Source organism: Promicromonospora iranensis, assembly GCF_028994805.1.
Classification (GTDB): Bacteria; Actinomycetota; Actinomycetes; order Actinomycetales; family Cellulomonadaceae; genus Promicromonospora; species Promicromonospora iranensis.
The window spans coordinates 89,195-203,883 of sequence record NZ_JAJQQP010000003.1; the positions used below are offsets into that span (position 1 = coordinate 89,195).

Annotated in this window: 104 protein-coding genes, 3 tRNA genes and 1 riboswitch (2 of these 108 running past the window's edge); of the genes, 64 read left to right on the forward strand and 43 right to left on the reverse strand. The window is 68.9% G+C overall.

Annotated features, from left to right (window positions below; translation table 11 throughout):
- The 10 genes from LUM46_RS05365 to LUM46_RS05410 form a co-directional block, all read left to right on the forward strand.
- Window positions 1-455, forward strand: partial view of an NUDIX hydrolase gene (locus LUM46_RS05365; protein ID WP_274992753.1) — the 3' portion only. The gene continues 142 nt to the left of window position 1, outside the view; 455 of the gene's 597 nt are visible here — the last part of the coding sequence; its start codon lies beyond the left edge, outside the window; the stop codon is at window positions 453-455.
- 48 nt (window positions 456-503) lie between these two features.
- Window positions 504-950 carry a hypothetical protein gene (locus tag LUM46_RS05370; protein ID WP_274992754.1) on the forward strand — a complete coding sequence of 149 codons (447 nt, stop codon included), beginning with the start codon at window positions 504-506 and terminating at the stop codon, window positions 948-950.
- Window positions 951-1,001: 51 nt separating this feature from the next.
- Complete coding sequence (locus LUM46_RS05375; RefSeq protein WP_274992755.1) at window positions 1,002-1,289, forward strand: antibiotic biosynthesis monooxygenase; 288 nt, start codon at window positions 1,002-1,004, stop codon at window positions 1,287-1,289.
- Between the two features lie 47 nt (window positions 1,290-1,336).
- Complete coding sequence (locus LUM46_RS05380; RefSeq protein ID WP_274992756.1) at window positions 1,337-1,780, forward strand: hypothetical protein; 444 nt, start codon at window positions 1,337-1,339, stop codon at window positions 1,778-1,780.
- A 9-nt stretch (window positions 1,781-1,789) separates the two neighbouring features.
- Window positions 1,790-3,256 (forward strand): glutamate--tRNA ligase, encoded by a 1,467-nt coding sequence (gene gltX / locus LUM46_RS05385; protein WP_274992757.1) that lies wholly within the window; start codon window positions 1,790-1,792, stop codon window positions 3,254-3,256.
- A gap of 54 nt (window positions 3,257-3,310) precedes the next feature.
- Window positions 3,311-4,537 (forward strand): CPBP family intramembrane glutamic endopeptidase, encoded by a 1,227-nt coding sequence (locus LUM46_RS05390; RefSeq protein ID WP_274992758.1) that lies wholly within the window; start codon window positions 3,311-3,313, stop codon window positions 4,535-4,537.
- Window positions 4,534-5,322, forward strand: a complete 789-nt coding sequence (locus tag LUM46_RS05395) for an HAD family hydrolase (protein WP_274992759.1) — start codon at window positions 4,534-4,536, stop codon at window positions 5,320-5,322. The genes LUM46_RS05390 and LUM46_RS05395 overlap by 4 nt, the downstream gene beginning before the upstream one ends.
- Before the next feature lie 187 nt (window positions 5,323-5,509).
- Window positions 5,510-5,581 (forward strand) — tRNA-Gln (locus LUM46_RS05400).
- Between the two features lie 92 nt (window positions 5,582-5,673).
- Window positions 5,674-5,746 (forward strand) — tRNA-Glu (locus LUM46_RS05405).
- Window positions 5,747-5,783: 37 nt separating this feature from the next.
- Window positions 5,784-5,856: transfer RNA gene (locus tag LUM46_RS05410), tRNA-Glu, on the forward strand.
- 125 nt (window positions 5,857-5,981) lie between these two features.
- Here LUM46_RS05410 and LUM46_RS05415 read toward each other — a convergent pair.
- From LUM46_RS05415 to LUM46_RS05425, 3 genes are all read right to left on the reverse strand, one after another.
- Window positions 5,982-6,908 carry a PH domain-containing protein gene (locus LUM46_RS05415; protein ID WP_274992760.1) on the reverse strand — a complete coding sequence of 309 codons (927 nt, stop codon included), beginning with the start codon at window positions 6,906-6,908 and terminating at the stop codon, window positions 5,982-5,984.
- 127 nt (window positions 6,909-7,035) lie between these two features.
- Window positions 7,036-7,218, reverse strand: coding sequence for a hypothetical protein (locus LUM46_RS05420; protein WP_274992761.1), 183 nt, complete (start codon window positions 7,216-7,218; stop codon window positions 7,036-7,038).
- A gap of 225 nt (window positions 7,219-7,443) precedes the next feature.
- Entirely contained in the window at window positions 7,444-8,163 is a 720-nt protein-coding gene (locus tag LUM46_RS05425) for an IclR family transcriptional regulator (protein WP_026365378.1), read from the reverse strand.
- Between the two features lie 89 nt (window positions 8,164-8,252).
- Here LUM46_RS05425 and leuC point away from each other — a divergent pair, with 89 nt between their 5' ends.
- Both leuC and leuD read left to right on the forward strand, forming a co-directional pair.
- The gene (gene leuC, locus LUM46_RS05430; RefSeq protein ID WP_274992762.1) at window positions 8,253-9,806 is read left to right on the forward strand and encodes a 3-isopropylmalate dehydratase large subunit; all 1,554 of its coding nucleotides are present in this window, start codon (window positions 8,253-8,255) and stop codon (window positions 9,804-9,806) included.
- A gap of 14 nt (window positions 9,807-9,820) precedes the next feature.
- On the forward strand, window positions 9,821-10,456 hold the full coding sequence (leuD, locus tag LUM46_RS05435; protein WP_274992763.1) for a 3-isopropylmalate dehydratase small subunit: 636 nt from the start codon (window positions 9,821-9,823) through the stop codon (window positions 10,454-10,456).
- Window positions 10,457-10,616: 160 nt separating this feature from the next.
- On the opposite strand, the gene LUM46_RS05440 is transcribed toward leuD, so the two are convergent.
- Together LUM46_RS05440 and LUM46_RS05445 are read right to left on the reverse strand one after the other, a co-directional pair.
- A complete protein-coding gene (locus LUM46_RS05440) occupies window positions 10,617-12,809 on the reverse strand; it encodes an acyltransferase family protein (protein ID WP_274992764.1) in 2,193 nt (730 codons plus the stop codon).
- A 113-nt stretch (window positions 12,810-12,922) separates the two neighbouring features.
- Window positions 12,923-13,801 carry an LLM class flavin-dependent oxidoreductase gene (locus LUM46_RS05445; RefSeq protein ID WP_274992765.1) on the reverse strand — a complete coding sequence of 293 codons (879 nt, stop codon included), beginning with the start codon at window positions 13,799-13,801 and terminating at the stop codon, window positions 12,923-12,925.
- A 180-nt stretch (window positions 13,802-13,981) separates the two neighbouring features.
- On the opposite strand from LUM46_RS05445, the gene rnhA reads away from it, so the two are divergent.
- From rnhA to LUM46_RS05475, 6 genes are all read left to right on the forward strand, one after another.
- Window positions 13,982-14,401: a ribonuclease HI gene (gene rnhA, locus LUM46_RS05450; protein ID WP_274993076.1), complete on the forward strand. Its 420-nt coding sequence runs from the start codon at window positions 13,982-13,984 to the stop codon at window positions 14,399-14,401.
- Between the two features lie 111 nt (window positions 14,402-14,512).
- Window positions 14,513-15,916: a dihydrolipoyl dehydrogenase gene (lpdA, locus tag LUM46_RS05455; protein WP_274992766.1), complete on the forward strand. Its 1,404-nt coding sequence runs from the start codon at window positions 14,513-14,515 to the stop codon at window positions 15,914-15,916.
- A 449-nt stretch (window positions 15,917-16,365) separates the two neighbouring features.
- Complete coding sequence (locus LUM46_RS05460) at window positions 16,366-17,970, forward strand: polymorphic toxin-type HINT domain-containing protein (protein ID WP_274992767.1); 1,605 nt, start codon at window positions 16,366-16,368, stop codon at window positions 17,968-17,970.
- A 15-nt stretch (window positions 17,971-17,985) separates the two neighbouring features.
- Window positions 17,986-18,501 (forward strand): hypothetical protein, encoded by a 516-nt coding sequence (locus LUM46_RS05465; protein WP_274992768.1) that lies wholly within the window; start codon window positions 17,986-17,988, stop codon window positions 18,499-18,501.
- Between the two features lie 282 nt (window positions 18,502-18,783).
- A complete protein-coding gene (locus tag LUM46_RS05470; protein WP_274992769.1) occupies window positions 18,784-19,125 on the forward strand; it encodes a hypothetical protein in 342 nt (113 codons plus the stop codon).
- Window positions 19,122-19,511, forward strand: coding sequence for a CPCC family cysteine-rich protein (locus tag LUM46_RS05475; RefSeq protein WP_274992770.1), 390 nt, complete (start codon window positions 19,122-19,124; stop codon window positions 19,509-19,511). Before LUM46_RS05470 ends, LUM46_RS05475 begins: the two co-directional genes overlap by 4 nt.
- 11 nt (window positions 19,512-19,522) lie before the next feature.
- On the opposite strand, the gene LUM46_RS05480 is transcribed toward LUM46_RS05475, so the two are convergent.
- From LUM46_RS05480 to LUM46_RS05490, 3 genes are all read right to left on the reverse strand, one after another.
- Window positions 19,523-20,053 (reverse strand): hypothetical protein, encoded by a 531-nt coding sequence (locus LUM46_RS05480; protein WP_274992771.1) that lies wholly within the window; start codon window positions 20,051-20,053, stop codon window positions 19,523-19,525.
- Window positions 20,054-20,189: 136 nt separating this feature from the next.
- Entirely contained in the window at window positions 20,190-20,720 is a 531-nt protein-coding gene (locus LUM46_RS05485) for an SMI1/KNR4 family protein (RefSeq protein WP_274992772.1), read from the reverse strand.
- Window positions 20,717-23,431 carry a DNA/RNA non-specific endonuclease gene (locus tag LUM46_RS05490; protein ID WP_274992773.1) on the reverse strand — a complete coding sequence of 905 codons (2,715 nt, stop codon included), beginning with the start codon at window positions 23,429-23,431 and terminating at the stop codon, window positions 20,717-20,719. Before LUM46_RS05490 ends, LUM46_RS05485 begins: the two co-directional genes overlap by 4 nt.
- 637 nt (window positions 23,432-24,068) lie before the next feature.
- Between LUM46_RS05490 and LUM46_RS05495 the strand changes: the two genes are divergently transcribed.
- From LUM46_RS05495 to LUM46_RS05510, 4 genes are all read left to right on the forward strand, one after another.
- Entirely contained in the window at window positions 24,069-24,743 is a 675-nt protein-coding gene (locus LUM46_RS05495; RefSeq protein WP_274992774.1) for a hypothetical protein, read from the forward strand.
- 328 nt (window positions 24,744-25,071) lie between these two features.
- Window positions 25,072-26,127, forward strand: a complete 1,056-nt coding sequence (locus LUM46_RS05500; RefSeq protein WP_274992775.1) for a hypothetical protein — start codon at window positions 25,072-25,074, stop codon at window positions 26,125-26,127.
- 169 nt (window positions 26,128-26,296) lie between these two features.
- The gene (locus LUM46_RS05505) at window positions 26,297-27,265 is read left to right on the forward strand and encodes a hypothetical protein (RefSeq protein WP_274992776.1); all 969 of its coding nucleotides are present in this window, start codon (window positions 26,297-26,299) and stop codon (window positions 27,263-27,265) included.
- Between the two features lie 57 nt (window positions 27,266-27,322).
- The gene (locus tag LUM46_RS05510; protein ID WP_274992777.1) at window positions 27,323-27,685 is read left to right on the forward strand and encodes a GNAT family N-acetyltransferase; all 363 of its coding nucleotides are present in this window, start codon (window positions 27,323-27,325) and stop codon (window positions 27,683-27,685) included.
- Here the strand turns inward: LUM46_RS05510 and LUM46_RS05515 are convergent.
- A complete protein-coding gene (locus LUM46_RS05515) occupies window positions 27,657-28,487 on the reverse strand; it encodes a DUF4253 domain-containing protein (protein WP_274992778.1) in 831 nt (276 codons plus the stop codon). The two genes, LUM46_RS05510 and LUM46_RS05515, sit on opposite strands and share 29 nt — an antisense overlap.
- A 286-nt stretch (window positions 28,488-28,773) precedes the next feature.
- Between LUM46_RS05515 and LUM46_RS05520 the strand changes: the two genes are divergently transcribed.
- Entirely contained in the window at window positions 28,774-29,061 is a 288-nt protein-coding gene (locus LUM46_RS05520; RefSeq protein ID WP_274992779.1) for a DUF1330 domain-containing protein, read from the forward strand.
- Window positions 29,062-29,616: 555 nt separating this feature from the next.
- Here LUM46_RS05520 and LUM46_RS05525 read toward each other — a convergent pair.
- Both LUM46_RS05525 and LUM46_RS05530 read right to left on the reverse strand, forming a co-directional pair.
- On the reverse strand, window positions 29,617-30,294 hold the full coding sequence (locus tag LUM46_RS05525; protein ID WP_274992780.1) for a hypothetical protein: 678 nt from the start codon (window positions 30,292-30,294) through the stop codon (window positions 29,617-29,619).
- The gene (locus LUM46_RS05530) at window positions 30,294-30,908 is read right to left on the reverse strand and encodes a DUF4291 domain-containing protein (protein WP_274992781.1); all 615 of its coding nucleotides are present in this window, start codon (window positions 30,906-30,908) and stop codon (window positions 30,294-30,296) included. Before LUM46_RS05530 ends, LUM46_RS05525 begins: the two co-directional genes overlap by 1 nt.
- A 479-nt stretch (window positions 30,909-31,387) precedes the next feature.
- Here LUM46_RS05530 and cysS point away from each other — a divergent pair, with 479 nt between their 5' ends.
- A complete protein-coding gene (cysS, locus tag LUM46_RS05535) occupies window positions 31,388-32,773 on the forward strand; it encodes a cysteine--tRNA ligase (RefSeq protein ID WP_274992782.1) in 1,386 nt (461 codons plus the stop codon).
- Window positions 32,774-32,985: 212 nt separating this feature from the next.
- Here the strand turns inward: cysS and tyrS are convergent, their stop codons facing one another.
- The 3 genes from tyrS to LUM46_RS05550 form a co-directional block, all read right to left on the reverse strand.
- Entirely contained in the window at window positions 32,986-34,374 is a 1,389-nt protein-coding gene (gene tyrS, locus LUM46_RS05540) for a tyrosine--tRNA ligase (protein ID WP_274992783.1), read from the reverse strand.
- 192 nt (window positions 34,375-34,566) lie between these two features.
- Window positions 34,567-34,974: a class I SAM-dependent methyltransferase gene (locus LUM46_RS05545; protein WP_274992784.1), complete on the reverse strand. Its 408-nt coding sequence runs from the start codon at window positions 34,972-34,974 to the stop codon at window positions 34,567-34,569.
- Window positions 34,971-36,227 carry an HAD family hydrolase gene (locus LUM46_RS05550; protein WP_274992785.1) on the reverse strand — a complete coding sequence of 419 codons (1,257 nt, stop codon included), beginning with the start codon at window positions 36,225-36,227 and terminating at the stop codon, window positions 34,971-34,973. The genes LUM46_RS05545 and LUM46_RS05550 overlap by 4 nt, the downstream gene beginning before the upstream one ends.
- A gap of 142 nt (window positions 36,228-36,369) precedes the next feature.
- Between LUM46_RS05550 and LUM46_RS05555 the strand changes: the two genes are divergently transcribed.
- The 6 genes from LUM46_RS05555 (at window position 36,370) to LUM46_RS05580 (ending at window position 42,472) form a co-directional block, all read left to right on the forward strand.
- On the forward strand, window positions 36,370-37,026 hold the full coding sequence (locus tag LUM46_RS05555) for a helix-turn-helix transcriptional regulator (RefSeq protein ID WP_274992786.1): 657 nt from the start codon (window positions 36,370-36,372) through the stop codon (window positions 37,024-37,026).
- A gap of 116 nt (window positions 37,027-37,142) precedes the next feature.
- A complete protein-coding gene (locus tag LUM46_RS05560; RefSeq protein WP_274992787.1) occupies window positions 37,143-37,547 on the forward strand; it encodes a hypothetical protein in 405 nt (134 codons plus the stop codon).
- A gap of 717 nt (window positions 37,548-38,264) precedes the next feature.
- A complete protein-coding gene (locus LUM46_RS05565; protein ID WP_274992788.1) occupies window positions 38,265-39,134 on the forward strand; it encodes a protein NO VEIN domain-containing protein in 870 nt (289 codons plus the stop codon).
- Window positions 39,135-39,161: 27 nt separating this feature from the next.
- Complete coding sequence (locus LUM46_RS05570) at window positions 39,162-40,277, forward strand: hypothetical protein (protein WP_274992789.1); 1,116 nt, start codon at window positions 39,162-39,164, stop codon at window positions 40,275-40,277.
- 76 nt (window positions 40,278-40,353) lie between these two features.
- Window positions 40,354-40,902, forward strand: a complete 549-nt coding sequence (locus LUM46_RS05575) for a hypothetical protein (protein ID WP_274992790.1) — start codon at window positions 40,354-40,356, stop codon at window positions 40,900-40,902.
- Window positions 40,903-41,227: 325 nt separating this feature from the next.
- Entirely contained in the window at window positions 41,228-42,472 is a 1,245-nt protein-coding gene (locus LUM46_RS05580; RefSeq protein ID WP_274992791.1) for a hypothetical protein, read from the forward strand.
- A gap of 11 nt (window positions 42,473-42,483) precedes the next feature.
- Here LUM46_RS05580 and LUM46_RS05585 read toward each other — a convergent pair whose 3' ends face one another.
- Window positions 42,484-42,876, reverse strand: coding sequence for a hypothetical protein (locus LUM46_RS05585; RefSeq protein ID WP_274992792.1), 393 nt, complete (start codon window positions 42,874-42,876; stop codon window positions 42,484-42,486).
- A 462-nt stretch (window positions 42,877-43,338) separates the two neighbouring features.
- On the opposite strand from LUM46_RS05585, the gene LUM46_RS05590 reads away from it, so the two are divergent.
- On the forward strand, window positions 43,339-44,451 hold the full coding sequence (locus LUM46_RS05590) for a DUF3320 domain-containing protein (protein WP_274993077.1): 1,113 nt from the start codon (window positions 43,339-43,341) through the stop codon (window positions 44,449-44,451).
- Window positions 44,452-44,468: 17 nt separating this feature from the next.
- Here LUM46_RS05590 and LUM46_RS05595 read toward each other — a convergent pair whose 3' ends face one another.
- The 7 genes from LUM46_RS05595 to LUM46_RS05625 all read right to left on the reverse strand — a co-directional run bounded on the left by LUM46_RS05595 (window position 44,469) and on the right by LUM46_RS05625 (window position 61,222).
- A complete protein-coding gene (locus LUM46_RS05595; RefSeq protein WP_274992793.1) occupies window positions 44,469-46,571 on the reverse strand; it encodes a DUF262 and DUF1524 domain-containing protein in 2,103 nt (700 codons plus the stop codon).
- The gene (locus LUM46_RS05600) at window positions 46,568-49,675 is read right to left on the reverse strand and encodes a restriction endonuclease (protein ID WP_274992794.1); all 3,108 of its coding nucleotides are present in this window, start codon (window positions 49,673-49,675) and stop codon (window positions 46,568-46,570) included. Before LUM46_RS05600 ends, LUM46_RS05595 begins: the two co-directional genes overlap by 4 nt.
- Entirely contained in the window at window positions 49,676-51,688 is a 2,013-nt protein-coding gene (locus LUM46_RS05605) for a site-specific DNA-methyltransferase (protein WP_274992795.1), read from the reverse strand.
- Window positions 51,685-52,449 (reverse strand): DUF4391 domain-containing protein, encoded by a 765-nt coding sequence (locus tag LUM46_RS05610; RefSeq protein WP_274992796.1) that lies wholly within the window; start codon window positions 52,447-52,449, stop codon window positions 51,685-51,687. Before LUM46_RS05610 ends, LUM46_RS05605 begins: the two co-directional genes overlap by 4 nt.
- Complete coding sequence (locus LUM46_RS05615; RefSeq protein ID WP_274992797.1) at window positions 52,446-55,610, reverse strand: helicase-related protein; 3,165 nt, start codon at window positions 55,608-55,610, stop codon at window positions 52,446-52,448. The genes LUM46_RS05610 and LUM46_RS05615 overlap by 4 nt, the downstream gene beginning before the upstream one ends.
- 267 nt (window positions 55,611-55,877) lie before the next feature.
- Window positions 55,878-57,851 (reverse strand): AAA family ATPase, encoded by a 1,974-nt coding sequence (locus tag LUM46_RS05620; RefSeq protein ID WP_274992798.1) that lies wholly within the window; start codon window positions 57,849-57,851, stop codon window positions 55,878-55,880.
- A gap of 41 nt (window positions 57,852-57,892) precedes the next feature.
- A complete protein-coding gene (locus tag LUM46_RS05625; RefSeq protein WP_274992799.1) occupies window positions 57,893-61,222 on the reverse strand; it encodes a DEAD/DEAH box helicase in 3,330 nt (1,109 codons plus the stop codon).
- A 529-nt stretch (window positions 61,223-61,751) separates the two neighbouring features.
- A riboswitch (SAM riboswitch) is annotated at window positions 61,752-61,868 on the forward strand.
- 9 nt (window positions 61,869-61,877) lie between these two features.
- Between LUM46_RS05625 and LUM46_RS05630 the strand changes: the two genes are divergently transcribed.
- Together LUM46_RS05630 and LUM46_RS05635 are read left to right on the forward strand one after the other, a co-directional pair.
- On the forward strand, window positions 61,878-62,159 hold the full coding sequence (locus tag LUM46_RS05630) for a hypothetical protein (RefSeq protein ID WP_274992800.1): 282 nt from the start codon (window positions 61,878-61,880) through the stop codon (window positions 62,157-62,159).
- A gap of 1,290 nt (window positions 62,160-63,449) precedes the next feature.
- Window positions 63,450-64,205, forward strand: coding sequence for a DUF4839 domain-containing protein (locus LUM46_RS05635; RefSeq protein ID WP_274992801.1), 756 nt, complete (start codon window positions 63,450-63,452; stop codon window positions 64,203-64,205).
- 773 nt (window positions 64,206-64,978) lie between these two features.
- On the opposite strand, the gene LUM46_RS05640 is transcribed toward LUM46_RS05635, so the two are convergent.
- The 3 genes from LUM46_RS05640 to LUM46_RS05650 form a co-directional block, all read right to left on the reverse strand.
- Complete coding sequence (locus LUM46_RS05640) at window positions 64,979-65,860, reverse strand: NmrA/HSCARG family protein (RefSeq protein ID WP_274992802.1); 882 nt, start codon at window positions 65,858-65,860, stop codon at window positions 64,979-64,981.
- A gap of 114 nt (window positions 65,861-65,974) precedes the next feature.
- The gene (locus tag LUM46_RS05645) at window positions 65,975-66,925 is read right to left on the reverse strand and encodes an alpha/beta hydrolase (protein ID WP_274992803.1); all 951 of its coding nucleotides are present in this window, start codon (window positions 66,923-66,925) and stop codon (window positions 65,975-65,977) included.
- Window positions 66,926-66,961: 36 nt separating this feature from the next.
- Window positions 66,962-67,900 (reverse strand): NADP-dependent oxidoreductase, encoded by a 939-nt coding sequence (locus LUM46_RS05650; protein ID WP_274992804.1) that lies wholly within the window; start codon window positions 67,898-67,900, stop codon window positions 66,962-66,964.
- Between the two features lie 111 nt (window positions 67,901-68,011).
- On the opposite strand from LUM46_RS05650, the gene LUM46_RS05655 reads away from it, so the two are divergent.
- The 5 genes from LUM46_RS05655 (at window position 68,012) to LUM46_RS05675 (ending at window position 70,447) form a co-directional block, all read left to right on the forward strand.
- Complete coding sequence (locus LUM46_RS05655; RefSeq protein ID WP_274992805.1) at window positions 68,012-68,512, forward strand: MarR family winged helix-turn-helix transcriptional regulator; 501 nt, start codon at window positions 68,012-68,014, stop codon at window positions 68,510-68,512.
- A gap of 134 nt (window positions 68,513-68,646) precedes the next feature.
- A complete protein-coding gene (locus LUM46_RS05660) occupies window positions 68,647-69,381 on the forward strand; it encodes an SMI1/KNR4 family protein (RefSeq protein WP_274992806.1) in 735 nt (244 codons plus the stop codon).
- Window positions 69,382-69,426: 45 nt separating this feature from the next.
- On the forward strand, window positions 69,427-69,642 hold the full coding sequence (locus LUM46_RS05665) for a hypervirulence associated TUDOR domain-containing protein (RefSeq protein ID WP_274992807.1): 216 nt from the start codon (window positions 69,427-69,429) through the stop codon (window positions 69,640-69,642).
- Entirely contained in the window at window positions 69,639-69,947 is a 309-nt protein-coding gene (locus LUM46_RS05670) for a DUF3140 domain-containing protein (protein WP_274992808.1), read from the forward strand. The genes LUM46_RS05665 and LUM46_RS05670 overlap by 4 nt, the downstream gene beginning before the upstream one ends.
- A gap of 50 nt (window positions 69,948-69,997) precedes the next feature.
- Entirely contained in the window at window positions 69,998-70,447 is a 450-nt protein-coding gene (locus LUM46_RS05675; protein ID WP_274992809.1) for an SRPBCC family protein, read from the forward strand.
- 85 nt (window positions 70,448-70,532) lie between these two features.
- On the opposite strand, the gene LUM46_RS05680 is transcribed toward LUM46_RS05675, so the two are convergent.
- On the reverse strand, window positions 70,533-70,958 hold the full coding sequence (locus tag LUM46_RS05680) for a hypothetical protein (RefSeq protein ID WP_274992810.1): 426 nt from the start codon (window positions 70,956-70,958) through the stop codon (window positions 70,533-70,535).
- 680 nt (window positions 70,959-71,638) lie between these two features.
- On the opposite strand from LUM46_RS05680, the gene LUM46_RS05685 reads away from it, so the two are divergent.
- Window positions 71,639-72,817, forward strand: coding sequence for an NUDIX hydrolase (locus LUM46_RS05685; RefSeq protein ID WP_274992811.1), 1,179 nt, complete (start codon window positions 71,639-71,641; stop codon window positions 72,815-72,817).
- A 34-nt stretch (window positions 72,818-72,851) separates the two neighbouring features.
- Here LUM46_RS05685 and LUM46_RS05690 read toward each other — a convergent pair whose 3' ends face one another.
- The 4 genes from LUM46_RS05690 to LUM46_RS05705 all read right to left on the reverse strand — a co-directional run bounded on the left by LUM46_RS05690 (window position 72,852) and on the right by LUM46_RS05705 (window position 76,246).
- On the reverse strand, window positions 72,852-73,559 hold the full coding sequence (locus LUM46_RS05690; RefSeq protein ID WP_274992812.1) for a hypothetical protein: 708 nt from the start codon (window positions 73,557-73,559) through the stop codon (window positions 72,852-72,854).
- A gap of 100 nt (window positions 73,560-73,659) precedes the next feature.
- Window positions 73,660-74,451 carry a DUF899 family protein gene (locus LUM46_RS05695; RefSeq protein ID WP_274992813.1) on the reverse strand — a complete coding sequence of 264 codons (792 nt, stop codon included), beginning with the start codon at window positions 74,449-74,451 and terminating at the stop codon, window positions 73,660-73,662.
- A 119-nt stretch (window positions 74,452-74,570) separates the two neighbouring features.
- Window positions 74,571-75,302 carry a hypothetical protein gene (locus LUM46_RS05700; RefSeq protein WP_274992814.1) on the reverse strand — a complete coding sequence of 244 codons (732 nt, stop codon included), beginning with the start codon at window positions 75,300-75,302 and terminating at the stop codon, window positions 74,571-74,573.
- 104 nt (window positions 75,303-75,406) lie between these two features.
- Window positions 75,407-76,246 (reverse strand): NAD(P)H-binding protein, encoded by an 840-nt coding sequence (locus LUM46_RS05705; protein WP_274992815.1) that lies wholly within the window; start codon window positions 76,244-76,246, stop codon window positions 75,407-75,409.
- Between the two features lie 112 nt (window positions 76,247-76,358).
- On the opposite strand from LUM46_RS05705, the gene LUM46_RS05710 reads away from it, so the two are divergent.
- The 4 genes from LUM46_RS05710 to LUM46_RS05725 all read left to right on the forward strand — a co-directional run bounded on the left by LUM46_RS05710 (window position 76,359) and on the right by LUM46_RS05725 (window position 80,617).
- Window positions 76,359-77,357 (forward strand): AraC family transcriptional regulator, encoded by a 999-nt coding sequence (locus tag LUM46_RS05710; RefSeq protein WP_274992816.1) that lies wholly within the window; start codon window positions 76,359-76,361, stop codon window positions 77,355-77,357.
- A 157-nt stretch (window positions 77,358-77,514) separates the two neighbouring features.
- Window positions 77,515-78,513 carry a tripartite tricarboxylate transporter substrate-binding protein gene (locus LUM46_RS05715; protein ID WP_274992817.1) on the forward strand — a complete coding sequence of 333 codons (999 nt, stop codon included), beginning with the start codon at window positions 77,515-77,517 and terminating at the stop codon, window positions 78,511-78,513.
- Window positions 78,514-78,562: 49 nt separating this feature from the next.
- Window positions 78,563-79,099, forward strand: a complete 537-nt coding sequence (locus tag LUM46_RS05720; RefSeq protein WP_274993078.1) for a tripartite tricarboxylate transporter TctB family protein — start codon at window positions 78,563-78,565, stop codon at window positions 79,097-79,099.
- A 9-nt stretch (window positions 79,100-79,108) separates the two neighbouring features.
- The gene (locus LUM46_RS05725) at window positions 79,109-80,617 is read left to right on the forward strand and encodes a tripartite tricarboxylate transporter permease (protein ID WP_274992818.1); all 1,509 of its coding nucleotides are present in this window, start codon (window positions 79,109-79,111) and stop codon (window positions 80,615-80,617) included.
- 75 nt (window positions 80,618-80,692) lie between these two features.
- Here the strand turns inward: LUM46_RS05725 and LUM46_RS05730 are convergent, their stop codons facing one another.
- From LUM46_RS05730 to LUM46_RS05740, 3 genes are all read right to left on the reverse strand, one after another.
- Window positions 80,693-81,439: a sulfite exporter TauE/SafE family protein gene (locus tag LUM46_RS05730; RefSeq protein WP_274992819.1), complete on the reverse strand. Its 747-nt coding sequence runs from the start codon at window positions 81,437-81,439 to the stop codon at window positions 80,693-80,695.
- 9 nt (window positions 81,440-81,448) lie between these two features.
- Window positions 81,449-81,811 (reverse strand): hypothetical protein, encoded by a 363-nt coding sequence (locus tag LUM46_RS05735; RefSeq protein WP_274992820.1) that lies wholly within the window; start codon window positions 81,809-81,811, stop codon window positions 81,449-81,451.
- Window positions 81,812-82,244: 433 nt separating this feature from the next.
- Window positions 82,245-83,624 (reverse strand): MFS transporter, encoded by a 1,380-nt coding sequence (locus LUM46_RS05740; protein ID WP_274992821.1) that lies wholly within the window; start codon window positions 83,622-83,624, stop codon window positions 82,245-82,247.
- A 301-nt stretch (window positions 83,625-83,925) separates the two neighbouring features.
- Between LUM46_RS05740 and murA the strand changes: the two genes are divergently transcribed.
- The 3 genes from murA to LUM46_RS05755 all read left to right on the forward strand — a co-directional run bounded on the left by murA (window position 83,926) and on the right by LUM46_RS05755 (window position 87,134).
- Window positions 83,926-85,242, forward strand: a complete 1,317-nt coding sequence (murA, locus tag LUM46_RS05745) for a UDP-N-acetylglucosamine 1-carboxyvinyltransferase (protein WP_274992822.1) — start codon at window positions 83,926-83,928, stop codon at window positions 85,240-85,242.
- A 126-nt stretch (window positions 85,243-85,368) separates the two neighbouring features.
- Complete coding sequence (locus LUM46_RS05750) at window positions 85,369-86,097, forward strand: lysophospholipid acyltransferase family protein (protein WP_274992823.1); 729 nt, start codon at window positions 85,369-85,371, stop codon at window positions 86,095-86,097.
- 68 nt (window positions 86,098-86,165) lie between these two features.
- On the forward strand, window positions 86,166-87,134 hold the full coding sequence (locus LUM46_RS05755; protein ID WP_374727025.1) for an NAD(P)H-dependent glycerol-3-phosphate dehydrogenase: 969 nt from the start codon (window positions 86,166-86,168) through the stop codon (window positions 87,132-87,134).
- A gap of 35 nt (window positions 87,135-87,169) precedes the next feature.
- On the opposite strand, the gene LUM46_RS05760 is transcribed toward LUM46_RS05755, so the two are convergent.
- Window positions 87,170-87,877: an AMIN-like domain-containing (lipo)protein gene (locus LUM46_RS05760; protein WP_274992825.1), complete on the reverse strand. Its 708-nt coding sequence runs from the start codon at window positions 87,875-87,877 to the stop codon at window positions 87,170-87,172.
- 56 nt (window positions 87,878-87,933) lie between these two features.
- Entirely contained in the window at window positions 87,934-88,956 is a 1,023-nt protein-coding gene (locus tag LUM46_RS05765; RefSeq protein ID WP_274992826.1) for a GlxA family transcriptional regulator, read from the reverse strand.
- 105 nt (window positions 88,957-89,061) lie between these two features.
- Here LUM46_RS05765 and LUM46_RS05770 point away from each other — a divergent pair, with 105 nt between their 5' ends.
- Window positions 89,062-90,354, forward strand: a complete 1,293-nt coding sequence (locus LUM46_RS05770; RefSeq protein ID WP_374727026.1) for an MFS transporter — start codon at window positions 89,062-89,064, stop codon at window positions 90,352-90,354.
- Window positions 90,351-91,532 carry a trans-sulfuration enzyme family protein gene (locus LUM46_RS05775; RefSeq protein ID WP_274992828.1) on the forward strand — a complete coding sequence of 394 codons (1,182 nt, stop codon included), beginning with the start codon at window positions 90,351-90,353 and terminating at the stop codon, window positions 91,530-91,532. The genes LUM46_RS05770 and LUM46_RS05775 overlap by 4 nt, the downstream gene beginning before the upstream one ends.
- Window positions 91,533-91,629: 97 nt before the next feature.
- On the opposite strand, the gene LUM46_RS05780 is transcribed toward LUM46_RS05775, so the two are convergent.
- Window positions 91,630-92,802 carry an acyl-CoA dehydrogenase family protein gene (locus tag LUM46_RS05780; RefSeq protein ID WP_274992829.1) on the reverse strand — a complete coding sequence of 391 codons (1,173 nt, stop codon included), beginning with the start codon at window positions 92,800-92,802 and terminating at the stop codon, window positions 91,630-91,632.
- Between the two features lie 68 nt (window positions 92,803-92,870).
- Complete coding sequence (locus LUM46_RS05785; protein WP_274992830.1) at window positions 92,871-94,064, reverse strand: PucR family transcriptional regulator; 1,194 nt, start codon at window positions 94,062-94,064, stop codon at window positions 92,871-92,873.
- A gap of 164 nt (window positions 94,065-94,228) precedes the next feature.
- Here LUM46_RS05785 and LUM46_RS05790 point away from each other — a divergent pair, with 164 nt between their 5' ends.
- The 6 genes from LUM46_RS05790 (at window position 94,229) to LUM46_RS05815 (ending at window position 100,675) form a co-directional block, all read left to right on the forward strand.
- Complete coding sequence (locus LUM46_RS05790; protein ID WP_274992831.1) at window positions 94,229-95,932, forward strand: aldehyde dehydrogenase family protein; 1,704 nt, start codon at window positions 94,229-94,231, stop codon at window positions 95,930-95,932.
- A gap of 140 nt (window positions 95,933-96,072) precedes the next feature.
- Entirely contained in the window at window positions 96,073-97,668 is a 1,596-nt protein-coding gene (locus LUM46_RS05795; RefSeq protein WP_274992832.1) for an AMP-binding protein, read from the forward strand.
- Between the two features lie 49 nt (window positions 97,669-97,717).
- Window positions 97,718-98,896, forward strand: a complete 1,179-nt coding sequence (locus tag LUM46_RS05800) for a D-alanine--D-alanine ligase family protein (protein ID WP_374726969.1) — start codon at window positions 97,718-97,720, stop codon at window positions 98,894-98,896.
- A gap of 76 nt (window positions 98,897-98,972) precedes the next feature.
- Complete coding sequence (locus tag LUM46_RS05805) at window positions 98,973-99,503, forward strand: DUF6232 family protein (RefSeq protein ID WP_274992833.1); 531 nt, start codon at window positions 98,973-98,975, stop codon at window positions 99,501-99,503.
- Between the two features lie 72 nt (window positions 99,504-99,575).
- Window positions 99,576-99,953, forward strand: a complete 378-nt coding sequence (locus tag LUM46_RS05810; protein ID WP_274992834.1) for an ArsR/SmtB family transcription factor — start codon at window positions 99,576-99,578, stop codon at window positions 99,951-99,953.
- Window positions 99,950-100,675, forward strand: coding sequence for a hypothetical protein (locus tag LUM46_RS05815; RefSeq protein ID WP_274992835.1), 726 nt, complete (start codon window positions 99,950-99,952; stop codon window positions 100,673-100,675). The genes LUM46_RS05810 and LUM46_RS05815 overlap by 4 nt, the downstream gene beginning before the upstream one ends.
- A gap of 25 nt (window positions 100,676-100,700) precedes the next feature.
- On the opposite strand, the gene LUM46_RS05820 is transcribed toward LUM46_RS05815, so the two are convergent.
- The gene (locus LUM46_RS05820) at window positions 100,701-101,468 is read right to left on the reverse strand and encodes a TetR/AcrR family transcriptional regulator (protein ID WP_274992836.1); all 768 of its coding nucleotides are present in this window, start codon (window positions 101,466-101,468) and stop codon (window positions 100,701-100,703) included.
- On the reverse strand, window positions 101,465-101,938 hold the full coding sequence (locus tag LUM46_RS05825; protein ID WP_274992837.1) for a DUF3515 family protein: 474 nt from the start codon (window positions 101,936-101,938) through the stop codon (window positions 101,465-101,467). The genes LUM46_RS05820 and LUM46_RS05825 overlap by 4 nt, the downstream gene beginning before the upstream one ends.
- Window positions 101,939-102,057: 119 nt before the next feature.
- Here LUM46_RS05825 and LUM46_RS05830 point away from each other — a divergent pair, with 119 nt between their 5' ends.
- Window positions 102,058-103,128 (forward strand): thiamine-phosphate kinase, encoded by a 1,071-nt coding sequence (locus tag LUM46_RS05830; protein ID WP_274992838.1) that lies wholly within the window; start codon window positions 102,058-102,060, stop codon window positions 103,126-103,128.
- Window positions 103,129-103,139: 11 nt separating this feature from the next.
- Here the strand turns inward: LUM46_RS05830 and LUM46_RS05835 are convergent, their stop codons facing one another.
- Entirely contained in the window at window positions 103,140-103,655 is a 516-nt protein-coding gene (locus LUM46_RS05835; protein ID WP_310243091.1) for a GNAT family N-acetyltransferase, read from the reverse strand.
- 179 nt (window positions 103,656-103,834) lie between these two features.
- Window positions 103,835-104,032: a 50S ribosomal protein L28 gene (gene rpmB, locus LUM46_RS05840; RefSeq protein WP_119143026.1), complete on the reverse strand. Its 198-nt coding sequence runs from the start codon at window positions 104,030-104,032 to the stop codon at window positions 103,835-103,837.
- A gap of 328 nt (window positions 104,033-104,360) precedes the next feature.
- Here rpmB and LUM46_RS05845 point away from each other — a divergent pair, with 328 nt between their 5' ends.
- The 9 genes from LUM46_RS05845 (at window position 104,361) to mutM (ending at window position 113,400) form a co-directional block, all read left to right on the forward strand.
- The gene (locus tag LUM46_RS05845) at window positions 104,361-106,094 is read left to right on the forward strand and encodes a DAK2 domain-containing protein (RefSeq protein WP_274992839.1); all 1,734 of its coding nucleotides are present in this window, start codon (window positions 104,361-104,363) and stop codon (window positions 106,092-106,094) included.
- On the forward strand, window positions 106,091-108,352 hold the full coding sequence (locus LUM46_RS05850) for an ATP-dependent DNA helicase RecG (RefSeq protein ID WP_274992840.1): 2,262 nt from the start codon (window positions 106,091-106,093) through the stop codon (window positions 108,350-108,352). Before LUM46_RS05845 ends, LUM46_RS05850 begins: the two co-directional genes overlap by 4 nt.
- Before the next feature lie 105 nt (window positions 108,353-108,457).
- Complete coding sequence (locus LUM46_RS05855) at window positions 108,458-109,435, forward strand: endonuclease/exonuclease/phosphatase family protein (protein WP_274992841.1); 978 nt, start codon at window positions 108,458-108,460, stop codon at window positions 109,433-109,435.
- A gap of 43 nt (window positions 109,436-109,478) precedes the next feature.
- Window positions 109,479-110,162, forward strand: coding sequence for a 16S rRNA (guanine(966)-N(2))-methyltransferase RsmD (gene rsmD, locus LUM46_RS05860; RefSeq protein WP_274992842.1), 684 nt, complete (start codon window positions 109,479-109,481; stop codon window positions 110,160-110,162).
- Window positions 110,159-110,665: a pantetheine-phosphate adenylyltransferase gene (gene coaD, locus LUM46_RS05865; RefSeq protein ID WP_274992843.1), complete on the forward strand. Its 507-nt coding sequence runs from the start codon at window positions 110,159-110,161 to the stop codon at window positions 110,663-110,665. Before rsmD ends, coaD begins: the two co-directional genes overlap by 4 nt.
- A 133-nt stretch (window positions 110,666-110,798) precedes the next feature.
- Window positions 110,799-111,395, forward strand: a complete 597-nt coding sequence (locus tag LUM46_RS05870; protein WP_274992844.1) for a YceD family protein — start codon at window positions 110,799-110,801, stop codon at window positions 111,393-111,395.
- A gap of 2 nt (window positions 111,396-111,397) precedes the next feature.
- Complete coding sequence (gene rpmF / locus LUM46_RS05875; protein ID WP_108495103.1) at window positions 111,398-111,592, forward strand: 50S ribosomal protein L32; 195 nt, start codon at window positions 111,398-111,400, stop codon at window positions 111,590-111,592.
- A gap of 1 nt (window position 111,593) precedes the next feature.
- Window positions 111,594-112,382, forward strand: a complete 789-nt coding sequence (rnc, locus tag LUM46_RS05880) for a ribonuclease III (RefSeq protein WP_274992845.1) — start codon at window positions 111,594-111,596, stop codon at window positions 112,380-112,382.
- Complete coding sequence (mutM, locus tag LUM46_RS05885) at window positions 112,375-113,400, forward strand: bifunctional DNA-formamidopyrimidine glycosylase/DNA-(apurinic or apyrimidinic site) lyase (protein WP_274992846.1); 1,026 nt, start codon at window positions 112,375-112,377, stop codon at window positions 113,398-113,400. Before rnc ends, mutM begins: the two co-directional genes overlap by 8 nt.
- A 75-nt stretch (window positions 113,401-113,475) precedes the next feature.
- On the opposite strand, the gene LUM46_RS05890 is transcribed toward mutM, so the two are convergent.
- Both LUM46_RS05890 and LUM46_RS05895 read right to left on the reverse strand, forming a co-directional pair.
- The gene (locus LUM46_RS05890) at window positions 113,476-114,453 is read right to left on the reverse strand and encodes a phosphoglycerate dehydrogenase (protein ID WP_274992847.1); all 978 of its coding nucleotides are present in this window, start codon (window positions 114,451-114,453) and stop codon (window positions 113,476-113,478) included.
- 101 nt (window positions 114,454-114,554) lie between these two features.
- On the reverse strand, window positions 114,555-114,689 hold the 3' end of the coding sequence (locus LUM46_RS05895; RefSeq protein ID WP_274992848.1) for a C40 family peptidase. The gene runs 774 nt beyond the window's last position; only the last 135 of its 909 coding nucleotides appear in the window; its start codon lies off the right edge, out of view — the gene reads right to left on this strand; it ends in the stop codon at window positions 114,555-114,557.

A 114,689-nucleotide genomic window follows, 5' to 3' on the forward strand; every position in this document is an offset into this window, starting at 1 on the left:
GCTGCGTCCCCGACCACCTCACGGCGTCGACCCTCGTGCTGTCGCACGACGGCGCGCGGGTGCTGCTCACCCTGCACGCCAAGGCGAAGCGGTGGTTCCAGCTCGGCGGGCACCTGGAGGTGGGAGACGCCACGCTGGCCGGCGCCGCCGAGCGGGAGGCGCGTGAGGAGTCGGGGATCGCGAGGCTCGTGCTCGACCCGGTGCCGGTGCACCTGAACGAGCACGTGGTGCCGTTCTGCCGGCCGGGCACCGGGGACGCCGCATGCCCGGTGCACCACCTGGACGTGCGGTTCGTCGCCGTCGCGGCCCCGGGCGCCGAGACCGTGGTCTCGGCGGAGTCCCTGGACCTGCGCTGGTGGGACGTCGACGCGCTGCCGAACCCCGAGCTGACCGAGCCGGTAGGCCTCGCCCTGGCGTCCGGCCCGGGGCGCCGAGCACGGACCAGGGCCATCTGACCAGGGAATGTGCTGGTCATTGCCGCACGCACCGGTCACGATGTGCCCATGGAGACCCTGCGGCGCCTGCTCGCCCCGACCCTCGTGGCGTTCGCCGTCACCGTCGTGCTCACCCTCGTGTACGTGGGGGCGTTCGACGGAGGCATCGACAGCTGGGAGCTCGGCGCCGTCCTCCTGTTCCCGCTCGGGGTGGTGCTCGCCGTGCTCGTGGTGGTCCTCCTCGCCGTCGGCCTGCTCCGCCTGTTCGGTGTCCGGAGCCTGTGGGCGGCCCTCGGTCTGGCGTTCGTCGTGGTCGCCGCCGGCTGCCTGCTCTACTACGTCCTCGACACGGTCAGGGGGCAGTCGGGCGAACAGTGGAACCTGCTCTTCCTGGTGGTGACGGCGATCGCCACGATCCCCAGCTGGCTCGCCTACGCCGCCGGGCTCGCGCTCAGCGACTGGCGGAACCGGCGAGCACCGAACCCGCCTGAGCCCGCCGGGCCGGGTGCCCCGTAGCCGTCCGGGAAGGGCTGTGCAGGCCACGGTGCGGTGCAGCATGATCGGCGCATGATCATCCGATCCTCCACCGCGTCGGTACGGCCAGGCATGCTCGACGAGTTCCGCGCCTTCATCGAGAGCGGGACCAAGGAGTTCCGGACGCTCGACGGGTTCCTGGGAGACGAGATCGTCGTCGGACCGGACACCCTGACCTACGTGAGCCGATGGCGGGACGAGGCGGCGCTCGCGGCCTACGCCGGGCCGGGCTGGCGCACCGAGCCCGTGGTGCTCGAGGACGAGGATCGCTACCTGGTCGGGCCGCTCCGGGTGCGGCACGACGAGCTTCCAGGGCGCTGAGCAGCGGTATTCGTGGCATTTCCGGCGCGTGCCGGTCACCATGAGTCATGGTGACCATGCGGCGGTTCCTCGTCCTGACCCCGGTGGCGCTCGTCGTCGGCGCGGCGGCGTTCCTGGCCTCCTACGTCCTGGCCGGCAGCGGCGGCTTCGGGCTGCTGGAGACCGGCATCGCCCTCGTGGTGGCGCTCGTGGCGTCGGCCGCCGTCCTCGCGGTGGTCCTCGTCACCGTCGGCGCGCTGCGCCTGGCGGGTGTCCGGAGCGCCTGGGCCGCCCTCGGCCTGGCCTTCGCCCTGGTCGTCGTCGTCCTGGGCATCATCTACGCGGGCATCGCCGCGTCCATGCAGCCGGGTGACCCGGGGCTCAACATGTCCCTGCTCATGACGGCCGCCGGGGTGCAGGTCCCCACGTGGCTGACGTTCGCCGTCGGCCTGCTGATCGGTGACCGGCGGAACCGGGCCGCGCGGGACGGCGCCGTCAGTCCCACCGCCTAGGCTGGGTCCGTGACTTCAGCAACCGACACCTCGACCGACCCGGCGGCGAACGCGCCCGTCCGCGTCCGCTTCGCGCCGTCCCCGACCGGCATGTTCCACGTGGGTGGCGCCCGCTCCGCGCTGTTCAACTGGGCCGTGGCGAAGCAGCAGGGCGGCACGTTCGTGCTGCGCATCGAGGACACGGACGCCTCCCGGAACCAGCCCGAGTGGGTGGACGGGATCCTGTCGGCCATGGAGGCCCTCGGCATCCGCAAGGACGACCCGGCGTTCGAGGGGCCGTACTTCCAGTCCGAGAACGCGGGCATCCAGAAGGACGCCGCCCAGCGCCTCTTCGCCGAGGGCAAGGCGTACTACTGCGACTGCACCCGCGACGCGGTCATGGCGCGCACCGGCAACCAGCAGACCGGCTACGACGGCTTCTGCCGCGACCGCGGCCTGGAGTACGCCGAGGGTCGCGCGCTGCGCTTCCGCACGCCCGACGACGGCGAGACGCGGGTGGTCGACCTGATCCGCGGCAACCCCACGTTCCCGAACACGAACCTCGAGGACTTCGTCATCGCGCGCGGCAACGGCTCGCCGGTCTTCCTCCTGGCCAACGTCGTGGACGACATCGACGAGAACATCACCCTCGTCATGCGCGCCGAGGAGCACCTGCCCAACACGCCCAAGCAGCAGCTGCTGTGGGAGGCCCTCGGCCACACCCCGCCGCAGTGGGCGCACATGCCCGTCATCGTCAACGAGAAGCGCCAGAAGCTCTCCAAGCGCCGCGACAAGGTGGCGCTGGAGGACTACCTCGCCGAGGGCGTGCTGCCCGAGGCCATGGTCAACTACCTGATGCTGCTCGGCTGGGCCCCCGGCAACGACGAGGAGATCCTCCCGTTCGACGAGCTGGTGCGCCGCTTCCGGGTCGAGGACATCAACTCCTCGTCGGCGTTCTTCGACGTCAAGAAGCTCACCGCGTTCAACGGCGAGTACATCCGCGCCCTGAGCGTGCCCGAGTTCACCGAGGCGTGCGGCCCCTGGCTGCGCGCGCCCCGCGCCCCGTGGAGCGAGGAGCAGTTCGACAGCAAGGTGTTCGACGCCGTCGCGCCGCTCGCCCACTCCCGGGTGGCCCTGCTGTCCGAGATCACGAGCAACGTCGACTTCCTGTTCCTCGACGCCCCGATCATCGACGAGGACTCGTGGAACAAGGCGATGAAGGCCGGCGCCGCCGAGCTGCTCGCCGACGTCCGCGCCGCCCTCGCCGACGCGGCCTGGGAGGCCGAGGCGCTCAAGGACACCGTCACGACGGTGGGGGAGACGCACGGCATGAAGCTGGGCAAGGCGCAGGCCCCGGTCCGCGTGGCCGTGACCGGGCGCCGGATCGGCCTCCCGCTGTTCGAGTCGCTCGAGGTGCTCGGCCGCGAGCGGACGCTCGCCCGGGTCGACGCCGCGCTGGCCCGGCTGGCCGAGCGGGCGAGCGCCGCGACGGAGTAACGGGCGGGCCCCCGCGGGGCCAGCTGCCGGCCCGGGTTCTGTACGGTGGCGGGCGTGACCGACGCCATGCCGCCTGCCGCCGTACCGACCTCGACAGCGCCGACCCCGACAGGGACGGCCCCACCAGGGCTGACCTCGACGGGGACGACTCCCGCCCCGCGTGAGTACCCGCAGGCCCTGCGCGGTCCGAAGCACCGGTGGTGGCGCCCCCTGGTGGGACTGGGGGTGACCGTCGCCGGCCTCGCCGTGGTGACCGGGGCGCTGCTGCTGTCCGTGCTCGCCTTCGTCATCGCGGAGTCGATGGGCGCGGAGCTGCCGGACCCGGCGTCGGACGCCTTCCTCGTCTCGCCGGCGGGCATGCTCATCACCAACCTCGGGCTCGCTCTCGGCATCCCGCTCGCGCTGCTGGCGACCTGGGCGCAGGCCGGCCGCGCGGGCCTGGTGTCGTCGGTGCTGGGGCGCGTGCGCTGGCGCCTTCTGCTCGGCGGTCTGGGCGTCGCGCTGCTGCTCCTGGTGACGCTCAGCGTGGGCACGGACATCCTCCTGACGCAGCTCGGCTTCCCAGCCGGCGGCGAGGACGCGGGCACCGGTTCCAGCGCCGGTTCCAGCGCCGACGAGACCGGTCTGTGGCCGCTCACCCCGGCATCCGGCTGGATCGCGCTCTCGATCGTGATCCTGTTGACCACGCCGCTGCAGGCCGCGGGCGAGGAGTACTTCTTCCGCGGCTGGCTGTCGCAGTGGATCGGCAGCTGGTTGCGGTGGCGGTGGCTCGCCGTCGCCGTCCCCGCCGTCGTGACGGGACTCCTGTTCGCGCTGGCGCACGGCGCGCAGAGCCCGTGGCTGTTCGCCGACCGGCTGGTGTTCGGCCTGCTCGCCAGCCTGCTCGTCTGGCGTACCGGCGGGCTGGAGATCGCCGTCGCGATGCACGCGGCGAACAACCTGCTGGCGTTCGGCCTCGCCATCGCCTACGACGAGCTGGCGGAATCGCTCCTGATCACCGAGGTGCCACCCCTCGACGGAGCGGTGAGCATCGCCATCACGATCCTCACCGGAGCGGTGCTGCTGTGGTGGGCCCGGCGGCACGATCCGGACCTGGTGGTGACCGACCCCGTGCTGCCCGAGCCGATGCGGTCCGGGCCCGTAGCCCCCGCCGCCATGGCGCCTGCCTACGCGGCGCCCGGCCCTGTGGCGCCCGGTCCGGTTACGCCCAGCCCTGTAGCACCCCGTCAGAGTGCACCCGGGGCGGCGGAAGACGGCCCGGCGAACGGAGAGACCACATGACGACGGACGGCATCCTTTTCGACGTCGACGACACCCTCGTCGACACCAAGGGCGCCTTCGCGGCGGCGCTCGCGGCCGTGCGGGCCGAGTACCTGCCGCACGTCCCGCGCGAGCACGAGCCGGAGATCCTGTCGCACTGGCGCACGGACCCCGGCGGCTACTACAGCCGCTACACGCGCGGCGAGATGGACCACGTGACGCAGCGCCGGCTCCGGGCGGCGCTGCTGCACGAGACGTACGGCGGCGCGCCCGTCACGGAGTCGTCCTTCGTCGCCTGGGACGCGCTGTTCTGGGGCACCTTCGAGAAGTCGTGGACGGCGCACGACGACGCCCGGGCCGCCGTCGACGCCGTCGTCGCGGCGGGCCTCCGGGTGGGCGTGGTGACGAACGCGGCCACCCGGCTGCAGGAGCACAAGCTGCGGGTCGCCGGGCTGGCCGACCTGCCGGTGCTGGTCGGTGTCGACACGCTCGGCTTCGGCAAGCCCGACCCCCGGGTGTTCCTCGAGGGCGCCCGCCTGCTGGGCACCGACCCGACCCGCACGGCGTACGTGGGCGACGAGCCCACGGTGGACGCCCTGGCGGCCCACCAGGCGCGTCTGACGGGCGTCTGGCTGGACCGGGTGGGGCACCGGCGGGGTCCGGGCTACGCGGGCTCTCCTGCGCCCGACGGCGGCCTGCGTGACGTGCAGGACCCGGACACCCTGCGCGCGGCCGGCGTGCTGGTGATCACGACCCTGGCGGAGCTCCCTGCGGCCCTCGGCTACGGCGGGAGCCAGACGGGGTGACGAGCCTGCTGTCCCAGCGGATCCGGCGGGTTTTTCGGCCCCCTCACAGGCCTGGATTGCCGGGCGTGACCCACAGCACGCTCATTGCGTTTTGCCCACCGTCCGAGGTCAGGTAGTGTTCTCCAGCGGTAGGGCCCCCACGGAAAGCCTGGAGGAAACAGGTGTATCCGGGAGGCTGTTACCCCCATGGGGTATGGTGTAATTGGCAGCACGAGTGATTCTGGTTCACTTAGTCTAGGTTCGAGTCCTGGTACCCCAGCGCAGAGCGCAGCGCACACGTGGCCGATGCGAATCGGTCACATCGTGCGCTACGGTTCTCACCGGCAACCGGTCCTCAAACCGGTAGTTCAGGCCCCCATCGTCTAGCGGCCTAGGACGCCGCCCTCTCACGGCGGTAACGCGGGTTCAAATCCCGCTGGGGGTACGCAGATCCATCGGCTTCGGCCGACGGATCCGTTCTGGCCCCCATCGTCTAGCGGCCTAGGACGCCGCCCTCTCACGGCGGTAGCGCGGGTTCAAATCCCACTGGGGGTACAGCAGGAAGGCCCGGTCCACGCGGACCGGGCCTTTCGCCGTTGCTGGGGCAGGCTGCTGGGGCAGGCTCTGTGCCAGGTTCCGGCCGGCTCCGGGCCCGCCTCAGGCCCGCCTGAGGCTCAGGTTCAGCGGATCTTCGGGTCCTTGCCGCCCTCGATGAACGGCTCGGGCAGCACCTCGGACGGGCCCGGGATGGCGGTGGCCCCGCCGGGCACGTGCTCGCCGTGGTGGTGGCCGTCGCTCGTCCGTCCGGGGGAGGCGGCGCTGCCCGACGTCGCGGGCGCCGTCCCGCTACCCGTCGACGACCAGGTGGGTCCGGTGGGCTCCCCGCCCTCCCCGGCGTCGCTCTCGTCGGCGGTGCCGCCCGGCGCGCCGCCCCCACGGCCGGCCGGGAGCTCGATGCGCTGCGTCGGCGGGTTGCTGCGGCGCCCGATCCGGGGCATGAGCGCGGGCGGCGGCGGACCGGAGGACGAGTCCGCCGGCGGCATCGCCTGCGGCCGCATGTCCGGGTGAGCCTGGGCGGCGGCCTCGGCGTCGGCAGCGTCGGGGTGGAAGAGCGACGCGATGATGAGCCGGTACCGGGCATCGGGCCGAGGTATCCAGGTGACCCGGTCGAGGGCCTGGTCCTGGCCCGCGGTCTCGAAGACGAAGGTGCCGTAGCCGAGCAGCTGGCCCAGGGGGGTGCGCTCGTACCCGAGGTCGGTCACCTTCTCCGACGGCATCATCGCCACCCGGTGGACGAGGAAGCCGTCGAGCAGCAGCAGCCGGCGGTCGGTCATGACGAACCAGCGGGCCCGCCATTCCAGCCACTTGTAGAACAGGCGCGCGCCCAGGACGAGGAACGGCAGCCAGACCCAGCCCATGTCGTCCCGGACGTTCGGGTCCACGGCGACATTCAGGGCCAGGGCCAGCACGAACGCACCGGCCGTGGTGAGGATCGGCTCCCAGAGCAGTCCCCAGTGCCGGTGCGTGGCGACGATGATCTTCTCGTCCGCCAGGATGTACCGCTGCAGGGCGCGGTGAGGGACGATGAAGTCCGCTGGTGCGCTCATGCGGGTCTCCCCGGGGTGCGGTCGGTTGTGGTGCGGAGGCTCGGGCCGGGGGTTCCGCGGATCGATCCGACAGGTTCGATCCGGCGGCCCGGTCCGGTGGTCGAGTCTCGCCGCCGACCCTACGTGGTCAGCGGCCGATGGACCCGGTGAAGAGCTCCTCGAAGAACGTGCCGATGGCCGCGATGGCGCCCCAGATGACGTCCCAGAGGGCCAGCACGATGTCGGCGGAGCGCTCGGGGTCGTTGATCACCGAGTAGAGCAGGAAGATCACGACCAGCCAGATGATGACGAGCTTCACCTTCGGCGGCATCTGAATCCTCACGACGTTGGCGCGTGCGCCCCTGGTGTGCACACGTCTCGCAAGAGCCTACTGATATGACCGGGACCTGGGGAATCACCTGGCTCGGCGTGGCGAGCCAACACTCACGGAGCGCTCACCGGGCGCACACCTCGTGCGCACCCCGCGCGCCGTCCGGCCCGGGCCTGGCGGGGCTCGCCACCCGCCCGGCCCGGGCTCGGTACGGAGCCGGTCCGGCTACTCGCCGGACCGGTGCAGCACCTCGGTGAGCTTGTTCGCGGCGGCGACCACGGCCGCCGAGTGCAGCCGGCCGGGCTGCCGGGAGAGGCGCTCCACGGGTCCGGACACGCTGACGGCGGCCACGACGCGGCCCGACGGTCCGCGCACCGGCGCCGACACCGACGCCACACCGAGCTCGCGTTCCGAGACCGACTGGGCCCAGCCCCGGCGTCGGACGCCGGAGAGGATCGTGGCCGTGAAGGTCGCGTCGCGCAGGCCGCGGTGCAGCCGGTCCGGCTCCTCCCACGCGAGCAGGACGTGCGCCGCGGAGCCGGCGCTCATGCTGAGCGTGGCCCCCACGGGGATGGAGTCGCGCAGGCCGACCGGGCGCTCGGCGGCGGCGACGCACACGCGGTGATCGCCCTGCCTACGGTAAAGTTGGGCGCTTTCGCCCGTGTGGTCGCGCAACGCGATGAGCACGGGGTTCGCAGCCGCCAGGAGGCGGTCCTCACCGGCGGCCGTGGCCAGCTCGTTGAGGCGCGGACCCAGCACAAAACGGCCCTGCATGTCCCGGGCCACGAGGCGGTGGTGCTCGAGTGCAACGGCCAGGCGGTGCGCCGTCGGGCGAGCCAGACCGGTCGAGGAGACGAGCTGCGCCAGGGTGGCCGGTCCGGCCTCGAGTGCCCCGAGGACGGATGCCGCCTTGTCCAAGACGCCGACTCCGCTAGTATCGTCCATACCGCGATATTGCCGTCTCGGAACGTGAGATTGCAAGTCGAGGACCAAAGTAGTTTCTGACAGAGGTAGTTACAGGGAGGCGAACCGCAATGGCCGGCACGCTGGCGGAGAAGGTCTGGGAAGCACACCTCGTGCGTCGAGGCGAAGGCGGCTCGCCTGATCTTCTCTACATCGACCTGCACCTGGTGCACGAGGTCACGAGCCCGCAGGCGTTCGAGGGCCTGCGCCTCGCCGGACGGCAGGTGCGGCGCCCTGACCTCACCATCGCTACCGAGGACCACAACACCCCGACGCTCGACATCGACCGGCCCATCGCCGACGTGACGAGCCGTACACAGATAGAGACGCTGCGCGCCAACGCCAGGGAGTTCGGCGTCCGGCTGCACAGCCTCGGCGACGCGGACCAGGGCATCGTGCACCAGGTCGGCCCGCAGCTGGGGCTGACCATGCCCGGCCTCACCGTGGTGTGCGGCGACTCGCACACCTCGACGCACGGTGCGTTCGGCGCTCTCGCGTTCGGTATCGGCACGTCCGAGGTGGAGCACGTGCTCGCCACCCAGACGCTCCCGCTGGCGCCGTTCAAGACGATGGCGATCACGGTGAACGGGACGCTGCCTGCCGGCACGACCTCCAAGGACATCATCCTGGCGATCATCGCCAAGATCGGCACCGGCGGCGGGCAGGGCTACGTGCTCGAGTACCGCGGCGAGGCCATCCGGGCGCTGTCCATGGAAGCCCGCATGACCATCTGCAACATGTCGATCGAGGCGGGCGCCCGCGCGGGCATGATCGCGCCGGACGAGACCACCTTCGAGTACCTCAAGGGCCGTCCCCACGCGCCGGAGGGCGAGGACTGGGACGCCGCGATCGAGTACTGGAAGACCCTGCGCACCGACGACGACGCCGAGTTCGACGCCGAGGTGGTCCTCGAGGCCGCCGACCTGGAGCCCTTCGTCACCTGGGGCACCAACCCGGGCCAGGGTCTGCCGCTGTCGGCGTCCGTGCCCGTCCCGGCGGACATCGCCGACGAGGGCGACCGCGAGACCGCGGCGAAGGCCCTGGAGTACATGGGCCTGGTGCCCGGCACGCCGCTGCGCGACATCCCCGTGGACACGGTGTTCATCGGCTCCTGCACCAACGGGCGCATCGAGGATCTGCGGTCCGTCGCCAAGGTGATCAAGGGCCGCAAGAAGGCCGGCTCCGTGCGCGTCCTGGTGGTGCCGTCCTCGGCCCGGGTGCGGCTGCAGGCCGAGGCCGAGGGCCTCGACGTGATCTTCAAGGAGTTCGGCGCCGAGTGGCGCAACGCCGGGTGCTCCATGTGCCTGGGCATGAACCCGGACCAGCTCGCCCCGGGGGAGCGGTCGGCGTCGACGTCGAACCGCAACTTCGAGGGCCGGCAGGGCAAGGGCGGCCGGACCCACCTGGTCTCGCCGCTGGTCGCCGCCGCGACGGCGATCCGGGGCACCCTGTCGAGCGTCGCCGACCTCGACCTGCCGCACGAGATCGACATCACCACGTTCGACGGCACGCCGCTCGACGGTGTGGGCGCGTCCCCGCTGGGCGAGTCCGTCGTCGACCTGCCCATTCCCGTCGCGATCGGGTCCGCCCCGGGCGGGTCCGCCGGCCAGCCCGCGCTGCGCTGAGAGGAGCACAGACCATGGAGAAGATCCACACCCACACCGGTGTCGGCGTCCCGCTGCGGCGCAGCAACGTGGACACCGACCAGATCATCCCCGCCGTGTACCTCAAGCGGGTCACGCGCACCGGGTTCGAGGACGCGCTGTTCGCCGCCTGGCGGGGCGACCCGTCGTTCGTGCTGAACCAGGAGGCGTACTCCACCGGGTCCGTGCTCGTGGCCGGGCCGGACTTCGGCACCGGCTCCTCGCGAGAGCACGCCGTCTGGGCGCTCAAGGACTACGGCTTCCGGGTGGTGCTGTCCTCCCGGTTCGCGGACATCTTCCGCGGCAACTCGGGCAAGCAGGGCCTCGTCACCGGCATCGTCTCGCCCGAGGACATCGAGATCCTCTGGAAGATCCTCGAGACCAAGCCCGGTACCGAGGTCACGGTGGACCTGGAGGCGAAGACGGCGACCGCCGACGACGTCACCGTGCCGTTCCAGATCGACGACTACACGCGCTGGCGCCTCATGGAGGGGCTCGACGACATCGGGCTCACCCTGCAGCAGGAGGAGAAGATCACCGCGTTCGAGGAGACCCGGGCGTCGTGGCGCCCGAAGACCCTCCCGGCGCGGCACCTGCCGTCCGTGGAGATCGAGGCGGCCCGCCCGGTCTGACGCACTGCTCCCTGGCCCGTGGCGGTCGAGACGGTCGAGACGGTCGAGAGCCGTTCTCGACGGGCTCGACCGCCACGGGCTTTCAGGCTCCGGCCTGCCGCAGGAGAGGTGCGATGGCTTTCGCCAGATACGGGCTCAGCGTTCCCGCGAAGGGGCCGGTCTACCTCGTGGCGCCGTCCTGTCGTATGTGGCGAGCCATCGCGTCCGCCAGGTAGGGCGCAAGGGTGCCGGCAAAGGTGTCGGTCAGGTGGTCGTCGTCGCGGTAGACCGTGACGCCGCCGATCACCGGGAAGCACTCGCGCTCGTCGCAGTAGACGTCGGTGAGGTCGATCAGCGCGACATCCTGCCGGTTCAGGCGCTCGACTGCCTTCAGCTGCGGGTCAAAGGTGCGTGTCGCATCGGTCCGGGGCGTTCGGCAGTCTGCCGCGAGGTCCACGTCGGGCGCGGTCAGGCACTCGATCACCGCCGGGTCCGGCTCGGGGACGTCGGCGATCGCGGCGACCGGGAGGCCGTTGTCGGCGAGCCGTGCCCACAGCGAGACCAGGCCGTCCTCGGCGTAGGCCTCCGGCGTCGTGCCCTCTGCCACGCCGTCCGGGGGCGTCCAGTCGACGCCGCGCACCTGTGAGGTGACCGCGAGGTCGTAGTCCCCGTCGAGGAGCAGCTCCTCGGCCCGGTCGACCCACCCGGTGCACGCCGTGGTGAGCATCTGGTCCTGGACCCGCATGACGTCGGAGAAGGGACAGCCCGCCTTGATGTAGATGTCCACCGCCCAGCCGTTGGCCTCGGCGGCCTCGACGAAACCGCTCGAGTAGTGGGCGGCGTGCGAGTCCCCGACCAGAGCAATCCGGACGTCGCTGTCGCGATCGCCTCGTTCGCACGCCAGCGGTTCGGTGGCCTCACGGGCGATCCCGGCGCACTTGTCCTCGCCCGTCGAGTACGGCGCGGGCATGTCGTCGCCCGCCGCCTCTGGCGCGGGCACGGCCGTGCCCACCAGGTCCGGGTTGGTGCAGCCGGCGCCGTGCGGCGGGCGGGCGGCGGCACCGAAACACTCCGAGCCCGTCGCCTCGGCGGCGGCCGCGAGCTCGGTCTGCGCGTGCTCCCTGGCGGTCTGCACGCCGATGAGCGCCGCGCCGACGACGAGGGCGCCGACCACCGCGGCGCCGGTGAAGGTGGCCCAGGGCTTGAACCGGTGCCGGTGGCGCAGGACGGGTTGCTCGATCCAGTGGCGGGTAGCCCAGGCGAGCAGGATCGTGGCGGCGAGGATCGCGAGCTTGTCGAGCGTGCGCAGGTCGTGTCCGGTGGCGTAGGGGACCAGGACGATCAGGGGCCAGTGCCACAGGTAGACGGCGTAGGACACGTCGCCGAGGAACTGGACCGGTGCCAGGCCTGCCAGGCGGGTGGTGAACCGGTCGGGGGCCTGGGCCCAGATCACCAGGACGGTGCCGAGGACGGGTATGGCCGCGAAGGCACCGGGGAACGGTGTGGCGCTGGTGAACACGATCGCGGAGACCGCGATCAGTGCGAGACCGGCCCAGGCGACCATCCCGGCCGACAGGTCGAGCGACGTCTCCGCGGGTGTGCGTGCGGTGGGTCGCCGGCCCAGCGCCGGTGCGAAGGAGAGGAGGGCCCCTGCCCCGAACTCCCACGCCCTCGTGGGGGTGATGAAGTATGCATACGCCTGATCGGTCTCCGTCCAGACCACGGACGTGACCAGCGACGCGACGACGACCAGGGCGAGCACTCCTGCCGCCACGGGTCGCCACGACGCCTGGCGGCCTGCCCGACCTGCCCTGACCCGGCCGGGCGCGATGTGCCGGCCGTCGGCCTTGAGACGGGTCCATGGCGCCGAGCCGAGCCGCCCGACCAGGAGGGACAGCCCGATCAGGAGCGGCCAGACCAGGTAGAACTGCTCCTCGGCCGACAGCGACCAGTAGTGCTGGACCGGAGAGGCCACGTTCTCCGCAGCCAGGTAGTCCACCGCGTCACCGGCCAGGATCCAGTTCTGCGCATACAGCCCCGACGCCGCGATCTCCCGGAACCATTGCTCCCAGTGCTGCAGGGGGGCAAGGACCCACACACCCACCGCGGTCACCGCCAGTACCAGCAGCGAGGCCGGCAGCAACCGCAGCATCCGCCGCGCCCAGAAAGTGGTCACCGAGAACCGGCCCGCCTCCACGTCCCGCACGATGTGCGACGTGATCAGGAACCCCGAGATCACGAAGAACACGTCCACACCGACATACCCACCGGTCAACCGGTTCGGCCACAGGTGGAACAGCACGACCGCCAGCACGGCCACCGCCCGCAACGCCTGGATATCAGCCCGCAGGGCGGTCTTGCGGTCGTCCGTCACGTTGTCTCTCCGTCGGCGCCAGATGCCTCGCCGTCTGGTTCACGACCTGAATCACGGGTGACGCGCGAGGCCGAAGCGGAAAGCGAAAGCGGTGCGGACGGAGATGCTACCGGCTACAGGCTCGGCGGCCCCTGGCGCACCTTTTCCAGCAGGGATTCTGCGGTGTCCTTGGCGGGATCCCACCAGGACTCGATCCACCAGGTGACGCCGGCGTCAGCCATGGCGCGTGCCTGCTCGGCGGCCTTGGCGGGGTCCGTCGAGAGCTTGCCCTGCAGGATGATCTCGAACGGCCGGTCGCCCCTTGTGTCCGTGGCGTTCGTCCCGGTCTCGTCGGACCGGTGCGCCGTGAGCCAGTCGACCAGCCCGGTGATCTGCTCCGTCGTCAGGTCGTCCGCCGTACCACGCAGCTGCGGGACGATCCCGTCCCAGCGCAGCGTGCGGCGCAGGTTCTTGGCGGGCGGTCGCTCCGCGTCCCAGACACCGACCGGCCACACCGGGATCCGGCCGTTCACCGGCTGCTCGGGAAAGCGGAACGGGCCGGTGCTGATGTGTTCCCCGTGGAACTCGAAGTCTTCCCCGGACCAGGACTGCTCGAGCCAGGCCAGGGTCTCGTCCAGCTGAGCTGCCCGCTCCTTCAGGCCCGTGGCCTGGCCGGGGACCGAGGTGAAGCCACGGTCGTCGGTCACGCCGACGCCCACGGGCAGCACCAGGCGCCCGCCGGACAGGCGATCCACGGTGAGCGCGCGCTGCGCGAGCTCCCACGGGCGGTGCCGAGGGATCGCGAACACCATCGCGCCGAGCGTGATGCGCTCGGTGACGGCGGCAGCGGCGGCGAGAACCGAGAACGGGTCGTAGACCGGCATGGCCCACTCGCCGTCCAGGTTGATCGCGTCCCACGTGAAGAAGCCGTCCCAGCCGTGCTCCTCGGTCTCGCGGGCGAGAGCGACGTGCTGGTCGATCGTGCCGAAGCTGCTGATGAATCCGAACTTCATACCGTTCCTCCGAGTGGCGCAGGGTGCTCGTCCGACATCGCTGACCACGCTACGCCGAGCCACTGACACCATTAGGGTGAGGCGGTGACCAGCGCCGTCGAGAGCACCACGACCGAGAGCACCAGCACCGTGGAGACCACCAGCACCGAGAGTGACGCAGCCCTGCAGAGCACTGTGGAGATGTGGACCGACGGCGCCTGCAAGGGGAACCCAGGCCTGGGCGGATGGGGCGCGCTGCTGCGCTTCGGCGAGCACGAGAAGGAGCTGTTCGGCGGTGAGAAGGTCACCACGAACAACCGCATGGAGCTCAAGGCCGTGGTCGAGGCGCTACGGGCGCTCAAGCGTCCCAGCACGGTCATCATCCACGTCGACTCGTCGTACGTGATGAACGGTATGAAGACCTGGATCAAGGGCTGGAAGCGCAACGGCTGGAAGACCGCGAGCAAGCAGCCGGTCAAGAACGTGGACCTGTGGCAGGAGCTCGACGCCGAGGTGGCCCAGCACCAGGTCAGCTGGGTCTGGGTGAAGGGCCACGCAGGCGACCCGGGCAACGAGCGGGCGGACGCCCTGGCGAACCTGGGCGTCGACAGCGTGCGCTGAGGGCGCCGTACGGGCCTGTTTCGGCCCGGCCCGACCTCCTTGCGGGAGTTGTGGCGGTAACGAGACCGATGTCACGTCACCACGATTCGCGCACACTAATACCCTTGTCCCATGGCTTCCCACTACGACGTCGTACTCCTCGGTGCGGGCCCCGGCGGCTACGTCGCCGCGATCCGCGCTGCCCAGCTCGGTAAGTCCGTTGCGATCATCGAGGAGAAGTATTGGGGTGGTGTCTGCCTCAACGTGGGCTGCATCCCTTCCAAGGCTCTGCTCCGCAACGCTGAGCTGGCCCACATCTTCAACCACCAGAAGGACCTCTTCGGCATGACCGGAGACGTCACGTTCGACTTCGGCAAGGCGTTCGACCGCTCGCGCGACGTGGCCGGCGGCCGCGTCAAGGGCGTCCACTTCCTGATGAAGAAGAACAAGATCACGGAGCTCGACGGCCGCGGTACGTTCCGCGACGCGAACACCATCGAGGTGGCCCTGAACAAGGGCGGCAGCGAGACCGTGACCTTCGACAACGTCATCATCGCGACCGGCTCCGAGGTGCGTCTGCTGCCCGGCGTCGAGCTGTCCTCGAACGTCGTGACCTACGAGGAGCAGATCCTCACGCGTGAGCTGCCCAAGTCGATCGCCATCGTCGGCGCCGGCGCCATCGGCATGGAGTTCGGCTACGTCCTGAAGAACTACGGCGTGGACGTCACGATCATCGAGTTCCTCGACCGTGCGCTGCCGAACGAGGACGCCGACGTCTCCAAGGAGATCGCCAAGCAGTACAAGAAGCTCGGCATCAAGCTCCTGACCTCGACCGCCGTCCAGACCGTCAAGGACGACGGCTCGTCGGTCACCGTCTCCTACAAGGGCGTCAAGGACGAGAAGCCGGGCGAGCTCGTGGTCGACAAGGTCCTCATGGCCGTCGGCTTCGCGCCCAACGTCAGCGGGTTCGGCCTCGAGAACACGGGCGTGGAGCTCACCGACCGCGGTGCCATCGCCATCGACGAGCACATGCGCACGAACGTGCCGCACATCTACGCCATCGGTGACGTCACCGCCAAGCTCATGCTGGCGCACGTCGCGGAGGCGCAGGGCGTCGTCGCGTCCGAGACCATCGCGGGTGCCGAGACGCAGCCGCTCGGCGACTACCGGATGATGCCGCGCGCCACGTTCTGCTCCCCGCAGGTCGCGTCCTTCGGCCTCACCGAGCAGCAGGCTCGCGACGAGGGCTACGACGTCAAGGTGTCGTCCTTCCCGACGATGGCCAACGGCAAGGCGCACGGCCTCGGCGACACCACGGGCTTCGTCAAGCTCGTCGCCGACGCCAAGTACAACGAGATCCTGGGCGCCCACATGATCGGCCCGGACGTCTCCGAGCTGCTGCCCGAGCTGACGCTCGCGCAGAAGTGGGACCTGACGGCCGACGAGGTGGCGCGCAACGTGCACACCCACCCGACGCTGTCGGAGTCGGTGCAGGAGACGGTGCACGGTATTGCTGGGCACATGATCAACTTCTAGTTGGTCGCTCGGCCGCCTTTGGGTGGTCGGCCTGGTCAGAGGCCCGGATCCGCGGAATTCCGCGGGTTCGGGCCTCTCCGCGTCCTGGGGTGTCGTGGACACCTATGGGCGTGAACGGTCCGGGATCGCCGCCACTTATGGCACGGGGCGCGACGACGAATACGAGACAGACAGCTTCGCGCCGGACGGTGCGCGTTCACCGGTAAGCAACGTCGTTCTCATACGGATGGCGCGATGAGCCCGTTGCAGTTCGAGCGACCAGGTCGCGGAACTTTCATTGCCGGCCGACGCTTCATTGCCTACCGTTCGCCATGTCGCGGAGAAATTTTGCATGTCGGGCACATGGGGAGGGGTCCTTGATGAGGCCGTCTGATTGGTCGCCGGTGGGGTTGGACTCGGATCCGACGCCGGGTGACCCGGTGCTGGTGCTCTCGGGTGGGCAGGAGTACTTGGAGGTCGCGTCGTCGATCGACAACGCCGCGAGTGCGATGGGTCGCCTGGATGTCGAGGGCACCGTCTCGCAGGCGGTGGATGCGTTGATGGAGCGCAAGGAAGACACCATCGGCGAGATCCGCAAGGCCCACGGCCGGTACGTCGCGGCGGGTGAGGCCCTGGTCGGGTACGCCTCCTCGTTGGAGCGTGTCCAGTCGGAGACGTTGACCGCGTTGGACCAGGCGCGGGATGCGCAGGATCAGGTCCAGGCCGCGTCGGGGTCGAAGGACCGGTGGCAGGACCTTGCCGACAGTGCGAAGGACGAGACGGAGAAGGCGGAGTACGAGCAGAAGGCCCGTCAGGCTGATGGTGAGGCCGACCAGGCCGCCGGTGTGATCAGCTCGGCGAAGTCGACCATCGACTCCGCGGTCTCGGACCGGAACCGCGCGGCGGAGCATGCGATCGACCGCATCGAGGAGATCACGTCCTCCGACGACCTGAATGACGGGTGGTGGGACAACTGGGGGTCCAAGCTCGTCGCCGCGATCGCGGACATCGCGGACATGATCTCCACCATCGCGGGCATCCTGGCGATCATCGTCGCCTTCATCCCGGTCGTCGGCACCGCCCTCGCCGGAGTGCTCATCGTCATCGCCGCCGTCGCAGCGATAGTTTCCGCGGTCGCGAACATCACCCTCGCCGCGACGGGTGAACGGTCCTGGGCCGAAGCCGGGCTCGCGATCGCCGGTGCCGCGCTCTCCCTCGTTGGCCTGGGTGCTGCGGCCAAGGCCGCGACCGGGCTGGCCAAGGGCATTAGTAAGACCGCGGTCAAGCAGGGCATGAAGAACGGGTGGTGCAAGTTCGGGTTCGGGGCCTGCTTCGTGGCCGGGACCCTCGTTCGCACCGTGGATGGCGACAAGCCGATCGAAGACATCCGCGCTGGGGACAAGGTCTGGGCTCGCGACCTGGCCACAGGCCTGGACGAGTTGCGTCTGGTGGAGGAGACGTTCGTTCGAGAGACGGCAGCCCTGTACCACCTGATGGTCGATGGCGAGCGGATCTCCACGACCTCGGAGCACCCGTTCATGGTCCACGGGATGGGCTGGATCGAGGCCCAGGATCTGAAGCGGGGTTACCTGCTTGCCACTGAGACGGGCACGGCCGCGTTGGACGACGTCGTCGTCGAGCACCTGGACCCGGAGGCTGTACCCGGTGCCGGCGGGCCTGTGGTGGTGTACAACTTCCACGTCCAGTCGCACCACAACTACTACGTGTTGGCTGGCGATCAGCCCGTTCTCGTCCACAACACCGGCGCCAATCACGGCAAGGCGGCGTCGAAGCTGATCGGCAAAAATGGGACGAGGACGGACGGCAGTGTCACCGTGTGGAAGACCAAGAGCGACAAGTACCGGATCGATGTCGAGAACCCGCCCAACCGGGACGGGCAGATGCACCTCCAGGAGAAGATCCCCGGCAAGAAATCCTCCGAGGCGCCGAAGTACCAGTGGGACTTCGAGAAGGGTGAGTTCAAGGATGTTCCCAAGTCGACCCAGAAGGAGCTCGACAAGACCGATTATGAAAAAGGCGTGGCGAAGGGCTTGAAGTATCTAGGTGAGGACTGATCCAGCATGCGCGAAATGACATACGAGTCCAGCCGGGTCTTGACGGAGATCACAGGGATCAGCGATCCGAGTGCGCCACTGGATGTCGAGCTGCCACTGCTTTATAGCGCGACGGTCGACGCTGGGTGGATCGAGGACGATGGGGCCTGGTTCCTGAAGAAGTTCTACGAGTCGTACCACGGCGTCGAGTCACAGTTCCGGGACCTGACCGGCCTTGAAGCGGCGGCAAATGGTCGCGCGATCCCGGATGACGACCTGCCACCATCTGGAAGCACCGGACGGAACCTCGCAGAACGAGCACTGCATTTTGCTCGCAGTGCGCTCGAGGCGTTACCAGAGGAGGCCCCTCCGGTGACCGCCTTCATCACGATCGGGCCGGCGGTGTACGACGAGACGGTCATCGAGGGGAGCGTGACCTTCTGTGCGGATCACACGGGCGAATCGCCCTACATCGAAGAATTCGCGGACTCCGCGAGGGGTGTCATAGCGGTTCGATCGGAGCGGAAGGCTGCGGTCACCGACGCCGGATGACCGACCGGTCCCGACACCGCCCCAGGACGAGCCGCCGGCTCAGAGGGAGCCGCAGTTGGTGGCCACGGGCTGATCCCGGCAACAGAGTGCAGGCCGGGCCCGTCAATGCAGGCCGGCCTGCACCGTTTCGGGACCAGACAGGCCTGACGGCGGCGATGTGTCGCACCTGAACCGGTTGGGTCACGCACCGCACGCCGAACTCATCGTGTCCGCCGACTGGCTCGCACCTGGCGGTCGCAATGATCATGACTGCCGCCGCAGAAGCCTGAAAGGATGCGCGACATGGAGACGGTGACGTTGTGGCGGCCGACGGGCCCGAAGGAGCTGGCCCTGGTCGAGGCCTCGGGGCGGCAGGCGTGGCCTCCCCGCCTGAGCGACCAGCCGATCTTCTACCCGGTGCTGAACGAGGACTACGCGACGCAGATCGCCCGGGACTGGAATGTCAAGCACTCCGGCGCCGGGTTCGTGACGCGGTTCGAGGTGCGCAAGGAGTTCCTGGACCGGTACGAGGTCCAGCAGGTCGGCGGGTCGACGATCCTGGAGTACTGGATTCCGGCCGAGGACCTCGACGGGCTCAACGCGAACATCGTCGGAACTATCGACGTCGTCGCGGAGTACCGATGAGTGCCCGGTTTCCCTGCTCTTGCTGTGGGCACCTGGTGTTCGACGAACCGCCGGGGTCGTACGCGATCTGCGGGATCTGCTTCTGGGAGGACGACCCCATCCAGCTGCGCTGGCCCGACTGGACGGGCGGGGCGAACGGCCCGTCTCTGATCGGAGCGCAGCAGCTTTACGCGGAGCTCGGCGCGATGGAGCCCCGGTTCACCCGTTTGGTGCACGAGCCGACCGACGACGAACCGCTCGATGCGGACTGGCGCGTGATCGATCTGACGATCGACTCATTCGAGCCCAGAGAGGTCATCGAGCGTCCGTGGCCGAGGGACCGCACCACCCTGTACTGGTGGCGTCCCACGTTCTGGCGCCGTGAGCCGGTCGACGAGAACTCCTGAGCGCGCTTGCGCTAACCGCGCAGTGCGTGGACCTCGTCGGGCGTCATGTTCGGTCGGAGGGAGACGACGTCGTCCGCCCAGTGCACGACGACGATCCCGCCATCGGGGAATGTCGCGTGCTGGGTCAAGAGAGAGATGAACTCGGCTGCGAGCTCGACATCGCCCTCAATTCCGATGCCCTGGTTGTCGGCGTGGAAGTTCGCGAGGAGGACGCGCTGGCCATCATTGAGCTGGAGCTGTTTGGTCAGTACCCGAGCCAGGTCAGCCAGTTCAGGACCGGTGATGTCGACATCTTCGGCGGCGAACGGCCACTGCCGCACAGCAGCCGTGGCGATCCTGTCAGGATCGAACCTGTGCTCGCCCGGGGTGAACTCGGCGGCCTCCATGCTGTTGGTCGTCAGTTCGACGACGCCGTCACCATTCATCACTTCATCGCCGGCCCTCTGCATCCTGAGCAAGGTCTCGTCCATCTCGTTCACCGCGCGCTCGCGAAGGAACTCCGGGAGCGTGTCGGGAACGCAGGAACTGCTCGTCGTGCTCACGTGTTTGGCGTCTCCGACAGCACCGTACTGAGAGGTGAAGCCGTCTGGGTGGGCATGAACCATCTTGCCGTCGCAGTCGTGGAAGCATACGAGTCGTGTCGGGCGGCGGCCACGGCTTCGTTCGTCTGCTTGGCTGTCACGGTTGCTGGGTGTACGGGCGGAACACCTGTTCTGTATCCATGAAGAGGTCCGAGAACAGTTGGCTGCTGACCGTCCCGTGCAGGATGCCGAGCAGGAGATCAGTGGTGGACAGGTCGAACCTCTCCCATCGTGCGCCGTCACCGTCCTCAACATAGATCGGGTACACACCCGTCTTGTTGTCGGCATCGACGCGCCAGAAGAGCGTCTCACCGTGACCGGTGGTAGCCCAGGCAATCAGCCGTGCGTCCTCGGGTAGGTCCGCCGGGCGGAGCTCCGGGGCGTCCTCCCAGAAAAGCAAGAGATCTTCGAAGACGCCGTTCGAGTCCAGTAAGTCATGACTCCGCAGGGGATCACCGGGCGAATACAGCCGTAGGTCGTTGAACCAGACGCCCGCTCCGCCCGCAGAAACGAGTTGGCGGTAGTCCGCCGGCAGCTGCATATCGAGTTGCTGCTCGACGTACGTCCAGTCCACCGGTTGTACGGGGGGCGTGAGGTGGGCAGCGTCGATCAAACTTTGTGTGCTCATGCTCGGTTCCTTGTGCCGAAGCGGAAGCCGTGCTCGTTCCTAGGCAGATTTCCGGCCTTGACCTCGGCCGAGTAGAGGGGGAGGTCCTTGTTCGGGAGAGTGTAGTCAAGCCGGTACCCGTTCGAACCTTCGGCCTGAATGCGGATCGTAGAGGGGACGACAGCGCCGCCGTCGTACCTCGGGGTCACCTTGTAGGCGACATCCTCACCTGCCTTGACCACGTTCGATACTTCCCGTTCGATCATGCGCTGCCATGGGTTGTTTGCTCGTTCGTACTGTGCGACGAAGTTCGCGGCGTGATCGTTCGGCCCGCCGAGCAGAGCACCATGGAGGTGGCCGGAATGCAGTCCGTCTGCGGCACCGAGGGGAGTGACCTTCGGATCGGTCGCGCCGCCGATCGTGTCCTTGGTCAGCTTCGTCTCGATCCCGGCTGGTCGGCCGAGATCGTCGACGTGGTAGAGCGCTCCGTCCAGGTCGTAGGTGTGGCTCTTGATCAGGTCGGCAGGGTTCCGTGGATGCCGTTTGAGGAGGAGCGCAGGGTTGATCGCGCCGGTCTCGTCAGCCCAGTCGAAGGCGTCGCGGCGTGTGGCCCACCACAAGCGGGGGTCGGCGACCAGGTCGTCTGCTGTGTTGCGCAGGACGCGGCCCGTTGCGGCGCCCGCGAAGTTGCCGGGTGCGAACGTCAGGGCGACGCCGAGAGTGTCGGCGGCAAGCTGGGTCGGGGTGGCGGTGGCGATGTAGTCGCGGGTGGCCTGCCGCGGGTCGCGGACGAAGGTCGCGATGCCTGCTGACTTGTCCAGACCCCAGGTCAGGACGCCGGAGATGCCCAGGGCAAGTCCGAGCGACCCGCCGGACAGCACGATCAGCGCGGCGATGCCGGCGCCGATCGCGAGCTGGGCAAGCAGCGGTTGGTCGTGCCACCAGTCGGCGAGCGCATCGAGTACTCCGGCCAGCCACTGGTCGGGGCTGCCCGCGGAGCCCGGGGTGGTGTCGGACGGCAGGCTCGGGAACTCGAAGTCCGGGTCCAGGGACGGGAAGTCGTCCGGGGCGAACGTGGGCAGGTCGCTCGGCGCGACGGTCGGGATGTCGGTGGGCGGAACCGTCGGCAGGCCGGTGGGCATCTGCGTGGGCAGTTCGGGCAGATCCGTCGGTAACCCGGATGGAGGCCCGGTCGGGAGTCCAGTAGGTGCGTCGGTGGGGTTCAGCCCTGGGAGCTGGTACTGGTCGTTGGTGGAGGTCCCGATCTCGCGGGCCGTGGCCGGCGCGGCGGCGAAGACCAGCCAGCCGAGTCCGGCCAGGACCGCGACGGCCGCCAGGCGTCGCGCCCATGGGTGGATGGGCGCCGAGGCGTGCTCGTAGGCCAGTTCTCGCAGCGTCCGTTGCCCGGAGATCAGGGTCGCACCACGTGCGGCTGCGACCCTCCGGGGCTCGACGGGCTCGTCGTCGTCCGGCGGGCGTCGTGCGTGCCCGGCGAGCGCCTGAGCCAGATCGCGTACGACGACCCAGACCAGGCTGGTGATCGCACCAGCGACGGTGTTCACCATGGCCGGGGCACCGAGGGCGGGGCGCGTGACCCATGTAGGTGCGGGACGCCCGGTGAGGTTGGCAGCCGGGCGGGCCGCGAGCCGGGCTGCATCGACCAGGAGACACACCAGGACCAGGAGCAGGAACACCGTGATGCGTCCGTGCCCGTGGCCCAGGAACGACCAGGGGACGCGCAGCCACCAGGGGATGGTTGTGGAGTCCGGGTCGAGCCAGGCGGGGGTGTCGCCGTCGCCGGGCAGGGCGCTGAACAGCTCCAGGCCGGCGTTGTACATCGCGTGGTCGGCGATCGTGGACCACAGCACCACCAGAGACAGTGCGGTCAGGGCGAGCGCGGTCAGCCGACGTCGTGCCTGCCAGGCTGCGACAGCCAGCCCGACCACACCGGTGACCAGAGCGGTCATGATCGCGTGCCCGCCGAACTCTCCGGCCGTTGTCGGCGCCAGCAGCGCCCCTTCGGCACTCATCGGGCTCGGGATCGGCGTCAGCCCGAACTGGACGTATCCCGGCGGCAGGACGGCGTCGGGCGTCATGCCGAACAGGGAACCAAGGCCTGCGTTGCCGGTCGCCAGAGCGGTGCGTCGCACCGATTCCTCCACGGCGAGGAACGCCGTACCGGACGCCAGGCCCAGCAGGAGCCAGTCGACTGTTGCGAACCGGGCGGCCCGCCGTGGCGCGAGTAGGACCAGGACCGCGACGGGAACGAGCTTGGCGGCCTCTTCCACGATGCCGGCGATGGCGACCTGAGCACCGGTCTCCGTGACGGCGAACAGGTCGAACTGTGCGACCTCGCCCGCCATGACCGTCGTGACCAGGCCGATGCCGATCGACCACGGGACGCACAACGCGAAGAAGCCCAGGTACCCGGACCAGGTCAGCGTCTTGGTCCGCGCGAGGGCGAACCACGCGACCACGACCCACAGGCAGCCGAGGTAGGCGCGCATCCCCAGACGCAGCTCGGGGAGGAACAGCCACAGCCCGAGCAGCCAGAGCAGCGACCCGGCCAGCACGACGGTCCGGGCCACCATCCACACCCGGGCGGCACGCGGGTGCGAGCCGAGCCAGCGGGAGCGCCATACGGCCAGGTGCTGCCACCATTCCCGCGGTGCAGGGCGGGAGCTTGTGATCGGCGCAGAGGCGGATGCGCGCCCGAGCGGTGTCGTGGTCATCCTCAGCTCCCTGCCGTGAGAATCCGGGCAAACCGTACGGGGGTGCAGACGTTGGGGGCAAGGAAGATGGCATGACCCATCCGTGAGCCCGTGGCGCGCGGCAGCAGGGAACGGGCAGCAACTCTCGCGGTGTGTCCGTGTGCCGGCCGGCCGCTGGACCAGGTGGTTCGTCCAGGAGCGTCAACCGGGTGGCTTGCGATTCACGTGGACGGGCGGCATGCGTAGCCTGGAAGCTTGTCTGCACGCGAGGGGGGTCGCTGATGGCTGGTCTGTGGGGTCGGAAGTCTCGTGCGAAGAGTTGGAAACGCGGCCTGTGGGGAAGCACGACGAAGGGCCGTAGCAAGAACCTGGCCAAGCGCCTGTGGGGGAGCAGCAGCAAGCGCCGTAAGGGCGGCGGCCTGTGGTGAACGGGTGCCGCGAAGAGGTCGGTTCAAGCGACCGGTAGCGAGCTAAGTGTCGCGATGGCCGCGGGACGGTCTGAAACAGGGCCGTGGGGGAGCCCTGCATCGCGAGTTCGGACGACCTGCGTGCCGCGTGAGCTGACACATGCAGTAGTCACTCTCGTGTCCCGGCGCTCGCGGGCCCGGGGACGGCCGTCCTGGCGCCGAGACCGATATGGGACCATTCGCTCACGAGGATGAGGGGTGGCGCCGTGCATGGTCCCGCAAGCGGACACAGTTCCATCGGAAGCAGCCCTATCGGGCGTGCGCTCGCCATGCTTACTGCGACGCTCATCCTCCTGACCGGATGTTCGTCGACGGCGGACTCGAGCGAGTTTCTCAAGGGCCTTGCCTCGGTTCGGTCGAAGCTCGTCGCCGCGGGATTCGACGACGCGGGGGTGCACGCAGGGCGCAAGGAGTACCTCGAACACCCCGAGGAATCGGTCGACGTCGTGACGATCGTGCTGCTGCACGACTCCATGGAGGGTGACGTCGCGCGGAAGACGGCTGCCACTGTGGTGTGGAACGAGCTGCCGATGAGGTTCGACATCCTCGCGATCGAGTATCAGGGTGAGGTCCGGGAGGTCGAGTACGACTGGCTGGAAAACGAGCTCGGGCCGCGTCCTGTTGGCCTCGACGACAAGAGCGTCGGAGACCACGTGGCCGGCGTGGGGAACGTACTGATGGTCGTCGGAGCGATCGCCTTCGTGGTTCTCCTGATCGTGGCTGTTCCCGTTGTCGTGCTGATCCGAAGGAACCGCAGGAAGAGGGCGCGGCTGCCCGCGCCAGGGCACGATCGACACCAAGGTGAGCACTCCGGTGCTGACCACGGTCCAGGTCCCGATCGAGAGCGGTTCGCCGAACCCTCGTGAGGCGGTCGGGTGCAGACGGTTGTTCACCCGGGCGAACTCCCGAGCCTGCATCTGCAGGCCCGACGCCTTGCATCACTGCCGTGCGGATGAAATCGGCCTCCCGTGCTGGCGCGAGCTACGCGTGGTGCCGCATCATGCGGACGGAGATTTCGGACGAGGACGGCAGGTGGGGATGATCGGGAGCCCGGGGGCACGTGCTGCCTCTGCGAGGCTCGTCCTCGGCGGCTACACCGGCCGTGGGTACTTCGTGACGTTGGTTTGCGCGCTCATGCTCGTGCTTGGTGGCGTCGGGATCGCTTTCGCGACCTGGTCCCAGGACCGTTATGTCGTGGCACACGACCTGTACCAGAGCGGTGCGGAGGCTCAGGCGCACGACGCGGAGGTGTACTACCGGTCGTGCAGGGGATGCGAGTCGGAGCTCCGGGCGGTCGTCGAGTATCCCGACGGTCCGCGGACCCTGCCTGACCTGCCGTCGATCAGCTTCGACAGGGATGGTCTGCCGAAGGGCCGATGGGTCGTGGCGCCGCCCCCGTACGACGGTACGTTCCAGGTGCTCTACGATCCCGACGACCCGACCGACCCGGGCACGATCATGACGGTGGACGACGTCGAGGACGAGGTCTACCAGGACGGCCCGCTCGTGACGTGGGTGGTTGTCGGAGCCCTGTTGACGTTCGGCCTCGTGCTGATGCGGCCGACGGTGCGGTCGGCCGTCGAAGCACATCACCGTTTCGGGGCCGCGCGACGCACCATTGATGCCCACCTGGACCTGCTGCACGGGTCAGCCGATGACGACGACGTCCTACGCATGCAGGTGCGCGATGCTGTCGACGGGGCCACCGACCGCAGCCAGGCTCGGCTGCGCCGCGAGCGGATCCGTGACCTGGTGATGGCGGTGGGAATCGTGCTGGTAGCCGTGAGCGTGCTCATGTGGGCGACCAGCGGACGAGAGGCCGTGATCGCCTATCACCTGCAGGACGCTGGTGTGGAGACCAAGGCCTTCGACGCGCTGGTCACCATCGACACCCGGGACGACCGCACCGTGTCCACCAAGGTGTTCGCGGAGGTCCGGGACACCGGCGTCACGGCCGAGTACCACGACGTCGAGCTCGTCGTGCCGGAACGGTACATCGACGAGCAGCTCGAACCCGGCTGGTACTCGAACGTAGAGCCTTACCGGGACGGTTTCGTCGTTGTCCAGGATCCTGAGCAACCCGAGTGGGCAGTGCCGCTGGGAGATCTCGACCACCTCGCCCAGCCGGGCGCGATCGTCTTGCCATCGGCGGTCGGCGTCGTGGGTATCGCGTCGTGCGTCGGGGTACTCGTGTGGCCGGCTCGGCGTCTCAGGCCCGAGTCGGGCGTGCTCTACCGGCGGAGCCAGTGAGATAGAGACTGTGCGCCCGTCCGAAGCCGACGACACGACACGTGAGCTGCGAGCCTCCCGGGCGCTGGCCGCGTGAGCAGGCCACTAGCGTGGGGGCGTTACTGTCGCCCGCACCTGCTCGACGGGACTTCGTGCCGGTCGTGACCTGCCACGCCGTACTCTGAGCCCCATGTCGGACGACGGGCATCAGTTCCAGGCCGAGCTGAGCGCCGCCCACAAGGCTGTTGGTGAGCACCGACGACTCAGCGAACGCCTCGGTGTGGTCCAGTCAACGCTCGCCGAGGCCCGGGACGAGTTCGCGCAGGCAACGGAAGTGCTCGTCGCTGAGACTGCCGAGGTCCGGAAGCTCGAGAGCCTGAGCCTCACCCGGATCTGGGCAGCCCTGCGCGGCAAGCGTGCCGACCAGCTCACCGCCAGACGGTCTGAGCAGGATGCCGCCAAAGCTCGAGTAGCGGCGGCGCGCGCCGTGGTCGACACCTGGGAGAGGGAACTCTCGGCAGCGCGTGCAGGCCTCGAAGGCCTTGGCGACGTCGACACCTGGCACGCCGCCGCGCTCGCGGCCAAGGAAACCTGGGCGATTCAGGTCGGAGCGCACGGCGCCGGGGAACTGCGGCAGCTCTCGAAGCAGACCGACGCACTCCGTCTGGAGCTGACGGAGCTTCGTGAGGTAGCCGGCGCTATCGACCACGCACGCACGGCACTGACCGCCGCGCTGCACCATCTCGACCGCTCCGGGTCGTTGGCCGTGGATGAACGTCGGGCACGGGCCTGGCCCCACAGCAACTCGTTCATCCTCTCTGACGGGCGCAAGGCCGACGAGATGGACCAGGCTGTCGGGCTGATGCGGAAGGCTGGCGCGTCTCTCCACGTGCTCTCGCGGCAGATGGACGGCCTGGGATACGAGCGCTTCGAGCAGCTGATGGCTCACGAATTCATCGGGACGTTCGATTTCTTGTTCGACAACCGTTTCAACAACGAGCTCTTCATGAATCGTCTCGAAGATACCCTCGACCGAGTGCATGGGGCTCTGGGTGCCGTCGAACAGGCGCACCAGAGCACCGATTTGCGGATCGTCGAGCTCGGTGCGCTGCTCGCAGATCTCGATCAGCGGCGGGAGCGACTGCTGATGAGCATGTGATCGGCGGAGTCAGGAAAAGCTTCACTTCCGGAGCTTCTCAGGTGGCATCGTGAGCCGATGAGCGAGCCCCAGGTGCGACCCGCGGTCTTGGACGACGCCGAGGCGATCGCCGTCGTGCACCACACCTCCTGGGTGCAGACCTACTCCGGCCTGCTCCCGGCCGAGCACTGGGAGAGCGACACCGTCGAGCGACGCGCGCGGCGGTGGCACGAGCGACTGTCCGACGACGGCCTGGGGGACCTCGCGGTGGCCGTCGTCGACGAGCAGGTGGTGGGCTTCGCCAAGGCTGGCCCCACGCGGAGGAAGAAGAGCGTCCCGTTGCCGGTCCGGATGAGCTCGTTGCGGTCGCCCAACCGACCTGGAGCATGCGGCGGCCGTCCACGCGCGGTGCTCAGTCCCACCAGAACACCCAGGCATTGATCCCGATGAGAGCGGCCGCGTACTGATCGATCGTGTCGTAACCGCCTTGCCACAGGTTGTCCGGACAGAAGGCGAAGTGCTCGAGTGACACGGCCAGAGCGTGCGCCAGATCCTGGGGCGGGTGGGCGACTGACAGCCAGAGCTTGTCGGTCCCAAGCCCGACCACGTGTGCCCCGAAGCGGTCGCCCCAGGACGTCAGTGCGGCGGAGATCAGCTCCGTGTCGTTGGTGTGGTTGCACGGGCCGTCCCAGCCGGCGAGTGTCAATGCACTGGCACCGTCTCGAGCGGGGATCAGGCCGAGACGCCACCGACGTGGTCGACCGTGGAAGTCCACGTCGTCCTGGAGATGCGCAGCGTACTGGTCAGCCATGGCGAGAGGGCTGCCGTCGCCCGTGCCTGGTGATGCGAGCCCCGGCCATGGGCCGGACGGCCACTCGTCCTCCGGTATCTCTTCATCGTCATCTTCTTCGGGTTCGCGATCGGCCTGAAGCTGGTCCCATAGCGTGCGCAGGGCCGTCTCGGGATCCGTGGCGTCCAGCACATCGATGGTCTCCGGGAAGGACCACCGGTCATCCCAGGCACGGTCGTCATCGTGCTCGAGCAGCACCGGGTACAGGCCTGACTGCTCATGTTCCTGCCGCAGCCGGGTCCACGCCTCGCCGGCGTCATCGACGGGCGCGTCGGACATCCACAGCAACGCTTTGCCGCGAGGCGCGGTGCGGTTCTGGCCGTGATCGGCTGCCCGGAGGAGCTGACCGGGCGGGAGCCTGTCGGGCAGTGCTGGGAAGTCAGTGTGGGTCACGGCCTGAACCGTAGTCGGCACCTCTGACGTTGACGTGCGGCAGCTGCGGCGTCGGCCGGCTCCACGCTGAACGCCTGCGACGCGATGCCTACGAGTGTGCTCGCCGCGGCCAGGCAACGCGGGAGTCACTGCGTTGAGGTGCTGGCCAGTCAGCGGGCTCCAGGCCGAGGAGCGTCAGCACATGCAGGTCGTGGCGGGCACTATCGTCAGGGCCAAAGATGAATTGGTTGTCATCCAACTGCTGTCACCCGTGCCCCTCGCTGGACATCGTTCTAAGGAGCCCTTCATGAGTGCATACGTCGTGTTCTTCAAAGAGAGCACTCACGACCAGGCTGAGGTTGACGCCTATCTGGCGAGTGTCGGAGAGACATTTGAGGGGCATCCAGCGAAGATCCTCGCCGCCTATGGCGAACAGCAGGTGCTTGAAGGCGCTGCACCCGAGGGCGTGGTGGTGATCGAGTTCCCGACCGCAGCCGACGCGCGAAAGTGGTACGACAGCCCTGCGTACCAAGCCGCGGCCGAGCATCGCTTCAAGGGCGCAACCTTCCGCGTCGTTCTCGTGGAAGGGGCCTGAAAGCAGGTCGGTGAGCATCGTTCGCTGCTTCAGGCGCCGACATGCCCGAACGCGACGAGGTCACCATTCGGCGTCCCTCCCGAAACGTGCATGGAATCGTGCCAGCGTCTGAGAGTCTGAACGCTCCAGATGGATCTGCGAGAACTACTGAAATCGGAGTGCACGTGCAGGACGTTCTGTTGATGGTTGGCATACTGCTGCTGATCGGGGGCGTTGCCACGATGCTCCGCATCCGGTCATCGGATCGAGCAGCGCAGAGCTCGGGGATCCTGAGGTGGATACCCGTGGCGCTGTTCGCGTCCGCGGCAGCCGCGGTCGCGGTCGCAGCGTTTCTCTAGTCCGCGCCGGACGCGGGTCCCGGCCGCCGGCGATGACCAGGTCGGCGTGTGACGTCATCAGCAGTTTCAAGTGATCGGATACACAGTCAGCCTGGAACCTGTGGTCTCAAGCTCTCTGTCGTCTCAAGCTCGCGGCCACCAGCCGTGCACAGGGGCTCGAAATGGCGCACCAGTGGGAACGCGGCAATGGCACCCTGGGGTGCCCGGTCGCGTGGGTCTACCGGTGGTCGGCGCAGTACTCGACGTGGAGCTCGCCCCAGGCGTTGCGGCGGTTCTTGTCCGACGAGGCAGAGGGCGTTGCACCGATCCCGATCTCGGCGCAGCAATGGGTGCCGGGGCTGGCTGCCATGTGGGCGGGACAGTCCTCGACCAGGCCGCGCAGTTGGTCCGCCTGCAGCTCGAACGCCGTACGGCTGCCGATCAGGAAGAGCGTGTCGGCGGCGGTCGCGAACCGCAGGTGGTCATGTTTCTCCCGCCAGCGCGATTCCTCGTAGTCGGCCTCGCTGAGGTCCGGGAACGGGCGCTCGGGCAGGACGGCGGTGTGCGGGCGGGGCTGGCGGACCTGTGCCCGGGCCTGTTTCCATGCCGCGACGGGAAGGCCGAGGCTGTGATGCATCAGCACCAGATCGAGCCGCCGGCCGTAGCAGCTGCCGCACGACGTCGCCGTCTGGCGTAGCGGCAACCACACGACCGTCCGCGGGGACCGGGCGGCGAGCCACCAGGCCGCTGCGAGATCGATGGCCGACGGCTTGTCGACGAGCATCTGGTGGGACCGGTAGCCCGTCGACAGCGGCGCGTGCTTCGGCGGCTGAGCCGGGCGCACCACACGGAACTTCCGCCCGCCCACGGCGACGTCGGCCGTGAGCGTGCGCCAGGCAATTCCGGGCAGCTTCATCAGGCCGCAACCGGCGTGGGTGTTGCGCCGATGACCTGGGCGACATCGTCGGGAAGGGGGTAGGGGCTCTCCGGCGGAAGCACGGCGGGGACAGCGTCCGGATCGGAGCGCAGCAGGCCGTGCAGGTGGTGCACCTGCTCGGTGACGTCGTCGATCCCGACGATCCACTCGTCGACGTACGCGCTGACAGCGCTACCGCCGAGCCCGACCTGTAGTGACCGGTGCGGCAAGGGGCTGCCGGACGATGTCCGCTCGGGGTCCCACTGCACGCGCACCTCGGACTGGCGCTTGCGTGCGGTCCAGGCCGCGGCGTCGTGGTACACCGACCGGTCGAAGTGCGACAGGCATGAGGCCGCCAGCGCTTCCTCGAACCCGGCGCGGGTGATCCGGACTGCCAAGACGCGCTCCTGGCCGGGTTTGGTCGCCCAGCCGGAGCGATACATCATCCATAGGAACGACGGTTTGATCCAGGTCATCCGCTCGCGCTTGAACGGTGGCACGAACATCCCGGCCGCCAGGGCGGCGTCAGCGATCGCGGGTGGGTAGGCCTGGTAGACGACGACCGCGCCGTCGTCGAACACGGCACGTACCTGCCGTTGTGGGATCTCGAGCATGGGCGCGACCGTATCGACGGTCTTACGTGGGACGCCACGGCTTTCTCTGGGCTACGGCTCAGTTCCAGGTCATCCCAACGGACCCGCAGTCCGAAGCATTCTCGTCAGCGCGGATGGCAGCGGTGTTGTTGGCGAGGACTTCGAGGTAGACGCAAAGCAGCACGGTGACGTGGACGGCCCAGTCAAGAACCAAAGGTCGTGAAGCGAAGCCACCTCATGCTGGCGGTCCGGGGTGATAGCTGCGGCAGCGGAACCGGACACGCGGTCGCATACGTATAGAGATGGACCGAGCGGTCGCTAGGTTCGTGCACTTCTGCATCGAGGCCGATACAGACGCCGCAGTTCACGGTGCCATGAAGACCGCAGGCCGCGGCTCTGAAAGGATGCCGACAGCGAGTGTGGCGAGCCTCGGACAGATGACGTCGATAATGGTTCGAACTCGCTTTATTCGCTCCCGTAAGCGGATCTGGAGACAACACATGGCGATCGCTCTGTACAACACTCTGACGAGGCGCGTCGAGCCGCTTGAGCCGATGACGCCGGGTGTCGTGCGGATGTTCGTCTGTGGGCCCACCGTGTACGACCTCGCGCATGTCGGGCATGCGAAGACGTACACCCAGTTCGACTTCCTCGCCCGCTACCTTCGGGCTCGCGGCTTCGAGGTGACGTATGCGCAGAACATCACCGACATCGACGACAAGATCATCCGACGGGCCGCCGAGTCGGGCCGCGATCCGCGTGATCTTGCGGCTGAGTTCGAGAACGCTTACCGGCAGGACATGGACGCGCTCGGGAACACGAGCGTGGACGTCTACGCACGCGCCCTTGATCACATCGATGAGATCGTCGCCCAGGTCCAAGCGCTCATCGAGCGCGGGCACGCCTATCAACTGGACGATGGGTGGTACTTCGACCTGTCGACATACTCCGGTTACGGAAAGCTGTCTGGACGGACCGAGGTCGCCGAGGAAGACTCCGTCGCCCGGATCGACGAGAACGACGCCAAGCGCAACCGTGGGGACTTCGCGCTCTGGAAGGCGCGCAAGCCAGGCGAGCCCTTCTGGGACACGCCGCTTGGCCCAGGTCGCCCCGGCTGGCATATCGAAGACACCGCGATCACCGAAGCCTTGTTCGGTCCTCAGTACGATCTGCACGGCGGTGCGGTCGACCTGATCTTCCCGCACCACGAGGCGGAGATCGCTCAGATGGAAGCGGCCTCGGGCAAGGAACCACTCGTACGCCACTGGGTACACACAGGCCTGCTTCGGGTCGACGGCGCGAAGATGTCCAAGAGCTCGGGCAACTTCCTCACGATCCGTGACGCACTTGCCATGGGGGACTACCGGACGCTGCGGTACGCATTCCTGTCCCAGCACTACCGCTCGTCAATGGAGCTCTCGGCGACCGTCCTGGAGCAGGCACGCGGCGCACGCCGCAGGGTGGAGAACCTGGCCCGTCAGATCGACCGTTCCATCGATGAGCCGACCGCGACGGTCGACGTCGCGGAGACCACCTGGGCGACGATGATCGAACGTCTTGACGGCGACCTCGACACACCGGCGGCCCTGGCCGCGCTCTTCGAGTACGTCCGTGAGCAGAACCGCAGTTCCCATCGGCCGGGACCGTCTGCCGAGCGGCTTCTTCAACGGGTCAACGACGTGTTCGACACCTTCGACCTGGCGACACGCACCGTCGACGACTCCGAGATCGAGGCCGCGCTCGCGCGTCGCACAGAGCTCCGAAAGGCACGTGACTTCGCTGGTGCCGACCAGATCCGCGACGCACTGACGGGCAAGGGAATCGTGATCGAAGACACCACCAGCGGCACCCGCTGGTGGCTGGCCGACGCCGTCTCCGGGGGCTAACTCAACCGGCTCGATGTCGTGCCCGATCCAGGTCTCTGCCGAGCCAGGCGGAGACCCTCGCGATTGCGGATTGTGCGCCCGGTCGCTCGGCGGCAGCCGCGAGAACGGCTGCCGCCGAGGAACGGTCGGCGGCGGTCGGCGCTGCGACCAGAGTTCCGAAAAGGTCGAAGACGACGGCCCGGAACTTCCCTTCGGCACCGCCGACCATGGAACTAGCCGGCGATCTTGGCTAGCTTGCGTCCGACCTTGAGGAAGACCTCGCCAGCCGTCGTGTCGATCCCCGCGAGCACCGTCGCCAGGCTCTTGCGGGCGTCGTCCAGCGTCAGCGTCGTCTGCTCCTGCCCGTCATCGGCCTCGACGACGATCCGCAGACCGTTCTGCTCTGCGACGCGACGCACGTCGCCGTTCGACTTCGCGAAACCGAGACTCTTCACGGCCTCGATGACCGGGAGGTCAAGGTCAGCCACGACCGGGAGATCGGAGACGTCGCTGAAGGAGCGCTTCGAGAACCGGGCGGCGAACTCCTCACGGGCCTTCATCGCGGCGTCGACGCCGTGGATCGCAGCGGTGACCTCGCCTGCGAGGATCTTCTTCAGGTCCATCGGATGCAGTGTCCCGGCCTCGAACCGCTGGGTGATGACCGTGAGCTCGGAGTCGGTCCATTCCGACAGTGCGCGGAAGTAGGGCTCGACCAACCGGTCCGGCACCGACATGAGCTTGCCGAAGATCTCGCCGGCAGGGGCTGCGACCGGCACGTAGTTGCCCTGGGACTTGGACATCTTCGCACCCGTGCCGTCGGTGCCTTCGATGAGCGAGGTCGCCACGACGATCTCGGGGGTCTGGCCGCTGATCTCCATGACCTTGCGGCCCATCTGCATGTTGAGGAACTGGTCGATCCCGCCGATCTCCAGGTCGCAGTCGATCTCGACCGAGTCCAAGGCCATGACAACGGAGTAGATCAGCTCGGCCACCGACAGTCCCTGGCCAGCCTCGAGCCGCTTGCGGAAGTCCTCGCGCTGCAGCGGCATCGAGACCGGGATCTTCGCGAGGATCTCGATAATCTGTGGAAGCTTCACGTCGCGCAGCCAGTCGCCGTTGTAGCGGAACTGGGCGTGAGAGAAGTCGAAGAACGGGGTGACCTGATCCTTGTAGGTCGTCAGGTTCCGGGCGATGTCCTCGTCGGTCAGCGCAGGACGCTCGTCGGATCGCCCTGAGGGGTCGCCTATCTTCGCGGTGACGTCGCCGACGATGAAGACGACCTGGTGCCCCATCCGCTGGAAGCGGGACAGCAGCATCATCGGCACGGCGTGGCCGAGATGGACCTCGGAGCCAGTCGGGTCGATGCCGAACTTCGCGATGAACTTCCGGTCCTCGGCAGCCGCCTTGGCGAGGCGCTCGGCGAGCGCGGCCGTGGTCGGCTGGAGCTGCTGGGTGCGGACCGCGATCAACTCGGCCTGCTCGGTCGGCGAGAGGTCCGACAGGTCCATCGTGCGGCGGGCCGTGGTCTCGGTGAGCAGGTCGGTGACCGCCTGATAGTCGGCCAGGTCCGCTCCGCGCAGTAGCGTGGTGGCGGTCTGGACGGACTGGGCGAGGCGGGTCATGGTCGTCTGCTGCTCCTGAGGTCGGTGGTGAGTTCGTGCTGGTGGAGCCTATCGGCGGGGTGGCCCGGCCGACGTTTGAGATCGATCATGGGGAGCCTTGCCGCCGTGTGCCGTCTTCGAGGAGTATCCGCGCAGCATCGCGAGCTGAGAATGCACGCGTGATGGCCATCCGCCCGCGGACGACTCGGCGCGTCACTGGTGCCCTGCCTCGGGCCAGTTGATCGTGAGCGTGCCGTGTGAGCGTGGCAGGACCGCCACTGACGATGAGACATCGTCGTCTGGCTCGGTACCGACGGGCCACCACTTGAAGAGCGGATCAGCGCCGCGGTGGTGGGCTCCGTAGCGGGCGATCGTGTCCGCGAGCCGTCGGGTGAGTAGGGCCGCGTCGGGGCCCTTCCCGATCGCGCCGACCTCGAGTGTGGTCTCTGTGGCGGGGCGGCGGTGCAGGGCAGCGAACGATGCCCCGTTGACGAGAGCCGGGTAGAACGACATGTCCGAGCCGCGGTCTGCGGGGTCCTCGGCTTCCATCGCACAGGCGCCAGGCTGGACCAGGAGGTAGGTGAGCAGGTCGAGCCAGATGGTGCGGTTCTTGTAGATCACTCCGGACCATGCCTCGACCGGGTCGGAGGCCAGGACACGGTCCGATACCCCGAACGACTTGGGGATCTCGTCGGTGAACTTAAACGTGACCGGCTTGCCAAGTCTGCAGTCGGAGCATCCCGCCGCATGTAGAGAGGCAACTCGAACCCGGTCCGGCCTCGGCCGTCGTGCACGCTGCGCCAGTGCGCACGACGGCGGCCGACGTCGCCGCATGGATAGGCGAGACCGGCTTCGCCGGCGGCGAGCTCGATCGCGCGCATGGTCGCCCCGGTGCCAGACGGGATCGGGCTGTGCCGTACCCAGACGCCGTCACGAAGGACCCAGGTGTCGCAACGCGAGATCTCTGAGCGGTCCTCGTGCCAGACCCGCAGAGCCATGGGGCCCGATGCGGTGTGAGCAGCGACCGAGAGCTGCCCCGCGAGCGGTGAGAGCGCATCTGTCCGGATGTCGTCGGGAAGCAGAGAACGGAGGACCGCGATGGCCCCGTGCTGGTCGATGGTGCCGGTGACTTCGTCCGCCGCCTGTCGCACCTCTTCGGAGGCCTGACCCATCGCGACACCGCGGCCGGCCCAGGCAAGCATGCCCAAGTCGTTGTGCCCGTCGCCGACCGCAACCGTTGCGGCGGGCCCGATGCCGAGCTGGGTGCGGAGGCGCTCCAGGGCGGGTGCTTTTCCGGTGCCAGGCGCCGTCAGGTCCAGCCAGTCCTGTCCGCCAGGGATCACCGTCACTCCGGTAGCGGCCAGGGCCTCGACGTGCCGGCTGATGCCCGGCGCGTGCAGTGCGATCCGCGTTGCCGGCATCGCGCACAGGTCCACGACTGGGACGTGCTTCTGCTCGCCGTTCAGCAACTCAGGGTCGAACGGTTCGGACACCTGCCACCCCCATCCGACGTCCTCGACGCCGATCCGGGCCCCGGGCGCAAGGTCGAGAGCACGGCGAACGACAGGTGCAGGGTCGAACCGCTGAGCATGCTGGATCACGTAGCCAGAGGCGACAGCTCGGTCCAGACTCACCGTGAGAGCGCCGTTCGAACACACCGCAAACCCGTCGATCAGGCCGAGCTGCGTGGCGACCGGACTCAGCCCTACGAGAGACCGACCCGTCGCCAGCACCACTTCGTGCCCGGCCGCGCGGGCCAGGTCCAGTGCCGCGACCGTTCCGATCGGCACTCTTCCGTCACGCCCAAGGAGTGTTCCGTCGATGTCCAGGGCGACGAACCGTCTCGGGGTCGTCCGGCTCTGAGTAGTTGCCACTGATCCGTCTCCTGGAGGCTTGTGGAAGTGCGGGAGAAGCTGGTTCTGGCTTGCCCATGACCACAGTTCCTTCCGGATGAATCGGGGACTAGATACCCGGTGTCGCCCTGTCTGTAGGCCATGTGTAGGCCAGAATGACGGGATGGGGATTGGCGATCAGATTCGTATGCGCAGGGCGGAGCTCGGCTGGAGCCAGAGCAGACTGGCCGCGGAGACGTGTCGTACTGCAGGCGTCGATATCGGCACCTTGGGGCGCCAGGAGATCTACCGGTGGGAGAAGGGCAAGCGGACTCCACGTGAGTGGCTTCCCTTCATTGCAAAGGCCGTGGGCCTGACACAGGACGAGCTGACGGCACCGGACGCTCCGGTGGCAGACGGAATCGCCCTGGGGGGCATCTGGCACAGCCGCTACGCGTACGAGAGCACCGGGCGAGGAGCGATCACTCGTCACCACTACGTGGTCATTCGGCAAGATGGCAACAGGCTCTCCGTGGAGAGCCTGCCGGGCTCCAACGACTCTCCCGTGTCGCTGTCGTTCACGGTGCGCGGGCCAATTGCAACCGGTACTTGGACCGAGCACACGGCAGTTGACGGCTATTACCAGGGGGCTGTCTATCACGGCGCGTTGCAGGTCATCGTGGACCCCACGGGACGCAGCATGGCGGGCAGATGGGTCGGGTTCGACAAGGAGTTCCGCGTGGACTCCGGGCCGTGGACACTGAACCTCGTGGATACCGCCACAGATGAGGTGACACGTCAGCGGTACGGCAAGAGCCCCGCGGAACCCGAGGTCAACTGAGGACCAGAGAAGGCAACATGTAGGCCAGACGGACACCGAGAGCTCCCGGTGAAGGTAGTACGTTCGGGGAACGCGCACTCCGTCAGGCGGGACACTCAGCAGTGAAGGAGCCGGAAATGGCAGTAGGTGCGGCTGAACCTAGCCTCGAAGGCATCTGGCTCTCGCAATACAAGTACCGCAGCTCCAGTCGATCCGCGGATCTGGTCGACGAGCACTACCTCGTCGTTCATCATCAAGGTGAGCGGCTGGTCGCCCAGAGCCTGCCACTCGTCTCCGGCTCGCGGGTAAGTCTCGAGCTTGCCCTTGAACCGCCGATCGCGAGCGGAACCTGGCGCGAGACCACGGCTCCGAACGGGCATTACCAGGGGATGACCTACCACGGCGTGCTCCAACTGATCATCGACCCCAGCGAGCGCAGCATGCACGGAATGTGGCTCGGGTTCGGCAGGCGGCTCACGATGAACACGGGCGAGTGGACTCTGACGTGGCAGGAAGCGTCCACCAGCGCCGCTGCTCAGTGAGGCTCGACGGCGGTTGTCCATCTGCGTTTCCTCGACGCATCTCGGGTCGCTCCATACTCTTCCGGGAACAGGTCTCCACCGGAGGTCGCGTGCCATGCACAACCAACGCGGTCGCGAGCCGGCTCAGAGGTGGTTGCTCGCGATTGAAATTCTCTGTGGATTCGCGGTCTGGTTCGGCGTCTTCGTTCTCTTCGGCAACCGCGTCGAAGCCATTGGGTTCATCGTCCCCGTAAGAGAGGGACCCCACCCCGACACCATCTCGGTGTACCGCATCTGGGCACCGGTGACGGGGCGGCGCTGATCGTGATGGTCGTTGCAGCGTTCCGACGCCACGCCCGCTCGCTCTTCCTCGGCCATGCGATCACCACCGTCGTCGCGATCGCCACAATGCTCCTGTTCGCCGTGCCCTCGATCGACTTCCGCTCATTGAACGCCCGGCACCCGTCGAACAGTCTTACGGTCCTGGCTACGAGCCGTGCTACTCCGGCTCGGGCGACTGCCCAGGCGGCTGAGATACCCGACGCTGTCGAGCGTGAGCCATGAGCGGAGCGGCTCGGTCCGCGCGCCGAGTTCATCGACGGGGAGCGTAGTTCCGGTGGCCTGTTGACGTTCGTGGCCCTGCTCGATAGATCACCCACGGCTCACCTCGACCAGGCTGCGGCAGGCGAGGTTCCGGCTGCCAGACTGGCGGCTTCGCTGACGCCCCAAGGAGGCACCGTGCCTGCCACATTCCTGACCTGGAATCCTGCTCGTTCGACGCTGATGGAGCAGGAGTGGACGCAGAGCGCGGCTCTGACGCGGGCGGGTGAACCGGTCAAGTGGTGGTGGTCGGTGGGCAGGCACGTCCACATTCCTCGTGGGCGCCGGGTGTTCCTGCTCCGGCAGGGCTCTGGCCCACGCGGCATCGTCGCCGCCGGCATCACGACGAGCGTCCCGTACCTCGGCGAGCGGGTCGATGGCGAGGAGAAGGCAACCAACCGTGTGGACGTGTCCTGGGATGCGATGATCGTGGACCCACGCGAGCCGCTCTCGGTCCAATACCTTCTCGCCGAGGCCCCTGGAATCCCCTGGAACAACATTCAGGGATCGGGTACCTCGACGGCGGACGACGGCGCCGTCGTCCGGATCGAAGACCTCTGGGCCCGGCGGCTCGCCGACGAGGAGCATCCGGTGGCGCTGCGACGTACCCGTCCCGCAGGTCAGGGTTGGGAGTCCGACAGCGCGGTTCGTCGGGCGATCGAGGACTACGCCCAGGACCTCTTGACGGCGCATTTCGTCGCCGACGGCTGGTCTGTCCAGGACACTCGGGTGGCTCGTCCCTACGACGCCGTCGCCACGCGTGATGACGAGGTCCTGTACCTGGAAGCGAAGGGCACTCGATCAGACGGGACGTCGGTGCTGGTGACGGCGGGTGAGGTGCGCTGGGCCGCGGCGCACAAGGGCCAGTGCCGGATCGGGATCGTCTCGCACATCAAGGTCAGGGACGGTCGAGTGGTTCCCGGTTCGGGGGACCTCGTCGTCCGTGAGTGGAGGCCGAAGTCGAAGGAGCTCAGCCCGACGGCGTACCGGTGGACTCCGCGTACGTAGCTGATCATTACCGAGGGAGTTGCTGTGGTGTCCCCTGCTGACTTCGGCACGGAGTGCATTCTTGCCGCACGCCTGGTCGCACTGCTCGCGTGGGAGGCGGATCGCGTCGCCTCCAAGACCAAGCGAGTCGCGAAGGGGCAGGTGATCGGTGAAGAGATCGCCGCTCAACGTGAGTGGTTCGCGACGGACCAGTCTCTGGACGTCCGCGGTCTGCTCGACCCGAGCCTGACCCGGACCGCCTACTTCGAGACCGCTCGTGAGACGCTCGTCCGCCTCGGAGGCCAGTTCAGCGACGGGCAGCGCAACGCGGTTCTGGTGGAGGTGGCGACGTCGATTCGTTTTCCAAGGAACGGTATCTCATGGGAGGTGGGTCCAGAGGAGGCGATCGCCGAGCAGTTGATGCTGCTCGACGAACGTATGGCGGTCGGACCGGTCCAGATCGTCGCGCGGGCGCACAAGCAGACCGTTGGCCGATTGCGGCGACAATCGCTCAGCAGGGGCACCGGTATTGCGTTCAAGTTCGGCACTGTCGGTATCAGCGCGGCGAGTTTCTTCATCGGGGGGATCCCCGGGGTCGGCGAGGCTATAGGAACGCTGGTGCTGGGCCTGCATGGGGCTGCCGCGACGAGCGCAGGGCTGGCGCTGCTCGGTGGAGGCTCCCTCGCCGCGGGAGGCTTCGGCATGGCAGGAGGGATCCTTGTGCTTGACGTTTCGGGGCACGCAGCCAAGGCCGCATGGGTTGGCGCTACTCACCTTGGTACCCATATCGCGGCGAACTCGCGTGCCCTGTTCCTCCACGAGCTGGCCAAGCTCGATGTCCTGGTCCGGCTCACCGGTAACAGCGCCCTGCAGACGCGGCTCCACCACTCGCTGAGTTCCATGCTGAGCGAGATGGAGGAGGCAGCACGCCCTGTCAGCGAGGCGAGAAAGGACGCGCAGCAGAACTGGCTGCGCGCTCCGGTGTCACCACGGTCGGGCGCGGATGCCGTGACGAGGGTCAAGGAAGCGTCCAATCTTGAGGGGTCTGTCCGAGCGTTGCGAGCCGAGATCGAGCACCTCGATGCGCGCGTCCACGGGCCGGACCTGGACCGGTGGGTTCCGTGGCGTACCAACTTTGATCTGACCGACGCGCTCAAGGTGTAGCACCGCACTGAGGTGAACTACGGATTGCCGTCGCAGAGCCTGGTCGAGACGGGGCCGAACCCCGAATAATGGTGGGATGACGCTGCCGGAGTCCGTGCCGTACGACATCGACCTCGATTCCCTCTTCCGAGTTCCGAAGGGGAAGATGCTGCACGCAAGGGAATGCCAGCACCTGACCGAGAAGTCGCTCGCCGTGCTGGAGCCAGCCACGGAGCTCGATGTGGCCAAGTTCCCGATCTGCTCGTCGTGCCGGGACGCATTGTCGACCGGCGGTCGCGAGCTGTTCTCGTCCTTCGATGTGGCCTTGGAAGCGTTGCCTGTGCCGGTCGAGCACCGGCCAAGGATGCGCAAGATCGTCTCGGGACTGCACCGGGTCCGGATCTGGATCCCAGCGTCGCGCTCGTACATCGCAGTGTCACCCGGAGCTGGAGTATCGGCCTCGGCCTACTTCAATAAGGGCTTCGTCGACGTGCATCAGGAGGACGGCGGCTACAAGCGCGAGTGGATGCCGGGGCACGCCTCGTCGGGAACGAGCTCGAAGGTGTCGCAGGCACCGGAGCCGCTGGTGTGCCCCATCCATTCCGTTCAGCTTCCGGCGACCGGGATCTGCGACGACTGCGAGTGACCCTGGCCAAGTGACCGTCGTCGGTGTCACGTGCAGCGCGGGACACGTCGACTTCAAGCCGTACCAGCTCCGTCCGGTACTCAAGCTGGTCCAGGCCGCTGTCCTCGAATCCTCGTTTCTGATCAGTGCGGGTAAGACGACTGAGGCGTGCCTCGGCCCAAAGGCCTGCAGGCTCGCAAGCGCGCGATGATCTGCTCGAAGCCACCGGTGATCGACGACATGTGAGGCGACGAGCTAAAACGGCTCGACGAAGATTCGCGCACTTGGACAACTTCGCCCAGGTATCGCAGCCCGTTGAACGAGTCTCAATGGCACCATGAGCAGCGTGACTGCCGACGACAACGACTCTGCCTTGGAGCCCATGACGGGCCACGTCGAGCTGGTCAGCGACGGCGACAACATCATCGTCACTGGGAGCCCGATGGCGGTTGAGCGTTTCCTCCACGCGTACGGACTGTTGTCGTCAGCAGAAGCTCTCGGACCGCAGGTACTCGGCAGACTCGCTCGCTTGGGATCCGTTGCCGCCGGGGTCGGCTCCTCGATCGCTGCCGAATCGGGCCGGTGGCTCAAACTGACCGAAGAGTCCGCCGCAGAGCTCGCGGAGATCGGACTCATGGAGACTGATGTGCCAGGCATCAGCTATGCGATGCTCGGCGATCCAGGATCTATTGCGGGATGGCTCAAGGTCGAGTCAGGTCTGGGATCTCTTGTGACCAACCCAGCCGTTCTTGCTGGTGCCGCGGGGATCATGGCTCAGTTCGCCGCTCAGCAAGAGATGAGGGAACTCAAGGCCTACCTTGCCTCTATCGACCGAAAGCTCGACGACGTCCGGCATGCGCAGAAGAACGCTGAGCCGGGCAAACTTATCGGAGCGCGGATAGAGATCGAGCGCGAGCTTGGCGTCCGTGACGTGACGGGACAGGTCGACGAGACCGCATGGTCCGCGGTGCAAGCCCGGGGCCACACTCTCACGGACCTCATTGGCTGGGCGCTGCTCGAACTTGACAGGCTCGCGGGGAAGTTGGAGGACATCTCCCGTGTCGGCGAACTCGCCAAAGCTGCCGAGTCGGCAGAACTCGAAGTCCAGGAACTACTCACTGTCATCGCTGAGTGCCTTGAGCTGCAGGACGCGCTCGACGTCCTGCGGCTCGACCGGGTCCTGGAGGCCTCGCCAGAAGCGCTCGATGGACAACGCCTCGTGCTGCGCACGAATCGCCAGCACCTCCGGGAACGTATTGCCGAGACGACCACTGGCTTCTTGGTGCGCCTGGACGCCGCTGCTGGTATCGCCGAGTCGAACGTGGTGCTGCATCGTGGCCACTCACAGGCCGTCGTCCATTCGACGAACCGGTCGGTGGAAGCCATCGATGCCTTCCACCGACCGCTGAGCATCGAGTCCCTGCGTCAACTGCGGGAACTGGCACGATGGCGCGACGCCGTTCGAGATCCGCAGCAGTTGAAGAACGCCGCTGCGGAGGTTCGGCCGATCGCCCTTAAGGTCGGGGCCGGTCTGGCGGTCGCGTCAGTTGTGGCTCTCGCGGCCAAGCAGGTGCCGAAGGAGGCCGAGTAGGCGTGATGCGGTCACCCAGTTGTGCCATCTGAGCCGGAGAGAACGTGGCAGGTTCGCTGGTGAGCGGCGGTGGCTTCCATGTGGTCGGGATCGTGGGGGTAACCGCCGCTTTTCCGCCCGAACGACACCCTCAGGGCCCGCATCGCCCGTTCGACCGCACCACGGGACGTGCCTGCCAGGCCGTGTGCAGGCGGCGGAGCTTCCGCCGCCCGCACGGGCCCTCCGGAGTCATCTGGCCTGCGCCCGGTGAACTCGTTGAACGTCCACGCCAGATCGCGGACCTTGTCCTCGACGTCGGCGTCGGTGATCTTCCGGTCCGCGATACGAGCCGGACGCTTCCACGTCCGGTAGGTCCTCCCTGCGACCTCCCTGCCCTGCTGGCGCAGGACCCGGAGGATACGCACGACTGCGTAGCCCTGACTCCTCAACTCGTCGATGAACGCGCAGATCAGCGGTTTCGGGGGCCGGGCTGCCCCGGGAAGAAAATCGAGGCCTTCCGCAGGATCTCGTTGTCTTCCCGCAACTGCTTGAACTCGGCCTTCAAGCGTGGACCTCGGCGGACTCCTCACGGGTGACACCGGGCCGGGTTCCGTCGTCGACGTCGGCCTGAGCCAGCCAACGCCGCACCGGCTCCTTCGATGCACCTTACGAGGCCGGCACAGGGCTGGACGTGGACGGACGCGAGGAACTGGTCGTCGGGAAGCGGTGACCACATCGGGGTAGCCACTGCTTCCGCGGTCGAAATGGGCGCGGTAATAGCCGCCAGAGGCAGGTTTGCCCGATACGATCGGCCCAGATTGTTCGCCTTGCGCCAGTTGATCACCCAACTCAGAGCCGCACCTCCAGGGGGAGTCCACTTGTCGTTCGTGCCCCGCGAATCCGTCCGTTTCGGTCTCGATCATCTCGCCATCCGTCTCGACCCGATCATCGGCCAAGGTCTCGCGGCCGACCTGAACGGGCTCCCGTGGACTGTCGTCCTAACCGAGCTCGATCGTTCGCGAGGCAAGCAGCCGCGCGACTACAACGCGAAGGACGTCCAGTGCCAGTTGCGGATGCTGAGTGAGAGGCTCGGGAACCTCGGCTATCCGTTCGACAACCACGCCCGCCTGGTCAGCACCCTTGCGAACGAGTTGCGCATCGTCCGCAACGCGGAGAAGCACTACGACGAACTCACGACCATGGACGCTTGGCGTGCGCATGACACCTGCGTTCGTCTCCTGACCCACTTCGAGGACGTTCCCGGTGCTGAGGTCGCCGCCTCCTTTCGTGACGAGGCAATCGCAGCGGTCGTCGCTGAATCAGGGACCCCTGTTAGCCCGGTGGCCCACAACGACGCGCTCGGAGCTGTGAAGGTCGAAGAGGTTCTCCCCGAACCGATCGACGGCGCGAATGTCGACGACGAGTATGTTGCGCCATCGGAGGACGTCCTCACCCGAGCAGATGGCAATGACACCCCGACGATCGGCACTGAGCGCTCGATGTTTGAGCCGTGGGTCCCGGTAGTGGTCGGCGAAGTCGGCATGCTGGACAACGTGGCGCGCAAGGTAAACAAGGATCGGGTGCGTGCTGTCGCAACCGAGATTGCTGAGTTCGAGGGGCCGATTCACATCGACCGCCTCATCACTCTGGTAGCTGCGTCCTTCGAGGTTCCCCGCTTGACGACAAAGCGTCGTCAGAAGGTCGACCGTCAGGTACGCCAGCTCGACCTTTATCTCGACGCTGACCTGTTCCTCTGGCCCAGCAGTATCGACCGTGACTCCTGGACGGAGTTCCGGCCGAACATCAGTACGACGAACCGCGAGTTCCTCCACATCAGCCCAGTCGAGATCGCCAACGCCTCCCGCTTCATCGAGAAGCGGTCGCCTGCCATCACGTCCGACGAGCTCGATGTGGACACTCTTCGTACCTTCGGACGCAAGAGGCGTACCAAGGCTGTCGCTACACACCTCGAATCGGCTCGAATGCTGGCAGAATCCTGACCGTCGAGTGACTGGATTCAGTCGGTGCCGAGCTGAAACTCGTACGCCTGGCGCACAAGTCCCATGATGTACATGAAGTCGGAGCCCTCGTCGAGCGTCACCTCGGTCGGCCCGTTTCCCCAGTGACCCTTTCCGCTGACGTCGTAGGCGAGCTCCCGGTCGTCGTGGAGCGCCTCGATGGGCAAGTTCAGACTCAGTCGGAGCCGGCCAACCTGAGGCACGACATCGACGAAGTTCGTCTCCGACTTGAATGCGACATACAGCTTGAGGAACGTCCGAGTGACCCCAGGATCGAGCGCAAATACCTCGGTGGTGAACCGGTCGAAGAGCTGTCGCCGCTGTGGCGGTAGCAGGTTTGGGTGGTCTTCGATGGTGAACCCAGTGGCTGACTTCGGTGGTGCGAAGGAGGCAGCCAGACCAGCGTCGAGCGTGGGTCTCGCCCAGATGGCGACGGCACGGTCAGCGAGTAGATCTGCACGTGCCTCGATCTGCTCCGGTCCCCACGTCTCGAGTTGGCCGAGGCCTCTGTTGAGCCGGAGTGGAGAGTCTTTGAACCCGCCCTCCATGTCACGCTTCTTCTCGAACGGGTGATCCGAGTACTCAGAGTTGTATCCCGTGAGCGTGAGGTTGCCGAGCGTGTGCAGGTACTTCGCCTGTGTCTCCTGCCAGTTCTCACCTAGCGCAGCTCGCCATGCGGCCGAGAGGTTCTCGTTCTGCGGCAGGATGTGTTCGATCGTGTAGTCCTCGATCGAGACGTGTTCTTTGCGCCCGTGGTTCTCGAGAACTCTGAGGAAGTATGACCTGCGCTGGAAATGGTAAAGGTCGGTCGTCCGAAGGGCATCGGTGAACTCGGCGTCACTCGGGAGAGTTCGGTAGCTCTTCATGCCGAGGAAATGCGCCTTGACGCTGTCGACGTACCGGTCCTTACGAATCGACTTGCTGAATGTGGCAAACGTCGTGTTCAGCGAGTTCGTCGGGATTCGGCACACAGCACGCCGGAAGATGTACGCGGTGACCATCTCGACGATTTCAAGGAGCTCAGCCTCTGAGAGGATACCGAGCTCGTGGTCCGTGTACGCCTCTAGCAGGAACGGATAGACGACATCAGCCTTGATCTGGTCTAGGTCCTTGAACGCGGTCCGAAGCACGGGCCGTTCCTCCTGGCCGAGGGCGATGGCACAGTATCGCCGGGAGTACTCCCGAAGCCGCACGACGAGGTCACTCACCGACTCCCCAGCCATCGCCACGTCCCGGGCGTAGTCCTTGAACGCCTCGTAGATGTCGCCGACACGCGGGATACTACCGGTTGTCACGGTCAGGAAGTGGCGTACGAATTGGTCAAACTGGACCTCGTACGCGCCCGCGCCGAAGTCGATCTCCATCGGTCGCCAGTACCGGGTGTACAACTTCTCCTGCGCGCTGGGCTTCAGATCCATCAGAACGAAGTTGCGGATCAAGTCGGCCTGCGAGAGCTTCTTGCCAGTCGAGTTCATTGCTTCGAAGACGAGCTGTGGGTTGTCGACTCCTCGCTCGAGGTGAACGTCGACAACGACTAGCTTGGCGAGACCACGGCAGATGACCGCGAGGTCGGCAACAGGCGCGGTGAGGAAACGACGGATGAGCTCGTAGTTCTCTACGACCCGGCTCGACGCGTGATCCTCCAAGCCAGCCTGGTCGATCACAGCGAACAGCGCGGTGCGGTCGCCCTGCGACAAGACGAGCTTGTATCGGCGGTCGTCCTCCTCGTCGTCGTTGAGCAGGTACCGGTTCCGGATCTTCCTCGGCGAGAACCCGTCCACGGGTTCTCGCTGGTCCTCAGGCAGGCCCGCAAGATGCGCTGTGAGCGCCGCCAAAATCAGCGTTACCGTGGTGACGCGCTGCTGGCCGTCGATGATGAGGTTCGGCTCGATATCAGTGATGGCGCCTTGTGCCTTCTCGACGTAAACGACCGATCCTGTGAAGTGTGCACCGAGCGAGTCGTTCGACCCCGCTCGCAGGATGTCGGACCAGAGCTGCTCGACCTCGCTCCGGGTCCACGCATACGCCCGCTGGTAGATCGGGACGACGAACTGGTTGCTCTTCTTTAGCAGCGTGAGTAGCTGCGTGTCGACAGCCTTCATGCCCGTCCTGCCTGGTCCATGACACCGTCGGCGTCGTCCATTGTCGAAACCACCGCGTACGAGAGATCCGGTAGGCCAAGGCGCTCGGCGACAGTCGTGAAGTGCAGCTTGCCAGCGATCGTCTTGGGCTCCTGGAAGTCGGCGAGAAGCGTCGTGTTCGTGGTGCCCTTCGTCTCGAAGACGATGTAGCGACTGCCGTCAGGCAGCTCGACCATGACGGCCCAGTCAGGGTTGTAGCTCCCGAACGGGGTCGGTACGAGGAACCTAGACGGGAGCTTGACGAAGGCCTTGACATCCTCGCGGCGGAGCAGGTTCAGTGCGAACTCCTTCTCCACGGTGGAGTCGACGACGACGTGCGCGTAGGGCGACTTGGCGCCGAAGTCGATCGCCTTCCCTTCCTGATCGGAGATGACGTTCCCCCCGTTGCCGACGTATCCGTGCAGGTCTTCGGTAGCCAGCAGCGTCTGTGGGTACCAGCGTTCGTGGTCGGGCCGGCTATCGGCAACCAGGTCGTACTGGAGCCCCTTGACGAGGAACTGTTCCTTGGTCTCGTTGAGCATCCGCGACACCCGGTCCACGTAGGCCTGCGGATTGTCACGGAATTGCTGGAGCGTGCCCGAGTCGGTCAGGACGTGCGCGATGGTCGTCCGGGTGAGCTGAGTCCGGTCGGCGAGAACCGAGAGGATGTCGGGCAGGTCCTCGCTATCCGCGTAGGTGACGTCCGCCCGCCGAACCTTGGCGAGTTCGGCGCTCAGTCCGCTCTGGTCTATCTTCTCGACACGGGACGTCTGCCACTCACCCTTGCGCTTCGGCACAGGGTTGTCGCGGAGTGACGTCTTGAGGCGCTGGACGAGCGTGCCGCGCAGTTCGTCCTCGTCCACTTGGACGCGGTACTCGGTGCGGTGTCGAACGCGGTCCCACAGCGCCTGGAACTCGGGGCTGTCCAGCCGGTCCTGGGCGACAGGGATGAGAACACGCTCGGCCGCCTTCTTGATATCGATCGGCTTCGCGAGACGCTTGATCAGGCCGAGCAGCGCAACCTGACCTGCCTCCTGCGGCACGACGGCGGATACGAGCGCCCGCAGTTCTTCGTCGTCCTCCTGGACGGCCTTACGCAATGCCTCCTGGACACCGCCGGCCGGGTCGATGTAGCCGCCCATGACAAGGCTGGTGAAGAAGCTCTGAGCGGCGGCGTTGCCGACTGGGACAGTGACACCTCCCGCGGACGGGTCCTTGAACGTCAGGCGCGAAAACCCATCGACCGTGACCTTGCCGAACTCGATACCAAGATCGTCGGCCAGCTCGTGCTGGAGGCGATCGGCAAACTCTTCGTACGACTCGTTCGCTATCACCGTGAGCCGGTTGACGCCGAATCCGCGCAGGCGGTTGCCGTTTCCGTCGACGCAGAGCCGCAGGCCGCGGCCGATGCTCTGCCGCCGCCACCGCTCGGAGCCCATGTTCCGCAGCACGCAGATCTGGAAGACGTTCGGGTTGTCCCAGCCCTCCTGAAGCGCGGAGTGGCTGAAGATGAACCGGATCGGGGTTCCTGGGGTGGTGAGCCAGGCCTTGCGCTTCATGATCTGCTCGTAGGCAAGCTCTGCCTGCTGCCGACCGGATGCGGAACGCTCCGAAGTTTCGACGAACCGCTCCGCGCCGGTTTTCTTGTTCCGGTCTACCGAGAAATAGCCCTGGTGAGCCTCAGCGGCGATGGCGTCCGCGGCACGGTCGTCGAGGAGCGTCGTGAACTCCGGCAGCTTCGCGATGCGCGCGTATTCTTCTTCGAAGATCCGCGCGTACTCCCCTCTTTGCGCAATGCCATCCTCGTCGTAGACGCGGTACTTCGACACCGAGTCGACGAAGAACAGGCTGAGCACCTTGATCGGCAAGCCGCTGAGATGGAACTCCTGCTCCTTGCGCAGGTGCTGTTGAATGGTCTGGACAATCATCTGCCGGGCACGTTCGCCGGAGTTCACCTCGGAGCCAATCGGGTCGCCGGGGTGTAGAGGTTGCGCCACGGTATCGAACCGGATCCGTTCCGGGGCGACACTCAGTTCGGTGACCGTCAGATCCTTGTACAGGTCTCGACCGGTGACGTACTGGAGGTTGTCCCCGTCGCGAACCGTCACTACCTTGCGGACGATCTTCCCGCCCTGCTCCACGTCGACCTCGACGCGGGCGCTAAATTGTCCCGCGCTGCGCTTCACACTCTTCAGCTGGACATAGGGTTGCGTACCGCTCGACTCCGTCACGAGCGAGTCGACCTCGATCTGCTTGACCAGCTGCTGCTCGTAGGCGGCGATCGCGTCGAGCCGGTAGATGAGGTTGCCCTTGTCGAACTTCGGGTGGGTCGCCGAGTAGCGCAGTACGGCCAGCGGGTCGAACTTTTCGATCGCAAGGCGGCCGGCGCCCTTCTTCTTGCGGGGATTCCCGTCGTCGCCGTAGACGCTTTGTGGCTCGTCCACGATCACGATGGGCCGGGTGGCGCTGATCAGATCGATCGGCTTCTCGTCGTCAAGGTCCTCGGACGGCTTGTGGATCGTATTTGACGCCTTGTTGATCGCGGCCACGGTCACGACCATGATCTCGATCCCCGATGACGTGGCGAACGACCGGACACGCGACGGGTTGTTGCCGTCGTACTGGAAGTACTGCATCGGCTGGTTGCCGTAGAGGCCGCCGAAGTGCTCCTTGAGCATTGCGAGGGAAGCGAGTACGCCCTCCTTGATCGCGACGGACGGCACCAAGACCACGAACTTGGTGAACCCGTAGAGCTTGTTCAGTTCGTAGATTGTCCGCAGGTAGACGTAGGTCTTGCCTGTGCCCGTCTCCATCTCGATCGTGAAATTCATCGAGTCGAGCGACGGTTCCGGTGCCAGTCCGGTGGCGTCCTGCACCCTCCTGAGGTTCTCGTGGATCGTGTCTGGGTCCAGCACGAGCCGGTTCGCGATGCCCGCGTCGGCCAGCCCCTGGAAGCCCGCGTGGAGCGACGGGTGGGCGTACACGTCGAAGGCGCCAGTCATGGCGTCCTGCCCGCGGAACAGGCCCGTCACCGCGTCGATGGCATGCCGCTGGTAGTCGAGGTTGGCCTCGAAGGAGAACTTCATTCAGATGCTCCGGAAGGTCGTGAAGCCGGCTTGCTTGACGGCGGCGTCGAGGTTGAGTTTCGCTGACGAGTCAGCAAAGCCCGTGTCGCGGACGACGATGGTTATGTCGGACTCGACCGGGTTCTCGTCCCGCCACTCCACGAGCGCGCGGGCGACCTCATTTGACTCCTCCGTGGTGACGTTCTCTCCGAAGAATGCGTACAACGTGCCGTGGCCGAGGCAGTACAGATTGCTGCCCGCCACGGGGCGGGTGTCGACGGGCGTCGTCAGGTCGATACCGAGGCGCAGCATCGTCTCAACCAGCAGGTCGTCGGTGGTGCGGCCCTCGACGAGGTTGTCGACTGCCTCGATCAGGCTCAGTTCGCCTGTGCCGTCCCACGGGCGGATGTTCGACGGCGCGAGCCGGTAGGACCGGAAGCCGAGGTCAATCTCCGCTGACTCCAGGGTGAGGCCCTCCGCGATCCTCTTGCTGGCGCGGCGCAGGCGCTCGCGTGTGATGTCCGCGATCGACTTGTAGCCGTCCTTGTTCACCGGCTCATCGAGCTGGACCAGGACGTATCGGCGATTGCCGCCATCAGTAGCATTGAGGTCCATGACCGCATGGCCCGTAGAGCCGGAGCCAGCGAAGAAGTCGAGGACGAGGGCGTCCTTGCTTGATCGGGTCACCAGGTCGATCCAGCGAGCTAGGACTTCGGTGTCCTTGGGGAACTCGAATGGTGCGTCGCCGTTGAAAAGCTCCTTGAGTCGACGACCTGCATGGGTCCGCTGTCGTTCGAACACCGACATCACAACCTGCCCCGTGACATCCTCCAGGCGCTTCTTCAGCGAGATTGGTTTTGTGTGGTCGTCGCGGAAAATTACCTGACCCGCGGTGATGGCCTCCTGCATGCGCTCTGGTGTCGCATACAGCCAGCCCCGCTCAGGTACAGGAACTGGGTAGCCCGTCTTTGGGTGCAGGACGTCGTACTTCGGGCCCTTTCCACCGGGCCATGTGATGTTGTCGTCGCGGGCCAGTCCGCCATCCGGCAAGAAGTAGGTGTACCGAGCCATGGCCTGAATGGGTGAGTCTTCTCCCTGAGACTTGAACCACCCCTGCATGATCTTGCGAGCGCGAACCTCGTCGCCATCGGCTTCGATCCACGCGTTTCGGCCAGCGTCAAGGACTTCGTGCACCCCGGGCTTCGTCTCGCGCCAGCGGATATCAGCTTGGCGCAGAGCACCTTCGCTCTTGGCGTACACAAGCATGTAATCGTGGCCCACGGATATGTACCGCGAGTCGTTTTTTCGCCCCCCCTGCCAGACGGCGCTCGCGATGAAATTCTCTGCCCCGAATACCCGGTCAAGTAGCAGCTTCAGCCGCGCGTGCTCTGTGTCGTCGATTGCCGCGATGAGAACACCCGTCTCCTTGAGGAGTGAGTGCGCGACTAGAAGCCGTGGGTACATCATTGACAACCACTTGGCGTGAAGATTAGCGGACTGGCGCCGTTCCTCTGCGCGGTCGGAACCCTCGCCCGTCTGAGTGGCGCCCTCGTTGTCGCGTAGGCCGGCATCTGCCTCGTGCTCAGCGACGGTCGAACTCCGCTTGTCCTCGTACACGAAGTCACTGCCGGTGTTGTACGGCGGGTCGATGTAGATCACGTCGACCTTGCTCGTGTACCCGCGGCGCAGGAGTCGCAGCACCTCAAGGTTGTCGCCCTCGATGACGATGTTCTTCGTGCTGTCCCACTCCACGGACTCGTCGGGCCGGGGGAGGAGCGTGCTCGTGGCAGGCACGGTGGACAGCCGGCGTGCTTCGGCTATCCCGACCCACCGCAGGCCCGATGTTTCGGTCCCGGACGCCTCGGCCTGCTCACCCAGGAGGTCGCGGAGAACGTCGAGGCTGACGCGCCCGTCCACGACCGCGTCGGGGAAGAGCTCGGCGAGCACGGCGACATTGCTGCGTGCCTCACCTGGGCCGGTCAGCTCCTTGATGGGCGTGTAGTCGATGTCCTCGAGATCGTGGTGCGTGGTCACTGCTGTGCCTCCTGCTTCGGGGTGCTCGCCGCGTACAGCGAGCCTCGGACGCTGTCGATCTCGGTGCGCAGGCTCTTGGCTCGCGTGTTGAGGTCGATCCTTCGTTGCATGTTCTTCTCTCGGCCGGCGTCGCGCACGACGGCCACAAGCTCGGCGTCGAGTGCCGCGAGCCGCTGCCGGAGCGCGACAGCTTCGGCCGCCGTCAGCGCGACGGAGGCTGGTTTGCCGTTCGCCGCGACGGTCCGGACTAGGTCGCGGTGGAGTGCGGCGAGGTCGGTCTGTGCCAACCGCCCGACACGCACCGTTTCTGGTGCGAGATCCTCGATCGGCACCGTGATCGAAACCTCGATCACTGACCTGCCCTCCTCGGTCTTGCTGAGGCGGGTGAGCGCCAGGGAGAGGTGCGTGCCGCCGTCTGGTACGACCAAGCCGATGATCGCCGGACGCGGCATGGACCGGTGCAGAAGCTCGGCGGCGCGGATGCGATCGGGCTGCTTGGCTCGCTCCACGAGCTGCACCTCGAGTACAGGGATCATGTCGACGCGGTGGTCGTCGTCCGCGAAGCCCCGGACCCCGATTGTCTGAGGGCTCAGGACGCCGACGATTGTCGCTTGAGCGATCACCTTCGTGAGTAGCCGGGCATCCGCCGGGGACTCGTCCCACTGCGCAGCGATGTCCTTCTTGGTCAGACGATGAGTCTGGCGCGTCGCGGCGACAGGCAGAGCCAGAAGGCCAGGCAAGTCGATCAGTTCAGCGGTCACGGGATTACCGCCACCCAGGCGACAACGTCGACAGACTCCAAACCTGGCACCGATGCGTCCGTCCCAAGGAGGGAAGGACCCGATGCGAAGATCGACGCTGCGAGCTTCTGCTCCGCCTGTCCGGACGCCGCCCGGACAGCCGCGTCGAGGAGGCCCTGGTAGTGCTTCATGCTGCGGCCCTGCCGCGTCGCCCTCTCGAAATCGGCGATAACTTCGGCACCAGGTTCGGTGCCGTCCAGGCAGTGGCGACGGAGCACGTCAAGTGCGCGCTTCGGCTCCTCGACCGGATGAGCGAGGCTGCCGTTGTCGGACACGTATGCGAGGACGTACGGAGCGAGAGGGTACGCCGCGGAGAACGCGAAGGCGTCGTCGCGGACGTGCAGGAGGAAGACGGCGCCTGGCGCCAAGTTGTCGCTCGTGAGCCCCTGATCAAAGCGGGTCACGCCGAACAGCGCCTGAGGCCACTGCTTGAGGCGCGCCAGCTCACCGCGTGGCCGCGAGGCGGCATCCATCCGAAAGTCCGAGAGGGTCAGGTCTGTAATCGACAACCCTCCCGCAAGGTCCTCCATCGTGGGGGCTGAGGTTTGGAGCTGCTGGAGCTGCTTGCGACGGTAGTCCAGGTCATTCATCTCGGAGTCGTCCAGGACGTTTTCCTCACCCGTCGCGGAGACATCGAGAAGCTTCATGCGGCTGGAGACACGGCCCTCGAGGTTGATGTACGAGTCGAGGTCGGGCGTCGGCCAGAAGTTGACCAGCTGGACCGACTCGTTCGTGGTCCCGAGACGGTCCACGCGGCCGAACCGCTGGACGATGCGCACGGGGTTCCAGTGGATGTCGTAGTTGACGACGGTGTCGCAGTCCTGGAGGTTCTGGCCCTCGGAGATCGTGTCCGTCGCGATGACGAAGTCGATCTGAGGCCCGTCGAGGTCTCCCCCCTTGGAGCGCGGCGAGAAGGCAGTGAGCACCGTGTGCATCTCGTGGCGTACCGGGGCAGTGGTCCTGGTCTTGCTGCCCGTGATGAGGGCGGTGTGCACGCCCAGCTCGCGGGCCGCCCAGTCAGCGATGTGGTCGTAGAGGTACTCGGCGGTGTCGGAGAAAGCGGTGAAGACGAGAGCCTTGCGGTTGCCGTCATTCGTCGGTTTCTCGGCCTTCTCCTGGAGGAACTCCTTGAGCTTGGCGAGCTTGGCATCGCGGTCGGCGTCTACCTGGCTTACTTCGTCGAGCAGCCCGGCGATTGTGGCACGGTCCTCTTGGAGGTCCTGTCGCCACCGGCGACGGTCGAGATCTTGGACGAAGACCTTGACGTTTCCACCGACAGTATCCTCCAGCTCTGGGTCGTCCAGACCGAGGCTGAGTGCGGCGCTGTCGTCGCCGATCGACGCTCCCGGAGCGGAGCGCGTGTCGAATTCGTCGATCCGCTGGATGGCCGCGTCGATCGTCGTCAGGATCTTGGTCAGCGTCATGCCGAGGGACTGCACGGACGACTCGAGGCGCTTGAGCAGACCGACGCGGAGCAGGTGAACCACGTTGTTCTCACGGTCCGTCTGGACCCACTTGCGCTTTCCGCCGGTGCGGAGGGCCTGGTCGTAGAGCGAAGCGTACTTCTCATGATGGACCGGGAGCACATAGGACGTGGGCTTGTAGGCGGCGAGTGTGAGCCGGAGGATCGCGCGGTTGATCTGCTCGAGCGAGATCATCGCGTCGGCCAGGTCGATCCCTGGGGTCAGGTTCCTTGGGGCCTTCCGTACGGGGAACTTGCCCGTGTCCTCAGTGCCGTAGTACTTCTCGATGTGCTTGCGCGAGCGGGCGATGGTTACCAGGTCGAGCAGGCGGATGTAGTCCATGCCGAGAGTGCCCACGAGGGATTTCGCCGTTCGCTGTGACTCGGGCATCTTCTGCCAGGCGTTGAACCGTGTCTGCGCCTGACGCAGGGTCACGGCGATGTCCTTGATGCCCTCCGAGCCGAGCGCCTTGTCGTCGCCCTCCGTCGCAAAGAGAACCTGATTGCGTAGATCCGCAAGGCGGGTGTTGACCGGGGTGGCGCTCAGCATGAGGACCTTGGTCTTCACACCTGCCTTGATGACCGCCTCCATGAGTCGTTCGTAGCGAGTGGTGCGATCGGCAACCTGAGGGTTGTTGCGGAAGTTGTGCGATTCATCGACCACTACCAGGTCGTAGTTGCCCCACGCGATGTTCGCCAGGTCGATGTCCCCAGACTTGCCGCGCGTGCGCGACAGATCAGTGTGGTTCAAGACATCGAAACTGAACCGGTCCGTGACCAGCGGATTGCGGGAGTCGTTTGCGCGGTAGAGGGTCCAGTTCTCCCGGAGGCGTTTTGGCGCCAGGACGAGGACGCGGTCGTTGCGCAGCTCGTAGTACTTGATGACTGCGAGGGCCTCGAAGGTCTTACCGAGGCCGACACTGTCGGCGATGATGCATCCGTTGTGCCGCTCTAGCTTCTCGATCGCGCCGAGGACGCCGTCGCGCTGGAACTTGTAGAGCTTCTTCCAGACTGCGGTGTCGTAGAAGCCGGTCAGGCCGCGCGCCTCGGTTTCCTCGCCCGACTCCTCAACGAAGTCCTTGAAGAGCGAGATGAGAATGCGCAGGTAGACGGACTCTGGCGCGTTGTCGCGGAACAGAGCGCGGGCTGCTCCGAGGAATTCCTCCTGTGCGCTCTTCGTGGCGGTCGCGTCGTGCCATAGCCGGTCGAACTGGAGCGCCACCTGCTTCACTTGGTTCACGTCCGTGAGCTCCTGCGGGAAGTGCAGGTCCGGTGAGGTGACTAGGCCGAGGCTCTCCGCCTCAAGGCCGGCGCCCTTGACCGCGTAGGGAAAGGGCCCTTCGACTGCGGTCCACGCCTCACGCGTGCGGCGGTTGAGCGTCCGTACCTGCATCGTCCGCTCGGCCCATGTCACAAATTCGCGCGCAACACGGTGCTGATCCAGGCGGGAGCGGAACAGATTCTCCTCGCTCAAGCCGTTCAACCGGTGGGTCTCGAGGCTGTTCTCCCAAAGGATCAACCGCAGTTCGTCATCCGCGAGCTCGTCCTTCAGCTCGTCGTAGACGTAGATCGAGAATGACTCGGACAGTGCGTCCAGACGCGCGGCGCCCGTGAGGTGCTTGCGCAGGCGGTCGATCGGACGCCCGGCGTCATCGGTCATGGAAGGCTGCCTCCGTGCAGGTCTGATGGCCAAAGGCCCGCATCGGAAGCGAGCCGAGCAGAATATCGGCAAATCGATCATATGGGAACTGGGCGCGGGGTACCGGGGCCAATCGGGTGAAACGGCGGGTGGTTGTCGCGGAGGCCCGCATCATCGCCGAAGGTCAGCAGGCACAACGACCCGCACGAATTATTCCAGGAGGGGATGTGGAGAGCAGGCCGTGCCAGCACTCTGGACAGCCTTGATCGAGCTAGCTTCGATCGGCGGCTACCGTTTCCGCGGACGCAGCTCCTCCGGGAGCGGCTTGCTATGCACGACGGCCAGCTCCCTGTTGGGACGCGTCAGTGATGTGTACAGGGGCCCCCGGCGACCGAAGTTCTCCGGGAAATCGGCCGGTTCGCTGACTACGACGCCGTCGAACTCAAGTCCACGTGCCTCGTCGGGCTGCAGGACGACGACCTGTCGGTCGGCTCTGTCCCAGAAACGCTGGTCACCCCGCCGCGCCTGCCAGCCTTCATTACGAAACAGCGATCGGATACGGGAGGGATCGACGTCGATCACGGCGACCGTGCCCTTCGGATAGGTGCTCAGCAGCCGGTCGACCTCACTGCGCACCGTGATGGCAAGCTCCTCCCGCCCAGCACGAGTGATCACTGGAGCTGGTCCGTCCTTCTGGAATGCGAGGAGTGCGCGTTCCTCCTTGCGCAGGAGCCGGTTCGCGTACTCCAGGATTGGGAGAGTCGACCGATAGCCCCGCTCGAGCCGCTCGAGCCGGAGATCGACGTCGGGGTACTCGATGACTGCGGCCACGTGCTTCCAGGAAGCAAGAGTATGGTCCGATCGGCGTTGGTTGAGATCGCCGAGGATCGTCCACGCATCTGCTTCGTTCAGCGCGGCGAGCAGCATCCACTCCAGAGCGGTGGCGTCCTGAGCCTCGTCGACCATGACATGTTCGATGCCCTGCAGCTCCCGTGCCGGTGCCACCGTCCAGCGGATGAAGGCGAGCAGCGGAATGTGCGCGCGCAGCGTGAGCGCGAGGTCGTACGCCGGAAGCTTCCGTAGGTATGTCGCCCATTCGACGTCTGGTGCCACGAGCCCTAGCCGGAGTGCTTCGTACGCGCGTTGCGTGGTCGGTGTGATGCCCTTGCGCTGGCGCTCGGCGAAGATGACCTTGAGCGCGATCTTCCCCAGTTCTTCGTCGACGTCGCGCCACGTCCGGGACGCCGGGCCCTTTGGCTCCAACTTGAGTTCCAGAACACGGGCCATGAGGGAGGGCAGAGATCTCACGATGACCCGGTCCGAGCCACCGGACAGCGTGTCCACGACGCCCCGCACGTGATCGCTGTACGCGTCAGTAGGCCCGACAAGGAGCACGTTCTTGTCGAGAGAGTTCTCCAGCGGGGTGTCGTCGTTGATCATGTAGGCGGCCCTGTGCGACGCGACGATCGTCTTCCCCGTACCGGGCTGCCCTTCGATCACGACGCTCTCCATAGCGGGGAGCGTGACCAGGGTGTATTGGTCTGGTTGGAGAGTCGAGAGGACGGGCGCGAGGCTCTTGGTGCGTGGGGCCGCCAGGCGAGACCGCAGCAATGACTCGGCTCGAAGCGCAGGCGCCTGGCGCCTTCCTCGTTCACCAGCGGGAGCGCTGGTCGTTACTGTTGCGTGGCTCGCCGCCGCGATGGCCTCGTCTTCAGTTGCCGTGCCTGGAGGCTGCGCGGCCTTCTGGGCGTCTCCGGGCCTACGCAAACCACCTGGCCGCGCGCGTCCAGCGGCTGGCGGGGCGGGGACTGAGAGCCCTCGTCGTCGGAAAGGCTCGCCGGTGACATCCGTTCGTAGGACGTCGTCTGCGATGTCGTTGATGCCCTTGCTCCCGTGCGCGAAGCTACGGACGACCGCGACCTCTTCGCAGAACTCATGATGGTCGAAACCGCGGAAGTAGGTGCAGGCAACAGGCGCAGCCCAGCTAAAGACCTCCTGGCCGTCGAGATTCAGATGGCGCTCGCCGATGTAGAAGTCGCTCGCGCCGCCGAGCTCCTCGCGTGGACCGACCAGCGAAACCCGGCCGACCAAGAAGCCGAGGGGAACTTCGGGAAGCGTGGGGAGACCATCACCAGTCCATATCGTGTTCCGTGCGCCCTGAAAGTAAACAGGTTGTCGGGCCCGCGAGCTGAGCATCTGGACGTAGCGCTTCTCGGCTGCGCGTTCGTTCTCGATCTCGAGTGTCTTCGTCTGGGGATCCATCTCATCCTCGGGGTGGTTCCAAAATCTGGTGGACAACGTGCTCAGGCGATCTCGACGACACAGACCGCGAGGTGCTCCAGGTGTAGCGACTGGGGTGCTGCATTCCGCAGCTCTGCGGAGAGCCGCTCGAAGTTGTCGCGTGCTCGACGCTTCTGTGCGTCGAACAGACCGACCATCCGGCCCCCGCGTCCTCGGGCGACCAAGGTGTGGATGCGCCGGTCAAGCGTGGCGATCTTCCTGTGATGCTGCTGCTCAAGCGTGAGGAGGCGGGCCTGACGCAGTGCCTCGAACTCCTGGTCGCGCCGCGCCTGCTCGGTCTGGTGCCGACGCTCCAAGGTGAGCACGGCGCGCCCGGCCATCTGCGGCAACCGTTCGATCGTGGGAAGCGGCATGTCCTCGAACTGTCCCTCGGCCAGCGCAGCGAGCAGGGCGTTGACCGGTGCGTCGTCGCTGCGGCGTCCACCGATATCGACTGCCGCGCCCCAGATCTCGTCGCCGCCGCGAGAGCCTGTGATCGCTTTCGCTAGGACGACGATAAACAGACCTCGTGTGGTCTCTCCGTATCGTCCTGGCACGCGAAGTGATGCGAACCTCGCCTGCCTGTGCCCAGGGACCGAGACTGCGGCCATCACCAGCGGGCTTGTTGCGGACAGGAGAGTCCCGCCGTTCGTGCGAGCTAGTTCCTGGTCGAGGACCAGCGACACCGGTAACTCGCTGCGCAGGCCGGAGGCGAGGGCCTGGGTCTCTGCGCGGGTTCGTAGCTGCTTCTGAACGAGGGCGTCGACACGGGCGGCCATCGCGGGATTGCCTCGCAGCTCGGCGGTCATCCCATCGGAGGCAAATGCCACCGGAGTGCCGCCGTCGGTGAGCGCCCAGTCGTCGAGAAGGAGTGCCAGCTCGCGCTGACCCACGTAGCGACCGGTACGCAGTAGGTCGTCCTCCAAGCCGGCGACATCCACGTCATTGCTGACCAGCAGCGTGCTCGACGCGTCGCTGACATCTTGGAGACCGCGACGCTGCTCCTCGAGCGCAGTGAGCGCCTCGTGCACCTTCTGTCGGCGCTGTCCATCGGTCAGTGTGAAGTCGAACCCAACCTTGAGCAGCTGGGGTGCAGCCTGGCTGATGATGGGCTCCAGCGCACCGATCGAGCTCTCGAAGATCTCGATGCGTTCGAGCAGGCGGGACAGGATCCGTTCGTCGATGGTCTGCTCGTTCACGAAGTTGACGACGAGGATGGTCTCCTCCCGCTGGCCGATGCGGTCGATCCGACCGATCCGTTGCTCGACTTCCATGGGGTTCCAGGGCAGGTCGTAGTTGATGACCGCCGAGCAGAACTCGAAGTCGAGTCCTTCACTTGCGACGCGGTTGGCCAGCACGAAGTCGAAGGCACCGGCGCGGAACTCGGCCATGATCGTTCGGCGCTTTTCTCGTGGGACGCCGCCGTGCATGACCGCAACACGGAAATCCCGACCGAGGCGATCTGCGAGGTAGGCGAGGGTCGGTCGAGAGTGAGTGAACAGGAGTGCCTGCCGCCCTTGACCGTGGAGTCGGTGGAGTACTCGTGCCAGTGCATCGAACTTGGTGTCCACACCGTCCGGGAGTGCGCGTGCCGCCTTGACCAGCGCAGCGTGCGGCGCCAGCCGGAAGGCGGAGGAGTCCGCGCTGTCCGCGTCTCGCAGGTCCCCGAACCCTTCAGGGTCGAGGACCGCGCGGCGTGCCATCGGCAGGCATGCGCTCGCGAGCCGGAGCGGCATCTGCATAGCGAAGTAGAGCGGGCTGCCCATCTCGCGTGCGCGATCTTCGCACCAGGAGACGTACTCGTCGTAGAAGTTGACCTCTTCGGGTGTCCACACGACGTCCTGCCGGTCTTCGGAACGTTTGGCCTTGCGGTCGTCGACCTCAACCTTCTTGGTTCGGGTGATCACCGTGGAGAGGGTGTTGAAGTCGGCCAGGTACCGCTTGGCGTCGACGACGTCGCGCGGCGACAGATTGTCTTTCGACAGGAGCGCGACCAGCAAGGGGTAGTCAGGCCGATTCATCACCAGCGCCCCGAGCGGGGTCTCTCGCAGGCGTTCCAAGTCTCCGAGCAGCCGGGCCCCGCTGGCGCCCTTTTGGCCGAGACCCGCCGTCACCGCATTGATGATCCGGTTCGGCTCGAGTCGGAACTCAAGATCCGCGGGGTCGCCGTAGTCTTCAGGCGCGATGAGCTCGAGCAGGTTGAGCAGGTCCGTCTGGCGCAGGTTAATCGGTGTCGCCGACAGGAAGACGAGGTTGTCCGCCCACTCTGCGAGCTCGCTACCCAGGGCGTAACTGCGGGTGTCGGAGTTCCGCATAGCGTGGGCCTCGTCCACGATCGCCAGGTCGAACGACGGGGGGTGCTTTCCGAGCTCTTCCAGGCCTGACCAGGACCTTAGCTTCTCCAGGCTCGCGATATAGGCGTGACGGCGTGGTAGTCGGTTGCTCTGGTGGCGTTCGAGGAACTGCGCGAGGTTGGCGTTGTCCAGGACGGTGAGCTCGAACTCGAAGCGATCGGCCATCTCGTCGCGCCACTTCTCGACGAGGCCCGACGGGCACACGATGAGGACGCGGTCGGCCTCGCCCCGTGCTTCCAGCTCCGTCCAGATGAGGCCGGCCTCGATTGTCTTACCCAGGCCGACCTCGTCCGCAATCAGCAGCCGTGCCTTACCGGTCTGCAGCAGCTTCAGGACGGGCTTGAACTGGTACGGCCGGAACGTCGTCCGCGTTGCGCGGAACGAGAACAGCGTGTCGGCAAATTTCCCACGGAGCTTTGCCCTGGTGAGAGTGGCTCCGAAACGTCCCGCAGGGGTCGGAGCTCCCTGCACCCAGGACCGAGGGTCGTCGTCATGTTCCTGTGGCGCGAGCCGGGACTCGAGCACCTTCTCGGTACGCCCGTCGACGACCACCGAGTAGGACCATTCAGTGCCTGGGTAGTTCCGTGCTCGGACAACGGTGTCGTGACCTCCCGGCTGGGTGATCACGGGATCGTGGAGGCGGAATCGCGGGGCGGGAACCTCTTTGGCTACTTCCCACAGCGCCTCAGCCCAGTTCCACGCGGCGAGCAACGGGTCAGTGTCTGGCAGATCGTCGATCGCTCGGATCGCGGCGTCACCTGGCCACGCACCATGGCCAACCTGCATCAGCAGGTCGCCGCCGTCGAGGCCCTGGAACCAGTACAGCCCTTCGGGCAGCTCGACCTCGGGTTCCCACAGGATTCGGCACGACCCAACCGACTCGAAGATGCGCTCGACGGCGAGACCTACGACCAACGCCCGCGGGAACTTGCCGCGGTCGAGCGCGGCAGTCAAGCTCTCGAAGTCCGGGTGATACCCGAACGTCTGGTCACTGATCATTGGGCCGGTGCTCCGGCCAGCACGCACTCGTACTCGGTCTCGAACCTTTGAGGGGCGATCGAGTGGTGGACGACGGGGTTCATGGGGGCCTGCCTCCTGGGCGAGCGACATGGTCAAGGCCCACACCAGTGGCGAGCCGATCAGGATAGCGCCAACCAGATCGTATTGGTAGAGGTCACCGCCACGAACGTCCCGCCGGGTGGATCACCGGGTGAGGTCCTGGACTGTGCTGCTCGTTGCAACGTCGCCCACGCAAGAGCGCGCAGCCGACGGTGGGGCGCAGCGGCATAATCTGGACATTCGAACACGGAGGAGTGCTCATGTCTCGTGGCCGCGTTCGGGTGGTAAGCGGCGCTATTGCGCCTGGAAGCACGTACGCGCCCAGGGCGGACTAAGAGAAGCGCGCGAAGCAGGAGGCGGCAGAGCCGAGCGGCGAGACGTGTGCTCGACCATGCAAGGGCGCCTTGGCAGCGGACATCCGCCACTGCCCTTGCCTTGTCGCTGTGACTCGGGCTAATGTCCCGGGTCAGGTCAAGAGTGACCAGCGATACGCCCTCCGCGTGCTGGTCCGGCAACCGCGCTCTGCGCGCACGGTGCCTCAGGAGGAAGACCCGCTCGTCGCGATCAGCGACGAGAAGCGCGACGAGAGAGAACATTGGCGATCGACGAGCACCTGGCAACCCTCTTTCCGCGGGAAGTGGTGCCCAGGCACGAGAACCACGACTTCAAGGCACTGCTGCATCTCGAGGCACGGCGCCGCAGCGGCGAAACTCTCACCCCAGACGACGCTCAGCGGCTCGAGCGCTGGCTCCACGAGGTCCACTCGCTGAACGCCGTCGTGCACTACGACCCGGAAACCCTCAGCGGCTTCTTCCTCCTGCCGCGCCTCGCCGGGGACGATGACCTCATCCATCGCCCAGAGCGGACTGCACCATGAGCCCTGAGCGTGCCAGCAGCGCGACGCCCGACATCGCCCAGATCAGCGGGATTTTGGGGGTGCGAAAGACCGAGCTGCTCGCGGCAATGGAGGGTGTCGACATCTGCGAGCCGCTCTCGGTGCGGAGCGCGAGTGCCTGGGCTCGGGACCCTGGCTCAGCTCCCACGTGGGTCCGCGGAGCCCAGGCAGTCGCCGCCGAGCGTCACAGTCGCAAGCGCCGGGGCACGCTGCACGCCTCAAATGAACCTTTTCGGACTGCGCTGGTCGCCAAAGAACTCACTGTGGAGGCAGCACGCCTGCCGGCCCCGCCGCGGTCCGTACTGACCCCGGAGCAGCGCCGCCTGGCCGCCCTTGGGGTGCATGCGCCAGGGCTGTCGCTCGCGCTTCAGCCGCCGGTACAGGTGGTGTCCACGCGGAACTGGGACCGGGATGGAGAGCCACGAGAGAACCCTGCAGTGCTCAGGTCACGTCCTATCGCAGGGGCGTCGACGGCCGCAGATCCCCGAGGACAGACTGCGCGGCGTAAGTCGAGGCCGACTATGCACCAGAGTGGGGCCCGTCGGAGGTGTCCAGACTGTCGCCGCAAAATTGGGGTCGTCGACTACCCGCAGAGGATCGCCGATCACCACGTCAAAGGCACCGGTCGTGGGTGCGCAGGCTCGGGCGTGCTTGTGACCGACCTGCCAGCTGAACCCGCTCCCACGCCATACGTCCCGTGGAGTGCCCGCAACCAGTTGGCCCGCAGCGACCTGTACCAGGCAGAGGTGCGTGCCCTCGTGCACACAGGCGACGTGACTGATGCCGCCCGCGACGATGCTCCCGACGCCAGTCAGGTGTCGGTGAATTCGGTGCCGGGCGGGCTGCCCACCCTCGGACGCAGGAGGTGAGGCCTGACCGGCCGCCCCTCGAGGCGGATACACGCTGGACCGGCCACCTGGGTCGACCGGGCCCGATCGCCCACAGCTCTGCGGGCGCGAGCCGGACGGTGTGTACGCCACTGACCAGCCCTGCCGAACTGATCGTTCCGACCGTGTGACGCGACGTTTCACCCGATACCTCGTTGTCCCGTTGCCAAGGGCAGCAGGTCCACGCTGTGAATCGGAGCAGGCGAATCGGAGCAGGCCGAGGTCGCAGTGGGCGGAACGTGCAAGCGGCCCAGATCTGCGGCCGATTCAGCAGCTCTCGCGCCACTCACTTCACCCACGTGGCGGGTCGCTCCATTCTTCAGGAGGCGAATATGCTCGCGACGCGCCTGGGCATCGAGCCCGCTTCGTAAGACGAGGGGAGTCTATGACCGACGACGATGTGCGGTATGAGCTCAAGACCGTACGGGTGATCCGTGGCGTAGAAGCCGGCTCGATCGCGAAGTGGCAGAGATCTGGGTGGGAACTCGTCAGTCAGGAACCCGGGACCTTGCGGACAGCGCTGAGCTTCCGTCGTCCGAAATCAAAATTCCCCTGGATCTCAGTCGCCGCTGCAGGGGGCGTCCTCGCGCTGGTTGCGATCGCCGTTGGCGTCGGCACCGCGGTGGAGGGGGGAGATGACGGTGACGTGCCAGCGTCCACCAGGCGCGTAGGTGAAACGACGGCCGTGGCAAGTGAGCCGCCTCCCACGTCGCCAGGACCAACGCCGTCTACGTCGGACCTGCCCGACGCCAACATGGAGCTGACTGTCGCAAACAGCGAGGAGCTCGCGGCACTGCTGGCTGTTGGTGACTACTGCGACGAGTCGATCGAACGATTTGCGAACCGGTACACGGGCAGGACGATCGCCTTCGACGGGTCCATCGCGAACATGGCCACTCGCGCGGATTACGACACTCGGTACGACATCCTTCTTGGCGCAGGCGATGACGGCGCAAAGACAGGTCTTGGGCCAGCCTTCAGGTTCGAGGACGTCAACGTGTTGGAGCTGAACCTCATAGGGGCGAACATGCCCGATCGCGTGGGTGTGGGAGACAAGTTCCGCTTCATCGTCGAGGTTGATGAGTTCGACTCGGATTCATGCATCTTCGTAGTCGAACCCGTGTCAACAGAAGGTCGATAGGGCCGTCTACCTGACCACACGAGTACGAAATCCGTGTTCCCGCTCACGGCGTCGCTGTCGTGCAGAAAGCCTGACCATCCCGGCGTTGGCCCAACTCGACCACGCTCCCGACGTCGTCGTTATCCTGAGAGCGTGCGCGGCGCCTGCCGCGCGCACCGGCGAGCAGCCCTCTCGGGCCCTCACTGCGTCGACCGTCCTCGGTCGGCGACTTCGAGAACCCGCTCCGGTTCCAAGTCCCAGTAGAGTCCAGCCGCTCGCGGCGGGAACTAAAACACCAGCTCAGGACCGGTATACACAGTTCAACGTCTGAACCGCGCGCTACTGTCAGAATCCGAGGCCAGTGCCGAGTGCCAGTCATGCCTCATGAGGGCCAGCCGACGCACGGTCCGGAGTGGCACGCAGCAGGCACGCCCCGCCTCGGCTAGCCTAGAAACCGCAGAATTCCAACGATCCACCCCGCCAGAACCACATGACCAACGTCTGATCGATCACCCGGGCTGTCTGAGGTCGGTTACTTTGGCAGAGGCCCGGATCCGCAGGAATCGCGGAGCCGGGCCTCCTTGCATTCCGAGGCATCTGGACACCCATCGAAAGCGCCGTCGCCCGGCCTGAGGCCGAAGCTCCCGGCCTTCGCAGCTCACTTCCCGGGCCCGACCTACGGCGACTTCGCCGACGATCTTGCAACCTTGGCAACGATGAGGGGACGAAGACGCAGGCCGAGTGGCTGGAGCGGATCGACGAGCTGGACAGTGATTCAACGCTCTTGGTCGGCGCTACGCCCCTTGCTCCACCAGCTCCTGCCGGCGCTGTGTAACCAGCCACGACCGAACGTCACTGACCTCGGCCACCAGCGACCGTGACTGCGCCAGGTCGGCCCGATACGAAGACCCTTCGGCAAACCACCGGAACATCGCCTTGAGATCCTCGTCGTCGCCGAGGTACTCGAGCGGGATGCTCTCGAATCGCGCCGGCACCCCGAACACCTCGCCGGCCCGGGCGGCCACCAGGTCGAGAGAAAGCTCGTCACCCGCGAGCTCAACGGCGTCGCCGTCGATCGCCCCAGGCTCGACCAGGAGCCGCGCAGCCGCCCGCCCGATGTCCCGCACGGCGACCATCTGTACCGGCACGTCGCCCGGCATCGGCATGCGGATGACGATCTCGCCGTCCTCGTTGGGCGTGAGCTGCGCGGTCAGGTTCTCCATGAAGAAGACCGGTCGCAGGATCGTGGCGGGCACGAGGTCGCGGAGCCGCTTCTCGACGTCGAACTTGCTCTCGAAGTGGGGGATGCCGGTTCCGCGCTCGGCGCCGCCGACCGAGGAATACACGACGTGCGGGACCTTCGCTCGGTCTGCGGCGTCGGCGACGGCGTGCCCGCGTCGCACCTCGCCTGTCGGACCTTGCGGGCCTTCGAAGGTCGTCATGTAGAACAGGGCCGCGACGTCGGTGAGGCCGTCAGTAAGCGACTGGCCGTCCTCCTGGTCCGCCTGTACTACTTCGGCGCCGGCCGCACGCAGCGCCTGTGCCGCAGAAGAATCAGGGTTGCGAACGAGTGCGCGGACCGGGACATCGGCGTCGTGCAGCGCGTCGACAACGCTGCGGCCCTGCTGGCCGGTTGCGCCGATGACGGCGACGGAGGACTGGTGCGTAGAGGTCATGTCATTTCCCTTCCAGGGTTGTGATGCACCCACGAGCGTGATCGGTGAGTGGTGAAGCTGTGGTGCCGGAGGCGAACGCGCTCGCACCCCGGGTGCGAGCGCGTTCGCCCAAACTCAGAGCGCCTTCAACGCCCGAACCCGGTCCGCGATCGCACGCCGTGCCACCCCCGACTCGGGAGCGATCGAGTCAAACTCGTGGGGGACACCCGGCCGCAGGTGGAACTCCACCTCCACCCCGGCGCGGCTCAGCGTTGTGGCGTACGCGAGGTCCTCGTCCCGGAACACGTCGAGCTGACCCACCTCGATGTACGCCGGCGGCAGACCCGCCGCGTCCGACAACCGAGCGGGAGCCGCCGTGGCAGGAACCTGGTCTCCTCCGGCGGCGTCACCGAGCAGCGCCGGCCACGCCGTCCGACTGTCGTCGTACGACCAGATCAGGAACGGCTCGATCAGCGGGTCGGGCGTGGTGGTGCGGTCGTCGAGCATGGGCATCAGCAGGATCTGACGCGCGATCTTCGGACCGCCCCGCTCGCGCGTCAGAATCGTGAGCGCCGCCGCCATGCCACCGCCCGCGCTGTCGCCCATCACCCCGATGCGGTCGGGGTCGACGCTGAGCTCCGCGGCGTGGTCGTGGAGCCAGCGCAGCGCCGCGTACGCGTCCTCGACGGGCGTCGGGTACGGGTGCTCGGGAGCGCGGCGGTACTCGACCGACAGCATGGGCACGCCGCTGGCCGACACGTACCGGGAGACGGGACCGTCGAACTGGTCGATGTGCCCGAAGATGTAGCCGCCACCGTGGAAGAACAGCGCGGCCGGCCCTGCCGGGGCGCCGTCCTTCACGTACCAGCGCGCCGTGATCGTCGCGCCGTCGTCGGTGAGGATCTCGACGTCCCTGGTGGTCACGTCGGCGGGGAGGGGGAGCGCCGCGCTCGCGGCGGCGAGGATGGGCTCCCACATCGCGCGGCGTCCGGCGATGTCGCCGACCGCGGGTGGGGTGGTTGCCGCCATGGCCTCGCCCATCGGGGCGAGGGCCGCGGCGACCTCAGGATCGAGAGTGAACGTCATGTCGCACTTCTTCTCTTGGGGAGCAGTGGAGGAGGATCAGCGGGCGTCGGGGACGGCCACGACCTTGCCGCGCAGCTCGCCGGCGGCTGACTGTGCGTGGATCGCGGGCAGCTCGCTCAGCGGGACGCGCCGCGCGACGTCGACACGCAGCTCGCCGCTGTCGACCAGGGCAACAAGCTGGGCCAGTTGGTCGACGTCGGCGCGGACGAAGATTCCGGCGGCCCGCACACCGCGCTCGTCGTCGCTGGGCGTGGGCATCCACGCCGTCGTCGAGGCCACGACACCGCCGTCGCGGACCAGTGCGACCAGAGCCGTGAAATCGTCAGGGCTGATCGGCGCCAGGTTGAGCAGGACGTCGACGGGCTCGCTCACCGACCCGAGGACGGTGGACGCCGTGTGGTCGATGACCTCGTCAGCCCCGGCACCAACGACCGCGTCCCGGCTGCGCGGGCTCGCGGTGGCGATGACGTGGGCACCGGCTCGCTGGGCGAGCTGGACCGCGTAGCCACCCACCGATCCGCCGGCGCCGGTGATCAGCACGCGCTGACCCTTCTTGAGGCCTGCCGCGTCGAAGAGCGACTGCCAGGCGGTGAGCGCCACCGACGGCAGCGCGGCGGCGTCGGCGAGGTCGATGCTGGTCGGGGCCTTGACGAGGACGTCGGCGGGGGCGACCACGTACTCCGCGGCGGAGCCGTCCTCCGTCATCGGCAGGAAGCCGACAACCGCGTCGCCGACCTGGAAGCCGCTCACGTCGTCGCCGACCGTCTCGATGGTGCCGGAGACGTCGTAGCCGGGCACGTGCGGCAGCGTCACCGGGATCGGCAGGAGGCCGCCGCGGATGCCGTTGTCGGCCGGGTTGAACGCGGAGCCTGCGACGCGGACGAGCACCTGGCCCGCACCGGCGGCGGGCCGGTCGGTGTCCTCGTAGCGCAGGACCTCGGGGGAGCCGATCTCGTGGAAGCGAACGGTCTTCATGATGGCCTTCTCTCAGTTTGTTGCTTCGGATTCGAAGCATCTGTGAGGACCGTAGCACTGCTTCAAGTTCGTAGCAAGTACTTCGAGTTCGCAGCAAGGTAGACTGCGGGCATGGCCGATACCCCTCGTTCCTTCGACCCCACCGAGCTGGGTGCCTACTTCGCACTCATCGAGGTCAGCAGCCTCTTGCGGCACACGGTCGAGCAGCAGCTGCGGGAGGCCGGCGACCTCAGCTACGTGCAGTTCCAGCTCCTGGCCCGCCTGGGCAACTCGCCCGACGGGAGCTACCGCATGACCGACCTCGCCGACGGCGTCGTCTACAGCCGCAGCGGCCTCACCTATCAGGCCCAGTCGCTCGAGCAGCGCGGGCTCGTCACGCGCGCACCGTCCCCCGACGACGAGCGCAGCACCACGGTAGCGATCACCGAGCAGGGCAGGGACGTCCTCGCGAAGGTCTTCCCCGGCCACATCGCGGTGCTCGACGAGCTGCTGTTCGAGCCCCTGGAGCGTGCGGACGTCGAGGCCCTGTTCGACGTGCTGGGCAGGCTCCGTGACCACATGCGCGCGGCACCCCCGCGTTCCGCGGCGCCGCGCCGACGCAAGACGAGCTGAGCCGGCGTCCTGCGGCGATGGCCGAGCACGTCGGTGGTTCCCGCTACCGTGTGCTCCGTTGCCGAAGGCCGAGAGGAAGCGCCACGCATGAGCTGGGACGTCAGTCTGTTCAAGAGCGTTCGGCCGGAGCATCGGTGACCGCTGATCGCTTCGACCTCGCAGCCGAGCTCGTCGCAGCGGCATCGGACCGCTCGTCGGCGTGGCGGTTCGTGGAACGGTTCGCCGAGTACTGGCTCGGCAAACCGCTGGACGCTGCATCCGGTGTGCCCGCCGAACAGATCGACGCGTGCGAGGCAGACCTGGGCATCCGGCTGCCACCGGCGCTGCGTGAGTTCTACGGGCTCTTTGGGCGACGCCGCGATCTGTTCAGCATCCAGGACACGCTGCTCTCCGTCGTCCAGCGAGGGATGTACATCGACGAAGGCGCACTGATCGTTCGGCACGAGAACCAGGTCGTCTGTCGGTGGGGCATCCTGCTGGAGCATCTGGACCAGGCCGACCCGCCCGTCGTCGTACTGGTCGACCGCGCGGACGAGCGCCAGGAGCGCTGGGTGCCCTGGACCGAGACTTTCTCCGCCGCGGTGGTCCAGTGGCTGGTCTACGAGTCGTGCATGCGCTCGGGTACCGGTGACCTCGCCACGGAGTTCGACAGCCCCGCCGACCTGGTCGAGGTCGCTGCGCGAGCCAGGCCGCTCGCCGTCGCTCCGTTCGCCGTCGGTCATTGGAGCGTGCAGACGGAGGCGCGTTGGTCTCTCGTCGACGACGTGATCCTGCTGGCCGACGACACGACGATCCTGATGAGCGCACGGTCCAGCCAGGCCGCCGACGCGTTCCGTGATCGTTACCCGGCTGACTGGCTTCACGAATAGGCGCCCGCCCGTGCGAGGTCCCGCCGGTCGACACAGACTGAAGGCATGGGTGAAAAAGAGTTCCGCGAGGGCGACGAGGTCACCTGGTCCAGCCACGGGCAGACGGTGCACGGCGAGGTTGTCGAGGAGATCACCGAGGACACCGAGGCCGCTGGTCGGACGGTCCGGGCCTCGAAGGACGACCCGCAGTACCGCGTACGCAGCGACAAGAGCGGCAAGGACGCCGTCCACAAGCCCTCCGCGCTGGAGGACGACGCATGAGCGACGAGTTCGACGAGGCCGTGAACATGACGGCGAGCGAGCTGGAGCGGTGGCTGCGCAGCGACGAGTCGAAGTCGGTGGGCCAGTCGGACGGCGGCGAGTCGGTCGGTCACGAGTCCGGCCGTCGCATCGTGCAGCTCCTGCGCACGAAGAAAGGCGACCTGACGGAGGGCGACGAGGCGCACATGCGCAAGGTCGTCGGGTACGTCCACCGGCACCTCGCTCAGCGCCCGGACGGGGACGTGGAGCACACGCGGTGGCGCTACTCCCTGATGAACTGGGGACACGACCCCCTCAAGGACTGACTCGGCAGCCCTGGCCCCGGAGGGCCCGACCGGCCCGCTAGAGTCCCGGCATGACCGGCCCACGGCGCTACCAGGACGTCCGCGCAGTCACGCTCACTGCGCCGCCCGACGTCGTGTGGCGCGCCGTCCTCGACCAGGTCGAGGTGCTCGGGCAGCCGTCCTGGTACGTGCGCCTGATCGGCTGCCGCGACTCGCAGCCCGCAGGCCCGAGACCCCTCGCAGCCGGGTCGGTGGTCCCCGGCTTCCGGGTCGCGACGGCGGATCCGCCGTCCCGACTCGTGCTCGACGGCGTCCACCGGTTCTCGGTCTACACGCTCACCTTCCGCCTGGTGCCGACAGACGCCGGCACGCGCCTGGAAGCGCACACCGACGCGACCTTCCCAGGCGCTCTCGGTGCCCTCTACCGGCTGCTGGTGATCGAGTCGCGCATCCACAAGCTCGCGACCCGGACCATCGTGACGCGCATCCGACGGCAAGGGCAGCTCCGGATCGGTGCTTAGTCCGGGCGATACATGACGTCGGAGGTGGTCGACCTGGCCGACCGTTCGGGTGTCAGACCGCCCGTGATTGCCTCAGCGAGCGAGGTCATCCGGTGACGAGGACCGCGACTGCAGCCACGGGCAGCAAGACCACCAAGAGCAACGCCACCCACATGCCGATGATGAGGCCGCGTCCCTTGCGGGTCTGCGTGGTCAGCCCCATCGAACCGTCATTGATGAACTGGTGGTAGGGCGGTGCGTAAAAGACCTCGAGGTGCTGCCCAGGGGCGACGTCGATGTCGATCGCGGCGTGCCCATACCGGCGCATCCACTGGGAGTGGGCCTGGAGGTGATGGCGTCCGGACATGATGGGAAACTGCCGGGTGCCGTCGCTCGGCACCGGTGCGACGTAGCCATCGATGGTGAGCGTGGGCGCGATGAGGTTCGAGGTCATGATGTTGCCCTGGACCGTGAAGCTCAGCACCGCATCAGGAGCGAACACGGGCGGTGGGGGCGAAGTCGGCTGGCTCACCCGATGAGCGTAGTGACGTGATGCAGCCAAGACCTCGGTATGCCGGTCGTTTCACCCGGCATTCGTCGGTGTGCTGGTCACGGCGCTGCTCACTTGGCATCCTGGCCTGCCGTGGCGCACCTACCTGGAAGTCCTCCCCTGCTGGGCTGGGTCGTCATCGTGTTGGGGGTCGCCCAGTTGATCATGCTGTGGCTTGAGAGGAAGAAGTACCGAACGAAGGCAGCTTCAAGGCCTGGCGGAAGAATGGCGCGGTCCGTCGAAGGACTGGTGCTCTCCTTGGTGTGGCTGCTCGGCGGTGCCTTGGTGCTTCACCCCGTGGCCCCCGCGGCTTCTGGCGCGATGGCCGTGATTGCGGCTCTGTGCTTCCCCGCGGTGTTTGTTTGTACTGGGCTGCTCGCTGTCCTGCGAGTTGATGACCTTGCTGAATGGATGGGTTGGCCGCCGCCTGAGAGACGGTGGCAACGGGGCGTTCTCCGCGGCGTGGGGGTGGCGCATGCCGTCGGTGGTGTCGCGATGTTTGGGTTCCTCACCCACCTCGCCCCGTCGGTGCTCGGTGACTGGTGAACGCGTCGTGGGTGAGGTGCGCCATGAGGCCAGGCCATGTTGGGCAGGCCCCACGTGACCTGCGAGTTCACGACGACGAATAGGTCCGTTTGCCTGCGTGCCACATGATGACTGCCGTGGATCCGAGAGCTGATGCCGCCGCCCTGGTCGCCGACCGATATCCCGAGGCACGGTGGTCGCTGCTGGCCGGCAGCGTGCTCGACCCCGGCTCCCGCACGGCGGGGTCGGACCTGGACATCGTGGTCTGCGTGCCCGACGACGCCGTCGGGCACCGTGACTCCGTCCGCTGGCGGGGCTGGCCGGTCGAGCTGTTCGTGAACACCGAGGCGGGCCACCGCTGGTTCATCGCGCAGGAGACGGCGCGGAGAAAGCCGACCTTGGCGCGGATGATCGCCATGGGCGTGCCGCTGGCGGGGGAGGGCGACGTCGGCGCGCTGAAGGCGGAGTGCCAGGCGCTGGTGGACGCGGGCCCGGGGCCGGCGTCGGACACCGCCCTGGAGGATGCCAGGTACGGCGTGACCGACCTGCTCGACGACCTCGCATACGCGCGGGACAGCGGCGAGGCCGACGTGGTGCGTTCGGTGCTGTGGGAGCGGGTCGGGCACCTCGCCCTGGCGGCCGCCGGGAGGTGGGACGGCGGCGGGAAGTGGCTGCTGCGCGAGCTGCGCGCCTGGGATCCCGGCTACGCCGCCCGCTGGGTGGCCGCCAGGCACGACGACCGGACGATGGTCGCGGTCGCCCGCGCCACGCTGGACGCAGCGGGCGGCCCGCTGTTCGAGGGATACCTGCGCCAGGCACCCGTCGTCGACGAGGTCCCGGCGGCCTCGACGGTGCCGCCCGTGGTGGTGCGGCGGACGGCGCGGGCGATCCTGCTGGACGACGCGGGCCGCCTCGTGCTGATCAAGCGGACCGTCCCGGGGCGTGCGCCGTACTGGGTGACGCCGGGTGGCGGCGTCGAACCCGAGGACGCCTCGGTCGAGGACGGGCTGCACCGGGAGCTGCTGGAGGAGCTCGGCGCCACGGCGCAGATCGTCCGGCAGGTGTTCCTGACCTCCCAGCCCAAGGACGCCGGGATCGCGGTGCAGCACTACTTCCTTGCGCACGTCACCTCCATGGACCTGACGCTGCGCTGCGGGCCGGAGCTCCAGGAGCCGGTCCGGGGCACGTACGACGTCGAGCGCGTGGACCTGCGCGACGACGCCGCGCTGGCCCGCCTCGAGCTGGTGCCCGCCGCGTTGAAGGCGTTCGTCCGGACGAACCGCGACGCGCTGCTCGCCGAGGCAGCAAGCTCGTAGAACGCGTAAGGCCGACGAGAGCTGCGCGCTTCGCTCAGTCCCAGATGCGGAGGTCCATCGCAAGCTTGTCGTCACTTACTTCGACAACTCGTACGTAGGCAACCCGCCCGTCCCCGGTGTGTCCGCACACCTGCATACCAGATCGCACCTGGTCCAGGGAGTCTCCCAGGATGACAGTCTGCGCGTCGCAGTTCGCCTTGGTTGGTTCGGTCGCGATCTCCACGATGTTTCGCAGCTCGAGGGTCCCGTCCCAGAAGCACAGTCCGTTGCCGTCGGCGCCGAGATACCCGTACTGGTCGCTTACGCCCCAGTTGGCCTCCTGGCTGTCCAGGTCCACGCAGGATCCGCTCGCGATCTCTAACGGCGTTCCGTCCGTTTGCCGATAGACGTCCGTCGGCTTGGCTTGGGTCTCCTCACCGCTGCTCGGCAGTGGCTGATTGTCGATCTGTGCCTGCAGCTCGGAGCTCTGCGCTTCCAAGGTCGACAGCTGGTCGCGGAGGCGCATGTTTTCGGCCTTGGTGTCTGTCAGAACCTTCTGGAGTCCGTCGACGTCCGTCGTCAGCTCCTGGCTCGAAGGAGCCGTGACCGTTTGCCGGACCTCGATCCAGTTCGCCGCCACGGCGGTCGCTATCGCCGCAGCGAGAGTGAATACGCCGACAACTAGCGCCGCGATCACCTCTTTCGACGCGAGCGTCTCTCGAAAAGACCGGGTGCTCTTCGGCGAACTCTGATCGTCGGTCACGCCACACCTATCGTGGATCGGAAGTTTCGACAGGCAGACATTGCCACAGGTGCGTCCGGAACACTATGGAGTTGACCGTCTCCGCGACCTTCGTCCCGCCTCAGTGCCGGTGCTCCCCGCCACCCCGAGGCGGCACCGGCGTCGCTCCCGGTCGCGTCCACTGCGGCGTCGCCCGGCGGGTCGACCCCCAGGTGGCGTTGCCGTCGGCGTCCGTGGCCCAGTACCAGCAGGAGTCCCGGCCCTCGGGCCAGCCCGCCGGCATGTCCTCCCAGGCCTCGCCCCGACCGTACGGGGTCATGTCGAGCAACCCGAAGATCCCGGAGGCCGGCTCGTTGCCGCGGCCGGTGGTCCGGTAGGTGAGGAACACCCGGTCGTCGTCGCGCAGGAAGCAGACGATGTGGCCCATGTCGACGCCGACCGGTGCCGCCAGCCCGCGCACCGAGTACCAGGGCTCGGTGTAGCCCATGAACTCCAGGTACGGGGCGACCTCGTCCCACGGACCCTCGGTCAGCATCGCGAACGAGACGCCGCGCGCCGCGAGGTACGGGGCGGCCTGCTGGATGTGCCAGGTGTTGATCGTGCAGCCGGGGCACTGGCGCTCGAACGGCTCGCCGTCGTGCCACATGTGCTGGTAGACGACGAGCTCGTCGCGGCCCTGGAAGAGGTCGAGGAGCGGCACGGGCCCGTCGGTACCCGTGACCTGCAGGGTGGCGTCGATCTCGACCATCGGCAGCCGACGTCGGGCAGCGGCGAGCGCGTCACCCGCGCGGGTGTGGGCCTTCTCCAGGGCGAGGAACTCGTCCCGCGTGGCCTGCCAGCTGTCCCAGTCGACCACGGGTGGGCGGCCGGGCCGGATGGTGGTGGTGCGGTTCGTGACGGGCGTCTCGGCCACGGGGTCCTCCAGCGTCTCGGTGACGGGCGCCGGTGGCGCCCCTACCTACCGACGACGAGCCGGCTCCGGACTCATCGGTGGTGCGCGGGCTCGGGGCCGACCGTTCCGCTCCGTGCGGCTCAGTCCTGCTTGACGCGGCGACCCATCACGAGCAGCACCACACCGGCGGCGATCAGCAGGCCCGCGAAGATCGTGACCGGGACGGCCATGGAGCCGGTGGCCGCGAGCACGTCCTCGTCGGTGGCCGGCGTGGTGGCCGCCGTGGTGGTGGGCGACGGCGCGGCCACGCTCCCGGCGGACGCGCTCGGCACCGGCGACGGCTCGGTGGCCGTGTCCGACGACGCAGGCTCGGCCGCCGGCTCCGTGGTGGCCGACGGGCCCGGCGTGGCCGACGGCGTCGGGGTCGCCGTCGGAGTCGTCGTCGGAGTCGGAGTCGCCGTCGGAGCCGGCCGGTCGTCGGTGCAGACCGGCTTCTGGCCGCCCTCGCCGAAGTGCTCGTCGTACTCCGCGACCTGCACCCAGGTGATGCAGTACGACGGGTCGTCGATCAGCTCGTCCCAGGGCAGGAACGACTCGCCGACGTACTGGCCGGACGGCTGCTCGTTCCGGGTCTCGAAGTGGATTCCCGCGGACCGCTCGGCACCCGCGACGGTGTACCGGACGTTGACGTGGCCGCCGTCGGCGAAGTCCGCGCCGTCGGGGAGGGTGAGGCCCTCCGCGGTGACCGCGTACGGGACCGGACCGTCCGAGCCGTCGGACGGTGCCGCCGCGGCGGAGGGCGCCCCGATCACCAGGGCCGCGGTCAGCAGGAGGGGAGCGGTGGCGACGGACGCGGCCGGGGGAATGCGCATGGAAGTCCTTTCACGCAAGACACAGGAGGTGTACTTCGGGGTAGTGGGCACCACGCTGTGCAACCGGTCAAAAGGGTATGACATGGACACCCGTCGCCCACGCATCACTCGGGCCGGTCGGCCACGAGCGCCTCGGTGAGCACGGTCCGCACGTCGCGCGGCTCGCGCCCCAGCACCTGGCGGACGCCGTCGGTGGTGCTCTCGTTGCGGCCGTCGAACACCTCGCGGCAGAGCTCGGTGAGCAGTGTCGCGGTCTCCACGCCGGCCTCGGCGGCGACGGCCGCGTGGAAGTCGTCGAAGCCCATCGGCACGTACTGGACGTCGCGCCCGGTGATCTCGGTGAGGATGCCCGCGACCTCGGCCAGCGTGAGCGACTCCGGGCCGGTCACCTGGTACCGGCGCCCCGCGTGCCCGTCGGTGGTGAGCACCTCCGCGACCACGGCGGCGATGTCGTCGACGTCGATGAACGGTTCGCGCACGTCCCCGGCGGCGAGCGCGAGCACCCCGGTCTCCAGGGCGTCGCTCAGGGCTCCCTCGGTGAAGTTCTGGGTGAACCACCCGGCGCTGACGATCGTGGCGGGGATGCCGGAGTCGAGCACGATCTGTTCGCAGCGCTGGGCGCCCTCCTCGCCGCGGCCCGAGAGCAGCGCGATGCGCTGCACGCCGGCCTCCCGGGCGACGTCGACGAGGCGGGTGATCGCGACGTCCGCTCCGGGCGCCGCGAGGTCGGGGACGTAGGTGACGTACAGGCGGTCGACGCCGTGCAGGGCCGGTGCCCATCCGTCGGGCTGCTCCCAGTCGAACCGGGGGCTGGTGCCGCGGGCGAGCCGGCGGACGGTGTGGCCGCGGGTCTCGAGGAGGTCCGCGACGCGGCGTCCGGTCTTGCCGGTGGCGCCGATCACGGCGAAGGTCGGCTGGTGCGTGGGGTGTGTGGTGTTTGCCATGCGTCCACCCTGGACCCAGCAGTGCGGACGCAACATCCCCTGAAGTCCGTACTTCTGTGCCGTGCGTCCAGAACCCCGGACGTCCGGTAGATCGGCATGCCAGGCTGGACGCATGGTCATCTCACGTCCCGACCCCGCTGGCCCGGCCAACCCGGTCGGGGACGGCCTGCACCTGCTCCGCTTCACCGGTGCGCTGTACTGCCAGGCCGACCTCACGGCGCCCTGGGGTGTGGCCTTCCCCGCGATCGAGCCGTGCATGATGCTGCCGGTGGTGCTCTCCGGACGGTGCGTGCTGGAGATCGGCGGCGAGCTGCACACCCTCGAGGCGGGCAGCGCCGCGCTGATCACGCGGGGCGTGCCGCACCGGCTGCTGAGCTCGCCCGACGCACCGAGCACCGGGCTCTTCGACATCCCCGTCGAGCGGGTGGGCGAGACCTACGAGCGCATGCGGTTCGGCGGTGGCGGGGAGCGCACGCAGATCGCCTACGCGGCGATGACCGTCGACGAACCGCTCACGGCCCGGCTGGTCGCCGAGCTGCCGGACCTGATCCGGATGGACGCCTGGGACGAGGGCGAGCCCGGCGCGTTCGGCACGGTGCTGCGGCTGCTGGCCCACGAGGCGCAGACCCTGGAGCCCGGCGGCGAGGCGGTGATGACGAGGCTCGCGGACGTCCTGGTCATCCAGGTCCTGCGCCAGTGGTTGCGCACCTCCGACGAGGCAGGCACCGGGTGGCTCGCCGCGCTGCGGGACCCGCACGTGGGCCGCGCGCTCGGCCGGCTGCACGCACGTCCCGAGCACGACTGGAGCCTCGTGGAGCTCGCGCGGCAGGCCGGCATGTCGCGGTCGGCGTTCGCGGAGCGGTTCACCGCGCTGCTGGGGGAGCCGCCGATGCGCTACCTGGCGGCCTGGCGCCTGGAGCAGGCGTACACCGCCCTGACGACCAGCACCGACCCCGTCGCCGTGGTCGCCCGCCGGGTCGGGTACGGCTCCGAGGCGGCGTTCGGCCGGGCCTTCAAGCGCCATCACGGCACGTCGCCCGGCGCGGTGCGCCGGTCGGGGCCGGCCCGGTCCGCCGGTTCGCTGCGGACGGCGTCCGACGGCGTCGGGTGAGGTCACCGTTCGGTCAAGCCCCGTCCGGTTTGTGGCGGACGTCACATGCTCAGAGGTAATGTCGCGCTCCCGACCGGATTCAGCCCGCGACACACAGCTCGCTTCGGACAGCCACACGGATCAACCTCTGCCGGATCAACGATGATCGGAGACGGACATGACCCCCGCCGGACCTCGGAAGACTGCCGCGTACATCGGTGCGCTGGCCGGCCTCGGCCTCATCCTGGCCGCCTGCTCCTCGGGCGCTGACCCCGCCGCGTACCCCGAGGACGACATCGACATCATCGTGCCGTTCTCCGCGGGCGGCCCCACCGACACCGTGACCCGCATGATCGCCGAGCCCATGTCGCAGGAGCTGGGCGTGCAGCTCGTCGTGCAGAACGTCGACGGCGCCGGCGGCACCGTCGGTGCGGGCCAGGCCGCGACCGCCGAGCCCGACGGCTACACGGTCCTCATGCACCACATCGGCATGTCCACGGCCCCGGCGCTCTACGACGACCTCGCCTACGACCCCATCGCCGACTTCAAGCCGGTGGGCCTGGTCACCGAGGTGCCCATGACGATCGTCGGGAGCTCCGACTTCGAGCCGACGACGTTCGAGGAGTTCGTCTCCCACGTCCAGGAGAACGCCGACACCGTGACGATGGCGCACGCCGGCGAGGGTTCGGCGTCCAACCTCTGCGGCCTGCTCCTGATGGACGCCCTCGGCGTCGAGGTGACGGCGGTGCCGTACGACGGCACCGGCCCCGCGATGGCGGAGCTGGTGGGCGGGCAGGTCGACTTCATGTGCGACCAGACGACCAACACGACCGGCCAGATCGAGGCGGGCGAGGTCAAGGCGTACGCCGTGACGACGCCGGAGCGCATCGAGGCACTGCCGGACCTGCCCACCACCGCCGAGGGCGGCCAGCCCGGCATCGAGGTCAGCGTGTGGCACGGCCTCTACGTCCCGGCCGAGACACCCGACGAGGTGGTCACCGAGCTCACCGACGCGCTCCAGGTGGCCCTCGCCGACCAGACGGTCGTCGACCAGATGGCCGATCTCGGTACCGCGCCGGTCGCCGCCGACCAGGCCACTCCCGAGGCGCACGCGACGCTGCTCCAGGAACAGACCGAGACCTGGGGCGACATCATCGGCGCCGGTCAGGGCGGCTGAGATCGGCGTCCTTCGGCCCCGCTCGACGAGCGACCTCGTCGCGGGCCTGATCTTCACCGGGCTCGGCGCGGCCTTCGCGATCGGGGCACTCGGGTACGACCTCGGCTCCCTCCTCGAGATGGGGCCGGGGTACGTGCCGTTCGCCCTGGGCCTGGTGCTCGCGGGGCTCGGCCTCGCCACGGTCGCCAAGGCGTACCTCGCCCCGGACCCGGATCTGGGGGAGGCGCCCGCCGACGCCGCGGTGTCGGACGCCACGGGTGTCGACGACGCGGTGCCCGAGGACGCGGTGGCCGAGCATGCGGTGTCCGACGCCGACGCGCTCGACCCGCGCCCGCTCGCCGGGATCCAGTGGCGCCCGACCGTCGCCATCTTCGCCGCCGTGACGTTCTTCGCGGTCACCGTCGACGGCCTCGGCCTGCTGCTCGCGACGTTCGGCACCGGCCTGCTGGCGGCGCTCGCCCGGCAGGGCACCGGCCCGGTACGGGCGCTCGTCATCGCCGCCGGTCTGACGCTGGCGAGCTGGGTCATCTTCGTCGTCCTGCTGCAGCTGCGCCTGGCGCTGCTCGGCGACTGGCTGGGCGGGTAGGGAGCCGGGATGGATCTGCTCGACAACCTCGCGCTCGGCTTCTCCGAGGCGCTCCAGTGGCACAACCTCATGTTCTGCCTGCTCGGCGTCGCGCTCGGCACCGCCGTCGGGGTGCTGCCCGGCATCGGGCCGACGGCGACCATCGCCCTGCTGCTGCCGATCACCTTCGGGTTCGACGACCCGACGTCGGCCCTCATCATGCTGGCCGGCATCTACTACGGCGCCCAGTACGGCGGCTCCACGACGGCGATCCTGCTCAACCTGCCGGGCGAGTCGTCGGCGGCGGTGACCGCCATCGACGGGCACCAGATGGCCCGCGCCGGGCGGGCGGGCGTGGCGCTCGCCGTGGCCGCGCTCGGGTCGTTCGCCGCGGGGACCGTCGCGACGGTCGTGCTCGCCGTCGCGGCACCACCGCTCGCCCGCGCCGCCCTGTCGTTCGGCGCCGCTGAGTACTTCTCGCTGGTGGTGCTGGGGCTCATCGCGTCCATCGCGCTGGCCAGCGGCTCCACGCTCAAGGCGCTCGCGATGATCGTGCTCGGGATCCTACTCGGCACGGTGGGCCAGGACCTGAACACCGGCACTCCCCGGTTCACGTTCGGCATCCGTGAGCTGTACCAGGGGCTGAGCTTCGTGGCGGTCGCCGTCGGCGTGTTCGGCATCGCGGAGATCCTGCGCAACCTGCACGACCCGCGCTCCAGGACCCGCATGGTGAGCCGCGTGGCGAACCTGTGGCCCACGCGCGCCGAGCTCCGGCGGATCGTCGGACCGGTGATCCGCGCGACCGGGCTCGGGTCCTTGCTGGGCGTGCTGCCCGGCGGCGGCCACGTGCTCGCCTCCTACGCCTCGTACGCGCTGGAGAAACGGGTCTCGCGCAACCCCGGGGAGTTCGGGCACGGCGCGATCGAGGGTGTGGCCGGGCCGGAGTCGGCGAACAACGCGGCGGCGCAGACGTCGTTCATCCCGCTGCTCACGCTCGGCCTGCCCGCCCACCCGGTGATGGCGCTCATGGTCGGAGCGTTCATCATCCAGGGCATCACGCCGGGTCCCAAGGTGATGATCGAGCAGCCGGCGCTGGTCTGGGGCCTGATCGCGTCGATGTGGATCGGCAACGTGCTGCTGGTGCTGCTCAACCTGCCGCTCATCGGGCTGTGGGTGCGCATGCTCTCGGTGCCGTACTCGGTGCTGTTCCCGGTCATCGTGGTGTTCGCCTGCATCGGGACGTACTCGCTGGGGCAGAACCCGTGGCACGTGTTCGCGGTGGCGGTGTTCGGCGTGCTGGGCTTCGTGCTCGTCCGCTCCGGGTGCGAGCCGGCGCCGCTGCTGCTCGGGTTCGTGCTGGGGCCGCTGCTCGAGGAGAACCTGCGCCGGGCTCTGCTCATCTCGCGGGGTGACCCCTCGGTGTTCGTCACCCGCCCCATCTCGGGCGTGCTGCTCACGCTGGCGCTCATCGCGCTGGTGGTGGCCGTGCTGCCCGCGATCCGGCGCAAGCGCGACGTGGTCTTCACGGAAGACGAATAACCCTGGGTTGTGGGCGCGACCGTTGCGATCTTGCGTCCGTCTGAGGCGCAATGACCGCGCCCACAGCCTCAGGGGTCAGAGAGTGAGGAGGCCTCGGGTGAGGGCGGTCAGCGCGCCCGCGGCGGCGACGGTCAGCGCGATGCCCGACGCGACCTGGGTGGGGATGCGGCGGGCCAGGGCTGTCCCGAGGCCCACACCGACGAGTACCCCCGCCAGGAGCACCGGCCAGACCCACCAGGCCGGAGCGGTGCCGGGCGGGATCGCCCCGAAGGCCAGCTTGGTGGCCACCGACATGGTGTTCATGACGACGAGCAGCGGCTGCAGGGTCGCGGCGAACGACCGGTGGTCCCACCGGGTGGCCAGCGCGTACGCCGTCCACGCCGGCGCGGCCACGCCCGACGTCGTGTTCATGAAGCCCGCCGCCAGACCGGTCGCGACGGCGACGGGCCGGCCCTTGATCCGGACGCGCCGGCGAAGGACCGCCGACGCGGCCAGCGCGAGCAGCACCGACCCGCCCACGATGACGTCCAGCCACGCGGCGTCGGCCTCACGCACCGTGAGCGCGCCGAGCACCGAGCCCACGAGCATCAGCGGCAGGATCATGACCACCCGGCGCCACTCCACGCGGTCGCGCAGCGCCCGCAGGATGATCAGCGCGGTGGCGATCGCGGCGACGTTGCTGACCAGCACGCCCACCGACGCCCCGAGGAACACGGTGAGCACCGGGGCGGCCACCATGCCGAGGCCCATCCCGGCGACCCGCTGCAGCCCGGCCCCGAGGACGATGGCCACGCAGGCAGCGATCAGGGCCGTCGTCTCCACGCTGCCACGCTATCCCGCGCGACTGGTGCGCTCTGCGCAGCGGGGACGAGCCTTCAGAACGGTCGTCACGCGTTGCTGTCCGGCCGCCCACTGCTCAGGCACCGTGTCGATGGCCCGAAGCACATGCAAGACATCGGTGAGTCGATCACGAACCACGCCGGCGCGGCTCGGTTGCCAGGACCTCGCGCTCGCGGCTGCATGGTCGCGCGCCTTGCGAATGTCTTGCCCGTTTCTGGTGAGTCGGATCAGCAGAGGGGCTGGATCCATCAGCCAGTCGGGTGAGTGGAAGCCGCCACCGTTCGTGTCGGGCTGCTTGGCGTTCCAAGCGCACAATTGCTCGTCCATCGCATTTCTGAGGACGACCTCGAACATGTGCAAGAGCTCATAGGTCGCTCCTGAGAGGTCACGGTTCCAGTCGTAGAGACGTAATCCATCTCGAGCGTTTTCGGATGCTGCAAGCAGGTACGGGGCGAACCGTTGAGAGCTGATCCAACGGGTCAGGCGTGGAGCGGTAGGAGCGGTCGCAGTCACCTTGTGCAAGCCTCCGGGGCCGGATAACGTAGGTCTCGAAGGCGGAGGCAGGTCTCTCCGTTCGAGCTTTTCCTCTGGGTCCGTCGGTCTTCACCGGCGGGCCCTTTGGCATTCCGGAGAACCAACGCGGCGAGCCTAGAGAGGTCTAGCCCAGTTCGCGCGCGGAGCCGTGATGAGTATCGTTACCGGGGCGCAACGCCCGGCGCCGTCGTGCGCCTCCCGGCTGGGAGGTGCGCGACGGCGTCGGGCGTGATCGCTGCGCGTGACCCGAGCGTCAGGCGCTGACGTTGTCGTCGTACTCGACGTCGCGCGTCTCGCGCGTCATGAGCAGCGCGACGAGGGTGATCACCGCCATCGCGGAGAGGTAGACGCCCACTAGCACGGGGGAGCCGGCCTGGGCCCACAGCCACACCGCGATGAACGGCGCCACGGCCGCGCCGAGCACCGACGACAGGTTGTACGCGACGCCCGAGCCCGTGTACCGGACGTTGGAGGGGAACAGCTCCGGCAGGACGGCGGCCATGGGGCCGAACGTGAGGCCCATGAGCGTGAAGCCGATGATCAGCAGGGTCTGCACGCCGACGTCGCCCGCGGCGAACAGCGGCACGAACGACCCGCCGAACAGGATGATCGCCACCGTGACCCAGATGAGGTGCTTCCGGCGGCCGAACCTCTCCGCCATCGGGCCGGACACGAGCGTGAAGACGCCGAAGAAGACGACGCCGATGATCAGCATCCAGAGGAAGTCGATCTTCTCGTAGCCGAGGCCGGCGGGGGCGCCGTCGGTGGGCGCGGCCGGTGCGACGCCGTAGTTCAGCGTGAACGTCGTCATCAGGTAGAACAGCACGTAGGTGGCCAGCATGATGAACGTGCCGGACACGATCTGCTTCCACGACGCGCGGAACACCCGGGCCACCGGCACCTTGGTGACCGCCTCCGCCTCCAGCACCTTGCGGAACGCGGGCGTCTCCAGCAGCGAGAGCCGCACCCACAGGCCGACGATCACGAGGATCGCGGACGCCAGGAACGGGATGCGCCAGCCCCAGGCGGTGAACTGCTCCGGCGTGAGCGCGCTCGACAGGGCGATGAACACCGTGTTGGCGAGGATGAAGCCGATGGGCGCGCCCAGCTGCGGGAACGTGCCGTAGATGGCGCGCTTGCCCTGCGGGGCGTTCTCCGTGGCGAGCAGCGCGGCGCCGCTCCACTCCCCGCCGAGGCCGAGGCCCTGGCAGAACCGGCACAGCACGAGCACGGCTGGTGCGGCCACCGCCCAGCCCGGGGTCGACGCCGCCGGGATCAGGCCGATCAGGACCGTCGCGATACCCATCGTGAGCAGCGAGGCCACGAGGGTCGTCTTGCGTCCGATGCGGTCACCGAAGTGGCCGAACACCACCGAGCCGACCGGCCGCGCCACGAAGGCGACGCCGAACACGGCGAACGACGACAGGAGCTGCGTGGTCGGGTCCTCGGTGTTCGGGAAGAACAGCGCGGGGAAGACCAGCGAGGCCGCGGTCGCGTAGATGTAGAAGTCGTAGAACTCGATCGAGGTACCGATGAGGGACGCGAAGACGACGCGGCCCCGAGGGTTGCCGGCCGACGGCGTGCCCTGCTCGCCGGAGGCTGTTCCGGCGGTCGGTGATGCGGAGGTGCTCATGGCCGGGAGGTTAGGCAGCGTGTCCGCGATCCGGAAAGCGGGTCTCATACTATGGATGAGGGGTTGACGTAGGCTGCCAACCCCGGTCTTGCGCGGTTCTGGTGCTCGCCTGGCGTGTCGTCATGCGGCAGCGTGCGTCGCGAGTGAAGGTGTAGTGAACGGTGAATACTCCCGCCCGTGCCCGTGTTGGCACGACCGGCGGTGGGGGAGAAGGATCAGGATCGACCGGGCGCCCTCGCCATCGAGATCCTGCCCCGCCACCGGAAATCCATCATCGGTACAACGAGATGACGACGAGGATATGAACGATCTGCTGTATGTGAACGGCGGCACCCCGCTGAACGGGACCATCACCGTTCGAGGCGCAAAGAACTTCGTGTCGAAGTCCATGGTGGCTTCCCTGTTGGGAGAGACCCCCAGCGTGCTGCGGAACGTACCGCAGATCCGCGACGTCAAGGTCGTCTCGGGGCTCCTGGACCTGCACGGTGTGAACGTCAAGTACGACACCGACGCGGGCATCCTGGACCTCGACCCGTCCAACGTGGAGTCGGCGCACGTGGCCGACATCGACGCCCACGCGGGCTCCAGCCGTATCCCGATCCTGTTCTGCGGGCCGCTGCTGCACCGTCTCGGCGAGGCATTCATCCCCGACCTGGGCGGTTGCCGCATCGGCGACCGGCCGATCAACTACCACCTCGACATCCTGCGCCAGTTCGGCGCCGTCGTGGACAAGCGACCCAACGGCATCCACCTGCGCGCGCCGCGTCGCCTGCAGGGCACCAAGATCTCGCTGCCCTACCCGTCGGTCGGTGCCACGGAGCAGACCCTGCTCACGGCCGTCCGCGCGGACGGCATCACCGAGCTGTCGGGCGCGGCCATCGAGCCCGAGATCATGGACCTCATCGCCGTGCTGCAGAAGATGGGCGCCATCATCTCGGTCGACACCGACCGGGTGATCCGGATCGAGGGCGTCGACCGCCTCGACGGCTACAGCCACACCGCGCTCAACGACCGCATCGAGACCGCGTCCTGGGCCTCCGCGGCCCTGGCCACGGGCGGCGACATCACCGTCAAGGGCGCGACGCAGCCCGAGATGATGACGTTCCTCAACACCTTCCGGAAGGTCGGCGGCCGGTTCGACGTGCAGGACGACGGCATCCGCTTCTGGCACGCCGGCGGCGACCTGAAGTCCATCGTGCTCGAGACCGACGTGCACCCGGGCTTCATGACCGACTGGCAGCAGCCGCTCGTCGTCGCGCTCACGCAGGCCACCGGCCTGTCGATCGTGCACGAGACGGTGTACGAGAACCGGTTCGGCTTCACCGACGCCCTGCGCAAGATGGGCGCCACCATCCAGGTCTACAAGGAGTGCCTGGGCGGTCGCGACTGCCGGTTCGGCCAGCGCAACTTCCACCACTCCGCCGTCGTCTCCGGCCCGACGCCGCTCACCGCGGCCGACATCGAGGTGCCCGACCTGCGTGGCGGGTTCAGCCACCTCATCGCGGCCCTGGCCGCCAAGGGCCAGTCCACGGTGCGCGGCATCGGTCTGATCGACCGCGGCTACGAGAACTTCCAGGAGAAGCTGGAAGCCCTCGGCGCCGACGTAGCCCGCGGCTGACCCACCCCCTCCGCCGAGGTAGTCACGTGGCCGGACGACTACCTCGGCGAGCGGGTGGGTGGGCGGGGTCGGGGGCGGACGCGAGTATTGTTCTGGACCGTGTCCATCCCACGCCCTGAGTCACGCATGTATCGCTTCATCGCGTTCATCGTGCGGAACCTCATGTTCGCGCTGTGCAAGTACGAGTGGAAGGGCGGGGAGAACTTCCCGGTCAAGGGCGGGTTCATCGCCGCGGCCAACCACGTCACCGAGCTCGACGCGCTGACGCTGGCGCACTACCTCTTCGACAACGGCCGGGAGCCGCGCATCCTGGCCAAGCGCAGTCTGTTCACCTCGCCGTTGACCGGCTGGGCCCTGCGGGGCACCAACATGATCCCGGTCGAGCGCGAGTCGGCCAAGGCCACGGAGTCGCTCCAGGCGGCCGCGCGGCAGCTCGGCGACGGCGCCTGCGTGGCGATCCTGCCGGAGGGCACGCTGACGCGAGACCCCGACTACTGGCCCATGGCGGGCAAGACGGGCGTCGCCCGCATCGCCCTGACCACGCGCCTGCCGGTGCTGCCGGTGGCGCAGTGGGGTGTCACCGAGATCCTGCCCCGGTACGGTCGCGTGCTGAAGCCGTTCCCGCGCAAGACGGTGACCATCCGGACGGGCCCGCCCGTCGACCTGAGCGACCTGTACGACCGCCCCCAGGACACCGCCACGCTGCGTGAGGCCACGAGCCGCATCATGGACGCCATCACCGTCGAGCTGGAGCAGATCCGCGGCGAGGTGGCCCCCCAGCCCCGGTTCGACCTGCGCAAGCACCCCGAGTACGAGGCAAAGATGACGACCTACCCCCCGGTGGAGCGCCCGTGAGCGCCCCGACCCCCGCCCAGCCCGCCCAGCCTGCCCAGACCAAGGTCGCCGTGCTCGGCGCCGGATCGATGGGCACCACGTTCGCGATGGTCCTGGCCGACGCCGGGTGCGACGTCACCCTGTGGGGCCGCGACGCCGCGGTGCTCGACGCGGTCGACCGGACGCACCACAACGAGAAGTACCTGCCGGGTGTGCAGCTGCCCGCCATGCACGGCACCACCGACGCCGCCGTCGCGCTCAAGGGTGCGTCGATCGTGGTGGTGTCGGTGCCGTCCCAGGTTGCCCGCGCCACCTTGGAGTCGATGAAGGACCTGGTTGAGCCGGACGCCGTCGTCGTCTCCCTGATGAAGGGGGTCGAGCTCGGCACGGACAAGCGCATGAGCCAGGTCATGGCCGAGGTGCTGGACCTGCCGGACGAGCGGGTCGCCGTCGTCTCCGGGCCGAACCTGGCGCCCGAGATCGCGGAGCGGCAGCCGACGGCGACCGTGGTCGCCTCGCGCAGCGAGGCCACGGCGCAGCTCGTCGCCGCCGCCTGCGCGACCGGCTACTTCCGCCCGTACACGAACACCGACGTGGTCGGTGTCGAGCTGTGCGGCGCGGTGAAGAACATCATCGCCCTGGCGGCCGGCATGGCCCAGGGCCGCGGGTTCGGCTGGAACACGCTGGCCACGCTCATCACGCGCGGACTCGTGGAGATCACGCGCCTCGGCCTCGCGCTGGGAGCGGACGCCGCCACGTTCTCCGGGCTGGCCGGCATGGGCGACCTGACGGCGACCTGCGCGTCGCCGCTCTCGCGCAACCACCGGCTCGGCAAGCACGTGGGCGAGGGGCTCACGCTCGAGGAGGCCATCGCGGCGACGGGCGGCACGGCCGAGGGCGTGAAGTCCTCGCAGTCGGTGCTGGAGCTGGCGCGGGCGCACGACGTCGAAATGCCGATCACTGCCGGCGTGGTCGACGTGCTGGCCGGCAAGGTCGCGCTGACGGAGCTCGCGGCGGCCCTGCTCGCACGGCCGCAGAAGTCCGAGGTCGCGGGCTGAGAGCGGCGCACTGACCGCTCGGCGCAGCCGGGCGGTCAGTGCTGGACGTCGACCACGACGCGCGTCGGGTTCTCCAGGAGGAACACCCGGAACGGGCGCTCGCCCTCGTCCACGCCGAGGAACGCGGTCGTGTACCCCTCGAACCAGTAGCGGTACACGATCTCGTCCACCGCGTCCGTGCCCTCCGGCTCGGTGCGCTCGCCCGTGTACCCCTCGACGCCGCTGTCCGTCGGGATGGCGGTGCCCGACAGGGAGACCCGCAGGATCGCGTCGCCGTCGACCTCGACGGCGTGCCCGGAGCCGTCGTCGGTGGCCTGGTCCACGTACTCGACCCGCCAGCCGGGCCGGCCGCTGCCCTTGCCGTCGAGGTCGAAGACGACCCGGTCGTAGCGGTCGTGCCCCGCCACGCGGACGTCCGTGACGGACAGGAAGGTCTCGCCCTCACCCGTCGGCTCCGCGGTGTCGGGCTTCGTGTTCGTGGGGAACGGCGGCCCCTCGTCGCTCTCCGTCGCCGAGGGGACGGGCGCCGGCGTCTCGTCGTCCGTCCCGGGGGCTTCGGTGGCCGACCCCTCGGTGGGGGACGGCGAGGCGTCGGTGGTCTCCGACGCGGTCGACGTGGGGCTCGATCCGGTGGGGTCCTGCTCGTCCGGGGTCTGCTCGTCGGTGCAACCGGCCAGCAACAGCGACACGGCTGCTGCCACGGTGGCGGCTGTCCAGGTCGTGTGATGTCTGGCTCGTCGCATACGCCGAGCGTAGGGCCTGTTCAACGGAGTCGCCGGTCACGGATCGGCGTCCATTCCTACGCCACGCGGTGGAACGTCCTGCGGTACGCGGTGGGCGTCACGCCGAGCGCCGACTGCACGTGGGCCCGCAGGGACTGCGCGGTGCCGAAGCCGCACTTCTGCGCGATCTGGTCCATCGGCAGGTCGGTGGACTCCAGCAGGGTCCTGGCGTGCTCGACCCGCTGCCGGGTGAGCCACGTCCCGGGGCTCTCGCCGGTCTCGTCGCGGAACCGTCGCGTGAACGTCCGCACCGACATCGCCGCGTGCCGGGCCATCGCGACCAGCGTCAGCGGCTCCGCGAGCCGCTCCGCCGCCCAGGCCCGGGTCGCCGCCGTGCCCGGCCCGTCCCGCTCGGGCACGTACCGCTCCACGTACTGTGCCTGCCCGCCCTCGCGGTGCGGCGGTACCACCGTGCGCCGGGCGACGTCCTGCGCGATCGCCGCGCCGTGGTCGCGCCGGACGAGGTGCAGGCACAGGTCGATCCCGGAGGCGACGCCGGCGGAGGTGAGCACGTCGCCGTCGTCGGTGAACAGGACCTCGGGATGCAGGTGGACCCGCGGGAAGAGCCGCCGGAAGTGGTCGGTCGTCGCCCAGTGCGTGGTGGCCGGCCGGCCGTCGAGCAGGCCCGCGGCGGCCAGGGCGAACGCCCCGGTGCAGATCGACACGATCCGTGCCCCCGGCCGGATCCGCCGGAACGCCTCCGCCAGCTCGGGCGTGAGCCTGCCCTCCTCGTACACGGGGCCGTACTCGTGCGACGCCGGGACCACCACCGTGTCGGCGTCCTCCACGGCCTCCGGGCCGTGCGCGACGTGGACCGCGACGTCGGAGTCCGACGGCACCAGCCCCGGGCCGCCGGGCGTGCAGGTCACCACCTCGTACAGGGGCCGGAGCGCGGCGTCGCGCGCCGTGCCGAAGATCCGGTGCGGGATGCCCAGCTCGAACGGGATGAAGCCGGGCCGGATCAGCACGGCGACGCGGTGCGGCGGGGACCCGCGGTCCGAGGCCGCGGCCTGCGGGACCGCGGGTGATGACGACGTCATGGGCTCGATCATATGGCCCGAATCCAGCGTTGTGTGTCTCTCCGGCCACTGGTTGCGGCCTCGTCCGCGCACGATGCTGAGGTCGTGACCCAGACAGACCTCCCGGTGCCTGCCGGCCAGACCACACCGCAGAGCCCGCCGATCCGCCCCACCCCGCGCATCCACCCGGCGTGGTGGGTGGCCCTGGTCAGCTTCGTGACCGTCATGTCCGCCGCCGCGTTCACGGCGGTGCCCGGCCTGTTCGTGGACCCGCTGAACACGGAGCTCGGCTGGTCGCGTGCGACCATCGGCTTCGCCGTCGGCCTGCAGTCCGTGCTGTACGGGCTGACGGCCCCGTTCGCCGCCGCCCTCATGGACCGGTTCGGCATGCGCCCCGTGGTCACCACGGCGCTGGTCGTCATCACGGGCGGCGCCCTCTCGACGGTGTGGATGTCAGAGCCGTGGCAGTTCGTGCTCGGCTGGGGACTTCTGGTCGGCGTGGGCAGCGGCAGCATGGCCCTCGCGTTCACCGCCACCGTGACCGGGCGCTGGTTCGTCGCCCGGCGCGGCCTGGTCAGCGGCGTGCTGACGGCGGCGACGGCGTCGGGCCAGCTCGTGTTCCTGCCGCTGCTCGCGTGGATCGTCGAGAACCAGGGGTGGCGCCCGGCGTCGGTCACCGTGGCCATCGCGGCGCTCGCGGCCGTGCCGCTCGTCCTCTTCCTGCTGCGCGACCACCCCGCCGACCTGGGCCTGGCGCCCTACGGCGGCGTGTACGCACCCAAGCCGCCGCCCGCCCGCGGCGCGGCGAAGCGCGCCGTCACCGCGCTGCTCGACGCCGCCCGCACCGGCCCGTTCTGGCTCCTGGCCGGCGCGTTCGCGATCTGCGGCGCGACGACGAACGGGCTGGTCCGGACCCACTTCGTGCCGGGCGCGCACGACCACGGCATGCCCATCACCGTCGCCGCGACCCTGCTCGCGGTCATCGGGGTGGTCGACGTGATCGGCACCATCGGCTCCGGCTGGCTGACCGACCGCTACTCCCCGCGCGTCCTGCTGGGCGTCTACTACACGCTGCGCGGTGTCGCGCTGCTGTTCCTGCCGTCGCTGATGGCACCCCAGGTGGAGCTGCCCATGGTGTTCTTCATCGTGTTCTACGGGCTGGACTGGGTGGCGACCGTGCCGCCCACGCTCGCCCTGTGCCGCGAGTTCTACGGTGACGACACCCCCATCGTGTTCGGCTGGGTGCTCGCCTCGCACCAGATCGGCGCCGGCGTCGTGGCGTTCGCGGGTGGCCTGGTGCGCGACGTCACAGGCTCCTACGACCTCGTCTGGTACGGGGCGGGAGCCCTGTGCGCCGGTGCCGCGCTCATGTCGCTGGTGATCCGGCGGAACCGCCGGAGCGTATCCTCCCGCTCATGAGCACCACCCCGAACGCCGCCGGCCTCGCACCGGCCACCCTCGCCGTCGCCGCCGGCCGCCCCGCCCGTGTCCAGGGCGGGCACATCAACCCGCCGATCCCGCTCAGCAGCACCTTCGTGTCGCAGGGCGTCGTCACCCCGGACGAGCTGTCGTACGCGCGCGGCGACACCGACGCCTGGCACCCGTTCGAGCAGGCGCTCGCCGCCCTCGAGTGCCGGGGCGGGTCGGCGGACGGCGAGGCCGCGGGCCAGGCGATCGTCTTCGGCTCGGGGATGGCGGCCATCGCCGCCGTCTTCTCCCTGCTGCCCGACGGCGGCACGCTCGTGCTGCCGCAGCACGCCTACCAGGCGGGCATGGTGCTCGCCCACGAGGTCTCGGCCCGGCACGGCGTGACCCTGCGCCACGTCGACATCGCCGACACGGACGCCGTCGTGGCGGCCCTCGACGGCGCCGACCTGCTGCTCGTCGAGTCGCCCACGAATCCCATGCTGGAGGTCGCGGACCTGCCCGCCGTCCTCGGCGCGGCCCGGGCCCGGGGCGTGCGCTCGGTGGTGGACAACACGTTCGCGACGCCGCTGGGGCAGCAGCCGCTGCTGCACGGCGCCGACATCGTGCTGCACTCGGTGACCAAGTACCTGGCGGGGCACTCCGACGTCGTGCTCGGTGCGCTCGTGACGCGGGACGCCGAGCTTGCCACGACGCTGCGCGGACACCGCACGCTGCACGGCGCCATCGCCGGACCGTTCGAGGTGTGGCTCGCCCTGCGCGGCCTGCGCACCCTGGCGCTGCGCTTCGAGCGCGCGCAGGTGAACGCCGCCGAGCTGGTGCGGCGCCTCGCCGACCACCCCGAGGTCGCCGAGGTGCGGCACCCCTCGCTGCCCGGCGACCCCGGCCACGAGCGGGCGAAGGCGCAGATGAACGGCTTCGGCGCGATCATCGGCGTCCGGCCCCGCGAGCGGGCCGGGGTGGGTCCGGTCGAGCGGGCGGACGCCGTCGTGGACGCCGTGCGCCTCTGGCTCCCCGCGACGTCGCTCGGCGGGGTGGAGTCGATGATGGAGCGCCGCCGCCGCTGGGGCACCGAGGCGCAGACCGTCCCCGAGGACCTGCTGCGGCTGTCGGTGGGCATCGAGGACATCGAGGACCTCTGGGCGGACCTGGACCAGTCCCTCCGCGCCTAACCCCCGTCGCCCTGGGTGGTCGGCAGAACGTCAGGTGATCGGTAGTCCGAGCTGCCGACTACCTGACGTTCTGCCGACCGCCTGACGTTCTGCCGACCTACTCCAGGGGGCCCAGGAGGGACTGGGCCACCGTGGCGTGGGCGGAGTCGTCGCTGGACGGGTGGAAGATCCCCGCGAGCACGTCGCGGTAGAGGCGGCCCAGCTCGGACCCGTTGAAGTAGGTGGAGCCGCCGGACACCCGCACCGCCTGGTCCACGACCTCCCGCGCGGCCTCGGTGACGCGCACCTTCAGGCCGGCGGTCGCCCGGAACCAGCCGGCGCCCCGGTCCAGCGTGCTGTCCGACGCCGAGGCGTCGAGGTCGCGGGTGATCCCGTCGATCTGGAGCCAGACGCTGTCCTGCGTCAGTGCCATGTCGGCGATACGACGGCGGACGTCGGGGTCCTGCGCGTACGTCTTACCGGTCTTCATCGAGGTGCGCCGTTCCGCCGCCTCGACGGCGAGCTCCAGCGCCCGGTCCGCGATCCCCGCGTAGACCGACGCGAGCAGCACCTCGAACGACGTGAAGATGCCCAGCACGTACGGGTCCAGCGACGGCCCGGGCGGCAGGAGCCGCAGCACCCGGTCGGCGGGGGCGTGGGCGCCGTCGAGCACGGTGGTGCGCGACTGGGAGGCGCGCATGCCGATCGTGTCCCAGTCGTCGAGGATCTCGAAGCCGCCACCGTCGCGCGTGACGAAGGCGTGCACGAGTCGCGGCTCGCTGCCGCGGCGCCCGTTGCTGCCCGGGTCGAGGCCCAGCACGCCCAGCCGCGTCCAGGCGGGGGAGTTGGACGTGAAGATCTTGCGGCCGTGGAACGAGTAGCCCCCGGCGCCGTCGGGCCGCGCCTCCGTACGGGAGCCGAGCAGCACCAGGTCGTTGCCCGGCTCCGAGTAGCCGAAGCCGAACACCTCGCCCGCCGCGGCCTCCCGCAGCAGCCAGTCCAGCGACGAGTCGCCCCGGTCGTGCAGGTAGCGACCCACGCCGACCCACACGTGGTGCATGTTCACGGCGAGCGCGGTCGCGGGCGCGTGTGCGGACAGCCGGGCCTGTTCGTGCGCCGTCTCGCGGAGCGTGCGGCCGCCGCCACCGAGCGCGGTGGGGACCATCGCTCCGAGGTAGCCGGCGGCCTGCAGGTCGGCCAGGTCCTCCGCGAAGTAGGCGTTGTCTCGGTCGTACTCGGCGGCGCGCTGGCGCAGGGTGGCGAGCAGCTCGTCGGACAGGAGGGGAGTCACGTCCCGAGGCTAACGCCGCGGGACGACGTCGTGGGGTGAAACGGGTGCTCGATACCACCCGCTGGAAACTAGGTGGTGGCCGGTCGGGGTTGCGTCTGCTCGCCCTGGAGCCGGAGGGCGCGCACCGCCGCGTACAGCTCCGCGGCGCCACGCGGGTCGTTGATGTCCCGGCCGGTCAGGTCGGCGACGCGCGCCAGCCGGTTCAGCACGGTGTTGCGGTGGCAGTGCAAGGCCGCCGCGGCCTTGGTGCCGGACCCGCCGTGCTCGAACCACGCCTCGACGGTGCCGAGCAGCAGCTCCTCGTCCCGGGGGTCGCGGTCCCGGAGCCCGCCGAGCACCGCCGCGGCGAGCTCGGCGGCGCGTTCGCCGTCGGCCACGAGCAGGGCGTCCAGCGGGCGGTCGCCGTAGCGGGCGAGACCGACCTGGCCCAGGGGCAGGGACCGCACGGCCGTGCGGGCCTGCGCGAGGGCGGAGGGTGCGTCGGCCAGGTGGGTGAACGGCCGGCTCGCGCCCGTCCGGGCGTGCGCGGCGAGGCCGTCCAGGGCGCTGAGGGCGTTCTCCGAGGTGGGTGCGGCCACCAGCGTCAGCCGGGCGCCCTCGTGGGTGAGCCAGCGGGTGGTCACGTCTGCCGGTTCCACACCGACGCCGTCCGGGGCGGGCTCGGCGCCGGTTGGTGTGCCAGGTGTCGGGACCGGGGGGAGGCCGGGGGCCGTGACGGCCACCACCAGCATCACGTCGGTGGGGAGGCCGAGCGCGCGCCGGGCGGTCTCGAGGTCGTGCACCGCACCGGTCAGGACGCCGCGCAGGAGCTCGGTGCGGGCCATGTTCTCGCCCAGCCCGGCGGCGGCCTCCAGGTGGGTCCGCACGGCGACGTTGGACGAGCGGTCGACGGCCAACCAGATGCGGGACGAGGCGCGGAGCAGGACGGCGGTGTCGGTCTGGGAGCGCAGCCGGCGGGCGATCTCCTCCCAGATGCGCAGGCCGGCCAGCCGGTACGCATGCTGCAGCAGGTCCAGCGGCATGCCCTCCGCGGCGGTGACCCGGCCGGTCTCCCGGGCGGGGGCGAGCGACGACGGCTCGCCGGCGAGGGCGGCGAGGATCTCCGCCAGGTTGGCCCGGACCAGGGGCTGGACGACGGCGGCCGGTAGCCGGGTCTCGCGGTAGACGGGCTCCGCGTGCAGGATGCCGTCCGCCACCTGCTCGCTCAGCAGGTCGAGCGCATCACGGAGGTCATGACGCCCGCTGACGGCGATGTCCGACATGCCAGGCAGCCTAACCGCGGCGGGTCGACTGTGCACCGAAGGTCGACATGTCAAAGACGGGAGAGTCTCGCCCTCGTCGTCGGCGGCCCCTAGTCTATTGCAGAGCGGGTCAGTGAGAGCGGGACCCGTGCGGTCGGATGCGATGCGGTCGAAGGAGACAGCTGATGAGCGTGACGGACACGCGAGCCACCACGGAGAGCGAGCTCGACCGGGCGGTCGAGGAGCTCAAGGTCGGCGCGGAACGGTGGGCACAGCTGCCCGTCGCGGACCGGGGAGCGCTGTTCCGCAGGGTGCACGCGTCGATCGCCGGCGTCGCCGAGGAGTGGGCGACCCTCGCGGCCGAGGCCAAGCACGTCGTGCCGTCCGCCCCGTACGCGGGCGAGGAGTGGATGACCGGCCCGTACGGCGCGCTCGAGAGCGCCGCCACCTACGCACAGTCGTACGAGGCGCTCGCGGCCGGCGGCTCGCCGCTCGACGGGCTCGCCGTGGGTACCGCGCCCGGCGGCCGCGTGGCGGTGCGCGTGCTGCCACGCACCGCCAAGGAGTGGGTGCTGTTCAACGGCTTCAGGGCGGAGGTCTGGATGCCGCCGGGTGTGACCGAGCGGCAGGTGCGCGCCGAGGCAGGCCTGCGCGCCGGGAAGGTCGGCGAGTACGGCGGGGTCGGGCTGGTGCTGGGCGCCGGCAACATCTCGTCGATCGCGCCGCTCGACGCCTTCTACGAGCTCGTCGCCCACAACCGCGCCTCGCTCGTGAAGCTCAACCCCACGTTCGCCGCCCTGATCGAGGTGTACCGCAAGGCGCTCGCCCCCCTGATCGAGGCCGGCGTCGTCCGCGTGGTCAACGGTGACGGCGCCGTCGGCGCCTACCTCACCCGGCACGGCGGTATCGACAAGGTGCACATCACCGGTTCCGCCGTCACGCACGACGCCATCGTGTGGGGCACCGGCGAGGAGGCCCGGCGGCGCCGGGCCGCGAACGACCCGCAGCTGCCGGTGCCGATCACGAGCGAGCTGGGCGGCGTCGCGCCCATGATCGTCGTCCCGGGCCGGTGGAGCGCCGCCGACCTGCGGTTCCAGGCCGAGCACCTCGTCTCCATGCGCCTGCACAACGCGGGCCACAACTGCGTGGCGGGCCAGCTCGTCGTGCTGTCCGCCGACTGGGACCAGAAGGACGCGTTCCTCGCCGAGCTGCGCCGCGCGCTGGCCGCGATGCCCGCCCGCACGCCGTGGTACCCCGGCACCGACGCGAAGGTCGCGCGCGCCGAGCGGGCACACCCCGACGCCGAGCACGTGGGCGGCAGCATCCTGATGGAGGTCGCCCCGGGCGACCCGGCGTGCACCGACGAGTACTTCGCGCCCGTGCTGGCGTGGACGCAGCTGCCCGGCGCGGGCGCGGACTTCCTGCGGGGCGCCGTCGGCCTCGCCAACGACTCTCTGTACGGCACGCTGGGTGCCAACGTGGTGGTGCGGCCGCAGGACCGCGCGGCCCTGGGCGCCGCGTTCGACGCCGCGATCGCCGACCTGCGCTACGGCAACATCGCGATCAACGCGTGGACGGGCGTGGGCTTCCTCCTGCCGGGCGGCACCTGGGGCGCGTTCCCCGGGCACACGGTGGCCGACGTCGGCTCCGGGATGGACGTCGTCCACAACGGGCACCTGCTGTCCGGGCCCGAGCGCACCGTCGTGACCGGACCCTTCCGCCCGTTCCCGCGCAGCGTGCTGCACGGCGAGCTCTCCCTCTTCCCGAAGCCGCCGTGGTTCAGCGGCTCCCGCAGCGGGACCGAGACCGGCCGGCAGCTGACCCGCTACGCGGCGGTGCCGTCGTGGGGCCGGCTGATACCGGTGCTGCTCGCGGCGTTCCGGGCATGACTTCCGTGCGTGACTTCCGTGCGCACGGGGTGGACTGACGTCACAATGCTGGTGCGCCGGACCAACGGGGGACCGGCGCCGGTGCCGGGCCGACGACGACCCGGCGGCCGAACGGTGAGACCGAACGAAGGAGACCGACGATGGTTGTCCGGAGCCCGCTGCCCGACGTGGAGATCCCGTCCGTCAGCGTGTACGAGTACCTGTTCGGCGAGATCACCGAGGAGGAGCTGGACCGCGTCGCGGTGGTCGACGGCCTGAGCGGGGCGGAGACGACGTTCCGCTCGCTCCTGGCCCAGATCGACGCCGTCGCGGGCGCCGTCGCGGCGCGCGGGCTCGGGGTCGGTGACGTCGTCGCCCTGCACGCGCCCAACGTCCCCGCCTACGTCACGGTGTTCCACGGCCTGCTGCGGGCCGGGGTCACGGTGACCACCGTGAACGGCCTGGCCACGGGCCCGGAGGTCACCAAGCAGCTGGCCGACTCGGGCGCGCGGCTCCTGATCACGGTCTCCGCGCTGCTCGCGGCGGGCGAGGCCGGGGCGAAGGGGGCGGGCCTCACCACCGAGCAGATGGTGGTGCTCGACGGCGCCGTCGACTCCGCCGTCGGCTACGCCTCCCTGGCGGACCTGCTGGCCGACCCGCACCCGGCCCCCGACGTCTCGTTCGACCCCGCCACCCACCTCGCGGTGCTGCCCTACTCGTCCGGCACGACCGGCCGACCCAAGGGCGTCATGCTGACGCACACCAACCTCGTGGCGAACGTGGCGCAGTCGCTCGCGATCGGCGTCGGGCCGGACGACGTCGTGCCCTGCGTCCTGCCGTTCTTCCACATCTACGGCATGACGGTGCTGCTCAACCTGGCGCTGCGCACCCGCGCAAAGCTCGTGACGCTGCCCCGGTTCGACCTCGCGCAGTACCTCGGGGTGATCCAGGACCACCGCGCGACCTTCCTGTTCGTGGCGCCGCCCATCGCGCTGGCGCTCGCCAAGCACCCGCTCGTGGACTCCTACGACGTCTCCGGCGTGCGGGCGGTGCTGTCGGGTGCCGCGCCGCTCGACGAGAAGCTCGCGACGGCGGTCGTGGAGCGGCTCGGCGAGAGCGTGCGGGTGCTGCAGGGCTACGGCATGACCGAGATGTCGCCGGTCTCGCACTGCATCCCGTTCGCCCGCACCGACATCTCGCCCGGGTCCGTGGGCCTGCTCGTCGCGGGCATGGAGGCCAAGATCGTCGACCCGGCGACGGGCGCGGAGATCGAGCAGCCGACCGAGGGTGTCTCGGCCCCCGGCGAGCTGCTGTGCCGTGGGCCGAACGTCATGGTCGGCTACCTCGGCAACCCCGAGGCGACGGCGGACACGCTGGAGCCCGACGGTTTCCTGCACACGGGGGACATCGTCACGATCGACGCCGACGGCGTGTTCCAGGTGGTCGACCGGCTCAAGGAGCTCATCAAGTACAAGGGCTACCAGGTCCCCCCGGCGGAGCTGGAGGCGCTGCTGCTGTCCCACCCCGGGATCGCGGACGCCGCGGTGATCGGCCTGCCCGACGAGGAGGCGGGCGAGATCCCGAAGGCGTTCGTGGTGCCCGCCCCGGGCGCGGAGCTGACCGAGGGCGAGGTCATCGCGTTCGTCGCCGAGCAGGTGGCGCCGTACAAGAAGGTGCGGGCCGTGGAGTTCATCGAGGCGGTGCCGAAGTCGGCGTCGGGGAAGATCCTCCGCAAGGATCTGAAGGTGGGCCGGTAGGGCCGCCCGGGACGGGCCTGGACCGGCAGGTCCGGTAGGGTCGGGCGCGATGTCGCACCACACTGAACCAGCCTCCGCCGGGGATTCCACGAACCCCGTGCCGACGCCGGACACTGCCCGCAAGACTCGCGTCGTGATCCTCTTCGGCGGACGCTCCGGCGAGCACGGGATCTCCGTCGCCACCGCCGGTGGCGTGCTGGGCGCCATCGACCGCTCGAAGTACGAGGTGGTGCCCATCGGCATCACCCCGAACGGGCAGTGGGTCATCGCCGACGACGAGCCGGAGCGCTGGGCCATCACCGACGGCGTGGCGCCGGAGGTGCCGGCGTCGTCCGCCGAGGTGGTGCTGCCGCTGACCGTCGGTGACGCCGCGCTGCGGGTCCTCGAGCCGGGCCAGGTCCCGTCGGCGCTCGCCGACGTCGACGTGGTGTTCCCGCTGCTGCACGGCCCGTACGGCGAGGACGGCACCGTCCAGGGCCTGCTCGAGCTCGCCGACGCCCGCTACGTGGGCTCCGGTGTGCTCGCGTCCGCCGTCGGCATGGACAAGCACTTCATGAAGATGGTGTTCGCGGGGCACGGCCTGCCCATCGGCCCGTACGCCGTGATCAGGCCGGGCGACTGGCCGGGCCGCCGCGACATCGTCCTGCAGACCATCGAGCCCCTGGGCCTCCCGCTGTTCGTCAAGCCGGCCCGCGCCGGGTCGTCCCTCGGTGTGTCCAGGGTGGACTCGCTGGACGACCTGGACGCCGCCGTCGAGGAGGCGCGCAGGCACGACCCCAAGGTGATCGTCGAGGCGGGCATCGCCGGCCGCGAGATCGAGTGCGCGGTGCTCGGCGGCCGCAGCGGGGAACGCCCGCGGACGTCCCTGCCGGGCGAGATCGTGGTCACCGACGAGACCAAGAACGGCTTCTACGACTACGAGGCCAAGTACTTCGACGAGGCGGCGGTGCAGCTCTCCTGCCCCGCCGACCTGCCGGACCACGTCATCAAGGAGATCCAGGAGATCGCCGTGCGGACGTTCGAGGCGATCGACGCCGAGGGCCTGGCGCGCGTCGACGTGTTCGTGACGCCCGACGACCAGGTGGTGGTCAACGAGATCAACACCATGCCGGGCTTCACTCCGTTCTCGATGTACCCGCGCATGTGGGCGGCCTCCGGCATGACCTATCCGGAACTGATCGACGAGCTCGTCCAGCTCGCTCTCGAGCGGTCCACCGGCCTGCGATGATCGCCTGTACTCTGCGTCTCACCACCGGTCCTCACCACGACAGGCGTGGCCGGAAAAGGGCGTCTGAGGAGGCACGATGTACGGCGAGCCGCGCTACAAGTACGCCGCGCGCGAGGTGCGGGTCGCGAACGGGACGCTCACGATCGGGCTCACGACCTTCGCCCTGAGCAACGTCATGCGCGTCGAGGTGGTGGGCGTGGCGAGACCGCAGCCGATCGGCGCCTGGGCGAACCAGGTGGCCTACCCGTTCTGCATCGTCGCGGTGATCGTCCTGCTGCTCCGCATGGTGGGCGCGGACATGCCGTGGGAGGGCGCGCTCGCCATGGCCTGTGCGGGCCTGGGGTGGCCGACGGCGCGCGCCTGGCAGCAGACACGGTTCTGGAAGCCGCTGTGGAGGTACCCGGTCTTCGCCCTCCAGCTGGTCACCGCCACCCAGCACGTGCACCGCATCTGCGCGCACGACGACCGGCACCTCGCAGCGCTCGCGCACCTGCTGGCCGCGGCGATGAAGGATCCGTCGATCTCCTATCACGGGACGATCCAGCTGATCACGAACGCCGACTCGCTGCACACCCTGGAGGCCACCAGGGACTCGATGGTGCGCTGACCGTCGGCCACCAGGCTTCGGGCCCCAGGGAAACCCTTGTGCCGTGCCCTGCCCCACGCCTACTATTTCGGTATGTCGCGAAATACCGAAGAACCGGGGGACGGGCTCTTCTCCGCCCTTGCCCATCGGGCGAGGCGGGAGATCCTGCGCTACCTGCGCGACAAGGACTACGTCCGGGCCGGTGACATCGGTGCCGCGCTGGGGATCGGCCCGTCGACCCTGTCCGGCCACCTCAAGGTCCTGCGTCAGGCCGGGCTGGTCGAGACCAGGCGCCGCGCGACCGAGGTCCAGTACCGGCTCCAGATGAGCCTGCTGGACGAGGCCATCGTCGCCCTGGCGGAGCTGCGCCGACCTCGATCGTCGGCGGCTGCGGCCGGCGCGATCTCCGAGACGGATGAGAGTGGCGACACCGCTGTGCACAGGACCGTCAACCAGGAGGGCACACCATGACCGCGACCGGCTCCATTGAAGTTTCCCGGGACGACAGCCCGCCGCCTCCGTGGGTCATGGTCCCGTGGCCGGGGGCGGCAGTGGCGCTGGCCGCCGTCACGATCATGATCGTGACCTCGGTCGTCGCGTGGCCGGAGATGGCGGTCGAGGTCGTCACCCGCGAGGCCGACGGACGGCACGGCGAGAGCGTGGTGCACCGCGGGGTCACAGCCGTGGCCGCGCCGAGCATGTTGCTCGGGCTCACGGTCCTGTTCTCCGTAGCGCTGCGTGCGGATCATGAGCTGCTCAAGCGAACCCCCATGGCGCTGGACCGTTCTCCCGAACGGGTTCGGCAGGTGTTGAGCTGGACGCTCATGGGCCTGTCCGTGTTCCTGGTGACGTTCCACCTCGGGCTGCTCTCGCTGCACACCGGAGACGGGTTCCCGTTCGAGAAGGCCGTCGCGGCCGCAGCGGGGCTCCTCATCGCCTGCCTCGGTGTGGCAGCGCCGTTGTTCGCCCCGGGCGGCCGGTACACCGGAGGGCTCGAGCGGTTCAGGGCCACGCAGGGCAGGCTCTATCGCGGAGCGGGCATCGCCCTCGTCCTTGCCGGGATCGCGACGGCCGTCGCGGCGGCCTTCGCCCCTTGGGTGGCGATGGGTATCGCCGTGGTGTCCGTCGGCGCCGTGTTCCTCGTGGTCGGGCTCGCCGCGGCGTTCCGGGCAGCACGGCGACCGGAGGAGTGACGCCGCAGCCGGCGGCCTACGAGGCTCAGCGCACGGTCGGGTGCGGTTCGAGGCCCATCGTGGCGAGCAGCGAGGAGACCAGGTCCTCGTGCAGTGCCACGTGGTCGCCGAACGCGAACTCCTGGTGGCCGTAGACGGCCATGCACTGCAGCCCGTAGACCTGCCGCCAGCTCGTCACCATGAGGTGGGCGACGCCGAGCGGCAGGTCGTGCCCGCCCACCGCGTCGCGGTACCGGCGGACCTGCTCGGCCAGCTCGGGGGCGAGCTCGTCGTCGGCGGGGCGGGGGATGCCCGCCGCCGCCAGCTCGCGGAACAGCGGGACGTAGTGGCCACCGACCATCTCGGCCATGCGGCGCTGGAGGGCGTGGCTGTCGGGCAGCTCCGCGCGGATGCCGGACCCGATGACGAGGTCGAACTCGGCCGGGTTGCGGACCGCCCAGTCGAGCGAGGTCCGGGTCGAGGCGACCAGGGCGGCCGCGATGTCGCCTGGATCCTGCCGGGCCACCGCGGCGCCGAGCAGCTCCAGCACCTCCTCGACGATCAGCACGCAGAGCTGCGCGATGACGTCCTGCCGGTTCTCGAAGTGCCGGTACAGCGCGGGCGGCGTGACGCCTACCTCTTTCGCGACGGCGGCCATCGTGAGCTTGCTCAGGCCGTGCTGTCCGGCGAGCTGGTGCCGTGCGGCGGCGAGGACCTCACGCCGCAGCTCGTCGCGCAGACGTTCGCGGCGCGACTGCACCGGGGCGGGTTCTGTGGCTGCCGCAGCGGGCGGCACGGATACGGCTGGGCTCACTGACACTCCTTCGTGGCAGGTACCTGCGTCACGGCGTCGGCCAGGTCGGCGATGAACGACGTCGAGTGGTCCTCGGTGACCGCCGGCGGCACGATCACCTCGACCGCGGGGTCGCGGCCGTAGGTGACGAACGACCAGGTACCCGCGTCATCGGTGGTGACGATCCAGTCGACGGCGGTGCCGTCCCCCGAGTCGACGTGCTGGCAGTCTGCTGCCGGCCCGACCTGCTCGACGCCGCAGCGCATGGTGACCGCCGCACCCGGCTCGCCCCAGGCCGCCGTGGCCTGGGCGTCGGTCTTCAGCTTCGGCAGGTCGGTGCCGAGCTCGTCCGGCACGGCCAGCATGACCTCCGCGCACTTCGGGTCGGCGGCGTCCGGCGCCACCTCCACCCCGATCGTTCGAGCGCACCCACCGAGCACCAGGACGGCGAGAGCGGCGGTCGTTGCGGGCACGAATCGGGCGGGAAGCACGAAGATACGTTACCCGTCTCGGATAGTGCCCGTCCCCGATGCCCGTTTGCTACCGGTGTGCGGCTCGCGCACCGGCCGGTATGCCGCGACCTGCCCGCGCTGGCCCTTAGGGTCTACCAGTGACCCGCGTCCGTGACCTCTCCGAGGAGCAGATCCTCGAACGCATCGTGCCTCTGCTGCCCCGGGGGAGTGCGACGCTGCTCGGGCCAGGCGACGACGCCGCGGTGCTCGCAGCGCCCGACGGCCGGTTCGTGGTCTCGACCGACGTGCTCGTCGAGGACCGCCACTTCCGCACCCGCTGGTCCACCGGGTACGACGTCGGACGGCGTGCCGCCGCGCAGAACCTCGCCGACATCGCCGCGATGGGCGCGCGACCGACCGGGCTGGTCACGTCCCTCGTGGTGCCCGGCGACACCGAGCTGGACTGGGTGACGGGCCTGGCCAGGGGCCTGGCCGACGGCTGCGCCCCGGTTGGCGCGGGCGCGGTGGGCGGCGACCTGTCCGGCGGACCGTGCCTGGTGGTCAGCATCACCGTGCACGGCGACCTGGAGGGTCGTTCGCCGGTGCTGCGGTCGGGTGCCCGGCCGGGCGACGTCGTCGCGCACGCCGGGGTGCGCGGGTGGTCGGCCGCCGGGCTGGCGCTCCTCGAAGCGGGCCTGGTCCGCGTGCCGCTGCCCGCCGTCCCGCTGGAGGTCACCGACGGCGTGCTGCTCGAGGACGCGTGGGAGCGGCTCGTCGCCGCCTACCTCCGGCCGGACCCGCCGCTCGCCGCCGGCGTCGCGGCAGCTCAGGCGGATGCCACCTCGATGCTCGACCTGTCCGACGGTCTGCTGCGTGACGCCGGGCGGGTCGCCCGCGCGAGCGGCGTACGGCTCGATCTCGACGCCGGGGCGTTCGCGAAGGACCGGGACGCGCTGCGTTCGGCGGCACGGGCTGTCGCCGCGGCGACCGGGCTGGGCGATCCCGGCTGGGGGCCCGGGAACGCGGACATCGACGGGCTCGTCGATCAGTGGGTCTGGGCCGGGGGAGAGGACCACGGGCTGCTCGCCACGTTCCCGGCCGATACCCGGCTGCCGGAGGGCTGGACCGCCGTCGGCCAGGTGCACGAGGCCGGGCCGGCGGGGCCGGTCGTCACGATCGCTGGCCAGGTGCAGGACGTCGGTCCGGGCTGGGACCACTTCCGGGCGTGACGCCGGGCCGGCTAGCGCCGCTTGCGGAAACGGAGCTGCGTGAGCGGCTGGCCGCCGATCTCGTCGATGCGCTCGGTCCCGTCGTGCTGGAAGCCGTGGCGCCGGTAGAAGTGCTGCGCGCGATCGTTGCCCTCGAGGATCCAGAGGGACACGACGGTGCCGGGGGAGAGCCCGTCGAGCACCGTGCGCATCAGGTCTCGTGCCACACCGGTGCCCCACGCGGCCGGATGCAGGTAGATGGCGTAGATCTCGAGGTCACCCGGTTCGGCGTCCTCGTCGCGGCACGGGCCGACGCTGGTGAAGCCGACGGTCCCGCTCTCGTCCTCCGCGACGAGCACGGTGATGTCGCGGGCGTTCACCGCCGCTTTCCACTGACCCGCCCGGTCGGTGACGTCCAGCGACTCCAGGTAGGAGCCGGACAGGATCTCCGAGTACGCACCACGCCAGGAGGCGATGTCGACCTGGGCGATCGCTTCGGCGTCGGCCGTCGTTGCTGGGCGGATGGTCACATCTTCCGGTGCCATCATGGCTTCACCTTTTCACCCGGTGGTGCCTGGCGCAACCACTTCTTGGGTCCCACTGAAGGTTACGGGAACGACGAAGACGCCCGCCAGGTGTGAACCCGAAGGGCGTCTTCGTCGATCGTTCTCATCGAACGTCTTCGTCAAGCATTGCGGGTCGCGTCAGCGACCCGGCTGCGGCAGCGTCAGGCCGAGACCTTGCGCGTGACCTTGCCGGCCTTGAGGCAGGAGGTGCACACGTTGACGCGCTTGGGAGTCCCGCCCACGATCGCACGGACGCGCTGGATGTTCGGGTTCCAGCGGCGCTTGGTGCGGATGTGAGAGTGCGAAACTGAGTGCCCGAAACCCGGGCCCTTGCCGCAGACGTCGCAGTTGGCAGCCACGGTGTCTCCTGAATGTCGTGCACGCCTGTGCAGAAACGACAGCACGACGTGATGGATGGTCGAAAGGGGGAGCCTGGACACTTCAGAGCAGTCAACGCTTCGTAGCGGACCAGGCAACTTCGACAGAGTACCCGATCGCGGGCCCGGCCCTCAAACCGTAGCCACGGGGTGCTGCGTCACAGCACGGGTCACATCACGGTCTCGCGGGCGCGAGCCGTGCGGCGAGCCTGTGGACGGCCGCACGCGAGCGGCCCTGCCGCTGGGTACGGTGGGATCCGTCCGGGCGGGCGCCCGGTCAGTTGTTCAGCCACGTGCAGGAGGGCAGAGCGTGACCGACGTCGACAGCGGCAGCCGGACAGCCGATTCTGGTCCGGAGCCGTTCCCGGCCGGCGTCCGTCTCGAGGACCCGGGACTGGTGCGCGCCTGGACCCGCGGCGCGACGGCGGCTCTGCGGCGGGAGCGCGAGGCGATCGACCGGGTCAACGTGTTCCCGGTGGCCGACGCCGACACCGGCACCAACCTCTACCTGACCCTCCGTGAGGGGGACCGGGCGGTCGTCGGCGCACCCGCTGACGCGACCGGCCCGCAGCTGCTGGCGACGCTCGCCCGTGCGGCCCTGCTGGGCGCGTACGGGAACTCCGGCGTGATCCTGAGCGAGTGGCTGCGCGGTCTGGCGGTCGCCGCGCGGCACGGCGGTGGCGCGGCGGACCTGCTCGGCCGGGCGGCGACGTCGGCCCGGTCGGCTGTGGCACAGCCCGCCGAAGGAACGATCCTCACGGCGGCGGACGCCGCGGCGTCCGCCGCGCGCGCGGTCGAGAGCGCGTCGGTGCGGGACCTGGGCGCCGGCCGGCCGCACGACGCCGGGCTGCTGCCCGTGGTGACCGCCGCGGCGGCCGCCGCGCGCACCGCCGCCCGGGCCAGCCGGGACGAGCTCGACGACCTGCGCACGGCGGGCGTGCTCGACGCCGGGGCACTGGGTCTGGTCCTCGTGCTGGACGCGCTCGTCGTCGCGGCGGCCGGAGTGTCAGAGGCGGACGGCAGCATGGAGTCCGTGAACCTGGACCAGCTGCTCGACCCCGCTTCGGCGCCGCTCGTGAGCGCCGCAGCGGTGTCCGGCGTGCCCGGGGCGGGTGCACCGGCCGACGAGGCCGGCGGCGTCGGACCGCACGGCGCCGGGGCCGGCGCAGGCGCCCTGGAGCTCATGTTCGTGCTCACGAGACCGGTCGAGGCGGCGTTCGACACAGCGTCCGACACGGTGGCGTCCGGGCTGCGGGCCGCGCTCGGCAAGGTGGGCGACTCGGTGGTCGTGGTCGGCGGGGACGCCGGCACCGGGACCGGCGTCTGGCAGGCGCACGTCCACACCGACCACCTCGACCAGGCGCTCGCGATCGCGGTGGACGCGTCGGCTGCGGGCTCGCTCTCCCAGGTGCACGTGCGTCACCTCGAGGCCGTGACGCAGCACCAGTGGGGTGTCGTCGCCGCGACGTCGGCCCCCGTGCTCGCCGCGGAGCTCGCGCACGCGGGCGCCGTCGTCCTGCTCACGGGCGGGCTCGACAGCACGGTCGAGGAGCTGACGGCCGATGACGTGGGCCGGGTCGTCGCGTCGACCGGTGCCCGGCAGGTCCTGCTCCTCGGGGTGCCGGACGGGCCGGCCGACGTCCAGGCCCACACCGACGTCGGCGAGCTGGTCACCGTGCCGACACCCACCGACGTCCATGCCGTCGTCGCCCTGGCCGCGCTCGGCACGTTGCTGCCGGTCGGCCTGCTGGACGAGCCGGGCGACGCGCCGGGCACCGACGCCCGCGCGATCGTGGACGAGGCGCTCGCGGGACTGACGGTGACGACCGTGCGCGCCGACGCCGCGGTCGACGCCCTGCGCGGCGCGGCAGGGCCCGCGACGACCGTGGTGACCGCGCTGCTCGACGCGGACGTCCCGGACGGCCTGCCCGACCGGCTCGCCGCCACGCTCGCGGAACGCACGCCGGAGGCCGAGCTCGTCGTCCTGGCGACGGGCCGCCCGGGCGACGGGGTGTGCCTGGGCACGGAGGAGGAGCACGCATGACCGAGCGGGTGGACGAGCGCCTCGAGCGCGCCTTCGACAAGCGGACGGCCACCGCTCTGGGCAAGCTCGGGCTGGTGACCGTGGGTGACCTGCTGGGCCACTACCCGCGCCGGTACGCCGACCCGGGCGCCCTCTCGGACATCGCGGCGCTCGAGGTGGGCGAGCACGTGACCATCCTGGCCCGCGTGGAGCAGGCGACGGTCCGCCCCATGCGCAACCGCAAGGGCGCGCTCATGGAGGTGGTGGTGACGGACGGCAACAGCCGCCTGTCCCTCACCTTCTTCGGCAAGCACCGTGGCTCGCTCTACAACCACGAGAAGCGGCTGGTCCCGGGGGCGAAGGGGCTGTTCACGGGGACCGTCGGCCTGTACAGGGGGACGCGACAGCTCACCCACCCGGACTTCACCCTGATGGGAGAGGAGTCCGACCTCGACAGCGACGAGGCGCTCCTGGAGCACGCGACCAAGCCCATCCCGATCTATCCCGCGGCGGCCGGCATCCCCAGCTGGAAGATCCAGGGCGCGCTCCGTGTCGTGCTCGACACCCTGACCGACGACGACGTGCCCGACCCGGTGCCCGACGAGGTGCGGGAACGCGAGGGGATGCCCGGGCGGACGGCCGCGCTGCGCAGCCTGCACCGGCCGGCCACCTTGAAGGAGGCATACCGCGCACAGCACCGGATGCGGTTCGAGGAGGCGTTCGTGCTGCAGGCGGCGCTCGCTCAGCGCCGGGCCCGCACCGCCGCCGAGGACGCCACCGCGCGCCCGCCGCTGCCCCCGGGCAAGCCGAGCCTGCTCGCGGACTTCGATGCCTCGCTGCCCTTCGTGCTCACCGACGGACAGCGTGCGGTGGGCGACGAGCTCGCCGTCGAGCTCGCCAGCCCGCGCCCGATGCACCGGCTGCTGCAGGGCGAGGTCGGCAGCGGCAAGACGGTGGTCGCGTTGCGCGCCATGCTGCAGGTGGTCGACGCGGGTGGTCAGGCCGCACTCCTCGCGCCCACCGAGGTGCTCGCCGCGCAGCACGCCCGCACCCTGCGCGCCCTGCTCGGCCCGCTGGCCGAGGGCGGCACCCTCTTCGGGGCGGAGCGCACGGACGCGAGCACCCGGGTGGCGCTGCTCACCGGCTCGCTCGGCGCGAAGGCGCGCAAGGAGGCCCTGCTGCAGGCCGCGAGCGGTGAGGCCGGCATCGTCGTGGGGACGCACGCGCTCCTCTCGGAGCAGGTGCAGTTCGCCGACCTCGGTCTCGTCGTGGTGGACGAGCAGCACCGCTTCGGCGTCGAGCAGCGGGACGCGCTGCGCGCCAAGGGCCGGGTGTCCCCGCACCTGCTGGTCATGACGGCCACACCGATCCCGCGGACCGTGGCGATGACGGTCTTCGGCGACCTCGAGACGTCGTCCCTCACCGAGGTGCCCGCGGGGCGTGCCGGCATCACCACGGTCGCCGTCCCCGCGCGGAACACCCGCTGGACCGACCGCACCTGGGCCCGCGTCCGCGAGGAGGTCGACGCCGGCCGCCGCGCCTACGTCGTCTGCGCGCGGATCCACCCGGACGAGGAGACGAAGGCGCCCGCCAAGGACTTCGACGACGTGCCGGAGTTCCTGGACCCCTCCGGCCCGGGTGCCGAGGGCGCCGCCGACCGGCCGCCCCTGCGTGCCGTGCTCGAGGTGGTGGAGGAGCTGCGCTCGCGACCCGAGCTGGCGGGCGTCGAGATCGGGATGCTGCACGGGCAGCTGCCGGCCGACCAGAAGGAGGCGGAGATGGCACGGTTCGCCTCCGGCGAGGCTCCGGTCCTGGTCGCCACCACCGTGATCGAGGTGGGCGTCGACGTCCCCGAGGCCACGGCGATGGTCATCTTCGACGCCGACCGGTTCGGCATCTCCCAGCTGCACCAGCTGCGCGGACGGGTGGGGCGAGGCACCGACCCGGGCCTGTGCCTCCTGGTGTCCGACGCCGAGCCCGGCACCCCCGCCTTCGCCCGCCTGGAGGCGATGACCCAGACCACCGACGGTTTCAAGCTCGCCAACCTGGACCTGGAGCTGCGCAGCGAGGGCGACGTGCTCGGCGCCGCACAGTCCGGCCGGGCCAGCTCCCTGCGCCTCCTGCGGGTGGTCAAGGACGCCGGGCTCATCGAGGAGGCGCGCACCGCGGCCGTCGACGTCGTGCAGGCTTCCCCCGACCTGACGGAGTTCCCGGAGCTCGCCCAGGCGATCCGCGCGCAGCTCGACGAGGACCAGGAGGAGTTCCTGGAGCGGGCCTGACCAGCCGTCGGCGGCGCCCACCCGTTCAGCAGGGTGAAATCACACGGGTGAAAGGGATGACCTACTCCTTACGCGCGAAACGTACAACCGATAGAGTCCCCGCCGATGACGGTCGACGCGAAGCACGCGATCCATACCGGCGGGCCGGCAAAGACTGCGTGGCAGCGCGGGAGGCTCCTGGCGCTCGGTTCTGTGGTGATCGCCGTTTTGCTCGTGGCCCACGAGTACGTGCCGAATCGCTGGGGAAACCTCGGCAGCCTCGTCGAGACCTTCCTGCCATGGCTCGGGCTGGCGGTGCCGCTCGGCATCCTCGCGGCGCTGCTGCGGCGGTCGGCGCTCGCGATCCTCGCTGTCCTGCTGCCGCTCGCGGCCTGGATCTGGGTCTTCCTGCCGCAGGTGCGGCCGATAGAGCCGGCGCCCAGCGACCTGACGGTGGTGCAGCACAACGTCAGCGACGCCAACACCGACGTCGCGGGCACCGCTGAGGTGCTCCTCGCCGCCGAGCCGGACGTCGTGACCCTCACGGAGGTGTCGGAGGCGACCGCCGAGGAGTACACGCAGGCGTTTGGCGAGGCGCTGCCGCACCACGAGACGCAGGGCACTGTCGGCGTCTGGTCCGGGTTCCCGCTCCGGGGCGCCACCGCCGTGGACATCCGGCCCGAGGGCGTCGACGCCTCCTGGGACCGCTGCCTACGGGTGGTGGTCCAGGGGGAGGGAACCACGGTCGCGCTGTTCGCGGCGCACCTGCCCTCGGTCCGGATCGGGCGCGGCGGCTTCGAGACGGAGCTGCGCGACGCGAGCGCGCTCGCGCTGGCGGACGCCGTCGACGCGGAGGAGAACGACGCCGTGATCGTCGCGGGCGACCTGAACGCGGTGCTGGCGGACGGTGCGATAGCCCCGCTGACCAACCTCGTCACCGCCCCGACGACCGGCTTCGAGTTCACCTATCCGGAGACCTTCCCGGTCGCCCAGATCGATCACGTCCTCGCGCGGGGTGCCACCGTGACCGAGGTGCGTGCCCTGGGCAGCACGGGCAGCGACCACCTGCCGGTCGTCGCGCGCGTCGACACCCCGGAGTCGTAGCCGCGCACGCCGCGCGGCTCGGCCGCCGGGTTAGGCTCGCGGCGTGACCAGGATCGTCGCGGGCTCAGTGGGCGGACGCACCATCGCGGTGCCGGCCAAGGGCACCCGCCCCACGAGCGACCGCGTGCGCGAGGCGATCTTCTCCCGCCTGGAGCATCTCGGCGTGCTCGACGGCGCCCGCGTGCTCGACCTCTATGCCGGCTCGGGAGCGCTCGGGCTCGAGGCCGCGAGCCGGGGCGCCGTCGCCGTGACTCTCGTGGACAGCGCGCGCCCCGCGGCGGAGGTCGCGCGCAGGAACGTCGCGGGACTGGGACTGACCGGGGTGCGGGTCGCCACCGAGACGGCGGAACGGTTCGCGGCGTCGCTGGCGGCCAGGGGAGCGCGCCCCGACGCCGGTGCGTCCGCCCGCGTGACCTCCGGCACGGCGGCGGCCCTGGACCTCGTCTTCCTCGACCCGCCCTACGACCTCGACGAGGAGTCGCTCGCCACCGTGCTGGCGCACCTCGCGACGTCGGGCGTCCTGGCCGACGGCGCGGTGGTGGTCGTCGAGCGGTCGATCCGCACGCCCGAACCCGCCTGGCCCGACGGCCTCGCCCCGTTCGCGCGCAAGGACTACGGGGAGACGGCGGTCTACTACGCGGAGCCGTCGGACCCGGAGCCGTCGGACACCGAGCCGTCGGACACCGAGCCGTCGGACCCGGAGCCGTCGGATAGCGTGGGCGCGTGACCACCGTCGTCTGCCCCGGGTCGTTCGACCCGATCACCCTCGGCCACCTCGACATCGTGCGCCGCGCCGCGTCGATGTTCGACGACGTGGTGGTCGGCATCGCGAAGAACCCCGGCAAGTCCGGCCTGCTGGACCTGGAGACGCGTGCGGAGCTCGTGCGAGCAGCGGTGCACTCCGCCGCCCAGACGGATCCGGCCATGTCGCGGGTGCGGGTCGCCGTCGTGCCGGGGCTGCTGGTGGACTTCTGCCGCGAGGCCGGGGCGGTCGCCGTCGTGAAGGGCCTGCGCGGGGGCGGTGACTTCGACGCGGAGCAGCCCATGGCGCTCATGAACCGGCACCTGTCGGGCGTCGAGACGATCTTCCTGCCGGGCGACCAGAGGTACGCGCACGTCGCGTCGTCGCTGGTGAAGGACATCATGCGGCACGGCGGGCCGGTCGACGACCTGGTGCCGGCGGGTGTCGTCGCGGCGCTCCGGTCCGCACTGGGCCGTCCGGCGTCCTAGCCCGTGAGGGCTGTCACCCCGTACGGGCGCGCGTGAGCCCCGTTCCATGTCGTAGGATTGGTTTTTGGCCCGTGGCGTGATGGCTTGCGCCGGGTCCACCCCCCTTTCACCGTCCTCTCGGACACTGCCTTTCATGGAGTCTGTTATTTCCCGCGAACCGAACTCACCGCTCGTGCTCGACACGCACGAGCTGTCTCGGCGTGCCGGATCCATGCGTACGCACAGCGCGACCGTGCAGGCGCCGTCGGATCTCGGTACTGCTGTGATCGGTATCCCGGAAGGCTCAGACCTCGAGCTGGATCTTCGACTCGAGTCCGTGATGGAAGGCGTGCTGGTCTCCGGCACGGTCCGCGGCACGGCAAAGGGTGAGTGCAGCCGCTGCCTCGACGACATCACTCGTGAGCTCACGGTCGATGTGACCGAGCTGTTCGCCTACCCCGAGAGGGTTGCGGCGTCGGTCAAGGCGGGGGACGTCGACGTCGAGGACGAAGAGTCAGTCCTGGACGACGACGACAATGCCGACCTGGAGCCTGCGCTTCGGGATTCGGTAGTGACTGCACTACCATTTCAACCGCTGTGCCGGGAGGACTGCCCGGGCCTGTGCTCCGAGTGCGGAGCACGCCTGGCTGACGACCCCGGTCATCACCATGACGTAGTCGACCCTCGTTGGTCGGCGCTTCAGAGCATGCTCGAATCTACGAGCGTGTCGGACGAGACGAAAGAGAGCTAGCCGTGGCTGTTCCGAAGCGCAAGATGTCGCGCAGCAACACCCGTGCGCGTCGCTCGCAGTGGAAGACCACCGCAGCGACCCTCACCACCTGCCCGCAGTGCCAGGGCAACAAGCTGCCGCACACGGCGTGCCCGACGTGCGGCACCTACAAGGGCCGCACGTACCGCGACGCCCTGAAGACCGTTCACGCGGGCTGACGTGGCCAAGGGCGGGACGTCGCCGGCGAGGCCGGAACCTACCGCGCTGCTCGAGAAGCTCGGGGTCCATCTGGACCCCGAGCTTCTTGTGCTGGCACTGACCCACCGGTCGTTCGCGCACGAGGCCGGCGGCATCCCCACGAACGAGCGCCTGGAGTTCCTGGGTGACGCCGTGCTGGGGCTCGTGGTGACGGAGGCGCTGTACCGCCGTCACCCCGACCTGTCGGAAGGCGACCTGGCGCGCATGCGCGCGGCGACGGTCTCGCAGCGTGCGCTCGCCGCGGTGGCGCGGACGCTCGGCCTGGGCAAGTACGTGCTGCTCGGCAAGGGTGAGATCCGCACGCGCGGCTTCGAGAAGGACTCGATCCTCTCCGACACGGTGGAGGCCCTGATCGGCGCCACCTACCTGTCGCACGGCCTGGAGACGTCGCGCGCGCTGGTGCACCGCCTCGTCGACTCGACGCTCGACGTCGCCGCGGGCCTGGGCGCAGGGCTGGACTGGAAGACGTCGCTGCAGGAGGCCTCGGCCGAACGCGGACTCGGCGCGCCCGACTACATCGCCACGTTCGAGGGTCCGGAACATGCCCGGGTCTTCCACTCGACCGTCGTGATCGACGGCGTCACCTACGGGACCGGCTCGGGCAGCGCGAAGAAGCACGCCGAGCAGGGCGCGGCCGAGGAGACCTACCGGGCGCTCCTGGAGAAGTTCCCGCTGCCCAAGCCGGGGGTCGACGGCGAGAGCGCCGCCGGGGACACCTCCGGGAGCAAGGCGCCGGTCGCCGGTGCCTGAGCTCCCTGAGGTCGAGACCGTCCGGGACGGCCTCGACCGGCTGGTCGTCGGCGCGACCGTGCGCGACGTCGAGGTGTTCCGCGAGTACAGCGTCCGCCGGCACGACGGCGGTCCGGGTTCGTTCCGCGATCAGCTCGTCGGACGGCGGCTGGGTGCCGCCGTCCGCCGCGGCAAGTTCCTCTGGCTGCCGCTGGACGACCCCGCACGGCCCGACGGTGCCCCGCGGGCCGAGCCTGTGGAGACCCCCGCCGCTGCGCTCCTGGCACACCTCGGCATGTCGGGCCAGCTGCTCGTCCGTGGCGCCGCGGCGAGCGGCGCCCAGGACCCGGCGGCGACCGCCGTCCTGCCCGCGGATCCGGAACCCGACGGCTGGCAGCACCCTCACCTGCGCGTCCGCCTGCACCTGACGGGCGCCCCCTCCGGCGCGCGGTACCTCGACTTCGTGGACCAGCGCACGTTCGGGCACCTGAGCGTGCAGGACCTGGTGCCCGGCGACGGCGAACCGGCGTCGAGCATCCCGGCCGGGCACGGCTCGGACCTGCCCCTGCTCCCGCAGCCGGTCGCGCACATCGCCCGTGACCTGCTCGACCCGAACCTGGACCTCGACGGCCTGGTCCGGCGGGTGCGTCGCCGTCGGACCCAGGTGAAGCGTGCGCTGCTGGACCAGACCGTCGTGTCCGGCGTGGGCAACATCTACGCCGACGAGGCGCTCTGGCGGGCGAAGGTGCACTGGGCTCGGCCCACCGACAAGCTCCGGGCCGCCGACGTGCGCCGCGTGCTGGACTCGGCGGCCGAGGTGATGCGCGAGGCGCTGGTCCAGGGCGGCACCAGCTTCGACGAGCTGTACGTCAACGTGAACGGGGAGTCGGGGTACTTCGACCGCTCGCTCGCGGTGTACGGGCAGGAGAACGAGGCGTGCCGGCGCTGTGGCGCGCTGGTCCGCCGGGACGCGTTCATGAACCGGTCCTCGTTCAGCTGCCCGGTCTGCCAGCCGGCCCCCCGCCCCCGCACCCCGTAACCACCTCCGTTGAGTGCTGGCTATTTGTGGGCCGGGAGCACGCCAGACCACAGATAGCCAGCACTCAACGGCTGGTCAGCGGGGGGTGACGTTGCGGAGAGGCTCGCCCGCCCGCCAGGACGTGAGCTGGTCGGCGAGGAAGCGGGCCGCGCCGCGCGGACGTCCACCCGCCACGTGGGGCGTGAGGATCAGGTTCGGGACGTCCCAGAGGGGAGAGTTCGCCGGCAAGGGCTCCGTCTCCATGACGTCGAGCGCAGCGCCGGCGAGCCGCCCGGAACGCAACGCGTCGACGAGTGCTGCCTCGTCCACCGTCGCGCCCCGGCCCACGTTCACGAATCGCGCCGACGTCGGCAGCAGGCTCAGCAGGCGGGCGTCCAGGATGTGCCGCGTGGCGGGCACCGCGGGCAGCAGGGAGACGAGCAGGTCGGTCTCGGCCAGCAGGGCGTCCAGGCCGTCGGGGCCCACCACGGGGTAGCCGGACCGTTCGCCCGCGCGCGAGGCGACGCCGGTGACCTGCGCACCCAGCGCCGTCAGCAGCGGGGACAGTCGCAGCGCGATCGAGCCGAAGCCCCAGACGGTCACGCGTGCGCCGTCGAGCGTGTACTCGCGCTCTGTTCCCGGGTCCGCCTGGGCGAACGCGATCTCCTTGGCCCAGTGGTGCTCGCGCTGCGCGGCGAGGGAGAAGTCGATGCGGCGAACGGTCGCCAGGATCAGCGCCAGCGCGTGCTCGGTGACGGTGTCGTCGTGCAGGGACTGGCCGGAGGAGATCACGACCTCGGGGCCGAACCCGGCCCGCAGCGCCACGTCCGGGCCGGCGGAGAGCGTCTGCACCCAGCGCAGCCGGGGCATGCGGCGGGCGGCGTCGGCGAGGACCTTGGGCGGGCTGGACCAGGTGACCAGCACCTCGGCGTCGGTGTGCTCCTCGGGGACCGGCTCGTTCATCGCGTAGGCGACGACGGTGTCGGTGCCGCCGGGCGCGAAGGAGGCTCCGCCGTCGGGCAGCAGGGACGGGAAGTCGAGGTCGAAGGGCACGTCCGGTACGAGGATCTTCACGCCCGGGACGTTACCTGACGTGCCCCCGGACGAGCGCGAGGTGTGTCGCGCCAGGGATCCTGGCGCGACACACCTCGTGGTCCGGCGTGGGGACGGGAGGGTCAGCCCGCCACCCGGATGTACACCGGGTTGTTCTGCCACATCTTGCCGTACTGCACCGGGGTGCCCTGCTGCTGGGCCTCGACGACCATGCCGTTGCCGGCGTAGAGCGCCACGTGGCCAGGCGTCCACACGAT

Coding starts and splice junctions, on each gene's coding strand:
- LUM46_RS05560 (WP_274992787.1), top strand. CDS start 37,143: ATGGCAGTAGGTGCGGCTGAACCTAGCCTCGAAGGCATCTGGCTCTCG.
- LUM46_RS05625 (WP_274992799.1), bottom strand. CDS start 61,222: ATGATCAGTGACCAGACGTTCGGGTATCACCCGGACTTCGAGAGCTTG.
- LUM46_RS05810 (WP_274992834.1), top strand. CDS start 99,576: ATGTCGCGAAATACCGAAGAACCGGGGGACGGGCTCTTCTCCGCCCTT.
- rnhA (WP_274993076.1), top strand. CDS start 13,982: ATGTGGACCGACGGCGCCTGCAAGGGGAACCCAGGCCTGGGCGGATGG.
- LUM46_RS05620 (WP_274992798.1), bottom strand. CDS start 57,851: ATGGATCCCCAGACGAAGACACTCGAGATCGAGAACGAACGCGCAGCC.
- LUM46_RS05530 (WP_274992781.1), bottom strand. CDS start 30,908: ATGCTCGAGATCCCACAACGGCAGGTACGTGCCGTGTTCGACGACGGC.
- LUM46_RS05445 (WP_274992765.1), bottom strand. CDS start 13,801: ATGAAGTTCGGATTCATCAGCAGCTTCGGCACGATCGACCAGCACGTC.
- LUM46_RS05870 (WP_274992844.1), top strand. CDS start 110,799: ATGGAGTCTGTTATTTCCCGCGAACCGAACTCACCGCTCGTGCTCGAC.
- LUM46_RS05755 (WP_374727025.1), top strand. CDS start 86,166: ATGGGCACCACGTTCGCGATGGTCCTGGCCGACGCCGGGTGCGACGTC.
- LUM46_RS05785 (WP_274992830.1), bottom strand. CDS start 94,064: ATGTCGGACATCGCCGTCAGCGGGCGTCATGACCTCCGTGATGCGCTC.
- LUM46_RS05815 (WP_274992835.1), top strand. CDS start 99,950: ATGACCGCGACCGGCTCCATTGAAGTTTCCCGGGACGACAGCCCGCCG.
- leuD (WP_274992763.1), top strand. CDS start 9,821: ATGGAGAAGATCCACACCCACACCGGTGTCGGCGTCCCGCTGCGGCGC.
- murA (WP_274992822.1), top strand. CDS start 83,926: ATGAACGATCTGCTGTATGTGAACGGCGGCACCCCGCTGAACGGGACC.
- leuC (WP_274992762.1), top strand. CDS start 8,253: ATGGCCGGCACGCTGGCGGAGAAGGTCTGGGAAGCACACCTCGTGCGT.
- LUM46_RS05775 (WP_274992828.1), top strand. CDS start 90,351: ATGAGCACCACCCCGAACGCCGCCGGCCTCGCACCGGCCACCCTCGCC.
- LUM46_RS05465 (WP_274992768.1), top strand. CDS start 17,986: ATGACATACGAGTCCAGCCGGGTCTTGACGGAGATCACAGGGATCAGC.
- LUM46_RS05575 (WP_274992790.1), top strand. CDS start 40,354: ATGACGCTGCCGGAGTCCGTGCCGTACGACATCGACCTCGATTCCCTC.
- LUM46_RS05485 (WP_274992772.1), bottom strand. CDS start 20,720: ATGAGCACACAAAGTTTGATCGACGCTGCCCACCTCACGCCCCCCGTA.
- LUM46_RS05670 (WP_274992808.1), top strand. CDS start 69,639: ATGAGCGACGAGTTCGACGAGGCCGTGAACATGACGGCGAGCGAGCTG.
- LUM46_RS05555 (WP_274992786.1), top strand. CDS start 36,370: ATGGGGATTGGCGATCAGATTCGTATGCGCAGGGCGGAGCTCGGCTGG.
- LUM46_RS05715 (WP_274992817.1), top strand. CDS start 77,515: ATGACCCCCGCCGGACCTCGGAAGACTGCCGCGTACATCGGTGCGCTG.
- LUM46_RS05765 (WP_274992826.1), bottom strand. CDS start 88,956: ATGACGTCGTCATCACCCGCGGTCCCGCAGGCCGCGGCCTCGGACCGC.
- LUM46_RS05380 (WP_274992756.1), top strand. CDS start 1,337: ATGGTGACCATGCGGCGGTTCCTCGTCCTGACCCCGGTGGCGCTCGTC.
- LUM46_RS05750 (WP_274992823.1), top strand. CDS start 85,369: ATGTATCGCTTCATCGCGTTCATCGTGCGGAACCTCATGTTCGCGCTG.
- LUM46_RS05665 (WP_274992807.1), top strand. CDS start 69,427: ATGGGTGAAAAAGAGTTCCGCGAGGGCGACGAGGTCACCTGGTCCAGC.
- LUM46_RS05470 (WP_274992769.1), top strand. CDS start 18,784: ATGGAGACGGTGACGTTGTGGCGGCCGACGGGCCCGAAGGAGCTGGCC.
- LUM46_RS05740 (WP_274992821.1), bottom strand. CDS start 83,624: ATGAGCACCTCCGCATCACCGACCGCCGGAACAGCCTCCGGCGAGCAG.
- tyrS (WP_274992783.1), bottom strand. CDS start 34,374: ATGACCCGCCTCGCCCAGTCCGTCCAGACCGCCACCACGCTACTGCGC.
- LUM46_RS05645 (WP_274992803.1), bottom strand. CDS start 66,925: ATGACGTTCACTCTCGATCCTGAGGTCGCCGCGGCCCTCGCCCCGATG.
- LUM46_RS05510 (WP_274992777.1), top strand. CDS start 27,323: ATGAGCGAGCCCCAGGTGCGACCCGCGGTCTTGGACGACGCCGAGGCG.
- LUM46_RS05425 (WP_026365378.1), bottom strand. CDS start 8,163: ATGGACGATACTAGCGGAGTCGGCGTCTTGGACAAGGCGGCATCCGTC.
- LUM46_RS05495 (WP_274992774.1), top strand. CDS start 24,069: ATGAGGGGTGGCGCCGTGCATGGTCCCGCAAGCGGACACAGTTCCATC.
- LUM46_RS05655 (WP_274992805.1), top strand. CDS start 68,012: ATGGCCGATACCCCTCGTTCCTTCGACCCCACCGAGCTGGGTGCCTAC.
- LUM46_RS05805 (WP_274992833.1), top strand. CDS start 98,973: ATGTACGGCGAGCCGCGCTACAAGTACGCCGCGCGCGAGGTGCGGGTC.
- LUM46_RS05800 (WP_374726969.1), top strand. CDS start 97,718: ATGTCGCACCACACTGAACCAGCCTCCGCCGGGGATTCCACGAACCCC.
- LUM46_RS05790 (WP_274992831.1), top strand. CDS start 94,229: ATGAGCGTGACGGACACGCGAGCCACCACGGAGAGCGAGCTCGACCGG.
- LUM46_RS05650 (WP_274992804.1), bottom strand. CDS start 67,900: ATGAAGACCGTTCGCTTCCACGAGATCGGCTCCCCCGAGGTCCTGCGC.
- LUM46_RS05710 (WP_274992816.1), top strand. CDS start 76,359: ATGGTCATCTCACGTCCCGACCCCGCTGGCCCGGCCAACCCGGTCGGG.
- LUM46_RS05705 (WP_274992815.1), bottom strand. CDS start 76,246: ATGGCAAACACCACACACCCCACGCACCAGCCGACCTTCGCCGTGATC.
- LUM46_RS05505 (WP_274992776.1), top strand. CDS start 26,297: ATGTCGGACGACGGGCATCAGTTCCAGGCCGAGCTGAGCGCCGCCCAC.
- LUM46_RS05760 (WP_274992825.1), bottom strand. CDS start 87,877: ATGCGACGAGCCAGACATCACACGACCTGGACAGCCGCCACCGTGGCA.
- LUM46_RS05700 (WP_274992814.1), bottom strand. CDS start 75,302: ATGCGCATTCCCCCGGCCGCGTCCGTCGCCACCGCTCCCCTCCTGCTG.
- LUM46_RS05600 (WP_274992794.1), bottom strand. CDS start 49,675: ATGAAGTTCTCCTTCGAGGCCAACCTCGACTACCAGCGGCATGCCATC.
- LUM46_RS05520 (WP_274992779.1), top strand. CDS start 28,774: ATGAGTGCATACGTCGTGTTCTTCAAAGAGAGCACTCACGACCAGGCT.
- LUM46_RS05635 (WP_274992801.1), top strand. CDS start 63,450: ATGACCGACGACGATGTGCGGTATGAGCTCAAGACCGTACGGGTGATC.
- LUM46_RS05795 (WP_274992832.1), top strand. CDS start 96,073: ATGGTTGTCCGGAGCCCGCTGCCCGACGTGGAGATCCCGTCCGTCAGC.
- LUM46_RS05850 (WP_274992840.1), top strand. CDS start 106,091: ATGACCGAGCGGGTGGACGAGCGCCTCGAGCGCGCCTTCGACAAGCGG.
- LUM46_RS05375 (WP_274992755.1), top strand. CDS start 1,002: ATGATCATCCGATCCTCCACCGCGTCGGTACGGCCAGGCATGCTCGAC.
- LUM46_RS05615 (WP_274992797.1), bottom strand. CDS start 55,610: ATGACCGATGACGCCGGGCGTCCGATCGACCGCCTGCGCAAGCACCTC.
- LUM46_RS05855 (WP_274992841.1), top strand. CDS start 108,458: ATGACGGTCGACGCGAAGCACGCGATCCATACCGGCGGGCCGGCAAAG.
- LUM46_RS05595 (WP_274992793.1), bottom strand. CDS start 46,571: ATGAAGGCTGTCGACACGCAGCTACTCACGCTGCTAAAGAAGAGCAAC.
- LUM46_RS05725 (WP_274992818.1), top strand. CDS start 79,109: ATGGATCTGCTCGACAACCTCGCGCTCGGCTTCTCCGAGGCGCTCCAG.
- cysS (WP_274992782.1), top strand. CDS start 31,388: ATGGCGATCGCTCTGTACAACACTCTGACGAGGCGCGTCGAGCCGCTT.
- lpdA (WP_274992766.1), top strand. CDS start 14,513: ATGGCTTCCCACTACGACGTCGTACTCCTCGGTGCGGGCCCCGGCGGC.
- LUM46_RS05415 (WP_274992760.1), bottom strand. CDS start 6,908: ATGAGCGCACCAGCGGACTTCATCGTCCCTCACCGCGCCCTGCAGCGG.
- LUM46_RS05675 (WP_274992809.1), top strand. CDS start 69,998: ATGACCGGCCCACGGCGCTACCAGGACGTCCGCGCAGTCACGCTCACT.
- LUM46_RS05490 (WP_274992773.1), bottom strand. CDS start 23,431: ATGACCACGACACCGCTCGGGCGCGCATCCGCCTCTGCGCCGATCACA.
- LUM46_RS05475 (WP_274992770.1), top strand. CDS start 19,122: ATGAGTGCCCGGTTTCCCTGCTCTTGCTGTGGGCACCTGGTGTTCGAC.
- LUM46_RS05395 (WP_274992759.1), top strand. CDS start 4,534: ATGACGACGGACGGCATCCTTTTCGACGTCGACGACACCCTCGTCGAC.
- LUM46_RS05835 (WP_310243091.1), bottom strand. CDS start 103,655: ATGATGGCACCGGAAGATGTGACCATCCGCCCAGCAACGACGGCCGAC.
- LUM46_RS05420 (WP_274992761.1), bottom strand. CDS start 7,218: ATGCCGCCGAAGGTGAAGCTCGTCATCATCTGGCTGGTCGTGATCTTC.
- LUM46_RS05525 (WP_274992780.1), bottom strand. CDS start 30,294: ATGAAGCTGCCCGGAATTGCCTGGCGCACGCTCACGGCCGACGTCGCC.
- LUM46_RS05735 (WP_274992820.1), bottom strand. CDS start 81,811: ATGTTCGAGGTCGTCCTCAGAAATGCGATGGACGAGCAATTGTGCGCT.
- LUM46_RS05640 (WP_274992802.1), bottom strand. CDS start 65,860: ATGACCTCTACGCACCAGTCCTCCGTCGCCGTCATCGGCGCAACCGGC.
- LUM46_RS05370 (WP_274992754.1), top strand. CDS start 504: ATGGAGACCCTGCGGCGCCTGCTCGCCCCGACCCTCGTGGCGTTCGCC.